118 protein-coding genes, 4 tRNA genes and 2 pseudogenes (2 of these 124 cut by a window edge) are annotated in these 111,553 nt (G+C 72.3%); 29 read left to right on the forward strand and 95 right to left on the reverse strand.

Annotated elements, in window-relative coordinates:
• The 5 genes from glmS to BLR12_RS17565 form a co-directional block, all read right to left on the reverse strand.
• Positions 1 to 185 carry the 5' end (the start) of a glutamine--fructose-6-phosphate transaminase (isomerizing) gene (gene glmS / locus BLR12_RS17545; protein ID WP_091380934.1) on the reverse strand. The gene continues 1,678 nt to the left of window position 1, outside the view, so the window shows 185 of its 1,863 coding nt (coding positions 1–185); the start codon lies at positions 183 to 185; its stop codon lies beyond the left edge, outside the window.
• A 78-nt stretch (positions 186 to 263) separates the two neighbouring features.
• Entirely contained in the window at positions 264 to 1,607 is a 1,344-nt protein-coding gene (glmM, locus tag BLR12_RS17550) for a phosphoglucosamine mutase (RefSeq protein ID WP_091380937.1), read from the reverse strand.
• A gap of 11 nt (positions 1,608 to 1,618) precedes the next feature.
• On the reverse strand, positions 1,619 to 2,038 hold the full coding sequence (rpsI, locus tag BLR12_RS17555) for a 30S ribosomal protein S9 (RefSeq protein WP_091380940.1): 420 nt from the start codon (positions 2,036 to 2,038) through the stop codon (positions 1,619 to 1,621).
• On the reverse strand, positions 2,035 to 2,478 hold the full coding sequence (gene rplM / locus BLR12_RS17560) for a 50S ribosomal protein L13 (protein WP_072919118.1): 444 nt from the start codon (positions 2,476 to 2,478) through the stop codon (positions 2,035 to 2,037). Before rplM ends, rpsI begins: the two co-directional genes overlap by 4 nt.
• Positions 2,479 to 2,776: 298 nt before the next feature.
• Positions 2,777 to 3,262, reverse strand: coding sequence for a beta-class carbonic anhydrase (locus tag BLR12_RS17565; RefSeq protein ID WP_218120718.1), 486 nt, complete (start codon positions 3,260 to 3,262; stop codon positions 2,777 to 2,779).
• Positions 3,263 to 3,347: 85 nt separating this feature from the next.
• Between BLR12_RS17565 and glp the strand changes: the two genes are divergently transcribed.
• From glp to BLR12_RS17585, 4 genes are read left to right on the forward strand one after another with little or no spacing between them, the layout of a single operon-like run.
• A complete protein-coding gene (glp, locus tag BLR12_RS17570; protein WP_255363590.1) occupies positions 3,348 to 4,550 on the forward strand; it encodes a molybdopterin molybdotransferase MoeA in 1,203 nt (400 codons plus the stop codon).
• On the forward strand, positions 4,547 to 5,017 hold the full coding sequence (gene moaC / locus BLR12_RS17575) for a cyclic pyranopterin monophosphate synthase MoaC (RefSeq protein WP_091380945.1): 471 nt from the start codon (positions 4,547 to 4,549) through the stop codon (positions 5,015 to 5,017). The genes glp and moaC overlap by 4 nt, the downstream gene beginning before the upstream one ends.
• A complete protein-coding gene (locus tag BLR12_RS17580; RefSeq protein ID WP_091380947.1) occupies positions 5,014 to 5,517 on the forward strand; it encodes a MogA/MoaB family molybdenum cofactor biosynthesis protein in 504 nt (167 codons plus the stop codon). Before moaC ends, BLR12_RS17580 begins: the two co-directional genes overlap by 4 nt.
• Positions 5,518 to 5,532: 15 nt before the next feature.
• Positions 5,533 to 5,907 (forward strand): hypothetical protein, encoded by a 375-nt coding sequence (locus BLR12_RS17585; protein ID WP_176832568.1) that lies wholly within the window; start codon positions 5,533 to 5,535, stop codon positions 5,905 to 5,907.
• 40 nt (positions 5,908 to 5,947) lie between these two features.
• On the opposite strand, the gene fdhD is transcribed toward BLR12_RS17585, so the two are convergent.
• Positions 5,948 to 6,778, reverse strand: coding sequence for a formate dehydrogenase accessory sulfurtransferase FdhD (fdhD, locus tag BLR12_RS17590; RefSeq protein ID WP_091380955.1), 831 nt, complete (start codon positions 6,776 to 6,778; stop codon positions 5,948 to 5,950).
• Positions 6,779 to 6,809: 31 nt separating this feature from the next.
• On the opposite strand from fdhD, the gene BLR12_RS17595 reads away from it, so the two are divergent.
• Both BLR12_RS17595 and BLR12_RS17600 read left to right on the forward strand, forming a co-directional pair.
• Positions 6,810 to 7,415: a molybdenum cofactor guanylyltransferase gene (locus BLR12_RS17595; protein WP_091380958.1), complete on the forward strand. Its 606-nt coding sequence runs from the start codon at positions 6,810 to 6,812 to the stop codon at positions 7,413 to 7,415.
• Between the two features lie 10 nt (positions 7,416 to 7,425).
• Entirely contained in the window at positions 7,426 to 8,088 is a 663-nt protein-coding gene (locus BLR12_RS17600) for an NAD(P)-binding oxidoreductase (protein ID WP_091380961.1), read from the forward strand.
• A gap of 19 nt (positions 8,089 to 8,107) precedes the next feature.
• Here BLR12_RS17600 and truA read toward each other — a convergent pair whose 3' ends face one another.
• The 37 genes and pseudogenes from truA to rpsL form a co-directional block, all read right to left on the reverse strand.
• Positions 8,108 to 8,956 carry a tRNA pseudouridine(38-40) synthase TruA gene (gene truA / locus BLR12_RS17605; protein WP_091380964.1) on the reverse strand — a complete coding sequence of 283 codons (849 nt, stop codon included), beginning with the start codon at positions 8,954 to 8,956 and terminating at the stop codon, positions 8,108 to 8,110.
• Between the two features lie 7 nt (positions 8,957 to 8,963).
• On the reverse strand, positions 8,964 to 9,347 hold the full coding sequence (locus BLR12_RS17610; protein WP_091380967.1) for a hypothetical protein: 384 nt from the start codon (positions 9,345 to 9,347) through the stop codon (positions 8,964 to 8,966).
• Between the two features lie 320 nt (positions 9,348 to 9,667).
• A pseudogene (gene rplQ, locus BLR12_RS25345) lies at positions 9,668 to 10,015 on the reverse strand (50S ribosomal protein L17); the annotation flags it as partial.
• Between the two features lie 148 nt (positions 10,016 to 10,163).
• A complete protein-coding gene (locus BLR12_RS17620) occupies positions 10,164 to 11,240 on the reverse strand; it encodes a DNA-directed RNA polymerase subunit alpha (RefSeq protein WP_091380973.1) in 1,077 nt (358 codons plus the stop codon).
• 157 nt (positions 11,241 to 11,397) lie between these two features.
• Positions 11,398 to 12,024 (reverse strand): 30S ribosomal protein S4, encoded by a 627-nt coding sequence (gene rpsD, locus BLR12_RS17625; protein WP_072919096.1) that lies wholly within the window; start codon positions 12,022 to 12,024, stop codon positions 11,398 to 11,400.
• 35 nt (positions 12,025 to 12,059) lie between these two features.
• Positions 12,060 to 12,467: a 30S ribosomal protein S11 gene (gene rpsK, locus BLR12_RS17630; RefSeq protein ID WP_091380976.1), complete on the reverse strand. Its 408-nt coding sequence runs from the start codon at positions 12,465 to 12,467 to the stop codon at positions 12,060 to 12,062.
• A 105-nt stretch (positions 12,468 to 12,572) separates the two neighbouring features.
• On the reverse strand, positions 12,573 to 12,953 hold the full coding sequence (rpsM, locus tag BLR12_RS17635; protein ID WP_091380978.1) for a 30S ribosomal protein S13: 381 nt from the start codon (positions 12,951 to 12,953) through the stop codon (positions 12,573 to 12,575).
• Between the two features lie 14 nt (positions 12,954 to 12,967).
• Entirely contained in the window at positions 12,968 to 13,081 is a 114-nt protein-coding gene (rpmJ, locus tag BLR12_RS17640; RefSeq protein ID WP_012950458.1) for a 50S ribosomal protein L36, read from the reverse strand.
• Between the two features lie 71 nt (positions 13,082 to 13,152).
• Positions 13,153 to 13,374 (reverse strand): translation initiation factor IF-1, encoded by a 222-nt coding sequence (gene infA, locus BLR12_RS17645; protein WP_012950459.1) that lies wholly within the window; start codon positions 13,372 to 13,374, stop codon positions 13,153 to 13,155.
• A 266-nt stretch (positions 13,375 to 13,640) separates the two neighbouring features.
• Positions 13,641 to 14,501 carry a type I methionyl aminopeptidase gene (gene map, locus BLR12_RS17650; protein WP_255363592.1) on the reverse strand — a complete coding sequence of 287 codons (861 nt, stop codon included), beginning with the start codon at positions 14,499 to 14,501 and terminating at the stop codon, positions 13,641 to 13,643.
• Between the two features lie 34 nt (positions 14,502 to 14,535).
• Positions 14,536 to 15,126, reverse strand: a complete 591-nt coding sequence (locus BLR12_RS17655; RefSeq protein WP_091380980.1) for an adenylate kinase — start codon at positions 15,124 to 15,126, stop codon at positions 14,536 to 14,538.
• On the reverse strand, positions 15,126 to 16,436 hold the full coding sequence (gene secY / locus BLR12_RS17660; RefSeq protein ID WP_091380983.1) for a preprotein translocase subunit SecY: 1,311 nt from the start codon (positions 16,434 to 16,436) through the stop codon (positions 15,126 to 15,128). The genes BLR12_RS17655 and secY overlap by 1 nt, the downstream gene beginning before the upstream one ends.
• Positions 16,437 to 16,560: 124 nt before the next feature.
• Positions 16,561 to 17,004 carry a 50S ribosomal protein L15 gene (gene rplO / locus BLR12_RS17665; RefSeq protein WP_091380985.1) on the reverse strand — a complete coding sequence of 148 codons (444 nt, stop codon included), beginning with the start codon at positions 17,002 to 17,004 and terminating at the stop codon, positions 16,561 to 16,563.
• A 13-nt stretch (positions 17,005 to 17,017) separates the two neighbouring features.
• Positions 17,018 to 17,200: a 50S ribosomal protein L30 gene (gene rpmD, locus BLR12_RS17670; protein ID WP_091380987.1), complete on the reverse strand. Its 183-nt coding sequence runs from the start codon at positions 17,198 to 17,200 to the stop codon at positions 17,018 to 17,020.
• A gap of 1 nt (position 17,201) precedes the next feature.
• Positions 17,202 to 17,816 carry a 30S ribosomal protein S5 gene (gene rpsE / locus BLR12_RS17675; protein ID WP_091380990.1) on the reverse strand — a complete coding sequence of 205 codons (615 nt, stop codon included), beginning with the start codon at positions 17,814 to 17,816 and terminating at the stop codon, positions 17,202 to 17,204.
• A 40-nt stretch (positions 17,817 to 17,856) separates the two neighbouring features.
• Positions 17,857 to 18,267: a 50S ribosomal protein L18 gene (gene rplR / locus BLR12_RS17680; protein ID WP_091380992.1), complete on the reverse strand. Its 411-nt coding sequence runs from the start codon at positions 18,265 to 18,267 to the stop codon at positions 17,857 to 17,859.
• On the reverse strand, positions 18,267 to 18,806 hold the full coding sequence (gene rplF / locus BLR12_RS17685) for a 50S ribosomal protein L6 (protein ID WP_091380994.1): 540 nt from the start codon (positions 18,804 to 18,806) through the stop codon (positions 18,267 to 18,269). Before rplF ends, rplR begins: the two co-directional genes overlap by 1 nt.
• A 12-nt stretch (positions 18,807 to 18,818) precedes the next feature.
• Positions 18,819 to 19,229: a 30S ribosomal protein S8 gene (gene rpsH, locus BLR12_RS17690; protein WP_091380998.1), complete on the reverse strand. Its 411-nt coding sequence runs from the start codon at positions 19,227 to 19,229 to the stop codon at positions 18,819 to 18,821.
• A gap of 148 nt (positions 19,230 to 19,377) precedes the next feature.
• Positions 19,378 to 19,563, reverse strand: coding sequence for a type Z 30S ribosomal protein S14 (locus BLR12_RS17695; protein ID WP_012950469.1), 186 nt, complete (start codon positions 19,561 to 19,563; stop codon positions 19,378 to 19,380).
• A gap of 21 nt (positions 19,564 to 19,584) precedes the next feature.
• Positions 19,585 to 20,169, reverse strand: a complete 585-nt coding sequence (rplE, locus tag BLR12_RS17700) for a 50S ribosomal protein L5 (protein ID WP_091381001.1) — start codon at positions 20,167 to 20,169, stop codon at positions 19,585 to 19,587.
• Positions 20,170 to 20,173: 4 nt separating this feature from the next.
• Positions 20,174 to 20,488: a 50S ribosomal protein L24 gene (rplX, locus tag BLR12_RS17705; RefSeq protein WP_091381269.1), complete on the reverse strand. Its 315-nt coding sequence runs from the start codon at positions 20,486 to 20,488 to the stop codon at positions 20,174 to 20,176.
• 53 nt (positions 20,489 to 20,541) lie between these two features.
• Positions 20,542 to 20,910 carry a 50S ribosomal protein L14 gene (gene rplN, locus BLR12_RS17710; protein ID WP_012950472.1) on the reverse strand — a complete coding sequence of 123 codons (369 nt, stop codon included), beginning with the start codon at positions 20,908 to 20,910 and terminating at the stop codon, positions 20,542 to 20,544.
• Between the two features lie 223 nt (positions 20,911 to 21,133).
• Positions 21,134 to 21,448 carry a 30S ribosomal protein S17 gene (gene rpsQ, locus BLR12_RS17715; RefSeq protein WP_304440649.1) on the reverse strand — a complete coding sequence of 105 codons (315 nt, stop codon included), beginning with the start codon at positions 21,446 to 21,448 and terminating at the stop codon, positions 21,134 to 21,136.
• A complete protein-coding gene (rpmC, locus tag BLR12_RS17720) occupies positions 21,445 to 21,678 on the reverse strand; it encodes a 50S ribosomal protein L29 (protein ID WP_091381272.1) in 234 nt (77 codons plus the stop codon). Before rpmC ends, rpsQ begins: the two co-directional genes overlap by 4 nt.
• Positions 21,678 to 22,094: a 50S ribosomal protein L16 gene (gene rplP, locus BLR12_RS17725; RefSeq protein ID WP_012950475.1), complete on the reverse strand. Its 417-nt coding sequence runs from the start codon at positions 22,092 to 22,094 to the stop codon at positions 21,678 to 21,680. The genes rpmC and rplP overlap by 1 nt, the downstream gene beginning before the upstream one ends.
• A 3-nt stretch (positions 22,095 to 22,097) precedes the next feature.
• Positions 22,098 to 23,012 carry a 30S ribosomal protein S3 gene (gene rpsC, locus BLR12_RS17730; protein WP_091381004.1) on the reverse strand — a complete coding sequence of 305 codons (915 nt, stop codon included), beginning with the start codon at positions 23,010 to 23,012 and terminating at the stop codon, positions 22,098 to 22,100.
• Positions 23,013 to 23,125: 113 nt separating this feature from the next.
• Positions 23,126 to 23,476: pseudogene (gene rplV, locus BLR12_RS17735) on the reverse strand (50S ribosomal protein L22); the annotation flags it as partial.
• A gap of 19 nt (positions 23,477 to 23,495) precedes the next feature.
• On the reverse strand, positions 23,496 to 23,777 hold the full coding sequence (gene rpsS, locus BLR12_RS17740) for a 30S ribosomal protein S19 (protein WP_012950478.1): 282 nt from the start codon (positions 23,775 to 23,777) through the stop codon (positions 23,496 to 23,498).
• A gap of 23 nt (positions 23,778 to 23,800) precedes the next feature.
• Positions 23,801 to 24,634 carry a 50S ribosomal protein L2 gene (gene rplB, locus BLR12_RS17745; RefSeq protein ID WP_091156717.1) on the reverse strand — a complete coding sequence of 278 codons (834 nt, stop codon included), beginning with the start codon at positions 24,632 to 24,634 and terminating at the stop codon, positions 23,801 to 23,803.
• 44 nt (positions 24,635 to 24,678) lie between these two features.
• Complete coding sequence (gene rplW, locus BLR12_RS17750; protein ID WP_012950480.1) at positions 24,679 to 24,981, reverse strand: 50S ribosomal protein L23; 303 nt, start codon at positions 24,979 to 24,981, stop codon at positions 24,679 to 24,681.
• Entirely contained in the window at positions 24,978 to 25,952 is a 975-nt protein-coding gene (gene rplD, locus BLR12_RS17755) for a 50S ribosomal protein L4 (protein WP_091381009.1), read from the reverse strand. The genes rplW and rplD overlap by 4 nt, the downstream gene beginning before the upstream one ends.
• Positions 25,949 to 26,614 carry a 50S ribosomal protein L3 gene (gene rplC / locus BLR12_RS17760; RefSeq protein WP_012950482.1) on the reverse strand — a complete coding sequence of 222 codons (666 nt, stop codon included), beginning with the start codon at positions 26,612 to 26,614 and terminating at the stop codon, positions 25,949 to 25,951. The genes rplD and rplC overlap by 4 nt, the downstream gene beginning before the upstream one ends.
• A 15-nt stretch (positions 26,615 to 26,629) precedes the next feature.
• Entirely contained in the window at positions 26,630 to 26,935 is a 306-nt protein-coding gene (rpsJ, locus tag BLR12_RS17765) for a 30S ribosomal protein S10 (protein WP_012950483.1), read from the reverse strand.
• 168 nt (positions 26,936 to 27,103) lie between these two features.
• On the reverse strand, positions 27,104 to 28,297 hold the full coding sequence (gene tuf / locus BLR12_RS17770) for an elongation factor Tu (RefSeq protein WP_091381011.1): 1,194 nt from the start codon (positions 28,295 to 28,297) through the stop codon (positions 27,104 to 27,106).
• Between the two features lie 90 nt (positions 28,298 to 28,387).
• A complete protein-coding gene (fusA, locus tag BLR12_RS17775) occupies positions 28,388 to 30,487 on the reverse strand; it encodes an elongation factor G (protein ID WP_091381013.1) in 2,100 nt (699 codons plus the stop codon).
• A 100-nt stretch (positions 30,488 to 30,587) separates the two neighbouring features.
• A complete protein-coding gene (gene rpsG / locus BLR12_RS17780; RefSeq protein ID WP_091213426.1) occupies positions 30,588 to 31,058 on the reverse strand; it encodes a 30S ribosomal protein S7 in 471 nt (156 codons plus the stop codon).
• A 1-nt stretch (position 31,059) separates the two neighbouring features.
• A complete protein-coding gene (gene rpsL / locus BLR12_RS17785; RefSeq protein WP_012950487.1) occupies positions 31,060 to 31,434 on the reverse strand; it encodes a 30S ribosomal protein S12 in 375 nt (124 codons plus the stop codon).
• A gap of 540 nt (positions 31,435 to 31,974) precedes the next feature.
• Here rpsL and BLR12_RS17790 point away from each other — a divergent pair.
• From BLR12_RS17790 to BLR12_RS17805, 4 genes are all read left to right on the forward strand, one after another.
• Complete coding sequence (locus tag BLR12_RS17790; RefSeq protein WP_091381017.1) at positions 31,975 to 32,949, forward strand: hypothetical protein; 975 nt, start codon at positions 31,975 to 31,977, stop codon at positions 32,947 to 32,949.
• A gap of 147 nt (positions 32,950 to 33,096) precedes the next feature.
• Positions 33,097 to 33,312: a hypothetical protein gene (locus BLR12_RS17795; protein WP_091381019.1), complete on the forward strand. Its 216-nt coding sequence runs from the start codon at positions 33,097 to 33,099 to the stop codon at positions 33,310 to 33,312.
• Positions 33,313 to 33,386: 74 nt separating this feature from the next.
• The gene (locus BLR12_RS17800) at positions 33,387 to 34,430 is read left to right on the forward strand and encodes an LLM class F420-dependent oxidoreductase (protein ID WP_091381022.1); all 1,044 of its coding nucleotides are present in this window, start codon (positions 33,387 to 33,389) and stop codon (positions 34,428 to 34,430) included.
• 19 nt (positions 34,431 to 34,449) lie between these two features.
• Positions 34,450 to 34,950 (forward strand): DUF3995 domain-containing protein, encoded by a 501-nt coding sequence (locus tag BLR12_RS17805; RefSeq protein WP_091381024.1) that lies wholly within the window; start codon positions 34,450 to 34,452, stop codon positions 34,948 to 34,950.
• Positions 34,951 to 35,050: 100 nt separating this feature from the next.
• Here BLR12_RS17805 and BLR12_RS17810 read toward each other — a convergent pair whose 3' ends face one another.
• The 9 genes from BLR12_RS17810 to BLR12_RS17850 all read right to left on the reverse strand — a co-directional run bounded on the left by BLR12_RS17810 (position 35,051) and on the right by BLR12_RS17850 (position 47,536).
• On the reverse strand, positions 35,051 to 38,956 hold the full coding sequence (locus BLR12_RS17810) for a DNA-directed RNA polymerase subunit beta' (protein ID WP_091381027.1): 3,906 nt from the start codon (positions 38,954 to 38,956) through the stop codon (positions 35,051 to 35,053).
• A 100-nt stretch (positions 38,957 to 39,056) separates the two neighbouring features.
• Positions 39,057 to 42,449 carry a DNA-directed RNA polymerase subunit beta gene (gene rpoB, locus BLR12_RS17815; protein WP_176832582.1) on the reverse strand — a complete coding sequence of 1,131 codons (3,393 nt, stop codon included), beginning with the start codon at positions 42,447 to 42,449 and terminating at the stop codon, positions 39,057 to 39,059.
• A gap of 695 nt (positions 42,450 to 43,144) precedes the next feature.
• Positions 43,145 to 43,540: a 50S ribosomal protein L7/L12 gene (gene rplL / locus BLR12_RS17820; protein WP_091381031.1), complete on the reverse strand. Its 396-nt coding sequence runs from the start codon at positions 43,538 to 43,540 to the stop codon at positions 43,145 to 43,147.
• Positions 43,541 to 43,556: 16 nt separating this feature from the next.
• Complete coding sequence (rplJ, locus tag BLR12_RS17825; protein WP_091381033.1) at positions 43,557 to 44,168, reverse strand: 50S ribosomal protein L10; 612 nt, start codon at positions 44,166 to 44,168, stop codon at positions 43,557 to 43,559.
• 331 nt (positions 44,169 to 44,499) lie between these two features.
• Complete coding sequence (gene rplA, locus BLR12_RS17830) at positions 44,500 to 45,219, reverse strand: 50S ribosomal protein L1 (protein ID WP_091381034.1); 720 nt, start codon at positions 45,217 to 45,219, stop codon at positions 44,500 to 44,502.
• A 144-nt stretch (positions 45,220 to 45,363) separates the two neighbouring features.
• A complete protein-coding gene (gene rplK / locus BLR12_RS17835; RefSeq protein WP_012950499.1) occupies positions 45,364 to 45,792 on the reverse strand; it encodes a 50S ribosomal protein L11 in 429 nt (142 codons plus the stop codon).
• An 87-nt stretch (positions 45,793 to 45,879) separates the two neighbouring features.
• Entirely contained in the window at positions 45,880 to 46,782 is a 903-nt protein-coding gene (nusG, locus tag BLR12_RS17840; protein ID WP_176832569.1) for a transcription termination/antitermination protein NusG, read from the reverse strand.
• Between the two features lie 39 nt (positions 46,783 to 46,821).
• Positions 46,822 to 47,355 (reverse strand): preprotein translocase subunit SecE, encoded by a 534-nt coding sequence (gene secE / locus BLR12_RS17845; protein WP_091381036.1) that lies wholly within the window; start codon positions 47,353 to 47,355, stop codon positions 46,822 to 46,824.
• A gap of 108 nt (positions 47,356 to 47,463) precedes the next feature.
• A tRNA-Trp gene (locus BLR12_RS17850) sits at positions 47,464 to 47,536 on the reverse strand.
• A gap of 319 nt (positions 47,537 to 47,855) precedes the next feature.
• Between BLR12_RS17850 and BLR12_RS17855 the strand changes: the two genes are divergently transcribed.
• Entirely contained in the window at positions 47,856 to 49,112 is a 1,257-nt protein-coding gene (locus BLR12_RS17855; RefSeq protein WP_091381038.1) for a pyridoxal phosphate-dependent aminotransferase, read from the forward strand.
• 106 nt (positions 49,113 to 49,218) lie between these two features.
• Here BLR12_RS17855 and BLR12_RS17860 read toward each other — a convergent pair whose 3' ends face one another.
• The 6 genes from BLR12_RS17860 to BLR12_RS17885 all read right to left on the reverse strand — a co-directional run bounded on the left by BLR12_RS17860 (position 49,219) and on the right by BLR12_RS17885 (position 53,157).
• Positions 49,219 to 49,647: a MaoC family dehydratase gene (locus tag BLR12_RS17860; RefSeq protein WP_091381040.1), complete on the reverse strand. Its 429-nt coding sequence runs from the start codon at positions 49,645 to 49,647 to the stop codon at positions 49,219 to 49,221.
• Positions 49,644 to 50,090, reverse strand: a complete 447-nt coding sequence (locus BLR12_RS17865; protein ID WP_091381042.1) for an FAS1-like dehydratase domain-containing protein — start codon at positions 50,088 to 50,090, stop codon at positions 49,644 to 49,646. Before BLR12_RS17865 ends, BLR12_RS17860 begins: the two co-directional genes overlap by 4 nt.
• A gap of 30 nt (positions 50,091 to 50,120) precedes the next feature.
• A complete protein-coding gene (gene rpmG / locus BLR12_RS17870) occupies positions 50,121 to 50,285 on the reverse strand; it encodes a 50S ribosomal protein L33 (protein ID WP_091381044.1) in 165 nt (54 codons plus the stop codon).
• A 112-nt stretch (positions 50,286 to 50,397) separates the two neighbouring features.
• Positions 50,398 to 50,471, reverse strand: a tRNA-Met gene (locus BLR12_RS17875).
• 60 nt (positions 50,472 to 50,531) lie between these two features.
• Positions 50,532 to 50,604: transfer RNA gene (locus tag BLR12_RS17880), tRNA-Thr, on the reverse strand.
• A gap of 57 nt (positions 50,605 to 50,661) precedes the next feature.
• A complete protein-coding gene (locus BLR12_RS17885) occupies positions 50,662 to 53,157 on the reverse strand; it encodes a putative bifunctional diguanylate cyclase/phosphodiesterase (RefSeq protein WP_255363596.1) in 2,496 nt (831 codons plus the stop codon).
• Between the two features lie 652 nt (positions 53,158 to 53,809).
• Here BLR12_RS17885 and BLR12_RS17890 point away from each other — a divergent pair.
• Complete coding sequence (locus BLR12_RS17890; protein ID WP_091381048.1) at positions 53,810 to 54,241, forward strand: pilus assembly protein TadG-related protein; 432 nt, start codon at positions 53,810 to 53,812, stop codon at positions 54,239 to 54,241.
• A 70-nt stretch (positions 54,242 to 54,311) separates the two neighbouring features.
• Here the strand turns inward: BLR12_RS17890 and BLR12_RS17895 are convergent.
• Positions 54,312 to 54,393 (reverse strand) — tRNA-Tyr (locus BLR12_RS17895).
• Between the two features lie 100 nt (positions 54,394 to 54,493).
• Between BLR12_RS17895 and BLR12_RS17900 the strand changes: the two genes are divergently transcribed.
• Positions 54,494 to 54,985 carry a YajQ family cyclic di-GMP-binding protein gene (locus tag BLR12_RS17900; RefSeq protein WP_091381050.1) on the forward strand — a complete coding sequence of 164 codons (492 nt, stop codon included), beginning with the start codon at positions 54,494 to 54,496 and terminating at the stop codon, positions 54,983 to 54,985.
• A 334-nt stretch (positions 54,986 to 55,319) separates the two neighbouring features.
• On the opposite strand, the gene BLR12_RS24660 is transcribed toward BLR12_RS17900, so the two are convergent.
• Positions 55,320 to 55,463 carry a hypothetical protein gene (locus BLR12_RS24660; RefSeq protein WP_176832570.1) on the reverse strand — a complete coding sequence of 48 codons (144 nt, stop codon included), beginning with the start codon at positions 55,461 to 55,463 and terminating at the stop codon, positions 55,320 to 55,322.
• A 471-nt stretch (positions 55,464 to 55,934) separates the two neighbouring features.
• Here BLR12_RS24660 and BLR12_RS17905 point away from each other — a divergent pair, with 471 nt between their 5' ends.
• The gene (locus BLR12_RS17905) at positions 55,935 to 56,267 is read left to right on the forward strand and encodes a hypothetical protein (protein ID WP_255363598.1); all 333 of its coding nucleotides are present in this window, start codon (positions 55,935 to 55,937) and stop codon (positions 56,265 to 56,267) included.
• Between the two features lie 136 nt (positions 56,268 to 56,403).
• Here the strand turns inward: BLR12_RS17905 and BLR12_RS17910 are convergent, their stop codons facing one another.
• The 3 genes from BLR12_RS17910 to mobF form a co-directional block, all read right to left on the reverse strand.
• On the reverse strand, positions 56,404 to 57,534 hold the full coding sequence (locus tag BLR12_RS17910; RefSeq protein ID WP_091381051.1) for a tyrosine-type recombinase/integrase: 1,131 nt from the start codon (positions 57,532 to 57,534) through the stop codon (positions 56,404 to 56,406).
• A 244-nt stretch (positions 57,535 to 57,778) separates the two neighbouring features.
• The gene (locus BLR12_RS17915; protein WP_091381053.1) at positions 57,779 to 58,027 is read right to left on the reverse strand and encodes a helix-turn-helix transcriptional regulator; all 249 of its coding nucleotides are present in this window, start codon (positions 58,025 to 58,027) and stop codon (positions 57,779 to 57,781) included.
• 321 nt (positions 58,028 to 58,348) lie between these two features.
• Positions 58,349 to 62,005: a MobF family relaxase gene (gene mobF / locus BLR12_RS17920; RefSeq protein WP_369803471.1), complete on the reverse strand. Its 3,657-nt coding sequence runs from the start codon at positions 62,003 to 62,005 to the stop codon at positions 58,349 to 58,351.
• 808 nt (positions 62,006 to 62,813) lie between these two features.
• Between mobF and BLR12_RS17930 the strand changes: the two genes are divergently transcribed.
• The 4 genes from BLR12_RS17930 (at position 62,814) to BLR12_RS17945 (ending at position 65,009) form a co-directional block, all read left to right on the forward strand.
• Complete coding sequence (locus BLR12_RS17930) at positions 62,814 to 63,203, forward strand: ester cyclase (protein WP_255363599.1); 390 nt, start codon at positions 62,814 to 62,816, stop codon at positions 63,201 to 63,203.
• 76 nt (positions 63,204 to 63,279) lie between these two features.
• Positions 63,280 to 63,675, forward strand: a complete 396-nt coding sequence (locus BLR12_RS17935) for an ArsR/SmtB family transcription factor (protein ID WP_218120719.1) — start codon at positions 63,280 to 63,282, stop codon at positions 63,673 to 63,675.
• Positions 63,676 to 63,707: 32 nt separating this feature from the next.
• Positions 63,708 to 64,382 carry a cation diffusion facilitator family transporter gene (locus BLR12_RS17940; protein ID WP_255363600.1) on the forward strand — a complete coding sequence of 225 codons (675 nt, stop codon included), beginning with the start codon at positions 63,708 to 63,710 and terminating at the stop codon, positions 64,380 to 64,382.
• The gene (locus BLR12_RS17945; RefSeq protein ID WP_091381060.1) at positions 64,383 to 65,009 is read left to right on the forward strand and encodes a methyltransferase family protein; all 627 of its coding nucleotides are present in this window, start codon (positions 64,383 to 64,385) and stop codon (positions 65,007 to 65,009) included.
• 22 nt (positions 65,010 to 65,031) lie between these two features.
• On the opposite strand, the gene BLR12_RS17950 is transcribed toward BLR12_RS17945, so the two are convergent.
• Positions 65,032 to 66,393, reverse strand: a complete 1,362-nt coding sequence (locus tag BLR12_RS17950) for a sensor histidine kinase (RefSeq protein ID WP_218120720.1) — start codon at positions 66,391 to 66,393, stop codon at positions 65,032 to 65,034.
• A gap of 227 nt (positions 66,394 to 66,620) precedes the next feature.
• Here BLR12_RS17950 and BLR12_RS17955 point away from each other — a divergent pair, with 227 nt between their 5' ends.
• On the forward strand, positions 66,621 to 67,874 hold the full coding sequence (locus tag BLR12_RS17955; protein WP_143018803.1) for a heparan-alpha-glucosaminide N-acetyltransferase domain-containing protein: 1,254 nt from the start codon (positions 66,621 to 66,623) through the stop codon (positions 67,872 to 67,874).
• Between the two features lie 422 nt (positions 67,875 to 68,296).
• On the opposite strand, the gene BLR12_RS17960 is transcribed toward BLR12_RS17955, so the two are convergent.
• The 13 genes from BLR12_RS17960 to BLR12_RS18025 all read right to left on the reverse strand — a co-directional run bounded on the left by BLR12_RS17960 (position 68,297) and on the right by BLR12_RS18025 (position 81,654).
• Entirely contained in the window at positions 68,297 to 68,797 is a 501-nt protein-coding gene (locus BLR12_RS17960; protein ID WP_091381063.1) for a hypothetical protein, read from the reverse strand.
• Between the two features lie 182 nt (positions 68,798 to 68,979).
• Positions 68,980 to 70,443 carry an NADH-quinone oxidoreductase subunit N gene (locus BLR12_RS17965; protein WP_091381065.1) on the reverse strand — a complete coding sequence of 488 codons (1,464 nt, stop codon included), beginning with the start codon at positions 70,441 to 70,443 and terminating at the stop codon, positions 68,980 to 68,982.
• Positions 70,440 to 72,029 carry a complex I subunit 4 family protein gene (locus BLR12_RS17970; RefSeq protein ID WP_091381067.1) on the reverse strand — a complete coding sequence of 530 codons (1,590 nt, stop codon included), beginning with the start codon at positions 72,027 to 72,029 and terminating at the stop codon, positions 70,440 to 70,442. The genes BLR12_RS17965 and BLR12_RS17970 overlap by 4 nt, the downstream gene beginning before the upstream one ends.
• A 2-nt stretch (positions 72,030 to 72,031) precedes the next feature.
• A complete protein-coding gene (locus BLR12_RS17975; protein ID WP_091381070.1) occupies positions 72,032 to 73,915 on the reverse strand; it encodes a proton-conducting transporter transmembrane domain-containing protein in 1,884 nt (627 codons plus the stop codon).
• Entirely contained in the window at positions 73,912 to 74,229 is a 318-nt protein-coding gene (locus tag BLR12_RS17980; RefSeq protein WP_176832571.1) for an NADH-quinone oxidoreductase subunit NuoK, read from the reverse strand. Before BLR12_RS17980 ends, BLR12_RS17975 begins: the two co-directional genes overlap by 4 nt.
• Positions 74,226 to 74,807 carry an NADH-quinone oxidoreductase subunit J gene (locus BLR12_RS17985; RefSeq protein ID WP_091381071.1) on the reverse strand — a complete coding sequence of 194 codons (582 nt, stop codon included), beginning with the start codon at positions 74,805 to 74,807 and terminating at the stop codon, positions 74,226 to 74,228. The genes BLR12_RS17980 and BLR12_RS17985 overlap by 4 nt, the downstream gene beginning before the upstream one ends.
• A gap of 31 nt (positions 74,808 to 74,838) precedes the next feature.
• On the reverse strand, positions 74,839 to 75,786 hold the full coding sequence (locus tag BLR12_RS17990; RefSeq protein WP_091381073.1) for an NADH-quinone oxidoreductase subunit H: 948 nt from the start codon (positions 75,784 to 75,786) through the stop codon (positions 74,839 to 74,841).
• Position 75,787: 1 nt separating this feature from the next.
• Entirely contained in the window at positions 75,788 to 76,981 is a 1,194-nt protein-coding gene (locus BLR12_RS17995; protein ID WP_091381074.1) for a hypothetical protein, read from the reverse strand.
• Entirely contained in the window at positions 76,972 to 77,313 is a 342-nt protein-coding gene (locus BLR12_RS18000; RefSeq protein WP_091381076.1) for an NADH-quinone oxidoreductase subunit A, read from the reverse strand. Before BLR12_RS18000 ends, BLR12_RS17995 begins: the two co-directional genes overlap by 10 nt.
• 286 nt (positions 77,314 to 77,599) lie before the next feature.
• A complete protein-coding gene (locus BLR12_RS18010) occupies positions 77,600 to 79,957 on the reverse strand; it encodes a heavy metal translocating P-type ATPase (RefSeq protein WP_091381078.1) in 2,358 nt (785 codons plus the stop codon).
• A 72-nt stretch (positions 79,958 to 80,029) separates the two neighbouring features.
• Positions 80,030 to 80,995 (reverse strand): hypothetical protein, encoded by a 966-nt coding sequence (locus BLR12_RS18015; RefSeq protein ID WP_091381080.1) that lies wholly within the window; start codon positions 80,993 to 80,995, stop codon positions 80,030 to 80,032.
• A 48-nt stretch (positions 80,996 to 81,043) separates the two neighbouring features.
• On the reverse strand, positions 81,044 to 81,253 hold the full coding sequence (locus BLR12_RS18020) for a heavy-metal-associated domain-containing protein (protein ID WP_091381082.1): 210 nt from the start codon (positions 81,251 to 81,253) through the stop codon (positions 81,044 to 81,046).
• A gap of 95 nt (positions 81,254 to 81,348) precedes the next feature.
• Entirely contained in the window at positions 81,349 to 81,654 is a 306-nt protein-coding gene (locus BLR12_RS18025; RefSeq protein WP_091381084.1) for a metal-sensitive transcriptional regulator, read from the reverse strand.
• Between the two features lie 477 nt (positions 81,655 to 82,131).
• On the opposite strand from BLR12_RS18025, the gene BLR12_RS18030 reads away from it, so the two are divergent.
• Positions 82,132 to 82,539: a four-helix bundle copper-binding protein gene (locus tag BLR12_RS18030; RefSeq protein WP_091381085.1), complete on the forward strand. Its 408-nt coding sequence runs from the start codon at positions 82,132 to 82,134 to the stop codon at positions 82,537 to 82,539.
• A 77-nt stretch (positions 82,540 to 82,616) separates the two neighbouring features.
• Here BLR12_RS18030 and BLR12_RS18035 read toward each other — a convergent pair whose 3' ends face one another.
• The 5 genes from BLR12_RS18035 to BLR12_RS18055 form a co-directional block, all read right to left on the reverse strand.
• On the reverse strand, positions 82,617 to 83,654 hold the full coding sequence (locus tag BLR12_RS18035; RefSeq protein ID WP_255363601.1) for a F510_1955 family glycosylhydrolase: 1,038 nt from the start codon (positions 83,652 to 83,654) through the stop codon (positions 82,617 to 82,619).
• A 72-nt stretch (positions 83,655 to 83,726) separates the two neighbouring features.
• Positions 83,727 to 84,395, reverse strand: a complete 669-nt coding sequence (locus BLR12_RS18040; protein ID WP_091381087.1) for a DUF305 domain-containing protein — start codon at positions 84,393 to 84,395, stop codon at positions 83,727 to 83,729.
• 84 nt (positions 84,396 to 84,479) lie between these two features.
• Complete coding sequence (locus BLR12_RS25705) at positions 84,480 to 84,902, reverse strand: DUF6153 family protein (protein WP_091381089.1); 423 nt, start codon at positions 84,900 to 84,902, stop codon at positions 84,480 to 84,482.
• 74 nt (positions 84,903 to 84,976) lie between these two features.
• Positions 84,977 to 85,678 carry a class F sortase gene (locus tag BLR12_RS18050; RefSeq protein WP_091381090.1) on the reverse strand — a complete coding sequence of 234 codons (702 nt, stop codon included), beginning with the start codon at positions 85,676 to 85,678 and terminating at the stop codon, positions 84,977 to 84,979.
• 18 nt (positions 85,679 to 85,696) lie between these two features.
• On the reverse strand, positions 85,697 to 86,476 hold the full coding sequence (locus BLR12_RS18055) for a DUF305 domain-containing protein (RefSeq protein WP_091381092.1): 780 nt from the start codon (positions 86,474 to 86,476) through the stop codon (positions 85,697 to 85,699).
• Between the two features lie 345 nt (positions 86,477 to 86,821).
• Here BLR12_RS18055 and BLR12_RS18060 point away from each other — a divergent pair, with 345 nt between their 5' ends.
• On the forward strand, positions 86,822 to 87,184 hold the full coding sequence (locus tag BLR12_RS18060) for a BlaI/MecI/CopY family transcriptional regulator (RefSeq protein WP_091381094.1): 363 nt from the start codon (positions 86,822 to 86,824) through the stop codon (positions 87,182 to 87,184).
• On the forward strand, positions 87,181 to 88,119 hold the full coding sequence (locus tag BLR12_RS18065; RefSeq protein WP_091381096.1) for a M56 family metallopeptidase: 939 nt from the start codon (positions 87,181 to 87,183) through the stop codon (positions 88,117 to 88,119). The genes BLR12_RS18060 and BLR12_RS18065 overlap by 4 nt, the downstream gene beginning before the upstream one ends.
• Positions 88,120 to 88,129: 10 nt before the next feature.
• Here the strand turns inward: BLR12_RS18065 and BLR12_RS18070 are convergent, their stop codons facing one another.
• A complete protein-coding gene (locus tag BLR12_RS18070; RefSeq protein ID WP_176832572.1) occupies positions 88,130 to 88,663 on the reverse strand; it encodes a DUF2269 domain-containing protein in 534 nt (177 codons plus the stop codon).
• 280 nt (positions 88,664 to 88,943) lie between these two features.
• Between BLR12_RS18070 and BLR12_RS18080 the strand changes: the two genes are divergently transcribed.
• The 3 genes from BLR12_RS18080 (at position 88,944) to BLR12_RS18090 (ending at position 91,710) form a co-directional block, all read left to right on the forward strand.
• Positions 88,944 to 89,555 (forward strand): TetR/AcrR family transcriptional regulator, encoded by a 612-nt coding sequence (locus tag BLR12_RS18080; RefSeq protein WP_218120721.1) that lies wholly within the window; start codon positions 88,944 to 88,946, stop codon positions 89,553 to 89,555.
• Positions 89,556 to 89,874: 319 nt separating this feature from the next.
• Positions 89,875 to 90,588 (forward strand): hypothetical protein, encoded by a 714-nt coding sequence (locus BLR12_RS18085; protein WP_143018804.1) that lies wholly within the window; start codon positions 89,875 to 89,877, stop codon positions 90,586 to 90,588.
• Between the two features lie 378 nt (positions 90,589 to 90,966).
• Positions 90,967 to 91,710 (forward strand): hypothetical protein, encoded by a 744-nt coding sequence (locus BLR12_RS18090; RefSeq protein ID WP_143018805.1) that lies wholly within the window; start codon positions 90,967 to 90,969, stop codon positions 91,708 to 91,710.
• Between the two features lie 738 nt (positions 91,711 to 92,448).
• Here BLR12_RS18090 and BLR12_RS18095 read toward each other — a convergent pair.
• Positions 92,449 to 92,643, reverse strand: a complete 195-nt coding sequence (locus BLR12_RS18095; RefSeq protein ID WP_091381103.1) for a helix-turn-helix domain-containing protein — start codon at positions 92,641 to 92,643, stop codon at positions 92,449 to 92,451.
• Positions 92,644 to 92,893: 250 nt separating this feature from the next.
• Between BLR12_RS18095 and BLR12_RS18100 the strand changes: the two genes are divergently transcribed.
• Positions 92,894 to 93,478 (forward strand): hypothetical protein, encoded by a 585-nt coding sequence (locus BLR12_RS18100; protein WP_091381105.1) that lies wholly within the window; start codon positions 92,894 to 92,896, stop codon positions 93,476 to 93,478.
• A 257-nt stretch (positions 93,479 to 93,735) separates the two neighbouring features.
• On the opposite strand, the gene BLR12_RS18105 is transcribed toward BLR12_RS18100, so the two are convergent.
• The 5 genes from BLR12_RS18105 to htpX all read right to left on the reverse strand — a co-directional run bounded on the left by BLR12_RS18105 (position 93,736) and on the right by htpX (position 99,384).
• Positions 93,736 to 94,944: an MFS transporter gene (locus tag BLR12_RS18105; protein WP_091381106.1), complete on the reverse strand. Its 1,209-nt coding sequence runs from the start codon at positions 94,942 to 94,944 to the stop codon at positions 93,736 to 93,738.
• Between the two features lie 321 nt (positions 94,945 to 95,265).
• The gene (locus BLR12_RS18110) at positions 95,266 to 95,640 is read right to left on the reverse strand and encodes a type II toxin-antitoxin system death-on-curing family toxin (RefSeq protein ID WP_091381108.1); all 375 of its coding nucleotides are present in this window, start codon (positions 95,638 to 95,640) and stop codon (positions 95,266 to 95,268) included.
• Entirely contained in the window at positions 95,637 to 96,200 is a 564-nt protein-coding gene (locus BLR12_RS18115) for a Panacea domain-containing protein (RefSeq protein WP_176832574.1), read from the reverse strand. Before BLR12_RS18115 ends, BLR12_RS18110 begins: the two co-directional genes overlap by 4 nt.
• 622 nt (positions 96,201 to 96,822) lie before the next feature.
• Positions 96,823 to 98,340, reverse strand: a complete 1,518-nt coding sequence (locus BLR12_RS18120) for a DUF3352 domain-containing protein (RefSeq protein WP_091381112.1) — start codon at positions 98,338 to 98,340, stop codon at positions 96,823 to 96,825.
• 171 nt (positions 98,341 to 98,511) lie between these two features.
• Complete coding sequence (htpX, locus tag BLR12_RS18125) at positions 98,512 to 99,384, reverse strand: zinc metalloprotease HtpX (RefSeq protein WP_091381114.1); 873 nt, start codon at positions 99,382 to 99,384, stop codon at positions 98,512 to 98,514.
• Between the two features lie 202 nt (positions 99,385 to 99,586).
• Here htpX and BLR12_RS18130 point away from each other — a divergent pair, with 202 nt between their 5' ends.
• Positions 99,587 to 101,557, forward strand: coding sequence for a 2-oxoacid:acceptor oxidoreductase subunit alpha (locus tag BLR12_RS18130; RefSeq protein ID WP_091381116.1), 1,971 nt, complete (start codon positions 99,587 to 99,589; stop codon positions 101,555 to 101,557).
• Entirely contained in the window at positions 101,554 to 102,645 is a 1,092-nt protein-coding gene (locus BLR12_RS18135; protein WP_091381117.1) for a 2-oxoacid:ferredoxin oxidoreductase subunit beta, read from the forward strand. The genes BLR12_RS18130 and BLR12_RS18135 overlap by 4 nt, the downstream gene beginning before the upstream one ends.
• Here BLR12_RS18135 and BLR12_RS18140 read toward each other — a convergent pair.
• Complete coding sequence (locus tag BLR12_RS18140) at positions 102,635 to 104,074, reverse strand: aminotransferase-like domain-containing protein (protein ID WP_255363602.1); 1,440 nt, start codon at positions 104,072 to 104,074, stop codon at positions 102,635 to 102,637. The two genes, BLR12_RS18135 and BLR12_RS18140, sit on opposite strands and share 11 nt — an antisense overlap.
• 92 nt (positions 104,075 to 104,166) lie before the next feature.
• Here BLR12_RS18140 and BLR12_RS18145 point away from each other — a divergent pair, with 92 nt between their 5' ends.
• Positions 104,167 to 104,832: a pyridoxamine 5'-phosphate oxidase family protein gene (locus tag BLR12_RS18145; RefSeq protein ID WP_091381119.1), complete on the forward strand. Its 666-nt coding sequence runs from the start codon at positions 104,167 to 104,169 to the stop codon at positions 104,830 to 104,832.
• 6 nt (positions 104,833 to 104,838) lie between these two features.
• On the opposite strand, the gene BLR12_RS18150 is transcribed toward BLR12_RS18145, so the two are convergent.
• From BLR12_RS18150 to nuoL, 5 genes are all read right to left on the reverse strand, one after another.
• A complete protein-coding gene (locus tag BLR12_RS18150; RefSeq protein ID WP_255363603.1) occupies positions 104,839 to 106,053 on the reverse strand; it encodes a PQQ-dependent sugar dehydrogenase in 1,215 nt (404 codons plus the stop codon).
• A gap of 66 nt (positions 106,054 to 106,119) precedes the next feature.
• A complete protein-coding gene (locus tag BLR12_RS18155; protein ID WP_091381123.1) occupies positions 106,120 to 107,178 on the reverse strand; it encodes a polyprenyl synthetase family protein in 1,059 nt (352 codons plus the stop codon).
• Positions 107,178 to 108,725 carry an NADH-quinone oxidoreductase subunit NuoN gene (gene nuoN, locus BLR12_RS18160; RefSeq protein WP_091381124.1) on the reverse strand — a complete coding sequence of 516 codons (1,548 nt, stop codon included), beginning with the start codon at positions 108,723 to 108,725 and terminating at the stop codon, positions 107,178 to 107,180. The genes BLR12_RS18155 and nuoN overlap by 1 nt, the downstream gene beginning before the upstream one ends.
• A complete protein-coding gene (locus BLR12_RS18165; protein WP_091381125.1) occupies positions 108,725 to 110,362 on the reverse strand; it encodes an NADH-quinone oxidoreductase subunit M in 1,638 nt (545 codons plus the stop codon). Before BLR12_RS18165 ends, nuoN begins: the two co-directional genes overlap by 1 nt.
• Positions 110,363 to 110,393: 31 nt before the next feature.
• On the reverse strand, positions 110,394 to 111,553 hold the 3' portion of the coding sequence (gene nuoL, locus BLR12_RS18170) for an NADH-quinone oxidoreductase subunit L (protein ID WP_176832575.1). The gene runs 736 nt beyond the window's last position; 1,160 of the gene's 1,896 nt are visible here — the last part of the coding sequence; the start codon falls outside the window, past its right edge — the gene reads right to left on this strand; the stop codon is at positions 110,394 to 110,396.

The raw sequence follows: 111,553 nt of genomic DNA on the forward strand, positions 1-111,553 counted from the left end.
GGGGAGTCGGCCAGCGCCTTCTCCAGGTTCGCCAGCTTCCCGGCCTTCTTGGCCGTCGCCTGCCCGCCGTCAGCGAGGACGGCCACCCCCGCCGAGTCGTACCCCCGGTACTCCAGCCGGCGCAGGCCCCCCAGGACGACGTCCAGGGCGTTCTGCGGGCCGACGTATCCCACGATGCCGCACATTCGGTCGAGGGTACCGGCGGCGGCCCGCCGCTCCCTCCCTCACACGGGTGGGAGCGTGTCGATGTGAGCGGCGTGACGTCAGTCGACGGCGGCGACGACGGCGGCGAGCCGGGCGGCGATCGCGTCGGCCTGCTCCTGCGTCGGTGCCTCGACCATCACGCGCACCAGCTGCTCGGTGCCCGACGGGCGCAGCAGCACCCGCCCGTCGTCCCCCAGCTCGGCCTCGCACTGGTTGACCGCTGCGGCGACCTCGTCGCTGGCCGACACGGCCATCCGGTCGCGCACGGGCACGTTGACCAGGGTCTGCGGCAGCCGCTGGACCACGGCGGCGAGCTCGGCCAGCGACGAGCCGGTCTCGGCCATCCGGGACAGCAGGGACAGGCCGGTGAGCAGCCCGTCGCCGGTGGTCGCGTGGTCGAGGAAGACCAGGTGGCCGCTCTGCTCGCCGCCCAGGCTCAGCCCGTGCGCGCGCAGCGCCTCGAGCACGTACCGGTCACCGACGGCGGTGGTGTGCACCGCGATGCCCGCGTCGCGCATCGCGTGGTGGAAGCCCAGGTTGCTCATGACCGTCGCGACGACGGTGTCGCCGGCCAGCCGGCCGTGCTCGTGCAGTCCGAGCGCGCAGACCGCGAGGATCGCGTCGCCGTCGACGACGGCGCCGTCGGCGGACACCGCCAGGCAGCGGTCGGCGTCGCCGTCGTGCGCGATGCCGAGGTCGGCCCCGTGTGCCCGGACCGCCTCGGTCACCGGCCCCAGGTGGGTCGAGCCCACACCGTCGTTGGTGTTCCAGCCGTCGGGCTCGCCACCGATCACGTGGACCGTGGCGCCGGCCCGGCGATACACCTCGGGCGCGCACACCGCGGCCGCGCCGTGGGCACAGTCGACGACGAGGGTCAGCCCGGTCAGCGGCCGGGACACCGTCGAGAGCAGGTGCTCGACGTAGGCGGCACCGGCGTCGGGGAGGTCGGAGACCCGGCCGATCGCCGCGCCGGTGGGCCGTGGCCCGTCGGTCGAGCCGGCGGTGACCGCCTGCTCGATGGCGGCCTCGACCGCGTCGGGCAGCTTGTGACCGCCCCGGCTGAAGAGCTTGATGCCGTTGTCGGGCATCGGGTTGTGACTGGCGGAGATCATCACGCCGAGGTCCGCGCCGGTGTGCGCGGTGAGGTGCGCGATCGCCGGGGTGGGCAGCACACCGGCCCGCAGCACCTGCGCACCGGCGCTGGCGAGGCCCGCCACGACGGCGGCCTCGAGCATCTCCCCGCTGGCGCGGGGGTCACGGCCGACGACCGCGACGGGACGCTGGGTCCCGTCGCGGTCGGCGAGCACACCGGCGGCAGCACGTGCCACCGAGAGGGCCAACTCCGGCGTGAGGTCGGCGTTGGCCCGACCCCGGACGCCGTCGGTCCCGAAGAGGCGACCCACGGGCGTACCGGTCAGCGCTTCGAGTACTGAGGCGCCTTGCGGGCCTTCTTGAGCCCGTACTTCTTGCGCTCGGTGACGCGGGGGTCCCGGGTCAGGAAGCCGGCCTTCTTGAGGGCCGGGCGGTCCTCGGCCTCGACGGCGACGAGCGCACGGGCGATGGCCAGGCGCAGCGCCCCGGCCTGGCCGCTGACACCGCCACCCCGGAGGATGCCGACGACGTCGTACTGCTCGGTGCGCTCGACGGTCACGAACGGCTCACGGATGAGCTGCTGGTGCACCTTGTTCGGGAAGTACTCCTCGATGGTGCGGCCGTTGAGCCGGAACTGGCCGGTGCCCGGCAGCAGGCGCACGCGGACGATGGCCTCCTTGCGCCGGCCGACGGTCTGCACCGGACGCCCCTCGGCGTCGGTCACGGTGAGGGCGGTCGTCACTGGGCCACCTGCTTGATCTCGTAGGACTGGGGCTGCTGGGCGGCGTGCGGGTGCTCGGGCCCGGCGTACACCTTCAGCTTCTTGAGCATCTGACGGCCCAGGCTGTTGTGCGGCAGCATGCCCTTGATCGCGCGCTCGATGACGCGGTCGGGGTGCGTGCGCAGCTGGTCGCCGACGTTGATCCGCTTGAGGCCGCCCGGGTAGCCCGAGTGGCGGTAGGCGATCTTCTCGTCGCGCTTGGAGCCGGTTAGCGCGACCTTCCCCGCGTTGACGATGACGACGAAGTCGCCGACGTCGACGTGCGGGGCGTACTGGGGCTTGTGCTTGCCGCGGAGCAGGATCGCGGTCTGGCTGGCGAGTCGACCGAGCACCACGTCGGTGGCGTCGATGACGTGCCAGGCCCGGCTGACCTCGCCGGGCTTGGGGGTGTACGTGCGCACGGCGCTCGTGTCCTCCGTCGTCGTCGGGGCGGCTGGTGGATCGCCTCACCGAGCACGGGAGACGGGACGGCACGCGGACACCAGCCGGCCGCGCGCACCAGCGGACGACGATACCAGCCGGCGGGACCGGCCCTCCCGGCCGCCGATCGGTCCCCGACCGCGACCCCACCGCCGGTCCGCGTCCGCGCCCCGGTCCGCTCCTCGCCCGCCGGCGCTCGCCGCGATGCTTCCTCGCTCGCCGGCGCTCGCCGCGATGCTTCCTCGCTCGCCGGCGCTCGCCGCGATGCTCCCGTGGCCGTCAGCGGACTTCGCGCAGCACCCCGGTGTCCACGTCGTAGACCGTCCCGCGCACGTCGGAGGACACCAGGTACGGGCAGGCCCGCAGCGTCCGGACCGACTCGCGGACGTCCTCCTCGACGTCGGCGAAGCCCTGCACCGGCCAGTCGGGGCGCACCCCCGTGGCCCGTTCGACCACGTCGAGGACGGCGGCGTCCTCGGCGCCCTCCATGCCGCAGCGGGTGTGGTGGACCAGGACCACCTCCCGGGTGCCGAGCACGTGCTGGGAGATGGCCAGCGAGCGCAGGGTGTCGGCGGTGACGACCCCGCCGGCGTTGCGGATGACGTGGGCGTCACCGGGCTCCAGCCCGAGGATCCGGTAGACGTCCATCCGCGCGTCCATGCAGGCCACGACGGCGACCGCGCGGGCCGGCCGGGCCGGCTGCCCACCGGGCGACTGCTGCGCCCACCGTGCGTTCGCCGCCAGCATCCGGTCCACCTCGGCCACGGCCACCCTCCTCGATCCCGGCTGGCCAGACCCTAGCGGCGCCGTGCGCCGCCCTGCGGGGTGCCCTCGGCGGTGATCGGTCAGGATGGGCCTCGTGCGCACGGTCGAGGAACACCAGGCGGTCGTCGCGGCGCTGCTCGCCCCGCTGGGCGAGGAGGAGGTGCCGCTGGCGGCCGCGCACAACCGGGTCCTCGCCCGGGACGTGACCGCGCGGGTCTCGCTGCCCGGCTTCGACAACTCCGCGATGGACGGCTACGCCGCGCGCTCGGTGGAGGTGGCGGCCCTCCCGGCGCGGCTGCCGGTCGCCGACGACGTCCCGGCCGGGCGCACCGACGTCCGCCCGCTCGAGCCCGGCACCGTGCAGCGGATCATGACCGGCGCCCCGCTCCCGGACGGCGCCGACGTCGTCGTGCCGGTCGAGCTCACCGACGGCGCCACCGACGTGGTCGAGATCCGCGACGCCCCGGCCGCCGGCACCCACCTGCGGCGGGCCGGGGAGGACATCGCCGCCGGGACGGTCGCGCTGACCGCCGGCAGCCCGCTCGGCGCGGCCCAGCTCGGCCTGGCCGCCGCCGTGGGCGCGCGGACGCTGTGGGTGCGCCGCCGCCCGCGGGTGCTGGTGCTCTCCACCGGCAGCGAGCTGGTCTCCCCCGGTGAGCCGTTGCTGCCCGGGCAGATCTACGAGTCCAACTCCGCGCTGCTGGTCGCCGCCGTGGCGGACGCCGGGGGGACGGCGCGGCGGCTGCACTTCGTGCCCGACGACGTCGGCGAGTTCCTCGCCACCGTCCGGGCGGAGCTGGCCACCGCCGACCTGCTCGTGACCAGCGGCGGGGTCAGCGCCGGCGCCTACGAGGTGGTCAAGGACGCCTTCCGCGAGCTGGGCACCGTCGAGTTCGTCAAGGTCGCGATGCAGCCCGGCGGCCCGCAGGGGGCGGGCACGGTGGACGGCGTCCCCGTCGTCACCCTGCCCGGCAACCCGGTGAGCGCGTTCGTCTCGTTCGAGGTGTTCGTCCGGCCCGCGTTGCGCCGCGCGCTGGGCCACGCCGCCCCCGGCCGGCTGCGCGCCCCCGCGACCCTGACCGCCCCGCTGCGCTCCCCGGCCGGGCGCCGCCAGTTCCTCCGCGGCCGCTACGACGCCGGCACCGTCTCCCAGGTGGGCGGGCCGGGCTCGCACCTGGTCGCCCACCTGGCCCGCGCCAACTGCCTGGTCGTCGTCCCCGAGGACGTCACCGAGCTGCCCGCCGGCGCCCCGGTGGACGTCGTGCTGATCGAAGGAGCGCTGCAATGAGCGACAGGCTCACGCACGTCGACGAGGCCGGCGCCGCCCGCATGGTCGACGTCTCCGCCAAGCCGGTCACCGCCCGCGAGGCCACGGCCGCCGGCCGGGTGCTGGTCAGCCCCGAGGTGGTGGCGCTGCTGCGCGGCGAGGGCGTGCCCAAGGGGGACGCCGTGGCCGTGGCACGCATCGCGGGCATCGCCGGCGCCAAGCGGACGCCGGACCTGGTGCCGCTGTGCCACCCCATCGCCCTGCACGGGGTCACCGTGGACGTGACCGTCGCCGACGACGCCGTCGAGATCGTCGCCACCGCCCGCACCGCGGACCGCACCGGCGTGGAGATGGAAGCGCTCACCTCGGTCGCCGTCGCCGGGCTGACCGTGATCGACATGGTCAAGGCCGTCGACCCGCGCGCGTCCATCACCGACGTCCGGCTGCTGGCAAAGTCCGGCGGCAAGAGCGGGGAGTGGCGGCGGTGAGCGGCCGGCTGCCGGACGACGCCCGCGCCGTCGTCGTCACCGCCTCCAACCGGGCGTCGGCCGGGGTCTACGAGGACCGCAGCGGCCAGGTGCTGGCCGAGGGACTGCGCGCCCTCGGGTTCACCGTCGAGGGCCCGCACGTGCGCCCGGACGACGCCGCCGAGCTGGAGATGGTGCTGCTCCAGGCGATCGGCTCCGGCGCCGACGTCGTCGTCACCACCGGCGGCACGGGGCTGTCCCCCACCGACGTCACGCCCGAGGCCACCCGCCGGGTGCTCGACCGGGAGGCCCCCGGCATCGCCGAGGCCGTGCGGCGGTACGGCGAGAGCGAGGTGCCGACCGCGGTGCTCTCCCGCGGCCTCGCCGGCACCGCCGGGCGCACGCTCGTCGTGAACCTGCCCGGCTCGACCGGTGGGGTGCGGGACGGGCTCGCCGTGCTGGGGCCGCTGCTCCCCCACGTCGTCTCGCAGCTCCGCGGCGGCGACCACCCGCGTCCCTGAGCGATGCGCGTCCGCGTGTCCCTCGCTGGGTGGGAGGTCGACTGCTGCCAGCACCTGCCCGAGGTCGGTGACCCGGTCGGCCGGCCACTGGAGTGGCACGACCTCCCCGACGCCCCCGGCGCCTTCGACATCCGGTGGTCCACCCGCGCCGTGACCCTGAGCCGGGACGACGCCCGGGTGGTCGGCGTCGACGCCGGCCTGGTGCTCGGCCGCGGGGGCCTCCGCGCGTGGTGGCCGGCGCCCGCAGCGGACCCGGTGCCGCGGCGCGGCCTGCTGGTGGTGCAGGCGCACGTCGGCGTCCCGTCGATCGTGCCGGACACCCGGGGACGGGCCACCGGCGTCGAGGGGGTCGACGGCGGGTGGCTGGTGGGCATCGACGTCGTCCACTGACCGGCTCCGTCCCGAGCCCGGGCGCACGCGCGTCGGCGAGCTAGTCGTCCAGGACGATCCGTTCCGGGCGGGTGTAGACGTTGCAGCCGTCACCGCGGAGGAAGCCGACCAGCGTGATGCCCACCTCCGCGGCCAGCTCCACCGCCAGGGACGACGGCGCCGACACCGCGGCCAGCACGGGGATGCCGGCCATCGCCGCCTTCTGCGTCAGCTCGAAGCTCGCCCGCCCGCTCACCATGAGCACGTGCCCGGACAGCGGCAGCCGCCCGCCGCGCACCCCGTCGCCGATGACCTTGTCGACGGCGTTGTGCCGGCCGACGTCCTCGCGCAGGGCCACCATCTCGCCGCCCGCGGTGAACAGCCCCGCCGCGTGCAGCCCGCCGGTCTTGTCGAAGACCTGCTGGGCCGCGCGCAGCCGGTCCGGCAGCGCGAGCAGCGTCGCCAGCGGCAGCCGGAGGTCGTCCCCCGCCACGTCGTGCCGCGTCTTCGTACGGATCGCGTCGATGCTGGCCTTGCCGCAGACGCCGCAGGAGCTGGTCGTGTAGAAGTTCCGGTCCAGCGCGGTGTCCGGGGCCTCCACGCCGGGGGCCAGGTCGACGTCGACGACGTTGTAGGTGTTGCGGCCGTCGGCGTCCACCGAGTCGCAGTAGCGCAGCCCCAGCACGTCGCCGGACCCGGCGATCACGCCCTCGGTGGCCAGGAAGCCGTGCACCAGGTCGAAGTCGTCGCCCGGCGTGCGCATCGTGACCGCCAGCGCCTGGCCGTCCAGCCGGATCTCCAGCGGCTCCTCGGCCGCGACCGTGTCCGGGCGGGTGCTGTGTGCCGCGCCGCGGATCCGCAGCACCGGTGTCCGGCTCGTGACTCGTCCCACGGCTGGCGACGGTAACCCCTACGGTCGCAACGTGTCCGAACTGCCGCCCTACGCCGCCGTCGTCCTGGCCGGCGGCCGCGCGGCGCGGATGGGCGGGCAGGCCAAACCACAGCTGGACGTCGGCGGCCGCACCATCCTCGAGGCGGTCCTCGCCGCCGTCCCGGACGCCTCGCCGCGGATTGTGGTCGGCCCGCCCCAGCCGGTGCCGGCCGACGTCCTGGTGGTCCGCGAGGACCCGCCGCGCGGCGGCCCGGTCGCCGCGATGCGGGCCGGGCTGGCGCAGGTGCCCACCGACGTGGTGGCGCTGCTCGCCGGCGACCTGCCGTTCCTCACCGGCGCCCTCGTGCGGGCGCTGCGCGCGCGGCTGACCGGCGACGGCGTGCTCGTCGTCGACGACACCGACCGCGACCAGCTACTGCTCGGGGTCTGGCGGACCGCGGCGCTGCGCGCGGCTGTCGCCGGCGTCGAGGGCCCGACCTCCGTGCGCCGGGCGCTGGCCCCGCTCGCCGTCCGCCGGCTGCACCCGGAGGTCGGCCCCGGGCAGCCACCGCCGTGGACCGACTGCGACACCCCCGCCGACCTCGCCCGCGCCCGGACGGCCGCGGCCCGCCGGGTTCCGCGCCGCCCCGGGGGGTAGGGCGCAGGCCATGCGCATCGTCATCGCCGGGGCCCACGGGCAGGTCGCCCGCCGCCTCGGCCGCCTGCTCTCCGCCCGCGGCGACACGGTGCTGGGCATCGTCCGCAACCCCGCGCACTCCGACGACCTGCGCGCCGACGGGGTCGAGCCGGTGGTCCTCGACCTCGCGCAGGCCGGCGTCGAGCAGGTGGCCGAGGTGGTCTCCGGGGCGGATGCCGTCGTCTTCGCCGCCGGCGCGGGCCCGGGCAGCGGCGCGGCCCGCAAGCACACCGTCGACAAGGGGGCGGCCCTGCTGCTGGCCGACGCGGCCGAGCGGGCCGGCGTCCGCCCGTACCTGCTGGTGTCCTCGATGGGCGCCGAGCAGGCCCGGCAGGGGACGCCGCAGGGCATGGACCCGGTCTTCGCCGTCTACCTGCAGGCCAAGCTGGCCGCCGAGGACGCGATCCTGCCGCGCCCCGGGCTCGACACCGTCGTCCTGCGGCCCGGCCGGCTCACCGACGAGCCCGGCACCGGCCGGGTCACCCTCCAGCACGGCGTGGAGTACGGCGACGTCCCGCGGGACGACGTCGCCGCCGTGCTGCTCGCGCTGCTGGTCGCCGGGAAGACGAACGAGGTCGTCGAGCTGGTCAGCGGGAACACCCCGATCGCGGAGGCCGTCGCCGCGCTGCCCTGACCGAGGACCCCGTCCCTGGTCAGGAGCGCAGCGCTCGGGTGACCACCGCCCGGGCGGCGAGCTCGGCGTCGGGCGGGTAGTCCACCCCGACCAGGGTGAGCCCCGCCGCGGGGACGACCGGCACCTCGCTGGAGCGCTCGGTGCGGCTCAGCAGCGCGGCCGGCCACTCCGGTGGACGCCGCCCCTCCCCCACGGCGGTGAGGGCTCCGACGAGGCTGCGGACCATCGAGTGGCAGAAGGCGTCCGCGGACGCCCGCACGGTCACCAGGTCGCCCTCGCGGGCGACGTCCAGGGTCAGCAGCGTGCGGATCGTCGTGGCGAACTCGCGACGACGGCAGAACGCGGCGAAGTCGTGCATGCCGAGGAGGTGGTCCGCGGCAGCGCCCATGGCGTCGACGTCGAGTCGCCGCGGCCAGCCGACCGTGTCCGCGCGGCGCAGCGGCGGCGGCCCGCTGTCGGCGTCGGTGAGCCGGTAGACGTAGTGCCGGCGCAGTGCCGCGAAGCGGGCGTCGAAGTCCGGCGGCGCCTCCTCGACGGCGGTGACGGCGATGTCGGGCGGCAGGACCCGGCGCAGCCTGCGCACCAGCCGCCCGCGGTGCTCCTCCCAGACGGTCCGCGGGACGTCGGTGTGGGCGACCTGGCCGGTGGCGTGCACGCCGGCGTCGGTGCGCCCGGCGACGGTGAGCCCGGCGGGGTGCCGCAGCACGGTGGCCAGGGCCGCCTCGAGGTCGCCCTGGACGCTGCGGAGCACCGGCTGCCGCGCCCAGCCGTGCAGCGCGGTGCCGTCGTACGAGACGGCCAGCCGGAGACGGACGAGCCCGCCACCGGGTGCGGTGGCGGGCTCGTCAGCGGTGCGTGGAGTGGTCAGCGACCGCTCACTTCGGGTCGGGGGCGGCCTCGCCCCCGGGGGCCTGCAGACCGGCGGTCGCGGCGTCGCCCAGTTCGGCGGCCTCCACCTCGGCGGCGGCCGCGCGGGCCACCTCCGGGGACAGCGCCGGGTCCTCGACGATCGCCACGTTCTCGCGCTGCGGCTGCGGGGTGACGTCGGCGTCGTCCTGGTGCTCGCCGTCCGGGTTGAACAGGTCGGTGACGACCTGCTGGGCCTCGGGGTCGGCCTCGCCGGACGTCACGGCCGGCGAGGTGTCGCCGCCGGGACCGGTGGTCTCGCCCTCGGACGTCGCACCCTGGTCACCCCCACCGACGGAGACCCCGGCGGCGCCGGCGGGGGCGCCCTCGCCCGGGTTCTCCCGCTCGCTCATCGCGCGCCGTCCGTGCCCTCGGCGTCGTTCGGGGACCCGGCGTCGTTCGGGGACTCGGCATCCGCGGCCACGGCCTCGTCCGCCTCGGTCGCGGCGGCGGCGTCCTCGGTGCCGGCGTCCGCGACGGTGGGCTCACCGGTCGCCGTGGCGCCGGCGTCGGCTGTCGTCGCCTCGGTGTCGGCGTCGGCGGTCTCGAGCGCGTCGGCGGTGACCTCACCGGCGGCGGACGCGGCACCGGCACCGGCGGTGGCACCGGCGAAGCGGGTGCCGCGGGCGCGCTCGGCCTCGCCGACCGCCTGCTGGGCGACCGTCTGGCCCTCGACCAGCTCGATGACCGCCATGGGGGCGTTGTCGCCCTTGCGCGGGCCCACCTTGGTGATGCGGGTGTAGCCGCCCGGACGGTTCGCGAAGCGCGGCCCGATCTCGGCGAACAGCGTGTGGACGACGTCCTTGTCCCGGATCGTCGTCATCACCTGACGACGGGCGTGCAGGTCACCGCGCTTGGCGAAGGTCACCAGCTTCTCGGCCAGGGGACGCAGCCGCTTGGCCTTGGTCTCGGTGGTGGTGATCCGCCCGTGCTCGAACAGCGACGTGGCCAGGTTGGCCAGCATCAGCCGTTCGTGCGAGGGGGAACCGCCGAGACGGGGGCCCTTGGTGGGGGTGGGCATGTCGGTCCTTCCTCAGGCTGCCGGGCCGCGGTGCCGGCTGCGTTCCATGGTGGTGCTGATGTTCGTGCGCGGGTGGTGCGTCCGGGCCAGTGTGGCGGGCCCGGGAGCGGCGCCGGACGGCGGGTGATCCCGCCGTCCGGCACGCGCCTCAGAGCTGCTCGGTCTCCTGGTAGGAGCCGTCGTCGTACTGGACCTGGTCGTAGCCGGCGGCGAACTCGCCGTGGCCCTGGTAGGCGTCGGTCTCGTAGCCCTCGTCGTAGCTCTCGATCGAGGTGGGGATGAACCCGGGCGGGCTGTCCTTGAGCGCCAGGCCCATGGCCGCCAGCTTCATCTTGACCTCGTCGATCGACTTGGCCCCGAAGTTCCGGATGTCGAGCAGGTCGGCCTCCGAGCGGGTGACGAGCTCCCCGACAGTGTGCACGCCCTCGCGCTTGAGGCAGTTGTAGGACCGGACGGTGAGGTCCATGTCCTCGATCGGCATCGAGAAGTTCGCGATGTCGGCGGCCTCGGCGGGGCTCGGGCCGACCTCGATGCCCTCGGCGTCGATGTTCAGCTCGCGGAGCAGACCGAACAGCTCGACCAGCGTGGAGCCGGCGGACGCGATGGCGTCGCGCGGGGCGATCGACGGCTTGGTCTCGACGTCGACGACCAGGCGGTCGAAGTCGGTGCGCTGCTCGACGCGGGTCGCCTCCACGGCGTAGGTGACCTTGAGGACCGGCGAGTAGATCGAGTCCACGGGGATGCGGCCGATCTCCTGGCCGGGCTGCTTGTTCTGCGGCGCCGGCACGTAGCCGCGGCCCCGCTCGACGACCAGCTCGATTTCCAGCCGGCCCTTGCCGTTCAGGGTCGCGATGTGCAGCTCGGGGTTGTGCACCTCGACACCGGCCGGGGGCGCGATGTCGGCGGCGGTGACCTCACCGGGGCCCTGCTTGCGCAGGTACATGGTCACCGGCTCGTCGGAGTCGGAGCTGACGACCAGGCCCTTGAGGTTCAGGATGATCTCGGTGACGTCCTCCTTGACGCCCGGCACGGTGGTGAACTCGTGCAGGGTGCCCTCGATCCGGATGCTGGTGACAGCAGCGCCGGGGATCGACGACAGGAGGGTGCGGCGCAGGGAGTTGCCGAGGGTGTAGCCGAAGCCGGGCTCCAGCGGCTCGATGACGAACCGCGAGCGCGACTCGGAGAGGGTCTCCTCGGTCAGCGTGGGGCGCTGTGCGATGAGCATGGTGCAGTTCTCCTTCTGGTCCTCCGGCGACCGCCATATGACGCCGTGAGGGAGTGGTGCCGGCGAGGCGGACATCGGTCCACCCGCCCTGCCGTCGTTCGGCCCCCTGCCCCCCGCGCCGCGCGGAGCGTGGCGTGGGGGGCAGGGGGTCCTCGTACTACTTGGAGTAGAGCTCGACGATCAGCTGCTCCTGGACCGGGGTGTCGATCACCTGGCGGGCCGGGACGCTGTGGACCAGCACGCGCAGCTGGCTGCTGATGACCTCCAGCCACGGCGGCACCGGGCGCTCGCCGGCGCGGGCCTGGGCGATCTCGAAGGGCAGCATCCGCCGCGACTTCTCGGCGACCTCGATGATGTCGTTGGAGCTCACCCGGTACGACGGGATGTCGACCTTGCGGCCGTTGACCCGGATGTGGCCGTGGCGCACCAGCTGACGGGCCATGTCACGGGACTCGGCGAAGCCGGCCCGGTACACGACGTTGTCCAGGCGTGACTCGAGGATCTGCAGCAGGACCTCACCGGTCTTGCCCGACTTCTTGTTGGCCTCTTCGTAGTAGCCGCGGAACTGCTTCTCCAGCACGCCGTAGATGCGGCGGGCCTTCTGCTTCTCGCGCAGCTGCAGCAGGTACTCGCTGTCCTTGCTGCGGCCCCGGCCGTGCTCGCCCGGCGGGTACGGCCGGATCTCGATCGGGCACTTCGGGGACTCGCACTTGCTGCCCTTGAGGAACAGCTTCATCTTCTCGCGCCGGCACATGCGGCAGTCGGCTCCGGTGTAACGGGCCACGTCAGGTACTCCTCGTCAGTCTCGTCAGTGGCCGGTCAGACCCGGCGGCGCTTCTTGGGGCGGCAGCCGTTGTGCGGCTGCGGGGTCACGTCCTGGATCTGGCCGACCTCGAGGCCGGTGGCCTGCAGGGACCGGATGGCGGTCTCACGGCCGGAGCCGGGGCCCTTGACGAAGACGTCGACCTTGCGCATGCCGTGCTCCTGCGCCTTGCGCGCGGCGTTCTCGGCGGCCATCTGCGCGGCGAACGGCGTGGACTTGCGCGAGCCCTTGAAGCCGACGTGGCCGGCCGAGGCCCAGCTGATCACGTTCCCGGTGGGGTCGGTGATCGACACGATCGTGTTGTTGAACGTGCTCTTGATGTGCGCGGCGCCGTGGGCGACGTTCTTCTTCTCCTTGCGGCGGACCTTCTTGGCGCCGGCCGCAGTACGAGCCCTGGGAGGCATGTATCCGGTTCCTCTTGTCTTTCGTGGCCTGGTGAGGGAATGGAACGGCCCCGGCGCAGGGGCCCGGCCCGAGCGGAGCGAGGGCTGGGGGGCGCCGGGGTCCTTCTACTTCTTGCCGGCCTTCTTCTTGCCGGCGATGGTCTTGCGCGGGCCCTTGCTCGAGCGCGCGTTGGTGCGGGTGCGCTGCCCGTGCACGGGCAGACCGCGACGGTGACGCAGGCCCTGGTAGCAGCCGATCTCCACCTTGCGGCGGATGTCGGCGGCCACCTCGCGGCGCAGGTCACCCTCGACCCGGAAGTGCTCGTCGATGTAGTCGCGCAGCTTCAGCAGGTCCTCGTCCGTGAGGTCCTTGGCGCGCAGGTCGGGGCTGACGCCCGTCGCGGCCAGGGTCTCCTTGGCGTGGGTCTTGCCGATGCCGTAGATGTAGGTGAGCGCGATCTCCATCCGCTTCTCGCGGGGCAGGTCGACGCCGGCCAGTCGTGCCATGTCCAGGTACTCCCTCAGCCCTGCCGCTGCTTGTGGCGGGCGTTGTCGCAGATGACCATGACCCGGCCGTGCCGGCGGATCACCTTGCACTTGTCGCAGATCTTCTTCACCGACGGCTGGACCTTCACCGGTGCCGCCCCTCATTCCTGTCGATCGTGCGCCGAGCGCGCCCGCCCCTCGGGGCTGCGCGCAGCGGCGGTTACTTGTACCGGTAGACGATGCGACCGCGGGTCAGGTCGTAGGGCGAGAGCTCCACGACCACGCGGTCCTCGGGCAGGATGCGGATGTAGTGCTGCCGCATCTTGCCGCTGATGTGGGCGAGCACCCGGTGCCCGTTCTGCAGCTCGACCCGGAACATCGCGTTGGGCAGCGGCTCGACGACGCGACCCTCGACCTCGATGGCCCCGTCCTTCTTCGCCATGCCCTACACGGCCTCCCTGTCTCGGTGGTGCTGGTGCCCTCGCGCGCCCATGCCGGGACCCGGCGGACGCACTCGGTGGTGTACGGAACGGGTGGAGCAGACGCTCCCGCGAGGGCGCTCCGGGTCGTGCGGCCACAGCACGACAGCAGAGCGGCGCGAGCGCCATCGGCCACTGTACCCCGCCCCGGCGCGCCTCTCCAACCCGGCCCTCGTCACAGCCGGCCAGGTCCCGGGTGTGCGAAGGGTGGGGAGGGCGGGGTCCTTGTTCAGGTGCGGGGGGTGATCCCGAAGGGGGCCAGGCCCGCGACGCCGCCGTCCTCGGCCGTGAGGACCCACGGGCCCTCCGGTGTGATGGCGACGCTGTGCTCGAAGTGGGCCGCGCGCGACCCGTCCTTCGTCACCACGGTCCAGCCGTCCTCGAGCTCCACCGTGGCCGGGTCCCCGACGGTGACCATCGGCTCGATGGCCAGGGCGAGCCCCGGCACCAGCCGCGGACCTCGTCCGGGCCGGCCGTAGTTGAGCACGTGCGGGTCCTGGTGCATCTCGGTGCCGATCCCGTGACCGCCGTAGTGGTCGACGATCCCGTACGGGTGCTGCTCCGCGGTGACCGTCTGCTCGACGGCGTGGCTGATGTCGGTCAGCCGGCCACCCGCGATCGCCCTGGCCAGACCCGCCCACATCGACCGCTCGGTGACGTCGATGAGCGCGGCGTCCTCTGCGGACGGCTCCCCGACGGTCACGGTGACCGCCGAGTCGCCGTGCCAGCCGTGCAGGATCGCGCCGCAGTCGATGGAGACGTTGTCGCCCTCGGCGAGCGTGCGGCTCCGGTTCGGTATGCCGTGCACGATCTCGTCGTTGATCGACGCGCAGATGCTGCCGGTGAACCCGTGGTACCCGAGGAAGGAGGGCACCGCGCCGGCGCTGCGGATGTGGTCCTCGGCGATCGCGTCCAGCTCACCGGTGGTGACGCCGGGGCGCACCGCCCCCCGCACCGCGGCGATGGCGCCGGCGACGACGAGCCCGGCGCCCCGCATGAGCTCCAGCTCGTGCGGCGTCTTGATCTGGATCATCCGTCCACTCCACTTCGCCAGCAGCGGGATCCGGCCGAGGATCCCCGCGGCCGTCACGACGCCGCCGTCTCCAGCCCGCGCCCGGCCCGGATCACGCGCTCCCGCGGGCCTCCAGCGCGCTCATCGCCCGCTGGGTGACCTCCTCCACCGCGCCGATGGCGTCGATGCGCGAGAGCAGTCCCTCGCCCTCGTACCAACCCGACAGCGGGGCGGTCTGTTCCCGGTAGACCTGTAGCCGGTGACGCACCGTCTCGGGCTCGTCGTCGGAACGCTGCACCCACTGACCGTCGACGAGCATCCGGCGGCCGGAGAGCCGGCGCACCAGCTCGTCCTCGTCGACGACGAGCTCGAGGACGCAGTCCAGCCCGTGCCCGAGCTCCCGGAGGGAGTCCCGCAGCTGCTCGGCCTGGGCGATGGTCCGCGGGAAGCCGTCGAGCAGGAACCCGCCCTTGGCGTCGGTCTCGGCCAGCCGGTCCTTGACCATGGCCACGGTGATCTCGTCGGGGACGAGGTCGCCGGCGTCCATGTAGGACTTCGCCTGCACGCCGAGCTCGGTCTCGCCGCTCACGTTGGCGCGGAAGATGTCACCGGTCGAGATGGCGGGGACGCCGAGCTGCCCGGCGATGATCTGAGCCTGGGTGCCCTTGCCCGCTCCGGGGGGGCCCAGCAGGACGACGCGCACTACTTCAGGAACCCTTCGTAGTTGCGCTGGTTGAGTTGCGTCTCGATCTGCTTCACCGTCTCCAACCCCACTCCGACCATGATGAGGACCGCCGTCCCCCCGAACGGGAAGTTCTGGTTCTGACCCGCCTGCGTGATGGACAGGAAGAAGTTCGGCAGCACGGCCACGATGCCGAGGTACAGGGACCCGGGCAGGGTGATCCGGGACAGCACGTACTGCAGGTACTCCGCGGTCGGCCGACCGGGGCGGATGCCCGGGATGAAGCCGCCGTAGCGCTTCATGTCCTCGGCGCGCTCCTCCGGGTTGAACGTGATCGACACGTAGAAGTACGTGAAGAAGACGATCAGGCCGAAGTAGAGGGCCACGTGCACCGGGCTGCTCTGGTCGATGACGTAGTTCTCGAAGAACTGGCGCACCGGCCCGGTCTCGTTGCCCTGGAGCTGCGTGATCAGCTGCGGCAGGTAGAGCAGCGACGAGGCGAAGATGACCGGGATGACGCCGGCCTGGTTGACCTTCAGCGGCAGGTAGGTCGACGTCCCGCCGTACATCCTGCGGCCGACCATCCGCTTGGCGTACTGGACGGGGATCCGCCGCTGGGCCTGCTCGACGTAGACGACCGAGCCGATGACCAGCAGGGCGAAGGCGCAGACGACGGCGAAGACCAGCGCCCCGCGGGTCTGCAGGATGGCGCCACCCTCGGCCGGGATGCGCGCCGCGATCGAGGTGAAGATCAGCACGGACATGCCGTTGCCGATCCCCTTCTCCGTCAGCAGCTCGCCGAGCCACATGATCACCGCGGTGCCGGCCGTGAGCGCGACCACCAGGACGATCGTCGTCCAGATGGAGTCCGACGGGATGATGTCCTGCGGGCAGCCGGGGAACAGCTGGCCGCTGCGGGCGAGCGCGATGATGCCGGTGCTCTGCAGGACGGCGAGGGCGATCGTGAGGTAGCGGGTGTACTGGGTCAGCTTTGCCTGACCCGACTGCCCTTCCTTCTTCAGCTGCTCGAAGCGCGGGATGACCACGACCAGCAGCTGCACGATGATGCTCGCCGTGATGTACGGCATGATGCCGAGCGCGAAGACGCTCAGGCGCAGCAGCGCACCGCCGGAGAACAGGTTGACCAGCGAGTAGAGGTCGCGCTGGTCGGAGGCCTGTGCGGCCTCGAGGCAGCTGTTGATGGCCTCGACCGAGACGCCGGGGCCGGGGATCGCGGCCCCCAGCCGGTACACGGCGATGATCGCCAGGGAGAACAGCAGCTTGCGCCGGAGGTCTGGCGTCCGGAACGCCGCGGCGAACGCCTGCAGCACGTGCCCTCCCCTACTCGGTCGGTCGAGACTAACAGCGGCCCTTGAACGTCCCAGGACCGCAGAAGGCCCCCCTGCAGGGCCCCGCCGCGAGCTAGCGAGCGGCGGGGGGCAGGGGGGTCCTCTTTCAGATGCGGGTGGTGCTGCCCCCGGCGGCGCCGATCTTCTCGGCGGCCGACGCGGAGAAGGCGTGCGCGTGGACGTGGACCTGGACACCGCCTAGGTCGCCGGTGCCCAGCACCTTCACCGGCTGGCCGCGGCGCACGGCGCCGGCCTCGGCGAGGGTGTCTGGGTTGACCGAGCCGCCCTGCGGGAACAGGGAGGCGATCCGGTCGAGGTTGACGACCTGGAAGACGACCTTGTTCGGGTTCTTGAAGCCGGACAGCTTGGGCAGCCGCATGTGCAGCGGCGTCTGTCCGCCCTCGAAGCGCGCGGAGGTGTTGCCGCGCGCGCCGGTGCCCTTGGTGCCGCGACCGGCGGTCTTGCCCTTGGAGCCCTCACCGCGACCCACGCGGGTCTTCGGGGTGTGGGCGCCGGGGGCCGGACGCAGGTGGTGGACCTTGAGAGTCATGTGGGTTCCCTGCTCAGCTGATCTCTTCGACGGTGACCAGGTGCGGCACCGTCGCGACCATCCCGCGGATCTCGGGACGGTCCTCCTGGACGACCGAGTCGTTGATCCGCTTGAGGCCCAGCGAGCGCAGCGTCTGGCGCTGGTTGGGCTTGGTGCCGATCGCCGACCGGATCTGGGTGACCTTCAGCTGCGCCATCTCAGACCCCCTGGCCCGCACGCGCCCGCAGCATGGCCGCGGGGGCGACGTCCTCGAGGGGGAGACCGCGGCGGGCCGCGATCTCCTCGGGACGGACGAGCTCCCGCAGGGCCTGCATCGTGGCGTGCACGATGTTGATCGGGTTCGAGGACCCGAGGCTCTTGGAGAGCACGTCGTGGATGCCGGCGCACTCGAGCACGGCACGCACCGGGCCACCGGCGATGACACCGGTACCCGGGCTGGCCGGCTTCAGCAGCACGACGCCGGCCGCCGCCTCACCCTGCACGGGGTGCGGGATGGTGCTGGCGATGCGCGGCACCTTGTAGAAGTGCTTCTTGGCCTCCTCGACGCCCTTGGCGATCGCCGCGGGCACCTCCTTGGCCTTGCCGTAGCCGACGCCCACGGTGCCGTCGCCGTCGCCCACGATCACCAGGGCGGTGAAGCTGAAGCGCCGACCGCCCTTGACGACCTTGGACACGCGGTTGATGGCCACCACGCGCTCGATGAAGTTGCTCTTCTCGGCAGGCGCGCCGCCGGGCCCCCGCCCGCCGTCACGACGGTCGCGGCGGTCGTTGCCGCCGCCGGCGCCGCCGCCGCGTCGCTGTGGTCCTGGCATCAGACGTCCCTCTCGATCTGCTCGCTCACGGTGTCGCTCATCAGAAGTCCAGCCCGCCCTCACGGGCGCCGTCGGCCAGCGCCGCGATCCGGCCCTGGTACCGGTTGCCACCCCGGTCGAAGACGACCGCGGTGATGCCGGCGGCCTTCGCGCGGTCGGCCACCAGGGCGCCGACCTGGCGGGCCAGCGTGGACTTGTCGCCCTCGGCGGTGCGCAGGCTGGGGTCCAGCGTCGAGGCACTGACCAGGGTACGGCCGACGGTGTCGTCGACGACCTGGACGTGGATGTGCCGCGAGCTGCGCTTGACCACCAGGCGCGGACGCTCCGGGGTCCCCGACACGCGCTTGCGCAGCCGGGTGTGCCGGCGCAAGCGGGAGACCCGCCGCGCGGTGCTGATGTCGGTGCCCACGGGCTTGTGCACCCGAGCACCGCTCTTCTCGGTCTGTGCCATCACTTACCCGTCTTCCCGACCTTGCGCTTGACGACCTCGCCCTGGTAGCGCACGCCCTTGCCCTTGTACGGGTCCGGACGGCGCAGCCCACGGATGTTGGCCGCGACCTGGCCCACCAGCTGCTTGTCGATGCCGGTCACCCGCAGGCGGGTGGGCGACTCGACGGCGAAGGTGATGCCCTCGGGGGCCCTCACCGGCACCGGGTGGCTGTAGCCGAGGGCGAACTCGAGGTCCGACCCGCGGGCCTGCACGCGGTACCCGACGCCGACGATCTCGAGGGTCTTGGTGTAGCCCTCGGTCACGCCGGTGATCATGTTGGCGATGAGCGTGCGCGACAGCCCGTGCAGGGCCCGGCTCTCCCGCTCGTCGTCCGGGCGCTGCACCTGCAGCGTCCCGTCGTCGCTGCGCCCGACGGTGATGGGCGAGGCGACGGTGTGGCTCAGCGTGCCCTTGGGACCCTTGACGCTCAGCGTCTGGCCGTCGATGGTGACGTCCACGCCACCGGGCACGGGAATCGGCAGTCGTCCGATTCGCGACATGTCACTCGCTCCTCACCAGACGTAGGCGAGGACTTCCCCACCCACGCCCTTCTTGTTCGCCTGGCGGTCGGTCAGGAGCCCCGTCGAGGTGGAGATGATGGCCACCCCGAGGCCGCCCAGCACCTTCGGCAGTGCGGTGGACTTGGCGTACACCCGCAGACCGGGCTTGGAGACGCGCCGGACGCCGGCGATGCTCCGCTCACGGTTGGGGCCGTACTTGAGGTCCACCACCAGCTCCTTGAGGGTGGTGCCGTCCCTCTCGACCTCGTTGACGGTCCAGCCGGCGATGTAACCCTCCTGCTGGAGGATCTCGGCGATGTGCGTCTTCAGCTTGGACGACGGCATGGTCGTGGAGTCGTGGTACGCCTGGTTGGCGTTCCGGATCCGCGTCAGCATGTCCGCGATCGGGTCGGTCATCGTCATGGGTGTCGTGCCTCTCTCACCGCGGTTCCTCTCGCCGTCCGGCTCGTGCCGTCGAGCGGGGCCTCTCGGTGATCGTTGAAGGACCTCGTACCTCTCGACCCTTGCAAGCTCGGGCCGAGCCTCTGGACGAGGCCGTGGGGTCGTTGCGTTACCAGGAACTCTTGCTGACGCCCGGGAGCTCGCCGGCGTGGGCCATCTCCCGCAGGCAGATCCGGCACAGGCCGAACTTGCGGAAGACCGAGTGCGGGCGACCGCACCGCTGGCAGCGGGTGTAGCCGCGGACCGCGAACTTGGGCTTGCGGGCCGCCTTGTTGATCAGCGCCTTCTTGGCCATCTGTCTGTCTCCTCCCCCGGCTCAGCGGGTGGTGGTGACGACGGGCTGGCCGGCGAACGGGAAGCCCAGCAGGCGGAGGAGCTCGCGACCCTCCTCGTCGTTCGTGGCGGTGGTGACCAGCGTGATGTCCATCCCGCGGGGCCGGTCGATCTTGTCGACGTCGATCTCGCGGAACATGGACTGCTCGGTCAGGCCGAACGTGTAGTTGCCGTGACCGTCGAACTGCTTGGCGTTCAGGCCACGGAAGTCACGGATGCGGGGAAGGGCGAGGCTCAGCAGCCGGTCCAGGAACTCCCACATGCGGTCGCCGCGGAGAGTGACCTTCGCGCCGATCGGCATGCCCTCGCGCAGCTTGAACTGGGCGATGGACTTGCGGGCCCGGACGACGGCCGGCTTCTGACCGGTGATGGCGGTGAGGTCGCGGACCGCGCCGTCCATCAGCTTGGCGTCGCGGGTGGCCTCGCCGACGCCCATGTTCACGACGATCTTCGTCAGGCGGGGGATCTGCATGACGTTCTCGTAGCCGAATTCGCCCTGCAGCGCCGGGAGAATCTCGTCGCGGTAGCGGGCGAGCATGCGGGGCAGCTCACGGGTGGGTGCACTCATGGGATCAGAGGTCCTTACCGGTGCGCCGCGAGACCCGGATGCTGCGGCCTTCCTCGTCCTTGCGGAAGCCGACCCGGGTCGGCTTGTCCTCGGAGTCGATCACCATCACGTTGCTCACGTGGATGGGCGCCTCCTGCGTGACGATCCCGCCCGACTGGGCACCACGCTGGTTGGAGCTGATGCGGGTGTGCTTCTTCACCCGGCCGACGCCCTCGACGAGGACCTTCTGCAGCTTCGGGTAGGCAGCGATCACCCGCCCCTTCGCGCCCTTGTCCTTGCCGGCCAGCACCACGACGGTGTCGCCCTTCTTGACCTTCATCGACGGCGCCTTGGCCTTCGAGTGGGCCGTCGTGTCCTTCTTCGTCGCCATGGTCACAGCACCTCCGGAGCGAGCGAGATGATCCGCATGAAGCGCTTGTCGCGGAGCTCACGGCCGACCGGGCCGAAGATGCGCGTACCGCGCGGGTCGCCGCTGTCGCGGATGATCACCGCGGCGTTCTCGTCGAAGCGGATGTAGGAGCCGTCGGGACGACGGCGCTCCTTGACGGTGCGGACGACGACGGCCTTGACCACGTCACCCCGCTTGACGCCTGCACCCGGCAGCGCGTCCTTCACGGTCGCGACGATGACGTCGCCGATGCCCGCGTAGCGTCGCCCGGAACCGCCGAGCACCCGGATGCAGAGGATCTCCTTCGCACCGGTGTTGTCGGCGACCCGCAGTCGCGACTCCTGCTGGATCACGTCCTACTCCTGATCTTCCGTGGTGACAGCCGGGCCGGAACGGTGAACCGGCTGTCCGGCACCCACGTGCGGACGCACCGGCAGCGTTCGCCGCCGGTGCGTCCGAGCACGGGTACCGGGATGGGCGCGCACTCGCAATCGCGCGCCAGTGGTCCAGGGTACTCGCTCCCGGACCGCCCGCGGAGGGCGCCTCCTGCAGGGGACCGCGCGGCCCCCGCCGGTACTACTTGGCCTTCTCCACGACCTCGACCAGCCGCCACCGCTTGGTGGCCGACGTCGGCCGGGTCTCCATGATCTGCACCCGGTCGCCGATCCCGGCCACCTGCTGCTCGTCGTGGGCCTTCAACTTGCTGGTGCGACGGATGACCTTGCCGTAGAGGCCGTGCTTCACGCGGTCCTCGACCTCGACGACGATGGTCTTGTCCATCTTGTCGCTGACCACGAGGCCCTCGCGGACCTTGCGGTAGCCACGGCCGGCCAGGCCGGGGCCCGACGCGGCAGCAGTGTTCGGCGCAGCCGCCGACTGGGGCTCGCTCATGCCACACCCTCGTTCGGGGCGACCGACAGGCCCAGCTCGCGCTCACGCATGATCGTGTAGATCCGCGCGATGTCGCGGCGGACGGTCTGCAGCCGCCGGTTGTTGTCCAGCTGGCCGGTGGCCACCTGGAACCGCAGGTTGAACAGTTCTTCCTTGGACTCGCGCAGCCGCGTGGCGAGGTCCTCGGCGGAGAGCTCGCGCAGCTCGGGAGCGGTCAGACCGGCGGCCATCACACCTCTCCTTCACGGGTGATGAAGCGGCACTTCATCGGCAGCTTGTGGATCGCGCGGCGCATGGCCTCGCGGGCGACCGGCTCCGCCACGCCCGACAGCTCGAACATGATCCGGCCCGGCTTGACGTTGGCGACCCACCACTCCGGCGAACCCTTGCCGGAGCCCATGCGGGTCTCGGCCGGCTTCTTGGTGAGCGGACGGTCCGGGTAGATGGAGATCCAGACCTTCCCGCCACGGCGGATGTGGCGGGTCATGGCGATACGAGCGGACTCGATCTGCCGGTTGGTCACGTACGCCGGCTCGAGCGCCTGGATGGCGTACTCGCCGAAGTTGATCTCGGTCCCGCCCTTGGCACGCCCCGAACGGCTCGGGTGGTGCTGCTTGCGGTGCTTGACGCGCCGTGGGATGAGCATGGCTCAGCTCTCCGTGTTCTCGGTGGCGGTCGTCTCGGCGGCAGCGGTGGCCTCCGGGCCGGCCGCCTCGGCGAGGGTCTGCTCGTGAGCGCCCTCGCCGGAGGTGACGGCCACCGAGCTGTCGGTGGTGTCGACGGCCGGTCCGGTGGAGGACTCGGCCGCGGCGCGACCGGCCTCGGTCCCGCCGGCGGTCGTGCCCGACGAGCCGGAGCGGCGCTGCGGGCGCTGGGCCCGCTCACGGCGCTGCTGCCGGGCGGCGAGCGCCTCCAGGGCCTCCCGCTCGGCACGCGAGCCACTGACGTCGCCCTTGTAGATCCAGACCTTCACGCCGATGCGGCCGAAGGTGGTCCGGGCCTCGTAGATGCCGTAGTCGATGTTCGCCCGGAGGGTGTGCAGCGGGACACGGCCCTCGCGGTAGAACTCCGAGCGGCTCATCTCGGTGCCGCCCAGGCGACCGGAGCACTGCACCCGGATGCCCTTGACCTGCGGGCTGCGCTGGGCCGACTGCATGGCCTTGCGCATGGCACGGCGGAAGCTGACCCGGCTGGAGAGCTGCTCGGCGACCCCCTGGGCGACCAGCTGCGCGTCGGCCTCGGGGTTCTTCACCTCGAGGATGTTCAGCTGCACCTGCTTGCCGGTGAGCTTCTCCAGCTCGCCACGGATGCGGTCGGCCTCGGCGCCGCGGCGGCCGATGACGATCCCCGGGCGCGCGGTGTGGATGTCGACGCGGACGCGGTCACGGGTGCGCTCGATCTCCACCTTGGAGATGCCGGCCCGCTCCATGCCCTTGCTCATGAGCTTGCGGATGGCCACGTCTTCCTTGACGTAGTCCTTGTAGAGCTTGTCGGCGTACCACCGGGACTTGTAGTCGGTGGTGATGCCCAGTCGGAACCCGTGCGGGTTGACCTTCTGACCCACTAGCGGGTCCCTCCCCTCGTGTTGCTCTGCTGCTGCGTCGCCGGGCCGGACTGCCCGGTGCGACGGCGGGCCGTGCGGGACTTGCCGGCGAGCTCGGTGCTGGAGGAGACCTCCGCGACCTCGACCGTGATGTGGCAGGTCCGCTTGTTGATGCGGTAGGCGCGCCCCTGGGCCCGCGGACGGATCCGCTTCAGGGTCGGCCCCTCGTCGACGTAGGCGGCGCTGACGACCAGCGCGGCCGGGTCGAGCCGCAGGTTGTGCTCGGCGTTGGCGACCGCGCTGGCCACCACCTTGAGCACCGGCTCACTGGCCGACTGCGGCGCGAACCGCAGCAGGGCCAGGGCCTCGTCGGTGGGCAGGTAGCGGATGAGGTCCACCACCCGGCGTGCCTTCATGGGGGTGACGCGGACGAACCGGGCGGTGGCCCGGGCGGTCGGCGTCTCCTCTCCCAGCTGGGAAGTCATCGGATCTCTCTCTACCTGGTCAGCCGCGCCGGGACCGGCGGTCGTCCTTCACGTGCCCACGGAAGGTGCGCGTGGGCGCGAACTCGCCGAGCTTGTGCCCGACCATCGCCTCGGTCACGAAGACCGGGACGTGCTTGCGGCCGTCGTGGACGGCGATCGTGTGGCCGAGCATGTCCGGGATGATCGTCGAACGACGCGACCAGGTCCGGATGACGTTCTTGGTGCCCTTGTCGTTCTGCGCGTCCACCTTCTTGAGCAGGTGGTCGTCGACGAACGGGCCCTTCTTCAGGCTGCGTGGCATGTCTGTCGGACTCCTCTACCCGCTCAGCGCTTCTTGTTGGTGCGCCGGCGGCGCACGATCAGGGCGTCACTGGCCTTGCGCTTGCGCGTACGGCCCTCCGGCTTGCCCTTCGGGTTCACCGGGTGGCGACCACCGGAGGTCTTGCCCTCACCACCACCGTGCGGGTGGTCGACCGGGTTCATGGCGACACCGCGGACGGTCGGGCGCTTGCCCTTCCACCGCATGCGACCGGCCTTGCCCCAGTTGATGTTGGACTGCTCGGCGTTGCCCACCTCGCCGACGGTCGCGCGGCAGCGGACGTCGACGTTGCGGATCTCGCCCGAGGGCATGCGCAGCTGCGCGAGCCGGCCCTCGCGGGCGACCAGCTGGACGCTCGTGCCGGCCGAGCGGGCGATCTTCGCCCCGCCGCCGGGGCGCAGCTCGATGGCGTGGACCACCGTGCCGACCGGGATGTTGCGCAGCGGCAGGTTGTTGCCCGGCTTGATGTCGGCCGCGGGGCCGCACTCCACCGTGTCGCCCTGCTTGAGCCGCGCCGGCGCGATGATGTAGCGCTTCTCGCCGTCGGCGAAGTGCAGCAGCGCGATCCGCGAGGTGCGGTTGGGGTCGTACTCGATGTGCGCGACCTTGGCCGGCACGCCGTCCTTGTCGGCCCGGCGGAAGTCGATCACCCGGTAGGCGCGCTTGTGCCCGCCGCCCTGGTGCCGCGCGGTGACCTTCCCGTGGACGTTGCGCCCACCGCGACCGTGCAGCGGCCGGACCAGCGACTTCTCGGGATGGTCGCGGGTGACCTCAGCAAAGTCGGCGACGCTCGAGCCACGCCGGCCCGGCGTCGTCGGCTTGTACTTGCGGATAGCCATCTGACTGGAGTTCCTCTGTCTCTGGTCCGATCGGTCACCGGCGCTCAGGCGCCGGGACCACCGAAGATCTCGATGCGGTCGCCGGGCGCCAGCGAGACGATGGCCCGCTTGGTGTCCTTGCGCTTGCCGAGCTTGTTGCCCTTGCTGCGCTTGCGCTTGCCCTGGCGGTTGATCGTGTTCACGCCGAGGACCTTCACGTTGAAGACCTGCTCGACCGCGATCTTGATCTGCGTCTTGTTGGCCTCGGGCAGGACGACGAACGTGTACTGGTTCTCGTCGAGCAGCCCGTAGCTCTTCTCCGAGATGACCGGGGACAGCAGGACGTCCCGGGGGTCGCGGACGCTCATGCCTTCTCCTCGGGGGTCGCGTCGGTCGTGCCGTCCTCGGTGGGCGGCGTGGCGTCGGCTCCGGCGTTGGCGGCCTCGGCCTGCGCGACCGGGGCCGCGGCGGCCTCGGCAGCGGTGGCCGGAGCGGCCTCCTGCGGCGTGACCGCGGTGGGCGTGGCCGTCCGCGCGGCGGACGTCGTCGCCGGGGCCGGCTCGGCCGGGCTCTCGCCCAGGTCGAGGTCGGTGGTGCCCTCGCCCTGGATGGACGGGATCGCACCCGGGATGTCCGGCGTCGTCAGGTCCGGCTTCGCGACGCCGCGGCCCCTGGCCGGGCCCGAGACGAACTCGGCGAGCGCGGCCTCGGTGAAGACCACCTCGTCGGCGACCAGCACGTCGTAGGTGTTCAGCTGGCCGGCCTCGAGCAGGTGCACCTGCGGCACGTTGCGCAGGCTGACCCAGTTGAGGACGTCGTCCCGGTCGAGGACCACGAGCACCCGCTTGGCCTGCGTGATCGCCTCGAGGGTCGCCAGCGCGGCCTTGGTCCTCGGCGCGTCGCCGTCCACGAAGGTGCTGACCACGTGCACGCGGTCCTCGCGGGCCCGGTCGGACAGGGCACCGCGCAGCGCGGCGGCCTTCATCTTCTTCGGGGTCTTCTGCGAGTAGTCGCGCGGCTGCGGACCGTGGACGATGCCACCGCCCTCGAACTGCGGCGCCCGGGTCGAGCCCTGGCGGGCCCGGCCGGTGCCCTTCTGGCGGTACGGCTTGGCGCCACCACCGCTGACCTGGCCGCGGGTCTTGGTCGAGTGCGTGCCCTGGCGCGCGGCAGCCAGCTGGGCCACCACCACCTGGTGCATGAGCGAGACGTTGGCCGACGCGTCGAAGAGCTCACCGGGCAGCGTCACGCTGCCGGAGGTCTCCCCCGCCGGGGTCCGGACGTCGACCTGACGGTCGCTCCGGGTCTCGGTCGCCCCGCCGTCGATGGACGTGGTCACTGGTTCTCACTCCCCACGGGGCCACCCTTGACGGCCGAGCGGACGAGCACGAGGCCGCCCTTCGGGCCCGGGATCGCACCCTTGATCAGCAGCAGCCCGCGCTCGGCGTCCACCTTGTGGACGGTGAGCGACAGGGTCGTCGTCTTGACCGCGCCCATGCGGCCGGCCATGCGGAGGCCCTTGAAGACCCGGCCGGGGGTCGAGGCCCCGCCGATGGAACCGGGCGACCGGTGCTTGCGCTGGGTGCCGTGCGCGGCGCCGAGGCCCTTGAAGCCGTGGCGCTTCATGACACCGGCCGTGCCCTTGCCCTTGCTGGTGCCGATGACGTCGACCTTGGCCACGCCGTCGAAGACCTCAGCGGTCAGCTCCTGGCCGACCGTGTACTCCGACGCGTCCTTCGTGCGCAGCTCCACCAGGTGGCGACGCGGCGTGACGCCCGCCTTGGTGAAGTGCCCGCCCTCGGGCTTGTTCACCTTGCGCGGGTCGATCTCGCCGAAGCCGAGCTGGACGGCGGAGTAGCCGTCGACCTCGGGGGTGCGCACCTGGGTCACCACACACGGGCCCGCCTTGACGACGGTCACCGGCACGATGCGGTTGTTCTCGTCGAAGACCTGGGTCATGCCCAGCTTCTCGCCGAGGAGTCCGCGGAATGTGCTCGCCATGTCTGCTGACTGCCCTTACTGGATGTTGACGTCGACCGAGGCCGGCAGGTCGATGCGCATGAGCGCGTCGACCGTCTTCGGCGTCGGGTCGAGGATGTCGATGAGACGCTTGTGCGTGCGCATCTCGAAGTGCTCGCGCGAGTCCTTGTACTTGTGCGGCGAGCGGATGACGCAGTACACGTTCTTCTCCGTCGGCAGCGGCACCGGGCCGACGACGCGCGCACCGGTCTTGGTCACCGTCTCGACGATGCGCCGCGCCGAGGCGTCGATCGCCTCGTGGTCGTAGGCCTTCAGCCGGATGCGGATCTTCTGTCCCGCCATCGCTGTCTTCTGCTCCTGCCGATCGGTGTTCGTCCGTAGCTGGGGAACGCCGGGAGGTCCTGACCGTCATCCGGTCGGGCCCCAGCGGTTCGGGTGGTGGTGCCCACAGGCCCCGGCCACCCGGGAACGGGCGGCGGCGCAGGGGTGCGCCGCCGCCCGTCGCAGGTGTTACTTGACGATCTTGGTGACGCGACCGGCACCGACGGTGCGGCCACCCTCACGGATGGCGAACCGCAGGCCCTCCTCCATGGCGATCGGCTGGATGAGCTCGACCGTCATCTCGGTGTTGTCGCCCGGCATGACCATCTCGGTGCCGGCCGGCAGGGTCACGACGCCGGTGACGTCGGTCGTCCGGAAGTAGAACTGCGGACGGTAGTTGTTGAAGAAGGGGGTGTGACGACCGCCCTCGTCCTTCGAGAGGATGTAGACCGAGCCCTCGAAGTTCGTGTGCGGGGTGATCGAACCCGGCTTCACGACGACCTGACCGCGCTCGACGTCCTCGCGCTTGATGCCGCGCAGCAGCAGGCCCACGTTGTCGCCGGCCTGGCCCTGGTCGAGCAGCTTGCGGAACATCTCGACGCCGGTGACGGTCGTCTTGGTCGAGGTCGGGCGGATGCCGACGATCTCGATCTCCTCGGACACCTTGACGATGCCGCGCTCCACGCGACCGGTGACGACGGTGCCGCGACCGGTGATGGTGAAGACGTCCTCGACGGGCATGAGGAAGGGCTTGTCGATCTCACGCTGCGGCTCGGGGATCGCGGTGTCGACCGCGTTCATGAGCTCCATCAGCTTGTCGCCCCACTCGGCGTCGCCCTCGAGGGCCTTCAGCGCCGAGACGCGGACCACGGGGACGTCGTCGCCCGGGAACTCGTACTCGGACAGCAGCTCGCGGACCTCCAGCTCGACGAGCTCGAGGATCTCCTCGTCGTCGACCATGTCGGCCTTGTTGAGCGCCACGACGATGTAGGGGACGCCGACCTGGCGGGCCAGGAGGACGTGCTCCTTCGTCTGCGGCATCGGGCCGTCGGTGGCCGCGACCACCAGGATGGCGCCGTCCATCTGCGCCGCACCGGTGATCATGTTCTTGATGTAGTCGGCGTGCCCGGGGCAGTCGACGTGCGCGTAGTGACGGTTCTCCGTCTGGTACTCGACGTGGGCGATCGAGATCGTGATGCCGCGGGCCTTCTCCTCGGGCGCCTTGTCGATCTGATCGAAGGCCGACGCCTCGTTGAGGTCCGGGTACTTGTCGTGCAGCACCTTGGTGATCGCCGCGGTCAGCGTGGTCTTGCCGTGGTCGATGTGCCCGATGGTGCCGATGTTGACGTGCGGCTTGGTCCGCTCGAACTTGGCCTTGGCCACTGGGTTCCTCTCCTCGTGGTGTCGCAGTCGTGCGCGAACTCTGGGGTGGGCTTGCTGGGGGCCGGGCGGGGGACACCCCCGCCCGGCGGGTCACTCGCCGGTGACCTTGGCGATGATCTCCTTGGCCACGTTCTGCGGGACCTCGGCGTACGAGTCGAACACCATGGTGTAGCTCGCCCGCCCCTGGGTGCGGCTGCGCAGGTCGCCCACGTAGCCGAACATCTCCGAGAGCGGCACCAGTGCCCGGACGACGCGGGCGCCGGAGCGCTCCTCCATCGCCTGGATGGTCCCGCGCCGGGAGTTCAGGTCGCCGATGACGTCACCCATGTTCTCCTCCGGGGTGACGACCTCGACGGCCATCAGCGGCTCGAGCAGGGCCGGGCTGGCCTTGCGGGCCGCCTCCTTGAAGGCGATCGACCCGGCGATCTTGAAGGCCATCTCCGAGGAGTCGACCTCGTGGTACTGGCCGTCGAGCAGGATGGCCTTGACCCCGACGATCGGGTAGCCGGCCAGGACGCCGTACTGCATGGCGTCCTGCATGCCCTGGTCCACCGAGGGGATGTACTCCCGCGGGATGCGGCCACCGGTGACCTTGTTCTCGAACTCGTACGTGGCGGAGTCGGCGCTCATCGGCAGCGGCTCGAGCGAGATCTGCACCTTCGCGAACTGCCCGGAACCGCCGGTCTGCTTCTTGTGCGTGTAGTCGTAGCGCTCGACGGCCTTGCGGATCGTCTCGCGGTAGGCCACCTGCGGCTTGCCGACGTTGGCCTCGACCTTGAACTCGCGGCGCATGCGGTCGACGAGGATCTCCAGGTGGAGCTCGCCCATGCCCGAGATGACGGTCTGGCCGGTCTCCTCGTCGAGGCGGACCTGGAAGGTCGGGTCCTCCTCGGCCAGCTTCTGGATGGCGGTGCCGAGCTTCTCCTGGTCGCCCTTGGTCTTGGGCTCGATCGCGACCGAGATGACCGGCGCGGGGAAGGTCATCGACTCCAGGATCACCGGGTTCTGCGGGTCGCAGAGGGTGTCACCGGTCGTCGTCTGCTTCATGCCGTTGACGGCCACGATCTGGCCGGCGCCGACACCGGCCCGCTCCTCACGCTTGTTGGCGTGCATCTGGTAGATCTTGCCGACCCGCTCCTTGCGGTCCTTCGTGCTGTTGAGCACCGGGGACCCGGCGTCCAGACGCCCGGAGTACACGCGGATGTAGGTCAGCTTGCCGAGGTGCTGGTCGGTCTGGATCTTGAAGGCCAGCGCGGAGAACGGCTCGTCCTCGTCGGCGTGCCGGAGGACCTCGGTCTCGCCGTCGAGCGCGGTGCCGACGATCGCCTCGACGTCCAGCGGGCTGGGCAGGTAGTCGGTGACCGCGTCGAGCAGCGGCTGCACGCCCTTGTTCTTGAAGGCCGTACCGGTGAGCACCGGGTTGACCTGGGCGGCGATGGTCGCCTTGCGGATCGCGGCCTTCAGCCTCTCGACGGAGATCTCCTCGCCGCCGAGGTAGGCCTCCATGAAGGCGTCGTCGGTCTCGGCGACGCCCTCGAGCAGCTTCTCGCGGTACTCGGCGGCCTGGTCGGCCAGCTCGGCGGGGATCTCCTCGATCGAGTAGTCCTCACCCATCTGCGTCTCGCCACGCCAGGTCAGGGCGCGCATCTGGACCAGGTCGACGACGCCGATGAAGTTGGCCTCGGCACCGATCGGCAGCTGCAGGACCAGCGGGTTGGCACCCAGCCGCTCGACCATCATGTCGACGCAGCGGAAGAAGTCGGCACCGGTGCGGTCGAGCTTGTTGACGAAGCACATGCGCGGGACGCTGTACTTCTCCGCCTGACGCCACACCTGCTCGGTCTGCGGCTCGACGCCCGCGACACCGTCGTACACCGCGACGGCACCGTCGAGCACCCGCAGCGACCGCTCCACCTCGACGGTGAAGTCGACGTGCCCGGGGGTGTCGATGATGTTGATGTCGTGGCCGTTCCAGGAGCACTTCGTCGCGGCGGACGTGATGGTGATGCCGCGCTCCTGCTCCTGCTCCATCCAGTCCATCGTGGCCGCGCCGTCGTGGACCTCACCGATCTTGTAGTTGATACCGGTGTAGAAGAGGATGCGCTCGGTCGTCGTGGTCTTGCCGGCGTCGATGTGCGCCATGATCCCGATGTTGCGGGTCTTGGCGAGCTGGGCCGCGTTGCTGGCCATCTGTCTCTCCTCTTTGGATCGGGTCCGCGTGCGGTGTTCCGGGTGGTGGCCCGGAACACCCGCCGGCCGCGGGGGCTGGCGGAGCCAGCCGGGGTGGCACCTACCAGCGGTAGTGCGCGAAGGCCTTGTTCGACTCGGCCATCTTGTGGGTGTCCTCGCGGCGCTTCACCGCGGCGCCCAGGCCGTTGCTCGCGTCGAGCAGCTCGTTCATCAGCCGCTCGGTCATCGTCTTCTCCCGGCGCGCCCGGCTGTACTGGATCAGCCAGCGCAGGCCGAGGGTGGTGCTGCGCGAGGCGCGGACCTCGACCGGGACCTGGTAGGTCGCACCACCGACGCGGCGGCTGCGGACCTCGAGGGCCGGCTTGACGTTGTCCAGCGCACGCTTGAGCGTGACCACCGGGTCGGTGTCGGTCTTGGCGCGGCAGCCCTCGAGGGCGCCGTAGACGATCGCCTCGGCGACCGAGCGCTTGCCGTCGACGAGCACCTTGTTGACCAGCTGGGTCACCAGCGGCGACTGGTACACCGGGTCGGCGACCAGGGGACGGCGCGGTGCAGGGCCCTTGCGCGGCATGTCAGCTCTTCTCCTTCTTCGCGCCGTACCGGCTGCGAGCCTGCTTGCGGTTGCGGACACCCTGGGTGTCGAGCGAGCCGCGGATGATCTTGTAGCGCACGCCGGGGAGGTCCTTCACGCGGCCGCCGCGCACGAGCACCATCGAGTGCTCCTGCAGGTTGTGGCCGACGCCCGGGATGTAGGCGGTCACCTCGATGCCACTGGTGAGGCGGACGCGAGCGACCTTGCGCAGCGCCGAGTTCGGCTTCTTCGGCGTCGTCGTGTACACGCGGGTGCACACCCCACGACGCTGAGGGGAGCCCTTCAGCGCCGGGGTCTTGGTCTTCTCGACCTTGTCCTCGCGGCCCTTGCGGACCAGCTGGTTGATCGTGGGCATGGGTGGCCTGGATCTCCTACCTGCGCTGGGTCGTGCTGTGGACGGTGCTCTGCTGTGCGGGGTGCCGGTCCTACTGGTGGGGCCGTCCCCGATCCCGGCCGTGGTCCACCACCGGTCCCCGCGGTCGGGCGTGTCGCCTTCCCCGGGACCGGCCGGCGATTCGAACCGGATCGGTCGCCCCCCGCGACTCGGCGCCACCACCTGCCGGCAGGCGCACCGCGAACGGGAGCAGGCCCAGGGCACCCTGGGCACGGCTGACCACGATACCCGCGTGCCGGAGGCCGGTCAAAGCCGGGTCCGCCACAGCCGGCGGGCAGGGGCCGGCCACGTCCACCGGCGTCCCCGGAGGGGTCAACGGCGCCCGGGGACACGGTGTTCCCGGGGCTGCGGGGGGTGGTGGCGCGACTGTAGCGGCTGCCGGGCGAGGACGGCCCGCCTCGGGCGCCGACATCCCGGCGGCCCACCCGCACCGCGCGCGGCTGTCACACCCCGGCCCTACGGTCGGTCCCAAGACGCCCACTCACAGCCACCGGAGGACTCGTGCACGTCGACCTCGCCCGCGAGCTCAAGGCTCACCTGTCGGCCCGGCTGGCCCGGTCGGCCGAGCCGGTGACCGCCAGCGACGCCGGCGGACGGCGGTGGACGCGGCCGGCGCTCGGGCTCGCCCCGGTGGGTCCCGACCGGGCACACCTGGCCATCCGGCTGGCCGCCAAGGAGGACGCCGACCTGCTGCTGGCCGGCCTGGACGACGCGGTGCTCGAGGAGGTCGACGTCCGGGTCATCGGTGCCGTCCGGGCCCTCACCGCCCCCACGCCGGATGACCTGCGGCAGCGCACCCGGCCGCTGTTCCCCGGGCTGTCGATCGGGCACCCGGCCGTGTCGGCCGGGACGCTGGGCGGCTTCGTCCGGGTCGGCGGCCGGCTGGCCGTGCTGTCCAACAACCACGTGATCGCCGCCAGCGACGCCGCGTCGGTGGGTGACCCGGTGCTGCAGCCCGGGCCGGCCGACGGCGGTGACCCCACGACCGACCAGGTGGCCACGCTGACGGCGTTCGAGCGGTTCACCGCCGACGGGCAGGCCAACCTGGTCGATGCCGCGGTCGCGGTCGTCGACGTCGAGGTGCCCCTGGAGCCCGGTCGCCTGCCAGGGGGTCCGCTGGGCACCGAACCCCTGCGGGTGGACGACCTCGAACCGGACGACCAGGTGGAGAAGGTCGGCCGCACCACGGGCTACACCGTCGGGCGGGTCAGCGCGGTCGAGGTCGACGGCGTCGCCGTCCAGTACGACCAGGCGCTCTACACGTTCGACGACCAGATCGAGGTCGACGGTGTCGCCGGGGGGTTCAGCGCCGGCGGCGACAGCGGCTCGGTGATCTGGCGCAGTGCCGACCGCGCCCCGCTGGGGCTGCTCTTCGCGGGCAGCGAGACCGGCGGTCGCACCGGCGGCGGGGTCACCTTCGCCAATCCGCTGGTGACCGTGCTGTCGGTGCTGGACCTCCAGTGGGTCGCCGGCTGACGAGGACGTCGGCCCACGGCCCCGTCGCGTGGCCCTCCTGAGCCTGCGAGGGGTGCGGAGGACGAGGTCCTCCCGTGGTGGGGTCAGGGGGTCCTCCTGGGGGGCCTGTCCCTGTCGCCGCGGCCCGATCGGGGGCACCATGGGCACATGACCGACCGCGCGTCCGCCCGAGCTGCGAAGACGGCCCTCAGCAGCCGGCTGGCCGCCGTCCCTGGCGTCGTCGGCATCGGGCTGGCCCGCCGGGACACCGGCTACGTCGTCAAGGTCGACCTCGCCGACGCGCACGCCGCCGAGCGGGTGCCCGGGGACGTCGACGGCGTCCGCGTGGTGATCGAGGTCGTCGGGGTCGTCCGCCCGCTCTGAGGAAGGACCCTCCCCCTCTGCCGATACGGTCGGCGACGGCGTCAACGGTGGCGCCGTCGACCAGAGGAGCGGACGTGCGCATCGGCATCCAGGCCAGCTACAGCGGGGGGTTCCGCGAGACGGCGGCGGAGATCCGCGACCTCGAGTCCGCGGGGCTGGACCTCGCCACGGTCGCGGAGGTCTACACCTTCGACGCCGTCAGCCAGCTGGGCTACCTGGCCGCGGTCACCGAGCGGGTCGAGCTGATGAGCGGGATCTTCCCCATCTACAGCCGCACCCCCGCCCTCACCGCGATGACCGCCGCGGGCCTGGACTTCGTGTCCGACGGCCGCTTCACCCTGGGTCTGGGCGCCTCCGGCCCGCAGGTGGTCGAGGGCTGGCACGGCGTCCCCTACGACGCGCCCCTGCAACGCACGCGCGAGGTCGTGGAGATCTGCCGGCAGGTGTGGCGTCGCGAGCGCCTGGTGCACGAGGGCCCGAAGTACACGGTGCCGCTGCCCGCCGAGCAGGGCACCGGCCTGGGCAAGCCGCTCAAGCTGATCAACACCCCGGTCCGCGACCGCATCCCGGTCATGCTCGCCGCCCTCGGACCCAAGAACGTGGAGCTGGCCGCGGAGATCGCCGAGGCGTGGGAGCCGATCTTCTTCATGCCGGAGAAGGCGGGCTCGGTGTGGGGCGAGTCCCTCGCCGCGGGCCGGGCCAAGCGCGACCCGGCCCTGGGTGAGCTGCAGGTCGTCGTCGGCGTCCCGGTCGCGATCGGGGACGACGTCGAGCCGATGCTGGACCTGGTGCGCCCGCAGCTGGCCCTCTACATCGGCGGCATGGGCGCCCGCGGCAAGAATTTCTACAACGACCTGGCGCGGCGCTACGGCTACGAGGACGAGGCCCGCACCATCCAGGACCTCTACCTCGACGGCAACAAGGACGAGGCGGCCGCCGTCGTCCCCGAGGAGCTGGTGCGGGCGGTGTCCCTGGTCGGCTCCGAGTCGCACGTCGCCGAGCGGGTCGCTGCCTTCCGCGAGGCCGGGGTGACCACGCTGATGCTGCAGCCGCTCGACGACAGCCCCGAGAGCCGACTCCGCACCGTGCAGACCATGCGCGCGATCGCCGACCGGTGACCGGACCGACTTCCGTCACGTGACGCTCGGGGGCCGCGGGCGGACGGCGCTCGTCTCCCGGCGCTGGGGCCACCTGGCGGCGGCCTGGTCGGTGACCTTCGCGGTGCTCCACCTGTACTGGGGCCTGGGCGGCTCGGTCGGGCTCGCGGAGTCGGCGGGCACGGACCTGGCGGAGCAGCGACCCACCTGGTTCGTCGTCCTCGGGCTGTACGGGGTCGCGCTGACGCTCGGCGTGGCCGCCGTACTGGGCCTCGCCCTGGCCCGGGTCCACAGCGTCAGGAGGTCGGGGCGGCTGCTCACCGTCCTCGGCGCCGGGCTCGCGGCGGTGCTGCTGGCACGGGCGGTCGCCATCGAACTGCTGCTCCTGGCCGACGCCGGGTACGGCGGTGGAGCCATCAGCGAGGCCCAGCGCTCCTGGACCCTGGTGGTGTGGAACCCCTGGTTCCTCGTCGGTGGCACGACGTTCGGCTTGGCTGCACGTGCAGCCCGGCGACGGTGGACCAGCCGCTCCGCGAGGTGACGATCGAGCCGGCAGACGCCTGCTCCGCGCCGTCGCCGTGGACACCAGAGGGCCCCCAGGTCACCGACCTGGGGGCCCTCTGGTCACTGCCTGACGGTGATCAGCCCCGCCAGTCGTACTCCTCCAGGCGCACGGCCTCGCCGCTGCCCTGACCGAAGACGTCCGGGCTGTAGTACTGCCCGTCGTCGTACCCGGCCATCGTGTAAACGGCGGCGCGGGCCTCCTCGGTCGGCTCGACCGTGATGTTCCGGTAGCGGCTGATCCCGGTGCCGGCCGGGATCAGCTTGCCGATGATCACGTTCTCCTTGAGGCCGAGCAGGCTGTCGCTCTTGCCCTGGATGGCGGCGTCGGTGAGCACCTTGGTCGTCTCCTGGAAGGAGGCGGCCGACAGCCACGACTCGGTCGCCAGCGAGGCCTTGGTGATGCCCATGAGCACCGGGCGGGCCGAGGCCGGCTCGTTGCCCTCGGCGACGACCCGGCGGTTCTCGGTCTCGAACAGCGTCCGCTCGACCAGCGCACCGGGGAGGAACTCCGTGGCGCCCGAGTCGATGATGGTCACCCGCTTGAGCATCTGGCGGATGATCACCTCGATGTGCTTGTCGTGGATCGACACGCCCTGGCTGCGGTAGACCTCCTGGACCTCGCGGACCAGGTGCAGCTGCACCTCGCGCGGGCCCATGATCCGCAGCACCTCGTGCGGGTCCACCGCACCCTCGGTGAGCTGCTCGCCGACCTCGACGTGGGCGCCGTCCTCGACCCGCAGCCGCGACCGGCGCGACAGCTTGTCGTAGACGACCTCGTCGGAGCCGTCGTCCGGGGTGATCGTGAGCTTGCGGAACTGCTCGCCGTCCTCGATGCGGACGGTGCCGGCCAGCTCGGCGATCGGGGCCTTGCCCTTGGGGACGCGGGCCTCGAAGAGCTCCACCACACGCGGCAGACCGTGGGTGATGTCCTCACCGGCGACACCACCGGTGTGGAAGGTGCGCATCGTCAGCTGGGTGCCGGGCTCACCGATCGACTGGGCGGCGATGATGCCGACCGCCTCGCCGACGTCCACCAGCTTGCCGGTCGCGAGCGACCGGCCGTAGCAGGTGGCGCAGGTGCCGAGCAGCGACTCGCAGGTCAGGACGCAGCGGACCTTGACCTCCGAGACGCCGGCCTCGACGAGCTGGCTGATGAGCACGTCGCCCAGGTCGGAGTTCGCCTGCGCGATGACCGTCCCGTCCTCGGCCACCACGTCGGCGGCCAGGGCGCGGGCGTAGACGCTGGTCTCCGCGTGCGGGTCGCGGGTGAGCACCCCGTCGACCGCCGTGGCGATCGGCATGAACACGCCGCGCTCGGTGCCGCAGTCCTCCTCGCGGATGATGACGTCCTGGGAGACGTCGACCAGCCGGCGGGTGAGGTACCCGGAGTCCGCGGTCCGCAGCGCGGTGTCGGCCAGACCCTTGCGCGCGCCGTGCGTGGAGATGAAGTACTCCAGCACGGACAGACCCTCCCGGAAGTTGGCCTTGATCGGCCGCGGGATGATCTCGCCCTTCGGGTTGGCGACCAGGCCGCGCATACCGGCGATCTGGCTGATCTGCATCATGTTGCCCCGGGCGCCCGAGTTGACCATGACCCAGACCGGGTTCGTGGTGGGGAAGTTGTCCACCATCGCCTGGCTGACCTCGGCCCGCGCGCGGGTCCAGATCTCGATCAGCTCGCCACGACGCTCGGTGTCGGTGATGACACCGCGCTCGTACTGGCGCTCGATCTGCCGGGCCTCGGCCTCGTGCCGGTCCAGGATCTCCTGCTTGGCCGGCGGAGTGACGACGTCGTCGATGGCGATCGTGACACCCGAGCGGGTGGCCCAGCGGAAGCCCGCGGACTTGAGGGCGTCCAGCGTCGCCGCGACCTGCACCTTGGGGTAGCGCTCGGCGAGGTCGTTGACGATCGCCCCGAGCTCCTTCTTCGGCACCTGGTAGTTGACGAAGCGGTAGTCCTCGGGCAGGGCCTCGTTGAACAGCACCCGGCCCAGGCTGGTGCGCACCAGCGCCGGCTGGCCCGGCGTCCAGTCCTCCGGCTGGTCCCACGGCTCGTTGACCTTGCCGTTGTCGACGCCGAACACCTCGTCGAGGCGGATGAGCGCCCGCTCCTGCAGCCCCAACGCACCCATGTCGAAGGCCATGATCGCCTCGGCCGTCGAGCCGTAGGCGGCCGGCTGGCCGCCGTCGGCCTCGTGCCGCGAGGGCACCAGGGTGGTCAGGTGGTACAGGCCCAGCACCATGTCCTGGGTCGGCGCGGTGATCGGGCGACCGTCGGCCGGGCTCAGGATGTTGTTGCTGGACAGCATCAGGATCCGGGCCTCGGCCTGGGCCTCGGCCGACAGCGGCAGGTGAACCGCCATCTGGTCACCGTCGAAGTCCGCGTTGAACGCGGTGCAGACGAGCGGGTGGATCTGGATGGCCTTGCCCTCGACCAGCTGCGGCTCGAAGGCCTGGATGCCCAGGCGGTGCAGCGTCGGCGCCCGGTTCAGCAGCACCGGGTGCTCGGTGATGACCTCCTCCAGCACGTCCCAGACCACGGGACGCGCGCGCTCGACCATCCGCTTGGCGGACTTGATGTTCTGCGCGTGGTTGAGGTCGACCAGCCGCTTCATGACGAAGGGCTTGAACAGCTCCAGCGCCATCTGCTTGGGCAGGCCGCACTGGTGCAGCTTCAGCTGCGGGCCGACGACGATGACCGAACGGCCGGAGTAGTCGACGCGCTTGCCGAGCAGGTTCTGGCGGAACCGGCCCTGCTTGCCCTTGAGCAGGTCGGAGAGGGACTTGAGCGGGCGGTTGCCCGGACCGGTGACCGGACGGCCGCGACGGCCGTTGTCGAACAGCGCGTCCACGGACTCCTGCAGCATCCGCTTCTCGTTGTTCACGATGATCTCGGGCGCGCCGAGGTCGAGCAGTCGCTTCAGCCGGTTGTTCCGGTTGATCACGCGGCGGTACAGGTCGTTCATGTCGCTGGTGGCGAAGCGGCCACCGTCGAGCTGCACCATCGGGCGCAGGTCCGGCGGGATGACCGGGACGCAGTCGAGCACCATGCCCATGGGCGAGTTGCGGGTCTGCTGGAACGCCGCGACGACCTTCAGCCGCTTGAGGGCCCGCAGCTTGCGCTGGCCCTTGCCGCTGCGGATGGTCTCGCGCAGCGAGACGGCCTCGGCGTCGAGGTCGAAGTCGGCGAGCAGCTTCTGCAGCGCCGCGGCACCCATGCCGCCCTCGAAGTACTCACCGAAGCGGTCGCGCAGCTCGCGGTAGAGGCCCTCGTCGGCGATGAGCTGCTTGACCTCGAGCTTGCGGAAGGTGTCGAGCACCTCCTCGAGGCGGTCGATCTCCCGCTGGGCGCGGTCGCGCAGCTGGCGCATCTCGCGCTCGCCGCCCTCGCGCACCTTGCGGCGGACGTCGGACTTGGCTCCCTCGGCTTCGAGCTCGGCGAGGTCGGCCTCCAGCTTCTGCTGGCGGGCCTCCACGTCGGCGTCGCGGCGGCTCTCGAGGTTGTGCTTCTCCGCGCTGATCTCGGCCTCGATGGTCGGGAGGTCGCGGTGCCGCGCCTCGTCGTCCACCGTGGTGATCAGGTAGGCCGCGAAGTAGATGATCTTCTCGAGGTCCTTGGGCGCCAGGTCGAGCAGGTAGCCCAGGCGCGAGGGGACGCCCTTGAAGAACCAGATGTGGGTGACCGGCGCGGCCAGCTCGATGTGGCCCATCCGCTCACGCCGCACCTTGGCGCGGGTCACCTCGACGCCGCAGCGCTCGCAGATGATGCCCTTGAAGCGGACGCGCTTGTACTTGCCGCAGTAGCACTCCCAGTCCCGGGTGGGACCGAAGATCTTCTCGCAGAAGAGACCGTCCTTCTCCGGACGCAGCGTCCGGTAGTTGATGGTCTCGGGCTTCTTCACCTCACCGTGCGACCACTGGCGGATGTCGTCGCCGCTGGCCAGACCGATGCGCAACTCGTCGAAGAAGTTGACGTCGAGCACTGAGTGGACCCCTTTCCCGGGGCTCGGTTACTGCACTTCTTGCTGATGGTCGTCGGGGGCGCCGGCCGGCCCCGGTCAACCGGGGCCGGCCGGCGGCCGATCACACGTCCTCGACGCTGGAGGGCTCGCGGCGGGACAGGTCGATGCCCAGCTCCTCCGCGGCCCGGAAGACCTCGTCGTCGGTGTCGCGCAGCTCGATCGCCTGACCGTCGCCGGAGAGGACCTCCACGTTCAGGCATAGCGACTGCAGCTCCTTGAGCAACACCTTGAACGACTCCGGGATGCCCGGCTCGGGGATGTTCTCGCCCTTGACGATCGCCTCGTACACCTTGACGCGGCCGAGGATGTCGTCGGACTTGATGGTGAGCAGCTCCTGCAGCGCGTAGGCCGCGCCGTAGGCCTGCATCGCCCAGCACTCCATCTCACCGAAGCGCTGACCACCGAACTGCGCCTTACCACCCAGCGGCTGCTGCGTGATCATCGAGTAGGGGCCGGTCGAGCGGGCGTGGATCTTGTCGTCGACCAGGTGCAGCAGCTTCAGGATGTAGACGTAGCCGACCGAGATCGCCTCGGGGAAGGGCTCCCCGGAGCGGCCGTCGAATAGTCGCGCCTTGCCGGTGGGCTGCACCATCCGCTCGCCGTCGCGGTTCGGGATGGTCGACCCGAGCAGGCCGACGATCTCCTCCTCGCGGGCGCCGTCGAACACCGGCGTCGCCGTCCGGGTGCCCGGCTCGGCCGCACGGGCGGCGTCGGGCAGGTTGGTCGCCCACTCCGGGGTGCCCTCGACCTGCCAGCCGGACTTGGCGACCCACCCCAGGTGGGTCTCCAGGACCTGGCCGACGTTCATCCGGCCGGGGACGCCCAGCGGGTTGAGCACGATGTCCACCGGGGTGCCGTCCTCGAGGAACGGCATGTCCTCCTGCGGCAGGATCTTCGCGATGACGCCCTTGTTGCCGTGGCGGCCGGCGAGCTTGTCGCCGTCGGAGATCTTGCGCATCTGGGCGACGTAGACCCGGATCAGCTCGTTGACGCCGGCGGGCAGCTCGTCGCCGTCCTCGCGCGAGAACACGCGGACGCCGATGACCTTGCCCGACTCACCGTGCTTGACCTTGAGGCTGGTGTCGCGGACCTCGCGGGCCTTCTCACCGAAGATCGCGCGGAGCAGCCGCTCCTCGGGGGTCAGCTCGGTCTCGCCCTTGGGCGTCACCTTGCCGACGAGGATGTCGCCGGGGACGACCTCGGCACCGATGCGGATGATGCCGCGCTCGTCGAGGTCGGCGAGGACCTCCTCGGAGACGTTCGGGATGTCCCGGGTGATCTCCTCGGCACCGAGCTTGGTGTCCCGCGCGTCGACCTCGAACTCCTCGATGTGGATCGAGGACAGGACGTCGTCCTGCACGAGGCGCTGCGACAGGATGATCGCGTCCTCGTAGTTGTGGCCCTCCCACGGCATGAAGGCGACGAGCAGGTTCTTGCCCAGCGCCATCTCGCCCTGGTCGGTGCACGGCCCGTCGGCGATGACCTGGCCGACCTCGACCCGCTGGCCCTCGTCGACGACGGGGGTCTGGTTGATCGAGGTGCCCTGGTTCGAGCGGCGGAACTTCAGCAGCCGGTAGGTCTGCCGGGTGCCGTCGTCGGCCATGACGGTGACGTAGTCGGCGGTGGAGTCCTCGACCACACCGGCCTTCTCTGCCACGACGACGTCGCCGGCGTCGACGGCGGCCCGCAGCTCCATGCCGGTGCCGACCAGCGGCGCCTCGCTGCGCAGCAGCGGGACGGCCTGACGCTGCATGTTCGCGCCCATGAGCGCGCGGTTGGCGTCGTCGTGCTCGAGGAACGGGATCATCGCCGTCGCGACCGAGGTCATCTGCCGCGGCGAGACGTCCATGTAGTCGACGTTCTCCGGGACGAGGTAGTCGACCTCACCGCCCTTGGTGCGCACCAGGACGCGGTCCTCGGCGAACCGGCCCTGGGCGTCCAGCGGCGAGTTGGCCTGGGCGACGACGAAGCGGTCCTCCTCGTCGGCGGTCAGGTAGTCGATGGAGTCGGTGACGACACCGTTCTCGACCTTGCGGTACGGCGTCTCGATGAAACCGAACGCGTTGACCCGCCCGTAGGCCGACAGCGAGCCGATCAGGCCGATGTTCGGGCCCTCCGGGGTCTCGATCGGGCACATCCGGCCGTAGTGGCTCGGGTGCACGTCGCGGACCTCCATGCCGGCCCGCTCACGGGACAGACCACCCGGGCCCAGCGCCGACAGGCGGCGCTTGTGGGTCAGGCCCGCGAGCGGGTTGGTCTGGTCCATGAACTGGGACAGCTGGCTGGTGCCGAAGAACTCCTTGATGGAGGCGACGACCGGCCGGATGTTGATCAGGGTCTGCGGCGTGATCGCCTCGACGTCCTGGGTCGTCATCCGCTCGCGGACGACGCGCTCCATGCGGGAGAGGCCGACCCGGATCTGGTTCTGGATCAGCTCGCCGACGGTGCGCAGCCGCCGGTTGCCGAAGTGGTCGATGTCGTCGGTGCCGTGGTCGGTCTCGCCGGCGTGCAGGCGCACCACGTACTCGATGGTCGCGACGATGTCGTCCTCGGTCAGCGTGGACGTGCCCTGCGGGACGTCGACGCCGAGCTTCTTGTTGACCTTGTACCGGCCGACCTTGGCCAGGTCGTAGCGCTTGGCGTTGAAGAACAGGTTCTCCAGCAGCGCCTGCGCCGACTCGCGCGTCGGCGGCTCGCCCGGCCGCAGCTTGCGGTAGATGTCGAGCAGGGCCTCGTCCTGGCCTGCGATGTGGTCCTTCTCGAGGGTGGCCAGCACCGTGGGCGACCACTGGAAGTGCTCGCGGATGCGGTCCTCGGTCCAGCCCAGCGCCTTGAGCAGCACGGTGACCGGCTGGCGGCGCTTGCGGTCGATGCGGACGCCGACGGTGTCGCGCTTGTCGACGTCGAACTCCAGCCACGCACCCCGGCTGGGGATGACCTTGGCGCTGAAGACGTCCTTGTCCGACGTCTTGTCCAGGGTCTTGTCGAAGTAGACGCCCGGGCTGCGGACCAGCTGCGAGACGACGACGCGCTCGGTCCCGTTGATGACGAAGGTGCCCTTGCTCGTCATGATCGGGAAGTCACCCATGAACACCGTCTGGCTCTTGATCTCGCCGGTGGTGTTGTTCATGAACTCGGCGGTGACGAACAGCGGCGCCGCGTAGGTCATGTCCTTGTCCTTGCACTCCTCGAGGGACGCCTTGACGTCCTCGAAGCGCGGGTTGGAGAAGGACAGCGACATCGAGCCGCTGAAGTCCTCGATCGGGGAGATCTCCTCGAGGATCTCGGCCAGGCCGCCGACGGCGTCGGCCTGCTCCTCGGGGGCGAGCGTGGCCCGCCACTCCGGGCTGCCGATCAGCCAGTCGAACGAGGCGGTCTGCAGGGCCAGGAGGTCCGGCACCTCGAGCGGCTCGGAGATCTTGGCGAACGAGACGCGCAGCGGCGCGCCCGGGATCTTCTGCTGGTCGGCCTCGCCGGTGCGGGGGCCGGACTGGGGGGCCTGCTGGATCTTGCCGGTGGAGCCTGACTCGGTGGTGCCGGGGTTGATGCTGGTGGGGCGAGAGCCTGCCAAGATGCGTCCTTCCAAGGACCTCACGACGTGCGGGCGGTGGGTGCTTGTTCGTCCTGGGTCGTCGTCGGTAATGGCGGGGCTGTCCGCGTTCGTCCTGCCTGGACGGTCGACGGGCGTCCGGAGGACGGGTCCCCCGGGCACCCCAGGCGACCCGTCTCGGCGGGCAGGCAGTCAGGGGGCAGCGCAACAGGGAACCCTACCCCCGCTACGGCAGGCTGTCCACGTCGGGGGTCCGCACGCGACGGGGACCACACCCGGGAGGGGCAACCGGCCGGCGGGGGCCGGGTCGGGCCGTCCAGGACGGCACGGCCATGATGCCAGCCGGAGGGGCCCGGTGTCTCCGCCACGCCGCGCGGGTCGGGGTCCGAAGGTGCGGGTGCGCGCCGCCCGGCCGGTCGTGGGCAGCCTCGACCCGCGGATCTCCCGGGGTTCGCCGGTGGGGTGGGCCGTGGCGGCGGGCCCGTCCTGTCACGCGCGGGCACGGACGACGCAGGGGCCGCCCTCCGGATCGGAGGACGGCCCCTGCGGGTCGTGCGAGGTGGTGCGTCACCCGGCGGTCGGGTCCGCCGGGCGAGGGGTCACTTGACGGTGACGGTGGCGCCGGCGCCCTCGAGAGCGGCCTTGGCCTTCTCGGCGGCGTCCTTGTCGACCTTCTCCAGGACCGGCTTCGGCGCGCCGTCGACCAGGTCCTTGGCCTCCTTGAGGCCGAGCGAGGTCAGGCCGCGCACCTCCTTGATGACCTGGATCTTCTTGTCACCGGCGCTCTCGAGGATGACGTCGAACTCGTCCTGCTCCTCGGCGGCGGGGGCGCCACCGTCGCCGGCACCACCGGCGGCCGGGGCGGCCGCGACGGCGACCGGAGCGGCGGCGGTGACCTCGAAGGTCTCCTCGAACTGCTTCACGAAGTCGGAGAGCTCGAGCAGCGTCATCTCCTTGAACGCGTCGAGCAGCTCCGTGGTGGACAGCTTGGCCATGATCTCTCCTTCTGGGTCAGTCGGTGCTGGCCGCGGCGTCGGCGGCGGCAGCGTCGGTGGCGGTGGTGGTGTCAGCAGCAGCGGTGTCGGCAGCAGCAGCGGAGTCGGCGCCCTCGGCGGGCTTCTTCTCCTGCAGCGCGGCGGCCAGCCGGGCGACCTGCGACAGCGGGGCCTGGAACAGACCCGCGGCCTTGCTCAGGTTGCCCAGCATCGCGCCGGCCAGCTTGGCCAGCAGGACCTCGCGCGGCTCGACGTCGGCGAGGGCGGTGACCTCGGCGGCGTTGACCGTGCGGCCCTCGACCACGCCGCCCTTGACGACGAGCAGCGGGTTGGCGCGCGCGAAGTCACGGATGGCCTTGGCCGCGTTGACCGGGTCGCCCTCGATGAAGGCGATCGCGGTCGGGCCGTTGAGCAGCGGCGCGAGGTCGGCGAAGCCGACCTGCTCCGCGGCCCGCTTCGTCAGGGTGTTCTTGACGACGGCGTAGCTGCTGCCCTCACCGAGGGAACGGCGCAGCTGGGTCAGCTGGGCCACGGTCAGCCCGCGGTACTCGGTGAGCACCGCCGCGCTGGACGACTGGAACCGGTCGGTGATCTCGTCGATCACCGCGGCCTTCGCCTGCGTGGGCATGGGCCTCCTCTCGTCTGTCGGGCGGACCACCGGCCGGTGCACGACGGCGGGCGATCAGCGGCCCCGGAGACGAGGAACGCCCCGGCGCAGGCGCACGGGGCGAGGACGGGCGCGAGCGCCACGTCGATCGAACCGTCCTCCTGCGCGGGCCGCCCGGTGCTCCGGGACCTTCGATCGCACGCGGACGTGCGACGACCAGCGGTCGTGGGGGGAACGCCGACCAGCGTACGTCAGCCCCGGACCCGAGTGCCAACCGCCTCGGTCACACCCGGGAACGGCGAACGGCGCCGCCCCGCGAGGGGGCGACGCCGTCCGTTTGGTGCCGGGGTCCTCAGGCGGTGGGCTCGTCGACCGTCAGGTTCCGGGTGCGGTTCGGGTCGACCGGGATGCCCGGGCCCATGGTGGTGGAGATGGTGACCTTCTTCAGGTACCGGCCCTTGGCGGCGGACGGCTTGGCCCGCAGGACCTCGTCCAGCGCCGCGGCGTAGTTCTCCACGAGCTTGGTCTCGTCGAACGAGGCCTTGCCGATCACCAGGTGCAGGTTCGCCTGCTTGTCGACGCGGAAGTTGATCTTCCCGCCCTTGATGTCGTTGACCGCCTTGGTGACGTCGGGGGTCACCGTGCCGGTCTTCGGGTTCGGCATCAGGCCGCGCGGGCCGAGGATGCGGGCGATCCGGCCGACCTTGGCCATCTGGTCGGGGGTCGCGATCGCGGCGTCGAAGTCCAGGAAGCCGCCCTGGATGCGCTCGATCAGGTCGTCGGAGCCGACGACGTCCGCGCCGGCGGCCTCGGCCTCGGCGGCCTTGTCGCCGGTCGCGAAGACGATGACGCGGGCGGTCTTGCCGGTGCCGTGCGGCAGGTTGACGGTGCCGCGGACCATCTGGTCGGCCTTGCGCGGGTCGACGCCCAGCCGCATGGCCACCTCGACGGTGGCGTCGTAGGCCGTCGGCGAGGTCTCCTTGGCCAGACCGGCCGCCTGCAGCGGGGTGTAGAGGTTCTCGCGGTCGACCTTCGCGGCCAGCTCGCGGTACTTCTTGCCGTGCTTCGCCATGGTGGTTCCTCTCCCCCGGCTCAGCGACCGGGAGTCGTGTGGTGCACGGGCCTGGCGTGGCCCTCCCACTGGTGACGTGCTGGAACGGCCCCGGTGCAGGGACCCGGCCCGAGCGGAGCGAGGGCTGGGGGCACCGGGGTCCTCCTACTGGACGGTGATGCCCATCGACCGGGCGGTGCCGGCGATGATCTTCTCCGCCTCGTCGAGGGAGTTGGCGTTCAGGTCGGCCATCTTGGTCTGCGCGATCTCGCGGACCTGGTCGCGGGTGACGGTGGCGACCTTGGTCTTGTGCGGCTCGCCCGAGCCCTTCTCGACGCCCGCGGCCTTGAGCAGCATGCGCGCCGCCGGGGGGGTCTTGGTGACGAAGGTGAACGAACGGTCCTCGTAGACCGAGATCTCGACCGGGATCACGTTGCCGCGCTGCGACTCCGTGGCGGCGTTGTAGGCCTTGCAGAACTCCATGATGTTGACGCCGTGCTGGCCCAGCGCCGGACCGACGGGCGGCGCGGGGGTGGCCGCACCGGCGTTGATCTGGAGCTTGATGACCGCGGTCAACCGCTTCCTGGGGGGCATGTCTTCCTTCTCAGTGACGGGATGGAACGGCCTCGGTGCAGGGCCCCGGCCCGAGCGGAGCGAGGGCTGGGGGGCACCGAGGTCCTCCTACAACTTCTGGACCTGGTTGAACGACAGCTCGACCGGCGTCTCGCGGCCGAAGATGGAGACCAGCACCTGCAGCTTCTGCTGCTCGGCGTTGATCTCGTTGATCGTGGCCGGGAGCGTCGCGAACGGGCCGTCCATGACGGTGACCGACTCGCCGACCTCGAAGTCGACGACGGCGGTGGGGGCGGCAGCGGCGGCGGTGCTCGTCGTCTCCGCCGTCCGGGCCGCCTGCGGGGTGACCGCGGGTGCGAGGAGGCCGACGACCTCGTCGATGCTCAGCGGCGAGGGCCGGGAGGTGGCGCCGACGAAGCCGGTGACGCCCGGGGTGTTGCGGACCGCGCCCCAGGACTCGTCGTTGAGGTCCATCCGGACCAGCAGGTAGCCGGGGAGCTTCTTGCGGTTGACCTGGGTGCGCTTGCCGTTCTTGATCTCGGTGACCTCCTCGGTGGGCACCTCGATCTGGAAGATGTAGTCCTCCATGTCCAGCGACTGGATGCGCGACTCCAGGTTGGTCTTCACCTTGTTCTCGTAGCCGGCGTACGAGTGGATGACGTACCAGTCGCCGAACTGGCCGCGCAGCACCTTGCGCATCGCCTCGGCCGGGTCGGTCTCCTCGTCGTCCTCGGCCTGCTCGCCCGCCCCGTCGAGGTCGGAGGCGTCGGCCGGGGCGGCGAGGGGGTCGGTCGCCAGGGTGTCGGGCTCGCCGCTCTCCACGCCGGGCACCTGGTCGGCCACGCCGGTCAGCGCGTCCTGGTCAGCAGTGTCGACGGAACCCTCGGCGGCGCCGGGCTCACCGGCGCCGGTCTCGACGTCGACGCTGCCGCGCACGTCGAAGCGGGCGTCGTCGAGGTCGATGCCCTCGACGGCGCTGTCGGTCTCGAAGGGCTCGCGGGGGTCGGTCACGGTGTCTCTTCCTTGTCGGTGGTGCAGGCGCGGGTGGGCTCAGCCGAAGACGGCGAGCACGCCCTGGGCGAAGAGGAGGTCCAGGCCGGCCACCAGCGCGACGATGAAGGCCACGAACACGATCACCACGAACGTGTAGGTGATCAGCTCGCGGCGGCCGGGCCAGATGACCTTGCGCAGCTCGGCGACGACCTCGCGCAGGAAGCGCCGCAGGCTGCGCTTCTGGCGGGTCTCGGCGGCCCGGTCACGCTCGGCCGCGGCACGGGAGCGGGTCGGGCTGCTCCCCGCGGGGCGGGCGGGCGTGCGCTCGCGGGCGGCGCGGCGGGTGCGGGCTGCCGCGTCCTCGTCGTCCTCGTCGTCCCCGGCGGTGATCCGCCCGCCGCGGCGGGCGCCCGTGGGCCGGGCGGCGACGACCTTGTCCTCGTCGGACTCGGCCTCGGCGGCGATCTCGGCCTCGGCCGCCTCGAGCTCGGTGGCGTCGGAGACGCCCGGCGCCTCGCGGTCGAGCTGCTCGTCGGTCGGCTCGGCGCCGGAGGCGGCGTCGTCCTCGCGTGCCGGCTTCTCGTCGCTCACTGCGCCTCGCTCGCCTCGCTGGTGGTGGCCGTCTGTCCTCCGGCCTGGTCGGTGGTCCTGCTGTCGTACGGGTGGTGCGCGTCGCCGGCGGGGAACCGGCGGCACGGGCAGGGGTGACAGGACTTGAACCTGCAGCCTGCGGTTTTGGAGACCGCTGCTCTGCCAATTGAGCTACACCCCTTGGAGGACCCCGTCCTCCCCACCCTTCGCAAGCAAGGGGCGGGGCCCGGGACGAGGCCGCCCGGGACCGCGTGGCCCGCTCCGTTCGGCACCGTCCCCGGAGGGGTTCCGGGGCACGCCGGTGGCGGGGTCAGTGGCCCCAGGGCAGCCAGTGTACGGGACCGCCGGGGACGCCAGCCAACGTGCCGGGGAGGCGCCCGTCGCGGTGGCGCCGACGAGTCCGGCCCCCGCCCGCCGTGGCCCACGTGCGACTGCGCCGGGACGCCGGTCCGCCGGGAACGGGGGCGACCCCGGACCTCGGCCTTTGACACGATGGGGGCATGACCGCCGTCTCCCCCTCGGAGTCCGCCGCCCCCTCCTCCGCGCCGTCGCCCGCCGAGCGGCGCATCTCCCGCCGCATCGCCGCCATCGCCGAGTCGGCGACGCTGGCGGTCGACGCGAAGGCCAAGGCGCTCAAGGCCGCGGGGAAGCCGGTGATCGGCTTCGGCGCCGGCGAGCCGGACTTCCCGACGCCGGACTACATCGTCGAGGCCGCCATCGCCGCCTGCGCGCAGCCGGCGATGCACCGCTACACCCCCGCGGGCGGGCTGCCGGCGCTCAAGGAGGCAATCGTCGGCAAGACCGCGCGCGACTCGGGGCTGCAGGTCACGCCGGCCCAGGTGCTGGTCACCAACGGCGGCAAGCAGGCGGTGTACGAGGCCTTCGCCACGATGCTCGACCCGGGTGACGAGGTGCTGCTGCCGGCGCCGTACTGGACGACCTACCCCGAGGCGATCGCGCTCGCCGGCGGCGTGCCGGTGCCGGTCGTCGCCGACGAACAGAGCGGCTACCTGGTCTCGGTGGCCCAGCTGGAGGCCGCCCGGACGCCGCGCACCAAGGTGCTGCTGTTCTGCTCGCCGTCCAACCCGACCGGCGCGGTGTACCCGCCGGAGCTGGTCGAGGAGATCGGCCGCTGGGCCCTGGAGAACGGGCTGTGGGTGCTCACCGACGAGATCTACGAGCACCTCACCTACGACGGGGCGACGGCGCCGTCCATGCCGGTCGTCGTCCCCGAACTGGCCGACCGCTGCGTCGTCGTCAACGGGGTGGCCAAGACCTACGCGATGACCGGCTGGCGGGTGGGCTGGGTCGTCGGGCCCACCGACGTCGTCAAGGCCGCGACCAACCTGCAGTCGCACGCCACCTCGAACGTGGCGAACGTGTCCCAGGCGGCCGCCGTCGCCGCGCTGACCGGCGACCTGTCGGCCGCGGCGGCGATGCGGGAGGCCTTCGACCGGCGGCGCCGCACGATCGTGTCCATGCTGCGCGAGATCCCGGGCGTGGCCTGTCCCGAGCCGCGCGGCGCCTTCTACGTCTACCCGTCGGTCAAGGCCCTGCTCGGCCGCGAGATCGCCGGGCGGACGGCGGCCGACAGCGTGCAGCTGGCCGAGATCATCCTCGAGGAGGCCGAGGTCGCCGTCGTCCCCGGCGAGGCCTTCGGGACACCGGGCTACCTGCGGATGTCCTACGCCCTGGGGGACGACGACCTGGTGGAGGGCGTGAGCCGGATGCAGCGCCTGCTCGGCACCGCGGGCTGAAGGAGGGCCGTCAGGCCGGCCCCGTCCAGGGGCTCGCCGCGAGCTCGACGGACGGGCGGAGCTGCGCAGCCGGCAAGGGTCGGGGCGGCGCCGGCCCGCCGCCCCGTCACGCCAGCTGGACGGTGGCGCGGGCCAGCGAGAGGACCTTCTCGCCGCCACTGGTGACGGTGAGGTCGATCCGCGCGCGGCCGTCCTCGCCGAGGGCACCGACCTTCCCGCGGACGGTCACCTGCGCCCCGGCGTCGTCGTCGGGGACGACGACCGGCCGGCCGAACCGGACGTGGTACTCGACCAGCGCGCCGGGGTCGCCGGCCCAGGTGGTGACCGCGCGGGCGGCCAGCGCCATGGTGAGCATCCCGTGGGCGATCACCCCGGGCAGCCCGACCTCGGTGGCCACCCGCTCGTTCCAGTGGATGGGGTTGAAGTCGCCGGAGGCGCCTGCGTAGCGGACCAGGTCGGCGCGGGTGACCGGGTAGGTCTGCTCGGGCAGCTCGGTCCCCACGGCGACGTCGACGGCGCGGACGGTCGCGGTCATGCCGTCCCCCGGGCCACGAGCATCGAGATGGCCGAGCAGACCGGTTCGCCGTCCTCGGTGGCGACGTCCACCCGGGTGGTGAGCAGGTCGTTGCCGCCGACGCTGCGCACGGCCTCGATGGTGGGGGTGGCGACCAGCCGGTCGCCGGCGCGGATGGGCCGGTGGTGGGTGAAGCGCTGCTCCCCGTGGACGACGCGGCTGTAGTCCAGCGCCACGTCGGGGTCCTCCACCACCACGCCGGCCGCCGACAGCGTCAGGGCGATGGCGAAGGTGGGCGGCGCGATGACGTCGGGGTGTCCGGCCGCGCGGGCGGCGTCGACGTCCCGGTGCACCGCGTCGGCGGCACCGACGGCGTCCGCGAACTCGGCGATCTTCTGCCGGCCGACCTCGTGGACGGCGGAGGGCGGGTAGCTGCGCCCGACCAGCGTCGGATCGAGCGCCATGCTCCCGCCCTCCCTACCGCGACCGGAGGGTCAGCGGGTCTCGCGGTGGATGGTGTGCCGACGGTCCCTCGGGCAGAACTTCTTCAGCTCGAGCCGGTCGGGGTCGTTGCGCCGGTTCTTGCGGGTGATGTAGTTCCGGCTCTTGCACTCCTGGCAGGCCAGGGTGATCTTCGGACGGATGTCGGTGGCTGCCACGGGGCGCTCCTCGCCTTGTCGGTACCGGGCCGGGCCCGGGGACGTGCGGGCGGGCGCCCGCACGGTGCTGCAACGCACCGACGGACCCCGGCTGAACGGGGTCCGTCGCGAGTAGCGGTGACCGGATTTGAACCGGTGACACAGCGATTATGAGCCGCTTGCTCTGCCTGGCTGAGCTACACCGCCGGACGCGGCCGGGCGATCCGGTCTCGGCGACCGGGCCGAGCGGCCACTGTGTTGTTCCAGAGCCCCTTTACGGAATCGAACCGTAGACCTTCTCCTTACCATGGAGACGCTCTGCCGACTGAGCTAAAGGGGCGGGCTTCGAGCCGTCGAGAACTCTACCCGACGTCTTCGGGGTCCTGTCGGCGGGGGGTCAGGAGCGCACGAACAGCCGCCGGTGCGGCGTGCCGGGGACGGCGGAGCGGACGCCGGCGCGCGCCAGGATCCAGCTCTCCAGGCGCTCGTCGGGGAGCGGCCGGCTGACCAGGAAGCCCTGCAGTTTGTCGCAGCCCATCTCGGCGAGCAGGTTGCGGGTCAGCTCGTCCTCCACGCCCTCGGCGACGACCCGCAGACCGAGGTTGTGCGCCAGCTCGATGATCGAGCGGGCGATGAACGACTCGCCCTGGCTGGTGGACATCCCCAGCACGAAGGACTTGTCGATCTTCACCTCGTCGATCGGCAGCTGCCGCAGCTGGGACAGCGACGAGTAGCCGGTGCCGAAGTCGTCCATCGACAGCCGCAGACCCAGGGCGTGCAGGTCGGCCAGCACGGTGCTGCTGCGCACCGAGTCGTCGACCACGCTGCCCTCGGTCAGCTCGAGGGTCAGCAGCTCACCGGGCACGCCGTGCCGCCGCAGCGCCCGCCGCACGCGGTCCACCAGGTCCGGCTCGGTGAGGCAGCGGGCGGAGAGGTTGACGGCGACCGACAGCGCGATGTCCTGGTCCAGCCAGCGGCGGCAGCGGGCCAGCGCCAGGTCGAGCACGTGGTCGGTCAGCGGGCCGATCCGGCCGATCTGCTCGGCCAGGTGGATGAACTCGTCGGGTGCGACCGAGCCGTAGCGGGGGTGCGCCCAGCGCACCAGCGTCTCCACCGAGACGATGTCGGAGCTCCGCGCGTCGATGATCGGCTGGAACACGACGCTGATGTCGCCGTCGGCCATCGCCTGCTCCAGCTCCGTGCCCAGCTGCAGGCGGCGCAGGCTCTGCTGGTCCAGCACCGGGTGGTAGCTGGCCACCCCGCTCGAGCCGGCACCGGCGAGCAGCGCGACGTCGGCCCGCTGCATGAGCGTGCCCGCGTCGGCGCCGTGCACCGGGGCGGCCGCCACACCGAGGGTGAGCGTGACCTCCAGGTCCAGCCCGGCGACCCGGGCACGCGTCGAGGTGGCCTCGCGCAGCCGCCGGGCTGCCCGCTCGGTGGCGCCGAGGGAGAGCCCCGGCAGCAGGACGGCGAACTGCTCGCCCTCCATGCGCGCCACGAGCGCCTGCGGTGGGGCGTGCTCGCGCAGCAGGCCTGCGGTGACCAGCAGCAGCTCGTCGCTGGCCGCGTGGCCGAGCGTGTCGGTGACCTCGGTGTAGTTGTCCAGCGAGGCGAGGATCAGCCCGGCCCGGCCGGCCACCGGGTCGGCGGCCAGCAGCTGGTCGATCTCGACGGCCAGGCGCTGCCGGTTGGGCAGCCCGGTGAGCCGGTCGTGGTCGGCGTCGTAACGGATCTGGGTGAGCAGCTGCTGCTGCCGGATGGCCGCGTTGACATGGGTGAGCATCGACTCGAGCGCCGCCCGGTCGTCGTCGGCGAAGGACACGACGTCACTGCGACGGTCGCAGATCTCCAGGTAGCCCGGCTCTCCAGCAGCGGTGGCCACGGGCGCGGCGAGGAGGTCGTGCGCGCCGCGGCGAGCGAGCGCCGCGGCCTCGGCCTCGGTGGCGCGCGCGAGGGTGACCAGCACCGGCCTGTCGTGGGAACCGTCCGTGGCCCGTCGGCGGAGCACGTCGTCGGGGTCGCTGGGCCCCTCGTACCAGCTGCGTCCGTCGTCCGATGCGACGACCAGACGCGGCTCCTCGTCGAGGTACGGGGGGAGCCACAGGGCAACGCGCTCGGCGTTCAGGAGCTCCTTGACCGCGTCGACGATCAGGCGGGGGCCGTCCTCGTCGGCGCCCACCTGCTCGACCCGCCGGGCGAACTCGTACACGCGCTGGACACTGTGACCCTCGCGCGCGGTCGAGGCGAAACGCCGGAACAGCAGCATGACCGCGAGGGCGATGGGGAGCATGAGCACCGACGCCCACATCGACCGCTCGGTGATCAACAGCGCGGTGATGGCCACCGACACCGCGAACGGCCCGACGACGGCGACGGGGAGTGTCAGCTCCTGCCACATCTGCCGACTCGGGTTGCCGCCACTGAGCCGGATCGCGGCCATGACCAGGGGGGTGCCGACGATGTCGGCCGCGAGCACGGCGAGCATCAGCGACAACCAGCTGATCGGCTCGGCGAGATCGCCGAAGGGCAACGCCTCGAGCACAGCGACGGCGACGGCCACCTCCACGGTCGCCACGGCCAGGTTGAAGACCGCCTTCGCCGGGGCGTAGCGCTGCACGACGAGACTGAGGCCCAGACCCAGTGCTCGGGCTGCGGCCGCCCACAGCCCGCCGACCTCCACGAGCGCGATGGCCAGGGCGAACTCGCTGACCGACCACAGCCAGGTCTGGCGGCGGAACTCCACGTGCAGCGACACCGTCTCGGTGACGAAGAACGCGACCGTGACGAGGAGGAAGGACGCCGGTCCGAAGGTCGTCTCCGCCTCGGGGAAGACGAGGACGGCCACGACGACCGCGAGCAGCGTTCCGCCTGCCGCGATGATCCACGGGTGCACGGGCGCAGCGGCACGTGACAACGGCGCGCGCGACTCGGGACTGGCCAACGTCACCCAACTTCTGGGGGGCAATGAGTGCGCCGAGGCTAACAGCGCAGCAGCCCGTCGAAAGCGCTCCTGACCCGAAGGGGGCAGCCGGCGACCAGGCCGGCCGCCCCTGGGCGTCAGCGGCGGATCAGCAGCCCCACTTGGACCCGCGACCCCACTTGGAACCCCGGCCCCACTTGGAGCCCCGACCCCACTTCGATCCACGCTGCGTGTTCATGACGCCTCCTCAAGGCATGAAGGACTGCTTGCTCGTACGGGCAGTCGTCCAGGCGCGGGGGCAGAGCGTTGGGTACGGACCGCGCCGGTGAGATTGCTGCCCGTCACCCGTTCAGGGCAAGCACCGCTGATCGATCCATAGAAAATCGACGCCATGCCGTTACTTTCAGTCAACATTCGTGACGCTCTGTCCCTCGATCGGGCTGTTCATGCGACATGAGTGACAGCAGGTGACAGTGCGTCACGAGGGAGACGTCCGATCGGCGTGTTGGCCGTCGTCCACAGGCGTACGCCCGGCCGGCCTCGGTTCCCCCGATCGGGTCCACAGTCGTCCACAACGCCGTCCACAGCTCGTGGACACACCCGGCCGCGACCTACGCTGCGCCGCGTGCCACGGGACGGGGACGACGCCGAGCGGGGGTCGATGCTGCCGCTCGTCCTGGTGTGCTGGCTCGTGGCCGCCCTCATGGCCTTCGGCGCGATCGCCGCGTCCGACGCCTTCCTGGAGCAGCAGCAGGTGCAGTCGGTGTGCGACGGCGCCGCGCTCGCCGCGGCGAACGCCACCGACGAGGCGGCGGTCTACGCCGGCGGTGTCGGGACGACGCTGCCGCTGACCCGGGCCAGCGCGCAGGCGGCGGTGGCCGACCAGCTGGCCGACGGCGGGACCGCCCTGCACTCGTGGTCGACCGAGACCGACGGGGTGGAGGTGACGGTGCGGTGCACCCGCCACGTCGAGATCGCGTTCGGCTGGCTCTTCCTCGGCGGCCAGCCGCTCGAGCGCACCGCCGTCGCCGGGGCGCGCGCGCCGACCACCCCGTGAGACGCGCCCTCCCCACCAACCGCAGCGGCCCCCGACCTCGGCGGAGGTCGGGGGCCGCGTGTACCGGTTGTGGCGGGTGAAGGATTCGAACCTTCGTAGGCTAAGCCGACGGATTTACAGTCCGCTCCCATTGGCCACTCGGGCAACCCGCCGTGGTGGTACGCGGGAGAGCGTACAAGACACCGGAGACCGGCCTCGGTGGTGGCCCCAGGGCACACCCGGCCGGTGGACGGCAGAGGACAAGGAGCACACATGGCCGACTCGTCGTTCGACGTGGTGAGCAAGGTCGACCGCCAGGAGGTCGACAACGCCCTGAACCAGGCCGCCAAGGAGCTGTCGCAGCGCTTCGACTTCCGCGGCACCAACGCCACGATCGCCTGGGCCGGCGAGGAGGGCGTGACCCTGAGCGCCGACACCGAGGAGCGCGTCTCGGCCGCGCTCGAGGTGTTCAAGGAGAAGCTGATCAAGCGGAACATCTCGCTGAAGTCGCTGGACGCCGGTGAGCCGCAGTCCTCCGGGAAGTCGTACAAGATCTCCGGGCGCATCAAGCAGGGCATCGAGTCCGACACCGCCAAGAAGATCGCCAAGATCATCCGGGACGAGGGCCCCAAGGGCGTCCAGGCCCAGATCCAGGGTGACCAGCTGCGGGTCAGCGGCAAGAAGCGCGACGACCTGCAGGCGGTCCAGCAACTGCTGCGCGGCAAGGACCTCGACGTCGCCCTGCAGTTCGACAACTACCGCTGACCAGGGGCGTATTTGCAGGTCAACGCGCCGTCATAGCGTCTCGGTCCGCAGGGAGTCCGCACGTGCGCCCCGTGCGGGGGCCATCAGGTCGCCGGCTGCGGCGCGCGTGCGGGCCTCGGCTGTGGGCGCCTTGCCGCTCGAGAAGAGAACCTCAGCGCCGCTCACGACAACCGGTCGACCTCCCGCCCAAGGGCGGATCGGCCATTGGTTTGGAATCCAGCAGGTCGGTGCGACAAGAGCGCTCTGAGTACTGACGGAGTTCTGAGCTGACCTGATCAGGAGACACAGCGAGGTCGGAGGCGCCCCAGTGAGCGCCTCCGACCCGCTGACTCCGCTACCCTGCCAGGTGCGTCACCACCTGCAGGACCGCGATCAAGGCCGCTGCAACGGCCAGGATCACGCAGAGTCGGGCGGCTTCGGGCCAGCCGCGCATGGCTGCCCGGACCGTCCGGCCGACTTCTTTGGCCAGGTTTTTCATCTCTCACCTCCCGTCAATCGTGCCGCTGGGTCCCTCCCTGCGCTCCCGTTGCTTATTCGGCTCGCGCAAGAACCCGTAGTTCATGCATGGGCTATCCATGGAAGGTCAAGCCCGCGGAACCTTGGGCCCAGCCCAGTAGCCCTGCCGATCAAGCAGCGGGACAGCTCGAGGCGGTCGTCCAAGCGCGGGGGCAGAGCGTTGGGTACGGACCGCGCCGGTGAGAGTGCTGCCCGTCACCCGTCCAGGGCAAGCACCGTTGACCGCAGCACCGCAGTTAGCGCCATGCCGTTACACGGAGTTGCGACGCGTCACCATCTGCACCGCGATCGGGCTACACACGGCCTTGAGTGCACCGATGGTGACAAAGCGTGACCTGGGCTCCCCCGCGCGGCGTGTCGGCCTGTCATCCACAGGCATGGGCGTGGCCGGCCTCGGTCGTGGCCCGCCCTCATGGCCTTCGGTGCCATTGCAGTGTCCGACGCCTTCCTGGAGCAGCAGCAGGTGCAGTCGGTGTGCGACGGCGCTGCGCTCGCCGCCGCGAACGCCACCGACGAGGCGGCGGTCTACGCCGGCGGCGTCGGGACGGCGCTGCCGCTGACCCGGGCCAGTACGCAGGCGGCGGTGGCCGACCAGCTGGCCGACGGCGGGAGCGCACTGCACTCCTGGTCGACGGAGACCGACGGGGTGGAGGTGACGGTGCGCTGCACCCGCCACGTCGAGATCGCGTTCGGCTGGCTCTTCCTCGGCGGTCAGCCGCTCGAGCGCACCGCCGTCGCGGGGGCGCGCGCACCGACCACCCCCTGAGACGCGCCCTCTCCACCAACGGCAGCGGCCCCCGACCTCGGAGGAGGTCGGGGGCCGCGTGTACCGGGTGTGGCGGGTGAAGGATTCAAACCTCGTCGACCCCTCTTGAGCGCCGCCCCAGAGGAGCGGGTGCACATCAGCGCGGGGCCACAGCCTCTCTTCTGGTGGGGAGTCCGCAGAAACCGCCCAGCGAGGCAGACATCAGGTCCCCGGCTGCGGCGCGCGTGCGGTCCTCGGCCGTGGGCCACAGATGCGAGTAGACGCCGAGGGTGATCGTGGCCGAGGAGTGCCCGAGCGCCCGCTGCACCGTCACCACGTCGCACCCCGACGCGATCAGCCCGCTGGCGTAGAAGTGCCTCAGGTCGTGCAGCGTGTACCCGTCGAGGCCGGCCGCCTTGCGGACCTGCCGCCACTGGTGGCCCGCCGAGTTGCGGTTGAGTGGCACCCCGGCGGTGGAGAACAACCACTCCCCCGGCCGGACGCCGGTGGTCCGCACGTGCTGCGCGAGCAGGGCGATGAGTTCGGCCGGGACGTAGACGATCCGCTCGGACCCGAACTTCGGTGCCACCGGCTCGGTCGTCGCGCTGCTCTCGCCCTGCAGCTGGCGACGGACGGAGATCGTGCGGCGCAGGAAGTCGACGTCCTCTATGCATAGCCCTGCCGCCTCCCCCAGGCGCAGCCCGGCGAAGGCGCACACCGCCACGAACGGCCGGAACCAGTCCGGGGTGACGCCGAGGGCGCGCCCCACCTCCTCGACGGTGGGGATGGTCATGGCCGCCGCGGCCTTGCGTCCCCTCGGCAGTGGGACGCCGGCCGACGGGTCCGCCTTGATGACCCGGTCGACGACGGCGGCCCGCAAGGCCATGTGGATGTAGTTGTAGCGGGTGCGGATGGTGCTGGGCGCGAGCCCGGTCCGACGCGTACCCGTCGGCTGGGACATGGCCTTGACCCACTGCTGCACGTGGGAGGTCCGGATCTGGCGCATCGGCACGTCGGCGAAGGTCACCGAGTCGGCCGCCTGGCGCGCCGCGAGCGTCGTGCCGCGTTCCCACACCTGCCGGCCGGACCACTCCATGAACCATGTTCGGAAGGTGATCCTCCCCGCCGCGGGGTCGACGTAGTCGCCGGTGATGATCGCCGCGGTGACCTCGTCCAGCCACCGCTGCGCGTCGACCTTCCGCTTGAAGTGCCGGGCGTGCTCCTTGCCGTTCTCGTCGCGATACCGCGGCCGGTAGGTGCCGTCAGGTCGTCGTGCGATCGATGCCACCGCTCAGTGCCTCCTTGGCCGCGGACCTGTCCGTGAGCTGCGCATTCTGACCTGCGCCAACGACACGAAGGCCGTCAGCGCTCGCGCCGACCCGGGTCACCCTGGCCCCGGCCGACCGGTTGGCGAGCGACGACGGCGGCAGGGATGCGCTCGAGGAGGTGGCCGCACGACGAACACCCGCGTCTCGCGGTGAGCAAGCCGTCGGTCGGTGGTCCTTGGACGCAGATGCACCGCGTTCTGCCGATCACTGAGGAAGCCGTGGATCGAGCGGGCCGCTGGAGACGCCCGAGCCGGAGGCGGCTTGTCCGTCGATCCAGGCGTGCAGGTCGTCGCGGCGGTAGACGACGCGGCGGCCGAGCCGGAAGGAGTGCGGGCCGGTGCCCAGGTGCCGCCAGTACCGCAGAGTGGCGACCGGGGCGCGCAGCAGCTGGGCGGCTTCGCCGATGGTGAGCAGCTCGGCGGGGTGATCGGGGCCGGGGGTCGGGTCGGTCATGGCTGTCTCCGAAGGCTCAACGGGTCGGGGCGGCTGTCCACCCTTAGAAGGCGCCGTTTCGGGGCCGTTGCTGACAGCCCACAGCCAACTTCTTCGGTCGACCTCCTGTTTTCCTCCCGTCCCAGCTCCTGGGCGCCGTCGGAGCCGGGGGCGGGAGCGCTTGAGGCCACCGCCCGGCGCCTGGACCGGCGGTGATGGCGTCCAGGAGGCTGGCCGAGGCGATGACCTGCCCGAGGTCGACGGGTCCTGCAGTGGTCCTTCAGTTCTCCTGCAGTGCCCGCTCACCCGGCCGGCCGCGGCCCGGGTGGCGACCAACCCCGCTTACCGCCCCAGGCTCGGGGCGACATCGCGTGCCGGCCGTGGCCCGTCGCGCTCAGGCTCGGGCCGCAAGGCGCCCACTGGGGAGCCGGCCGGGTTCGGCGTCCCGGCCGAGCGCTGCTGGTGCTGCTCGGCGGCGTAGCGGGCGCGCCAGGCGTCGCGGGCAGCGGTGAGCCGGTCGGGCGATCGACCGAGCAGGGCGGGATCGGCCCGCAGGTCGGCGATACGCGCCCGGGCGTCGGCCAGCTCGTCTCGGGCGTTGGTGACGTGGCCCTGGAAGTGGGCCAGCGACCCGGCCGGATCGGGTGCGAAGGCGATCGGTCCGAGCGGGGCCAGCCGCTCTCTGTGCCGGCGGTGGGCGTCGGTCAGGGCGGCCTGGGCCTGTTCGCCGGCCTGGACGGCGGCCTTGGCGGCGGCGTGCAGCCCGGCGTGCTCGGGGTGGGCGGCTTCGGCGGCGCGGTGGGCGGTGGCATCGAATACCCGCCACAGCGCCGGCCGGTCGTCGAACCGGTTGGCCACCCGCGCGAGCTGCTCCGGCTCGGTGGGCAGGTGGGGCAGGTGCGGGCGCCACCGGTCGGCCCAGCCGGTCAGCTGCTCTTCGGCGCGGGCGACGGGGGCGCGCTTGAGTCCCCACCAGCCCGGGCCCTCGAGCACTACCCGGGCCGCGGTGCGGGCGGCGCCGCGCTCGTCGTCCCACGCGGCGAGGAGGCCCTCGCGGATCCGGTCGGCGTCCTCGGTGAACGCGGCGCCGGTGGCCTGCACCCGCTGCGTGGCCTGCTGGGCGGCCAAGGCCGCCTGCCGGTGCTCGGCTTCCAGCCGGGCCAGCTCGCCGGCGTGGGGGGCCTGCAGCGCCACGGCCTGGCGCAGGTCCTCACACCAGGGCTCAAGGACGGCCAGCCGGTCGAGGCTGCGCTGCTCGAGCGTCCAGGCCTGCTGCAGCTCGGCCAGCACCAGCTCGAGCGGGCGGGGTGTGGCGTAGCGGGCGGCCTCGGCGGCGGCCTGCGTAGCGGCGTGGGCGGGTCCGAGGTCAGCGCGGTCCCGGGCGAACACGGCGATCCACTGCTCGCGCGCCTGATCCAAGTCGGTGGCGGCCAGGTGGGCGGTGTTGGCGGTGCGCCCGCGGGTCATCCCGACATAGGCCGCCGCTGCGCCGGTGTGCTCGCCGACCACCAGGTGCGCCGCGGTGACGGTGTCACCCTGCACCCCGTGCGCGGTGCTGGCGTAGGCCAGCTCGACGTGCGAGGTGACGTAGCCGGCGGGCAGCAGCCGCTGCCCCGTCCCCGCCGGGGTGACACCGGCAGAGACGGCCTCTCTTGGGGTGACCTCGGCCGGAATGACAGCCAGACTCCCGTGCCGGTCGACAGCGACGGCGGTCCAGGTGTCGCGGTTGGCCACGCCGAGGTTGCGGTCGTTGCGGCGGGTGGCGATCCGGTCTCCGACCCCGATCCGCTGCCCAGCCCCGGTGACCGCGACCCGGGTGTCGTCGACGCGACCGTCGACGACCAGCCGCTCGCGGATGGCGTCGCTCAGCTCAGTGGCCTGCTCGCGGGTGTCGACCACCACGGCCACCGGCTCGCCGCCGCCGTGGTGTGCGGCGGCGGTTGCGGCCAGCGCCTCCTGCAGCGCCGCCGGGTCGGGATGCAGACGGATCTGGCCGCGGGCGACCAGGGTGTCGAAGACCGCGCCCGGGTCATCTCCGGTGCGCATGGCCAAGGTCAGCTCGGCGTACTCGGTGTCCCGGGTCGTGCGGCCGGCGTCGTCCGTGCGGGTGAAGCGGTGCACCATGTCCAGGGTCAGGTGGCCGGCCGGGTCGATCTGCCCGGCGGCCAGATCCAGCACGCCGCCGCGGCCGACTGCGGCCAGCTGGTGCCGGTCACCGAGCAGCGCCAGCCGGGCTCCGGCCTCGTCGACGACGGTCAGCAGCGCGCGGGCGGTGTCCTGGTCGAGCATCCCGACCTCGTCCACCACCAGCAGGTCACCTGCGCCCAGGCGCGCCGCCTCCCGCGGGCCGGCGAAGGGCACGCCGGTGACCGGATCGGCCTCGCCGAAGGCCAGTCGGGTCCAGGTGCCGTGGTCGCTCCAGCGCCAGCCGTGCTGATAGGCCAGCCCCGCGGCCGACCCGGTGTGCGCGCCGACCTCGAGGAAGGCGACCTTGGCCGCCTTGAGGGTGGGGGTGACGACCAGCAGGCCGCGGCCGTTCGCGTGCAGCAGCGCCCGGGTGGCGGCCAGGGTGGTGGTCTTGCCCGCCCCGGCCGCACCCTCGAGCACCACCAGCGGCCGGTCACCGGCCAGTGCGGTGACCGCCGCCGCCTGCCCGGCATCCAGCCGTCCGCGCACCGCGTCCGGCAGCTCCGGCTCCGGGTCTCGCCGCTGGTCGGCATGTGCCGGGGTGCTGCGGGCGGCCAACCGGTCGGTCAGGTCGGCCTCGACGTCGAGCACCGGCTGGGAGGTCCACGCCCGGATGTGCTCGGGCACCGCAGCATGCCCGCCGTCGCGGTTCAGCAGCGGCACGCACCGGACCACGGCCCGGGCGGTGAGGTCCTCGGCCAGCTCGATGCGCACGCCGGCGTCGACGACCATGCCCGCGGCGGCGAGCAGCTGCTCGACCTCGCCGCGGACGTCGGCGGCGTTCCACGCCGAGCGGGCGGCGGCCAACCGGGCCAGCACGCGCTCGACCGCGTCATTCCGGTCCAGCCCGCCAACCGGAGCCGGGGTCAGGTCGACCGGTCGCCCCGGGTCGCGGTAGCCCAGGGCGGCCAGCTCGCCCACCCAGCGGGCAGTCAGATCGGTGCCCGGTCGTGGGGTGACCTTGTCCGGGCGGCCCTCGGCCCACGCCCGGGCATCCCACGCTCGCCGCAGCCCCGGCCCCGGCGTCTGACCGGGGTGCGCGGCCATCCACTGCCGCTCGTAACGGTCGATATTGCGGCCGATCTGGGCCGCGCGGGCGCTGAACGCAGCAGCGTAAGCGGCCAGCTCCGGTACATCTCCGGTCGCGTCCATCGTGTAGCCGTGCGCGGCCAGCGCCGCCCGGAACTGCGGATCGGTAGCCACCGCCGCGTGCCCGATGCCGTTGATCGCAGCGAGGAAGTCGCGCACCCCGACGGTGTGCAGCCCCCGCCACCGCCCGGCGGCGAACACCCGGGCGTTGATCTGCAGGTGCAGGTGCCGGTGCGGATCCCCGGCCCGGGAGGTGTGGTGCCGCACCGTCACCGCCTCCAGGCGCTCGACCGGCACCTGCACCTGCCCGCCGCGCGGGCCCACCCGGGTGGTGGCGTGCTGCGCGAGCCAGCCGATGATCTGAACCGCGGCGCGGTCCTGGGCGGCGTCGTACGCGGCGGCGATGTCCGGGTGCAGGGCGGCGGCAAGCGACCAAGACTTCGGCCCGTTGACGATCACCTCGATGAAGCGCACCGCCCGGTCGTCGGTCCGCAGCCGACCGCGTGGCTCACCGGTGTTGGGGTCGGTGCCGGCCACCCACGCCTGGTAGCCGTCCCCGGCCAGCGGCGCCAGTTCCTGTACCCGGCCGCCGCTAATGGTGTAGCGGCGAGCGATCCCGGCGCCCTCGGTCAGGTAGTAGTCATCAGGCCGGCCCCGGTCGAACTCCACGTACTGGCGGGCCGCCGCCGGCGCGCCGGCGTAGACCTTCATTCCGCCGTGCATTTCAACGCCACCCAAAAACGGCCAACACGTCACCCCTAGAAATGCTGATGGGCCCCGCGAAGCGAGGCCCGGACTACCTCTATGGGTAGCATGCGTGCCGTTCTTCAGTAAAGACTTGGTGGGCGTTTCCAGCCGAGGGCAATTGCTGGGTGATTGGCGCTCGCCGATTGCTTGCTTGGTCGATGTTGGCGATGTGCGGTCGCAGGCAGAGTTCGTCTTGGGCAAGCGTCTGGGCGAGGACTCGTCTCCCATCCGGCAGACCAGGATCGGTCCGCTTCCGCGATGCGCCGAGGACTGCGCCACGATGAGCTCGTGAAGGTCGCGCTGCTCTACCTCGACGGGTGCCCCAACTGGACGGTGGCCGACGAGCGCCTGCGCGCGGCGCTCGATCAGACCGGAAACCCGGACGTCGACGTGACCTACCGAAAGGTCTCGACGCCCCCGGGAGGCCGAGTCCGTCGAGTTCCGCGGCTCGCCGACGATCCTGATCGAGGGTTGCGACCCCTTCCTCGATCGAGAGGCTCTCGTTGGGCTGTCCTGCCGGGTCTACCGCACCGTCGACCAGTTCACCCCGGCGCACCTGCGCCCGGGCTGGCTGGTGCCCCGACGGTGGAGCAGCTGGTACAGGTCCTGCGGTGAGGCTGCCGAGGCGTCGTCGGACGACCCCGACCGAGGAGTCGGTGATGTGCGGCTGCTGCGGCCGGGATCTGCCGCGCACCGCGGTGCACGAGCTAGGCGGCACGCCGGGGGTCTACGTCTGCCGGCGCTGCGCCCTATGGATGGCCGCGCGGATAGGACGGCGGTAGCTGTGAGCGTCGAGGACAACAAGCGGCTGGTGGCCCACGCGGTCACCGAAGTCATCAATGGCGGGAACCTCGCCGCGGTCGAGGAGCTGTACGCGTCGGAGATCGCAGCAGCGGCGCGCGAGTGGGTGGCGCCCTTCCGGACGGCGTTTCCGGACGTGCGGATGGAGACCGTCGCCCTGGTCGGCGAGGGCGACACCGTGGTTGGCCACTTCCGCTGCTCGGGTACCCACACCGGGCCGTGGATGGGCCGGCCCGGCACCGGTCGGGCGTTCCGCGATGTACCGGAGGTGTACTGGTTCACCGTTCGCGGCGGCCGCAGCGTCGACTGGTGGGGACTGGAGGACGACGACGACCGGCGCCGCCAGCTACGCGCCGGTGGCGCACCGGCCTGACGGGCACCGGGCGACGCGACAGTCACATCTGCACTGATCTTGACGGAAATCTGACCCATGGCGATAACATCGCCACATGTCGATGAAAGAGCCGAAGCGTGACGGCAGCGCCGAGGTTCCCCTGCTGGAAACCTCCGGGCTCTCGCCGGCGGCGTCTCTGTTCCACAGCCTGTCGGACCCGACGCGCCTGGCGATCCTGCGCCACCTGTCCCTGGGCGAGCACCGGGTCGTCGACCTGACCAAGCACCTGGGCCTCGCGCAGTCGACGGTCTCCAAGCACCTGGCCTGCCTGCGCGACTGCAGCCTTGTCGAGTCCCGGCCACAGGGGCGCGCGTCGATGTTCTCGCTGACCACTCGCGACGAGCTGCTCGAGCTGCTCGCTGCCGCCGAGCGGCTGCTGGCTCTCACCGGCGACGCCGTTGAGCTCTGCCCCACCTACGGCGCTGCAGCTCGCGCGGGGGCCGAGTCATGACGACCGCGGCGCTGAGTGCCGACCGTCGAGAGATGCTCTACCGGCGCATCCGCTTCCTGGTCGCAGCGACCATCAGCTACAACCTGATCGAAGCCGTCGTCGCCCTCACCGCCGGCACCGCTGCCTCATCGTCGGCGCTCATCGGTTTCGGGCTCGACTCGGTGATCGAGGTGTCCTCAGCGCTGGCCGTCGCGTGGCAGTTCACCGGTAGCGACCCCGAAGCGCGCGAGAAGGTGGCCCTCAAGGTCATCGCCGTCTCGTTCTTCGCCCTGGCTGCCTTCGTCACCTTCGACGCGCTGCGGTCCCTTCTCGGCTCCGGCGAAGCCGAGCACTCGACGGTGGGCCTGGTGCTCGCCGCGGTGAGCTTGGCGGTCATGCCCTTTCTCTCCTACGCCCAGCGCCGAGCAGGCCGCGAGCTGGGTTCGGCTTCGGCGGTCGCCGACTCCAAGCAGACCCTGTTGTGCACCTACCTCTCCGGCGTTCTGCTCGTCGGTCTGGCGCTCAACAGCCTCTTCGGCTGGTCCTGGGCCGACCCGATCTCTGCCCTCGTCATCGCCGGCGTCGCCCTCAAGGAGGGCCGCGAGGCCTGGCGCGGTGACAGCTGCTGCTCGCCGGCCGAGGCGCTCGTCGCTCATGCCGACGGCGCCCCCGACGACTGCGCCTGCTCCCCCGGCTGCGCCTGCTGCTACTCCAGCCGGGACGCCTGAGTGGCCATCACTGCGCTGCTGATCTACCTCGTGGGATTGGCGGTCGCCTTCGGCCTGCGGACCTGGCTGCAGCTTCGACGCACCGGCTCGTCGGGCTTTCACGGCATCTCCGGCGAGCCCGGCTCGCTGCGGTGGTGGGCCGGCATTTCCTTCGTCGCCGCCCTGGTGCTCGGCCTCACCGCGCTGGCTCTCGCCGCCGTCGACGTCGCGGCTCGCCCGAGCGGATCGACGGTCGACGCCGCCGGCCTCGTCGGCCTGGTGCTCGCTCTCGTCGGCTTCGCCGGTGTGCTCGCCGCTCAGACCGGGATGGGCTCGTCGTGGCGCATCGGGGTAAAGGAGACCGAGCGAACCGAGCTGGTGACCGGTGGCCTCTTTGCGTTGGTACGCAATCCGATCTTCACGGCGATGGTGGTCGCCCAGCTGGGTCTGACCTTGATGGTGCCGACGTGGTTGTCGGTGGCCGCCCTCGTGTACCTGGCGGCCGCTGTCGAGATGCAGGTGCGTCTCATCGAAGAGCCCTACCTGCTCGCCACCCACGGCGGCAGCTACGCGGGTTACGCCGCGGTGACCGGCCGCTTCATCCCCGGCGTAGGCCGCCGGGATGAAGCTACCCTCCGGGCGGGCTGACCGCGCGGTCCAGCTAAGGGGCTCACCGGGCGGCGGAGCTTGCTGCGGCGGCGCCCTCCTCATTCCGTGCCGCCATGGGGGTCGGCGGTAGGAGGAGGGTAAACACGGGCGGTGCCGCTTGCGTCAGGTCCAGGCGGCCCTGTCCGGACTCGGCGAGGCGGCGGGCCAGGGCCAAGCCGACGCCGTGCCCGTCGTGCCGGTCGGCCTGTTGCGTGAACAGCAGTCCTGAGGCTTCCCGCAGGCCGGGTCCCTCGTCGGAGACGTCGACCGCCACCGCACCGCTGGCCTCCCGCGTGGCGACGGTGACAGTGCCCCGGCCGTGCACGGTGGCGTTGTCCACGAGGACGGCGAGGACCTGCCGGACTGCGGCAGCCGACGCGTAGGGCTCCGGCGCCCCCGGGTCGATCCGCACCGCGAGATCGCGACCCGTGAGCGCCAGCCGTGCGGCCCATTCGGACGCCAGCTCCCCGAGCAGCGCCTCGAGGTCGATCCGGTCGGCCTGTCCGGCCTGACCGGCGCGGGCCAGGGTGAGCAGTTCGCCGATGATGGCCTCCAGGCGGTCCGCATCGACCAGGCTGGCAGCGATCGCGGACCTGGGATCTGCGTCGGTCTGCTCCAGCGCCGCCTCCAGGCGCAGGCGCAGGCCGGCCAGTGGGGTCCGCAGTTGGTGCGAGGCGTCGGCGGAGAAGGCGCGTTCGCGGGCGAGCAGGTCGTCCAGGCGGATGGCGGTGGCGTCGAGTGCTGCCCCGACCGCGTCGATCTCGGGGATGCCGCCCCGGCGGCTGCGGACGCTGAAGTCGCCCTCCCCGAGCCGGCGGGCGCTCTCCTCCAGGTCCTCCAGGGGCTGCGCCAGACGACGAGCCTGCCGGCGCCCCACCAGCCAGGCGACGGTCACCGCCGCGACCGCCAGCCCAGCCATCGCAGCCCAGATGAGGGCTACCTCTCCCAGCACGTCGGCGCGGTCCTCGGTGACCAGAACGGCACCGATCACCTCCTCGCCATGCGTGACCGGCACGGCCGCGATCAGGAGGTCACCGTCGCTCCCGGAGCGCACCGCGCCGTCCAGCGCCTGCTCCAGGACGTCGAGGTCGTGATCGGGTGCGGTTCCGGCCAGCCGGTCACCGGTCTCGTCGAACACGGCCGCGGTGACGTGCTCGCCGTCGTCCCCCACGTCGGTGAGTTCGTCCGGGTCGATCGGTGAGTCGGTCTCCATCTCGTCCGCGACGTCGATGGCGACCTCGCTGGCCACCCGCACGAGATGGCCGCGCTCTTTTCCCAGCAGGCGATCCAGCACCGCGGCGCCGAGCGGCACCGCGAACAAGGAGGTGGCCAGCACGGAGACCAGGACGGCGAGGGCGATGATCCGAGTGCGCACGAGCGCCACCTCCGCTCCCGCGGTCTTCCTGCGAGGGCCAGAATGCAGCGCCCCGCTGGGCGCTGTCACCGCGTGCGTGCGCGGTCCACCGCGCGACTGCGCACCAGATGATCTCGCATCAGGGTGTGCGGCGGCGGACGCGCATCGCAAGAAGTCGGTAAAGCGACGCAAGAACTGGGCAAACGAGCGCAACGAGCGTTCCGGGCCAACACCGGCGATTCCTAGCGTGCCCGGCCATGACGACGGTTGCGAGCACGGTGCGGAACCACCTGCCTGTCGCGCGGCACGCGACGCAGGTGCTCCAAGGCCCGGACGGGAAGGCTCGCATCCACGGCCTGGACCTCGCGCGCGGCCTGGCCGTCATCGGGATGATCGGCGCGCACGTCGATACCCCTCAGGACCTGTCCTGGTCGCCGTCGACCTGGCAGGCACTGGTCTACGGCCGATCCGCAGCCCTGTTCGGCGTCCTGGCGGGAGTCTCGATCGCGCTGCTGTCCGGCGGTACGCGCCCGGCCGCAGGGGACGACCTGATCCGCGCACGGATGCGGATCATGGTCCGAGGAGCCTGCGTGTTCGTCATCGGGGGCCTGCTGGAACTGCTCGGCACGCACATCGCGGTCATCCTCACCGTCTACGCAATTCTGTTCTTCCTTGCCCTGCCGTTCCTGCAGTGGTCGCCAGGCCGCCTGCTGCTGCTGGCGGGCGGCCTGGCGCTGTTCGCCCCACCCGTGTCCCTGTTGCTTTCCCAGATCCTGCTCGTGGCCGACGGAGAGCAGGGATTCCACGCGTTGATGCTCACCGGCGCGCACCCAGCCCTGTGGTGGTGGGTGTTCGTCCTGGTAGGCCTGGCGATCGGCCGGCTCGACCTCTCCGCCCTCCAGGTCCGGCGGCTCCTGCTTGTCGCCGGCGGAGCGACGGCGGTCGCCGGCTACGCACTGGGCTGGCTGAGCACCCAACTGGTCGCCAACGGCGTCGCCTACCCCGAGCCGATCGACGCGTACGAGCGCATGCCGGGGTGGAACGAGGAGAGCGTCGGCCAGTGGGACTGGACCTGGCTGACCGGAGCCCAGCCGCACAGCGGCACGCCGCTGTGGTTGCTGGCCTCCGCCGGTTTCGCGGCCGCCGTCATCGCTGTCTGCCTGGTGGTCGCCGACGCCTTCCCACGATTGAGCTACCCCATCGCCTCGGTGGGTGCGATGGCCCTGACGGTGTACAGCCTCCACGTGGTGGCCTTCTGGGTGTTCCCGACCGCTTCTGACGCCGACTGGACCATGTGGATTGCCTTCACGGCCGGTGCCGCCGTCTTCGCGGTCGGCTGGCGGCTGCTGGCCGGCCGAGGCCCACTCGAGCGCGTCGTGGCCTGGAGTGCCAACCGGGCGGCCGGCCTGACCGATCGCCCTGCCGCGCTGGAACTCGACCTCCGAACTGCGGCGAGTGAGTCGGCTATCGCTTCCAGCGGAAGGCATGCACAGACCTATGACACTGACTGACGTCGTGATCTTGACCGTCATCACGGTCCTCATCGTGATCCTCGGATGCGCGCTCTGGCTCAGCGGCAGACGGAAGTAGGCCACCGCAGCGGCTGGCCGGTAGAAGCTGACGGGCTCGGACGAGGCACCTGCACTGGCCGGGACTCCCGATGCCCGGCCCGGCACAGCGGTGGTCAGGCAGTCGACAGCCGCGCCGGTGCTGTCGCTCACGCGACCGTTACGACGACGGATGCGACGTTCACCTCTGGCGGACGATCGGTTCCGGCTGACGGACGCAGTGTGCATCCCCCGATTCCCTCGGCCCACCGCAGCGTGCGCCGGCATCGGCGGCTGACCGAGGTGGGTGGTCCGGTGGCCCGCTGCTCGCTCCTGTCACGTTTCCCGTCGAGGCCACGGACCTGCCGCACGGGCCTCGGCGACTGTCAGTTCAGGCTGAGGGCACCGACGCCCGGGACGAGGAGACCGGCCCCGTCGGGCCCGCCCCCCACCGACCACGGCACGAGCTCGATCGGGGCCGCACGCCTCGGCTCCGTCGGCACAGGAGCGATCGCCCACGTGCTGGTCGTGACGAGCGTGCCGAAGCGGCTGTCCGCGCTCGTTACCGACGTCGTCAGGCACCGGGTGGTGATGCACGGGTTCGGACCGGTGACGGTCAGGGCTGCACGTAGCCGCTGCAGGACGGCGTCGAGACGCGCGGGGGACGACGAGTCGTAAGGGGACACGTGCACCTGGACGGTCAACAACTGGGACCCCACAGGGGCGGAGGCACGCTCGTCGCGCGTCCACCCCAGGGAGACGAAGCAGGGCTCCGGCCGGTCTTCCGGGGGACCCTCCGCCTGCAGGAGCCGGGCGTACCTGGCGAGCATCGGCCTGAGCGTGGCGTCTCGGGCGATGAGGTCGAAGGCGACGAAGCGAAGGTCCACCGGAGCCCTCCCTCGGTGCTGACTGTGTCGACGAGAACTCGGAGCGCGGAGTCAGTCCCTGCCATCTCGACGGTATGCCGACGATGGCGATCAACCGGCCATGAGAAGGCAATCCTCTGGTTAACCCTGCGACAGGGCCGAACCCACCAGTCCCGTCGGTCCTCAGCGATGCATCCGATCGGTCACGCAGGGAGCGCGACGGCGAGCCACAGTCCCGCTCCGATGCCCAGGACCAGTGACGCCACGGCCGCGGAGTGCAGGACCGCGGTTGGGAGCAGCGCCGTGCGCTGGACGACTCCGACTGTGGGCCCCGGACCGGCCGGCGCGCCGTCGCCAGCCGCCGGTGGGGCCGCGGACACACCGACGGCCCCGGCGGTGATCCAGCGCAGGTAGTAGAAGAGACTGGCCACGGTGTTCACCGCCGCCAGCACCACCAGCCAGATCATCGCTCCGTCCCAGGCAGCCGAGAAGACGGCGAGCTTGCCGACGAACACGGCCGTGGGCGGCGTCCCCACCAGGCCCAGCAGGATGACGACAAGGCTCACCACCAGCCACGGCCGGCGGCCCACCGCCGCGGTCCAGTCGCTGATCGTCCGGGCTGCCGGTGCCGCGGCGACCGCGGCGAAGGCGCCGATGTTGGTGACGGCGTAGCCGGCGAGGTAGATCGTCAGCGCCGGGACGGCGAGTTCGGTGCGCGCGGCGACGGCGACGACCATGAACAGGTAGCCGACCTGGCTGACGGTCGAGTACGCCAGCAGCCGGAGCACCTCGGTCTGGCTGAACGCGGCGAGGTTGCCCAGCGTCATGCTGGCGGCCGCCAGCACCGCGACGAGGAGGGACGCGTCCACGGAGGCGGCGGCGAACGGCTCGGCGAGCAGGCGGAAGGCCGCGGCGACGGCCCCGAGCTTGGGGACGGTCGTGATGAAGGCGGCCATGGCCGGCGTCGTCCCTGCGGTGACGTCGGGGACCCAGAAGTGCACCGGTACCGCCCCGGCCTTGAAGGCGACTCCGGCCAGCACACCGAGGACGCCGACCGCGGCGAGCGGTGCCGCCGCACCGGGAAGGGCCACGGCGAGGGTGGGATAGCCGGTCGTGCCCGTCGCGAGCACCAGCGCGGTGACCCCGAGCATCAGTAGCACGCCGCTGAAGGCGCCCATCAGGTAGTACTTCAGCGCCGCCTCGGTCCCGCGGGCGTCCTTGGCGAAGCCGGCGAGGGCGTACAGCGGGAAGCTGGCGAGCAGGAACGCGGCCACGAGCAGCAGCAGGTCGCCGGCCGCGGCGAGCGCGACCGTCCCGAGGGCGGCCAGCAGCATGAGGACGTACGCCTCGGTCTCCCGCGGGTGACCGGCCACCGACGCCGAGGCGAGCAGGACGGCGACGGCGGTGGCCAGCGCCACGGTGATCCGGACGACGCCCGTGGTGGTGTCGATCGTCCAGGTGCCCTCGAACACCGCCATGGCCGGGTCGGGCAGCGCGGTGGCCGCAGCGACCGCGCTGCCCAGACAGGCCAGGACAGCGACGGCGCGGACCCTGCCCTGGCGGCGCTGCGGCGTCCACAGCCCGAGGAGCAGGCCACCGACCGCACCCGCCAGGAGGATGAGCTCGGGCAACAGCGCCAGTGCCTCGGCGCCCTGGTCCTCGTTCACCGGGCCACCAGCTGCACGACCGCGGCCGCGGCCGGCTCGACGACGTCGAGCAGGACGCGCGGGAAGAGCCCCAGCACCACCGCGAGCACCAGCAGCGGGACGATCGAGGCCAGCTCGTGTCCGCGCAGATCGCGCATCACGGTCGCCGTCCGCGGCCGGGTTGCCGTCGCCGTGCCGCCGCCCTCCGGCCGGGTGGACAGGCGATCTGCCCCGTCTTCGTCCAGCGGGACAACGGTGTCCCCCGTCAGCAGCCGCTGCAGGGCCAGGAGGAACAGCCCGGCGGTGACCAGGATCCCGACCACGGCGAGCACCGTGGCGACCGGCGCCGCCTGCAGGGCACCGGTGAAGACCTGGAACTCGGCGATGAAGCCGGAGAGCCCCGGCAGGCCCAGCGAGCCGAAGGCGGCGACGGCCAGGCTCGCCGCGAAGACCGGTGCCGGCCGGGCCAGGCCGCCCCAGCGGTCGAGGGTGTAGGTGTGACCGCGCGACCAGAGGACGCCGCTGAGCAGGAACAACGCGCCGGTCAGCAGGCCGTGGCTGACCATCTGGTAGACCGCCCCTACCGTGGCGATGGTGCGCGCGCCGTCGTCGGCCGGGGTGACCAGGCCGGCCGCGCCGAGGCCGAGCAGCACGTAGCCCATGTGGTTGACCGAGGTGTAGGCGATCATCCGTTTGACGTCGGTCTGGGCCAGCGCGACGAAGGCCCCCCAGAGCACGCTGACCACCCCAGCGACGACGGCGACCATCGCCCAGCGCTGCCAGGCGTCCGGGAGGATCGGCATGGCGATCCGGACGAACCCGTAGGTGCCCAGCTTCAGCAGGATCCCGGCCAGCACGGCCGACCCGGCGGCCGGTGCGTCGGTGTGCGCGTCGGGCAGCCAGGTGTGGAACGGGAACAGCGGCGTCTTCACCGCCAACCCGAGGCCGATCGCCACCAGGACCAGCCCGCCGGCGACCGGGGAATTGGCGAGCGGCGGGTCGGCGGCCAGCGCCACCATGTCGAAGGTCCGCTGCTCGCCGCCGAGGAACAAGCCGATGAAGCCGACGAGCAGCGCCAGCGACCCGACGAAGGTATAGAGGAAGAACTTCAGCGCGCTGCGGCGGGCGTTGCCGTGGCCCCAGCCGGCGATCACGAAGTACATCCCGACGATCGTCAGGTCGAAGAAGACGAAGAACAGGATCAGGTCGAGGGCGGCGAAGGTCCCCAGGGAGGCCGTCTGGAGGAACAGGAACAGCGCGGCGTAACTGCGCGGGCGGTGCGACTCGCGCAGCGAGTAGACCGCGCAGGCGAGGAAGACCACCCCGGTCAGGGCGAGCAGCGGCAGCGAGAGGCCGTCGACCCCGATGTGGTAACCCGCGTCGACGGTCGGGATCCATTGCAGGTCGACCTCGTACGCCGGGCCGCCGACGACCCCGGCGGGGCTCGGCCCCGGGTCGAAGCGCCACCACATCCAGGCGACGAGCGCGAGGTCCACGGCGGAAGCCGCCACCCAGAGCACGATGGCCGCCCGGCCGCCGAGCCGGGGCGCGGCGAGCAGCACACCGGCGGCCACCAGCGGCAGAAAGATCACGACGGTCAGCAGCACGGCTACCTCACCACGAGCAGCAGGACGAGCAGGACACCCAGGCCGGCCGCGGCCTGGGCGTAGTACTGGTGCAGCAGCCCGGTCTGCGGGCGACGAGCGGCCGCACCGGCACGGCGCAGGGCCTCCGCCGTGGCACGGACGGCGCCGTCCACCACGCTCCCGTCGACGCGCGCGGCCGCGGCTGCCGTCCGCCGGGCTGCAGCGCCGACGCCCTCGACCGCCCGGTCCAGAACCCGGTCGTCCAGCGTCGCGAGCACCCGGGCCAGCGCCATCGCCGGTCGCGGGGACAGCAGCCGCCCGAGGCCCACCCAGCCCGCCAGCGGGCTGCGCTCCAGCGCACCGGCGACCTCCGGCAGGCGGTGCAGGAGAGCCACGGTCCCGGTCAGGGCCCCCGCGGCGAGCCCGCCGGAGAGCACCAGCTCCCCCACGGTCGGGGACGACTCCCCCACCACCCCGAGCAGCGCCTTCAGCGGTTCGGCCACCGCCGGCACGGCGAGGACGCCGAGGCCGGCCGCGAACACCGCCAGCACCGCGGCCACCCCGGTGCTCGCCGGTGGGATGCGGCGAGTGCCCCGCTCCTCCTCGTCGAAGAACTCCTCCCCCGCCGGACGGGCGAGGACGACGGCCAGCACCCGGCCCGCGTAGACGGCGGAGAGCACCGCGGCCGCCAGCCCGACGACCCGCAGCGCGGCCCCGTCGACGCCGGCCAGGACCTCGTCCTTGGTCGCCCACAGCGACAACGGCGGGACCCCGGCCAGGGCCAGGGCGGCGACGGTCGCCGCCGCGCCCAGGCCACGGTGGCGCCGCGCGGCGCCACGCAGCCCGGCCAGCTGCTTGGTCCCGTAGGCGGTCAGCCAGGCACCGGCCGCCACGAACAGCGCGGCCTTCACCGCGGCGTGCGCCACCAGCTGGGCGGTGCCACCGGAGACCGCGCCCACCCCCGCGGCCAGCACGACGAAACCGATCTGCGCGGCGGTGCTGGCGGCCAGCAGCTGCTTGAGGTCCCGCTGGGCGACGGCCACCGCACCCAGCACGAGGGCGGTCAGGGCACCGGCCCAGGCCGCCGCCGCAGCCGCCCACCCGGTCGCCGCCAGCAGCGGCTGGACCCGCAGCAGGAGGTAGCCGCCGGCCGCGACCATGGTGGCGGAGTGCAGCAGCGCGCTGACCGGGCTGGGCCCCTGCATCGCCCCGGAGAGCCAGGCCGACAACGGCAGCTGGGCCGACTTGCCCAGCGCCGCGACGAGCAGGCCCGCCGCGGCCAGGTCGCGCCAGCCACCGTCGGCCGCCGGCAGGTCGGCGAGGACGAGGCCTCCGGTTCCGGCGAGCGCGGCCCCGGCGGCGACGTAGAGGCCCAGGTCGGCGGCGCGGGTGGTGAGGAAGGCCGTGGTGCCCGCAGACAGCCTGCCCGGTTCCTGCCAGCGGTACCCGATCAGCGCGTAGGAGGTCGCCCCCATCAGCTCCCAGGCGACCAGGAGAACCGGCATCGTCGCGGCGGTGACCGTCGTCAGCATGGCTGCAATGAACAGCAGGAAGTAGCCGAAGAACCGGGCGCGCGCGGCGTCGGCGGGCAGGTCCGCGGCGGCGAAGACCGTGGTCAGCAGGCCGACGGCCGCGACGAGCACCACGAGGACCGCGGACAGCCCGTCCACCGACAACCGCAGGTCCCCGCCCGGCACGACGCCGAGGAATGGCACGGACAGCTGCGGGCGGTCCCCGGCGGCGACCGCGGCCAGCGCGAAGGCGGCCGTGGTGGTGAGCACGGCGAGCGGTCCGGCGATCCGGTCGGCGCGCCGTCCGGTGAGCAGCAGCGCCACACCTGCCAGGGCCGGCAGGCCGACCAGCACGGCCAGGACCGCGGCTCCCCCGGCCGTCGATGTGCCGCTCATCCCTGCAGCTCCGTGGCCATGTCGACCATGTCCACCTGCCGCGCCCGGTAGATCGCGATGGTCGCCGCGAAGCCCATCGCCATCTCCACCGCCATCACGACCAGCGCCACGACGACGACCATCTGTGCGTCGGGCGCCTGGGGAGCGAGGAAGTACCAGGCGGCGGCCCCGCCGAGCAGCACCCCGTTGAGGGCGAGCTCGAAGCCCATCATGATCATCACGATCGACTGCTGGGACAGGGCGCCGAACACCCCCACGCCGACCAGGGCGGCGGCGACGGTCAGCACGATCTGCAGGACCAGTTCGGCGGTCATCGCGGCAGCCCTCCGGGAACGGGGTCGTCCGGGCGGGCGGCGTCCAGCTCGGCACCGAACCGGTCGTAGCGCCCCCGGGCGGTGGCCAGGACGGTGCCGGCGATGATGGTCGCGAACAGCGCGACGCCGATCACCAGCATCACGAGCATGTGGCTGCCCATGATCGCCTCGCCCAGCTGACGCGTGCTGTCGGCGGGCACCGCGCCGTTCCGGGTCGGCCAGTCCATCGTCCAGATCCCCACGGTCAGCAGGACGAAGGCCCCGGCACCCAGGACGGCCGATCCCCGCGCGTTGTGCACCATCGTCATCGGCATCAGACCGGCCGGGTTCATCATGAACATGATCATGAAGACGGCCATCAGGGCCATCTCGATGGTCATCATCAGCGCCGTCACGAACGCCAGGTACGGCAGCTGCAGCGCCACCAGGATCCCGGCGACGGCCAGGAACGACGTCAGCAGCGCGAACGTGGCCCGGGCCATCGAGTCGACGACGAACACCGCGATCCCGGCGGCCACCGAGAGCCCGCCGAGGGCGATCACCGCCGCGACGGCCCACGCAGGCAGGTCGGTCAGCACAGTTCTCCCTCCATGGGTGGGGCGTCGTCCGTCAGCCGTAGAAGCCGGACAGCACGAGGACCGAGACCAGCAGGGCCTGGAGCAGCGTCGCCGGGATGAGCACCATCCAGCCGATCTCGACGAAGCGGTCGGGCCGGATCACCGGCACCCGGTGCCCCACCACGACGAGCAGGACGACCACCCCGACGGTCTTGACCAGCTGCCAGAGCGGGCCCGGCAGCCACGGGCCGGCGTCCCCGCCGAGGAACAGCGCGGTCGCCATGGCCGCCGCCGCGCCCAGGAAGACCGCCCGGCCGGCGTCCACGAGCAGCCGGTCGACGCCGGACAGCTCCGAGGTGACGCCGCCGGCGATGTCGGCTCCGGCGGGCGAGGCGAAGGGGCCCCAGAAGGCGAACGCAGCGGCGCTGGCGAGGAACACGACGAAGGCGACCGGCATGGTGACGACGAACCAGAGGTCGGCCTGCGCGGCCACGACGTTCGTCGTCCGCAGCGACTGTGCGCCCACCCCCACGGTGATGAGCGCGAACATGAGCGGGAGCTCGTAGGACAGTCCCTGGATGAGAAAGCGGTAGCCGCCGGTCAGCGCGTGGACCGCGTTGGGCCCCCATCCGACCAGCCACACCGCCGCCCACAGGACGGCCTCCATGGCGTTGAACCAGACGAGGTCCGCGCTGCTGGAGAGGAGGGTGCGCCCGCCGATCGGCACGACGGCCAGGGAGAGCAACGCCAGGACGGGGACCGCCGCACAGCCGAGCCGCCACAGGAGGGAGTCCGGCGCCAGCGTGGTCCGCCGCTGCTCGAGCAGCAGCCGGGTCCCGGACTGCAGCGTGCCGACGGCGGCCCGCGCGCCGCTCCCGGTGAGGACTGCTCGGTCCGTCGCGGCGACGAGGAAGCCGAGGAGGAGGCCGACGGCGGTGACGGTCAGGACGGCGGACCAGGTGCCCCAGGCCGCGGCCGACGTCCCCACGGGGATCTCCATCTCAGACACGGGCGCTCAGCGGCATCCGACGAGCCGCCGGGTGGGACAGCGGCAGGCTGGCCACGACGAGCCGAGCTGCGGCGAGCTCCGCGCCGTCGAGCGCTCCGGCCACGCGCTCCAAGGACAGGCCGGGCGGCACGTCGGCCGGTGGCTCCGGGGCGGAGGCCAGCTCGCACCACCACCGGACCCGGTCGAACACATCGCCGCGGAAGGGGCCTGCCTCGGCGTCCCCGACGACGCCGATCCCGCGGAGGGACCAGGCGAGCGTCCGTGAGCGGCGGACCCGACGCGCAAGTCGTGCGGCGCGCCGGTGCCCCGCCTCGACGTCAGCCGGGTCGGCCGCACAGAGTCGGTCGCGTGCGCGGCGAGCGTCCCGCGCAGCGGTCGGCCAGCCGGCTACCTCGAGAGACCGGCTGAGGTGGTCGAGCGCCAGGAGCCGGGCATCACCGCTGTCCGACGCGGGCCTCTCATCCCCGGTGTCGGCATCGACCCAGGTGAGTCGCACGCGGCTGAGGACGTCGCCCTGCAGTTGACCGTGCAGGAGGAGGCCGGGGGGCCAGCCCGCGAGCACCGGTCCCAGCGAGACCTGCAGCGCGTCCAGCCGGAGTCCGTCCCGGTCAGGAGTCGTGCCGGCCATCGGCAACCCGGCGACGTCCATGCCCCCGTGACCGCTGTGGTCCATCTCGCCATGACCGCCGTGGCCCATCGCCCCGTGATCCATGCCCGCGTGATCCATGGCGTGGCCATCGGCATGAGGGACGCCTTCACCGTGGCCGTCGGCGTCCGTTCCCCCGTGTTCCATGGCCATGTGGTCCCCGCCTCCGCGCTGTTCGAGGAGGTCGCCGGGACTGGGGCGCTCGTCGTCGCCGGGCTGACCTCGCCCGGCTGCCTCTCCCAGGGCCTCGACCGCCGCATCGAGCGCCGAGGACACCTCGTCGCCCGTGCTGATGCTGGCCCTGTGCCGCGGTCCAGGGACCTGTGACCAGACGACGTCGACAGCCTGCGCGAGGTCCTCGCCGGGCGTCCCGACGACCAGGAGCAGGTCAGCCCCAGCCGGGGACAGGGCCAGCGGCCACCCGCGGCGGTCGAGTTCGGCCTCGACCGTCCATCGGAGCGCGGTGGATCCGGGCACATCCACCACCAGAACGCACGGCCGGGCGACCGCCCAGCGCCGCACCCGCTCGATCAGGTCCACCGCAGCGCTCCCTCGCGCCAGACGTAGACGACCCCGACCAGGAGGACGGCGAGGAAGCCGAACATCTCCACGACGGCACTGGGCCCCATCTCCGCGACGACGACCGCCCACGGGTACATGAAGATCATCTCCATGTCGAAGGCGAGGAAGAGGATCGTCACGGCATACCAGCGGGCGTGGTAGCGCGAGACCGCGTGCTGCTGCGGGAGCATGCCGGACTCGAAGGGCAGAACCTGCGCCGGCTGCCAGAGCCCGCCCATGAGCCGGGAAGCGCCGTAGACGGTCCCCACGATCGCGCAGACAAGCGCCAGCAGAGCCAGGACAGCGGTCACTGGGTTCCCCCGGTCGACGTCGTCGTTAGCTTCCCGGCATGGAGATGGGCGAGACGCACAGCGTGGAGCTGTCGACCGCCGACCTGATGACCATCCGGGCTGGCCTCAACGCCTACCTCAGGGCCTTCGCCCGGCACCGGGAGCTCGATGGCGGCGCCACGCATCCCGATGAGGAGTGGCAGCAGGCGCAGCGGCAGGTCGGTGAGTTGATCTGGCGGCTGGAGGAGGCGGGAGTCTCGCCCGACACGATGATCGTGCACAGCGAGGAAGCCGTGGAGCCCCGGCATCAGGACCCCTGGACCCCGGCGCCGACCGACTGCCCGGACTCCCGGCGCCGGTCGACCGCGGGACCCCCATCGGCCCGGTCGGAGGCCAGCGGCCTGAAGGAGCGCAACCGCAGGCTGTTGGACACGACGAACACCGAGGAGACCGCCATCGCCGCGCCGGCGAGCATCGGGTTGAGCAGCCCGGCAGCGGCGATCGGCAGGGCGGCCACGTTGTAGGCGAAGGCCCAGAACAGGTTGCCCTTGATCGTGCCGAGCGTCCTCCGTGACAGGCGGATGGCGTCGGCGGCCGCCCGCAGGTCGCCACGGACCAAGGTGAGGTCGCTGGCCTCGATCGCCACGTCGGTGCCGGTGCCCATGGCCAGGCCCAGGTCCGCCTGAGCGAGGGCGGCGGCGTCGTTCACCCCGTCGCCGACCATGGCCACGACCTTGCCCTGGGCCTGCAGCCGCTTGACCACGTCGACCTTGTCGGCCGGCAGCACCTCGGCGATCACCTCGTCGATGCCCACCTGGGCGGCCACCGAGTGGGCGACGGTCTCGTTGTCGCCGGTGAGCAGGACCGGGGTGAGCCCGAGGTCGCGCAGCTGACGGACGGCTTCCGCGGAGGTCTCCTTGACGGCGTCGGCCACGACCAGGACGCCGCGGGCGGCGCCGTCCCAGCCGACGGCCACGGCCGTCCGGCCGTCGGCCTCGGCGGCGGTCTTGGCCTGCGTGAGGTCGGCCGGCAGGTGCTGCGCCCAGTCGGCCAGCAGCCGGGTGCGCCCGACCAGCACCGCGTGCCCGTCGACGACGCCCTGCACGCCGAGGCCCTCGACGTTGGTGAACCCCTCCACGGCCGGCAGGTCGCCGACCTGCTCGGCGGCGCCGGTCGCGATCGCCCGGGCGATCGGGTGCTCGGAGGCGTCCTCCAGGGCGCCGGCCAACCGCAGCACCTGCTCGCGGTCCTCGCCGGCAGCGGGGACGACGTCGAGCAGGGTCATGCGGCCGGTGGTGACGGTGCCGGTCTTGTCGAGGACGACGGTGTCCACGCGGCGGGTGTTCTCCAGCACCTCGGGGCCCTTGATCAGGATGCCGAGCTGGGCGCCGCGGCCGGTCCCGACCAGGAGCGCGGTCGGCGTGGCCAGGCCCAGCGCGCAGGGGCAGGCGATGATCAGGACAGCGACCGCGGCCGTGAACGCCGCGCCGGCGCCCGCACCGTTGCCCAGCCAGAAGCCCAGGGTGGCGGCGGCCAGGGCGATCACGATCGGGACGAAGACGCCCGAGACGCGGTCCGCGAGGCGCTGGACCTCGGCCTTGCCGTTCTGGGCGTCCTCGACCAGCCGCGCCATCTGCGCCAGCTGGGTGTCCGAACCGATGCGGGTCGCGCGCACGACCAGCCGGCCACCGGCGTTGACGGTGGCGCCGACGACGGCGTCCTCCGGCCCGACCTCCACCGGCACCGACTCGCCGGTGAGCATCGACGCGTCGACCGCCGAGGAGCCCTCGACGATCACGCCGTCGGTGGCGATCTTCTCCCCCGGCCGGACGACGAACAGGTCACCGACGGCCAACTGCTCGACCGGAACCCGCTGCTCGCGGCCCTCGCGCAGCACCGACACCTCCTTGGCGCCCAGCTCCAGCAGGGCGCGCAGCGCCGCACCGGCCCGCCGCTTGGCGCGGACCTCGAAGTAGCGGCCGGCCAGGATGAAGGTGGTGATGACGACGGCGGCCTCGAGGTAGATGTTCCCGCTGCCGTCGGTTCGGGAGATGGTGAGCTCGAACGGGTGGGTCATCCCCGGGACCCCGGCTGTGCCGAGGAACAGCGCGTACAGCGACCAGCCGAAGGCGGCCAGCGTGCCCATCGAGATGAGCGTGTCCATCGTGGCGGCGCCGTGCCGCAGGTTGGTCCAGGCCGCCTTGTGGAAGGGGAACGCCGCCCAGACCACGACCGGTGCGGCGAGGGTGAGCGAGAGCCACTGCCAGTAGGTGAACTGCAGCGACGAGACCATGGCCAGCAGCACCACCGGCGCGCTGAGCAACGCGGAGACGATCACCCGCTGGCGCAGGCTGCGGACGGCGGCGTCCTCGTCGGAGGAAACCGACGGGTCCGCCGCGTCGGCCTTCGCCGGCTCGGGCAGCCGAGCGGTGTAGCCGGCCTTCTCCACCGCCGCCACCAGGTCGTCGGGGGCGGTGTCGCCGATGTAGGTGACCCTGGCCTTCTCGGTGGCGTAGTTGACCGTCGCGGTGACGCCGTCGAGCTTGTTGAGCCGCTTCTCGATCCGTGCCGCGCAGGACGCGCAGGTCATGCCTCCGATGGTCAGCTCGATGTGCTCGGCGCCGGCCGGAGCCGGTGTGGTCGTGCTCTTCGGTGCGGAGCTCATCTCTCCTCCTCGGAGGGTGCTCGAGGGTGCGGGCCGGAGCCGGGCGCCGGCCTGGGGCAAGCCGTGGGGGTGTCAGCCGTGGCCGTGCCCGTCGTCGGCGTGCCCGTCGGCCTGGTCGGTGGGGGCGGTCGCCGCCGTACCTGCCGGGAGCTCCCCGGCGCGGGCGGTGAACTCCGCGGTGCGCACGACGCCGTCGTGCTGGAAGTCCAGGAACAGCCGATAGTCCCCGGCCGAGGGTGCAGTGGCGTAGAAGGTGACGTCCGGCCCGGGCTCGGTGGTGCCGTCGCCGGGCTCCCCTGCCGGGTGGACGTGCAGGTAGGCCAGGTCGCCGTCCCGGAGGGCCACCAGGTGCCCGTAGGCGGCGAGGTAGGGCTGCAGGTCGGTGACCGGCTCTCCGTTCCGGCTGACCGAGAGGGTCAGCTCGGACTCACTGCCTGGGACCAGCTCTCCGTCGAGGGTGACGGTGTAGCCGTCGACCTCGGCGGTGCGGGAGGGCTCGGGCAGCGGCTGCGGCGTGTACTGGCCGGCCACGGGGACGTCGGCGCCGAGGGTGAGTGCCTCGCCGGCACCTGCGGGGTCGAAGTCGGCGAAGAGCCGCCAGGCGCCCGGCGTCAGCTCCAGCGGGGTGGTCCAGGTCTCGTCGGGGCCGAGTTCCGGGTGGACGTGCTGGAAGCCGGTCAGGTCGCGGCGGACGGCGATGAGGTGCAGGTCCTCGTCGTGCGAGGTGTCGTAGTCGGTGAGCGCCTGGCCGTCCGGGCCGAGGACGCGGAAGGCCACCGGGGTGGCCGGACCGGCCGGCAGTTCGGCGTCGTCGAGGTCCAGCGTGTAACCGTCCTGGGAGATCATCAGGCCGCCCGGCAGCTCCTCGGCCGTGGCGCTGTCCGCGGTCGCGCTCGCGCTCGTGTGGGCACCACCGTCGTGGGGTGCGTCGTCACCGGTGGGGCCGATCGGCCCGATGGCGTTGCCGATCTCGGCTGCGGCGCCGAACACGGCGAGCAGGCCGAGGGTGAAGCCGCCCAGCTTGGTGGCGGTGTTCATGTCCCGTCCTCCCTGCAGATGGCGCCTGGCCGGCGCCGGTGGGGCCGCCTATCGGCCGGCCACCTGGTAGCCGGCCTCCTCGACGGCGGCCTGGATGGCGCCCTCGTCGACCGGCTCGGCGCTGGTCACGGTCAGGCCGCCGGAGGCCAGGTCGACGTCGACGTCGGTGACGCCGGGCACCTGGCTGACCTCCTCGGTCACCGAGTTCACGCAGTGGCCGCAGGTCATGCCGACGACGGTGTAGGTGGCGGTGCTCATCGGGTCTCCCTCTCTCATCCGGGTGTTGTCCGGGCTGTTCGGTGTCCAGGACGGTCCGTCCTGGGCGTCTCTGTGCCGTGCGGGGACGGCGGCTCTCACGAGCGGACGAGCCGGGCGATCGCCTCGGAGGCCTCGCGGACCTTCTCGTCGGCCTCCGGACCGCCGGCGGCGGCAGCCTGGACGACGCAGTGGCTCATGTGCTCCTCGAGCAGCCCCAGCGCCACCGACTGCAGCGCCTTCGTCATGGCCGAGACCTGCGTGAGGATGTCGATGCAGTACTGCTCCTCCTCGACCATCCGCTGCAGTCCGCGGGCCTGGCCCTCGATGCGGCGCAGCCGCTTGAGGTAGTCGTCCTTGCGGTGGATGTAGCCGTGCTGGCCGGATCCCTGGGTGCTCTCCACGTCGCCCGCTCCTCACCTCAACCAAGAGGAACCCTACCCCCCCTGGGTACAGCCTTGGCAGTGAGGGTATACCCCCCGCCCGTACGACGCAAGCGCGGATCGACGGCCTCGCGACCGCAAGTCGCTCTCGCGTGCGGACTACTGACGCCGCCGGGGGCTGGGGCACGAGACGGTCCGGCACTCCACTATGACGATTAGTTGACGGAGGCGCGATGGCGGTTGGTCGTCGGAGGCGTCGGGTAGCGCCGGGTGGGTCCGAGGAGCCCCGAGCCCGCCGACCGGCGGCCAGGAGCACCGCTGGCGCGGTGTGCGCACTCCCGCATGCGCAGGGCTCCCGCGATACACCGGGCTACGCCTCCTCATGGGGTCGTCGCAGCCCGCCGACGGACGGCTACCCGTACGGGTGGACGGACGAGGACGACACACCGGCGCCGACGGCGGCACCAGATCGCCGCGCCGGGCACAGAGAGGAAGATCATGAGCGTTGCTGGTCAGATGCTGGAGACGTACCCGAAGGACCTCGGCGGGGTCGACCGCCAGAAGCTGCAGGAGTGCCTCGAGGCCTGCTTTGAGTGCGCCCAGGCGTGTACCGCGTGCGCGGACGCCTGCCTGAGCGAGGACATGGTCGCCGAGCTGACCAAGTGCATCAGGACCAACCTCGATTGTGCCGACGTCTGTGACACGACCGGGCGGGTGCTCTCCCGGCACACCGGCTACGACGCGAACCTGACCCGCGCGGTCCTGGAGGCGTGCGCCGCCGCGTGCAAGGCCTGCGGGGACGAGTGCAGCCAGCACGCCGAGATGCACGAGCACTGCCGCGTCTGCGCCGAGGCCTGCCGGCGGTGTGAGACCGCCTGCCGCGACCTCATCGCCTCCCTGAGCTGAGGGAGGACGGCCAGCCGTCCGGCGTCGTGGGTCCTGGCGCCGGGCGGCTGCCCCCCCCCCCGGCGCCCGACCCGTGGTCACAGGCCGGTCAGCGCCTCGAAGGTCTGCCCGTCGTCCTCCGAGAGGAGGACGGCTTCGGTGGTGACGACCGCGATCCGCACGGCACCGTCGTCGGCAGAGCCGACGGCCACCGCTTGCACGGGTGCGCCGGTCTCAGGTCCCCGCTGCCACGTGGCGGCTCCGTCAGCACTCACCCAGACCGTCCCGGAAGGCTCCACCCCCGCGACCGTCGCTCCGTCCTCCCCCCAGGCGACCACCTGGAGCAGTGGAGCGCCGTCCACCTCCGACCACGTGGCTCCGCCGTCAGCCGAGCGGAGGAGCCCCTGCGACGTCGTGGCGAGGACCTCGGGCCCGGTCGGCGACGCCGCCAGCGCGGCCGGCGGGGCGGGGATGTCCGCCGGCTCCCAGGCCACACCGTCCGTGCTGCGGCGCAGCTCGCCGTCGTAGCCGAGGATGCCTGCGTCCCCTGTGGCGAGGGCGTGGAAATCGGACTCGCCCTGACGCGACACCGGATCCCACGACCGGCCTCCGTCGGTGGACTCGATGAGCCCCACTGGTTCCGGCAGGTCGACGTCCGGCCCCGGGTGCCCCGACGCGAGCAGCCGCTCGGGTCCGGCCACCACGAACCCCATCAGATCGATCACCGGTCCGACCCGGTTCGCGTCCCCCGCCTCGTCGACCACGAACAGACCGTCGTGCGTCGCCACCAGCAGGGCGCCGTCCCCCGGGTCGAAACCGACGCCGTGGACGTGCGAGAACGGCAAGGTCTCGGCGCCAGAGGCAGCAGGGGTCGACACAGCCTGAGAGGGCGTGCACCCGACCACGCCGAGCAGGACGGCAGCCGACGCGGCGACCACCCCGCTCCTCGGCCGGTGTCCTGTCGTCGTCCACACAGACCTAGTCACAGCAACGAACTCCCCAAGCAAGCGGTCGCGAGCCAGGCTCGCGGCCAGATCGTCGATCCCTTCCAGAGCCCGGAGAGCATCAGCACACCGGGCAGGACGAGCAGCCCACCCTCGAACCGCGTCACCCAGCGGGCATGACGCCTCGTCCACCGCGGGGGCAGTCGTCCCAGAGGAGGGTGACGCCGCCGGTGAGCCGACGCCGGCGGCGTCACGGCACGGACGTCAGCCGCCGAGCTCGGCGAGCAGCGTCTCCATCTCCTCGATCTCCGCAGCCTGCGAGTCAGCGATCTCCTCGGCCAGTGCGACGGCGTCCGCGTTGCTGCCCTCGGCGATCTCCGTCTGGGCCATCTCCACGGCACCGCGGTGGTGCACGATCATCATCTCGAGCCACATCCGGTCGAACTCGGCTCCGGAGGCGGCCTCCAGGGCGGCCATGTCCTCCTCGGACATGCCCTCCATGTCCATGCCGCCCATGTCCATGGACCCGTGGTCCATGGAGCCCATGCTGTCGCTGCCCTCCTCGGGCAGCGGCTCGCCCCACTCCTGCAGCCAGCCGGTCATCGTCTCGATCTCCGGCTGCTGCGCGGCTTCGATCCGGTTCGCCAGATCGAGGACGCGAGGGTCCTCGGCGCGGCCATCGGCCATCCGCGCCATCTCGAGGGCGCCACGGTGGTGCGGGATCATGCCCTGGACGAAGGTGACGTCGGCGTTGTTGAACTGTGCCGACTCGTCGGAGCTCTCGGCGCCGGCGCTGCTCTCGGCACTGGTGCTGCTGTCCATCCCCTCCATGCCGGCCATGTCGTCGCTCCCGTCGGAACAGCCGGCCAGGACGATGGTGCCGGCGATGATGCCGCCGGTCAGACGGGCGAGTCGAACGTTGGTGCGGGTCACTGTCTCTCTCCTCGTGCTCAGTGGTGTTCAGGCGTACCGGACCGGCCCAGGTCAGCGCGGTGCTGTCCGGGCGCTCTGGGCCGTCTAGGTCCTGAGCAGACAGAGAGCAGCGAGGTCCGGAGGGCGAGGAGGGCGCAGCCAGCCGACCGACCCACGTACGCGTGGTACGAGGGTGCGGCTCTCGAGGGAGGACAGCCTCCGGACCGCGGCCGCCACGAGCAGCGCCATCCCCATGAGCAGCACGGCGAGGCAGGCGTTCCAGGCATGGGACGCCCCCGAGTGGGACGTACTGCCGTGGTTCGTCCGCTCCTCGTCGTGCGCCGTGACCTGGTCTGCCGATGACACCGCACCGGCCAGGAGGAGGTCCATCCCGCCTTCGAGGGTCGACGTCCCGACGTGGGACGCCGGGGCCGCACCCTGCTCCGTCGCCATCGACGGGACCCCGTGCATGAGGAAGACGGCGGCCAGCAAGACCGTAATGCACGTTTGTCGCACCGGAACGGCCACCCCCCTACTCCCCGGGCCACGGTACTACGCCGTGTAGTAGAGCCGTCCGCGCCGGAGGTGGAGCGTCCACGCGGTCACGCCGGAGCCGAGCCCGCCAGCGACGCGTAGACGATGACGTTCTCCAGATAGCTGCGGGAGCGCTCGTCGAAGGCGCCGCCGCAGGTGACCAGACGCAGCGCAGCGTGGTCGGTGTCGCCGTAGACCTCGTCGGTCGGGAACTGCGCCTTGGGGTGGCTGACGACCCGGTCCACGGCAAAGACAGCGGTGGTGCCGTCGGCACGGGTGACGTCGATGGTGTCCCCCGGCACGAGAGCCCCGAGCTCGAAGAACACGCCTGGTCCGTACTCGGCGGAGTCGACGTGGCCGAGGATCACGGAGGGGCCGAGCTCTCCTGGCGTCGGCGAGTGGCGGTACCAGCCGGCGGGAGCGTCCTCGCTCAGCGGCGGGACCTCGACCGTGTCGTCGGGGTTGAGCCCGAGCTGCAGCAGGTCGGAGGTGACGCCGATGGCCGGGATGTGCATCCGGACGGGGTTGGCAGCAGGTAGCGGGTGGATGGCGTCCGCGGCCGGCTGCGGCCGGTTCCGCGGTCCACCCGCTGCCCCCGGGGGGTCGGGTACCGCCGGGGCCGTCGCCGCTGCGGCGGGCGCCGGCGGCTGCGGCGCGTACACCGGCGTCCCCACACCGAGGAGGACGAGGCCGACGCCGGCCAGCACGAGCAGCGCGGCCAGCCCGACCGCCAGGTGCCGGACCGGACCGCGCTGCTCGTCCCTGGACACGTGCTGTTCGACCTGCGATCAGCGTCCGGCGGAGCTGCGGCGGCGGAGCGCGAGGGCACCGCCAGCAGCACCGGCGACGACCAGGCCGGCGCCGGTGGCGATCAGGCCACCGTTTTGGGGATCAGCGGTGCTGCCACCGCCGGTCTCAGCCGCACCCGTGGGCACCAGGGACACCTGGCCGCTCAGCTGCTCGCGCAGCTGGTTCATGGTCGCCAGCTGCTGCAGCTGGCCGTCGTGGATCTCCTGCTCGATCGCCCGGGCCTGGTCGCTGGTGGCACCGGGCAGCGCGGTGTCGGCCATCATGATCGCCGACATGTGGTGGCTGCTGAAGGTGTCGAGCCACTTCTTGTCGAACGCCTCACCGGTCAGCGACCGCAACTCGGCCATCTCCTGCTCGTTGAAGGTCATCAGCGGCTCCTCCATCTCGTGAGGAGCTGATCCCGAAGCCGCAATGGCCTCCAGCACCGGGAGCTGCGACTGCTGCGACTGCTGTGCGGCCTGCGCGACGTCGCGGACCCCCGGGGTGGTCGCCTTCTCGATCGCCATCTGGGTCATCTCGATACCCGTCCGGTGGTGCGGGACCATCATCGTGGCGAACCGGACGTCGGTGGAGCTGGCGTTCTCGACCTGCGGCGCTGGCGTGGACGTCGGCGCCGGCGTCTCGTGGCTGTCGGCTGCCGCGTGCGGAAGAGCCCCGCCGCCGACCAGCAAGCCCGTCCAGGCGGCGGCGCCAATGGTCGCGACAGCCAGCCGGCTGCCTCGACGCGACGGGATCGATCGGGTGGGGTACGAGTTCATGCTGCTCCTCCGTGTTGTGCTGCGGCCCTGTGGCGGGCGGCCGCGTGCATGGCGGCCGCCAGATCGGCCGCCGCGCCCGCATACCCGCCACTCGACCGCCGAGCGGTCGGAAGACGTCTGACTGCCTCGGCGGCGGCGGGCCACCACTCCCTGCGGTTGCTACTACGCTGATTAGTAGTGACGGGGCGCGGTTGCGCCCCGGCCGTTGCTCACGGCGGACAGCGGTCACCAGTGTGTTGTCGCCGGTCGGTGGACCCGACCCGTGGCAGTACCGTGATCGACTCAGCGCACGGATCCGCGGGACCTCGCGGGTCCATCCCGGCACAGCGTCACGGAGGAGCGTCCATGCCACGCCTGGGTCCACTCGAGGCCGCCATCATGGACGTCCTCTGGTCCTCCGACGGGCCGCTCACCGTGCGCGAGGTCATCGACCGGATGCACGGCCGGCGTGCGCTGGCGTACACCACCGTCATGACGGTGCTGACCAACCTGTACCGGAAGGACATGGTGGAGCGCGAACCAGCCGGACGGGCCTACAGGTACCGGCCGTCGGTGTCCCGCGAGGAGGCCGCTGCCGCTTCCCTGCGAGAGGTCCTCGATGCGTCGAGCGACCCGCGGTCGGTCCTCATGCACTTCGCCGAGACCGCCTCCGACGAGGAGTCGACGATCCTGCGGGACGGCCTGGCTCGGCGTTCGCAGCAGCCATGACCTCGCTGATCACCCTCCTGGTCGCCAGCGTGGTCGTCGGTCTCCTCGGCCACCGCCCTCTGCGGTGGATGGCTGACCGGCGCGTCGACCCCACCGTCCTGCTGATCGGCTGGACGCTGTCCGGCATCGGCCTGGTGGTCACGGTGGTGGCCTCGGCCACACTCCTGGTCGCCCCACCGCACGAGCACCGCTCGCCCGGGTTGTTCCGGCTGGCCGGAGACTGCCTGGCCGCGATCTCCGCCGGCGCAGTTCCGGGTGGACGGGAAGCGCTGGCCGCGCTGGGCATCGCCATTGCGACCGGCGTTCTGGCCAGACTCGCCTGGGTCACACGGACGCGGGTCCGGGCCCGGCGGGAGCGGGCACCGCACCTCGAGCAACTTCGGCTCCTCGCCGGCCAGGCACCGCCTGACCAGCCGCTGTGGATCCGGGACGACCGCCCCGTAGCGATGTCCGTGGGTGGCCGTTCGGGGGTCATCATCATGAGCGACACGCTGCGCCGGCAGCTGACGCCCGCGGCCGTCGCCGCCACGCTGGAACACGAGCGCGCCCACCTCCGCGGCCGCCACCACCAGCTGCTGGCGATCGCGCAGACGCTCGCCTCTGCGTTCCCCGTCTGCCCGTTGCTGCGCCACGCCCCGTCGGCGGTCGAAGACCTGGTGGAGCTCGCCGCCGACGCCAGGGCCGCGCGTCGCTGCGGTCCCGCCGCCGTGCAGGAAGCCCTCTGCCGACTCACCGGCCAGGCGCCACCGGCCATGGGCCTGGCGATGGCCAGCCGCCTGGTCTACGTACGTCTGGCGCGATTGAGCGCCGAACCCGCCGGTGGCCGACGCCTGTCCCGCGCGGTCGGCTGCGCAGCCGTGGCCACGGGAGCACTGTTGCTACCGGTCGCAGCGGGCCTGTCGGCACTGGACGTCATCGGCTGCGTGGTGGCCTGACGCCATTGGTTCACCCGATGGCCGACGCCTGGGACCGGCCCGGCGGCCGGGCCGCCGCCCTGCGGCCGAACCGGGTCAGACCGCGGGGCTTGACCACCCCGAGCAGCGTCGCGGCCAGCAGCAGTACCAGGGCCAGCACCGCGTGCAGCAGCGGCGAGGGATTGCGGATCTCACCGAGCCCGGCGGCCGGGTCTGCCGCCGTGTCCGCCATCGCGGCGAAGGTCCGCAGGTAGAGCAGCAGGACCGCGGAGGCGAGGACGGTGATCAGCAGCTTGAGCATCACCCAGTAGTGCCGTAGCAGGCCCCACGGGGTGCCCAGCGACTGGACGACGCCGGTCACCAGGGACAGCAGGGCGAGCGGCACGAGCATGAACCGGGCGGCCGGTTCCATCACCAGGTAGGCGCCGCGGACCGTCGTCACGTCGTCGCTGACCAGGCCCACGGTGGCGAGCGCGATGAACGTGACGACGGCGCCCACCCAGCCGACGGACGTCGTGACGTGGGCGGTCAGCGCTGCCTTCCGGATGCGCGGCGACAGAGTCATGCACCCGCCGTCGCAGCAGCGGCGCCCAGCAGCAACGCTTCCGACCCTCCGGCGGATGACATGTGCCGGGCGGGTCCGTGCGAGCCACCCACCGCCCACAGGACGACGAGCAGCAGGACCAGGACGACCGCGGTGATGACCACCACTGTCACCCAGCGGGGTCTGCGGTGACCGGGGTCTGCATCGAGGGACATGAACACTCCTCAGGACGGCGACATCCGCACTGTACGAGACACGTGTCTAACCTCAATACAGTCTGTATGGCGCGTCGACTCCTACGATGCACGCCGTGCCGAAACTGTGGACCGACACCGTCGAGGCCCACCGTCGCGAGGTGCGGGACGCCGTCCTGGACACCACCGCCGCCCTCGTCGCACGGCACGGCCTGCGTTCGGTGACCATGTCGCGCGTCGCCGAGGAGGTCGGGATCGGGCGAGCGACGCTCTACAAGTACTTCTCCGACCTCGAGTCCATACTGCTGGCCTGGCACGAACGCCAGATCGCCTCACACCTCTCCGAACTCGCGGAGTTGCGGGACAGCGCTGACCCCGCCAGCCACCGCCTCTCGGCCGTGCTCGCCCGCTATGCGCGGCTGTCGAGGCCCTCCGCAGGACACCGCGGGAGTGATCTTGCCGCCCGTCTGCACGGCAGCGAGGACGTCGTCCGCGCGGCCGGGCAGCTCCACGGCATGCTCGTAGAGCTCATCGAAGCCGGGGCCCGGGACGGCGAGCTCCGCAGCGACGTCCCGGCGGTGGAACTGGCGACCTACTGCCTCCATGCGCTCGTCGCCGCCGACGACCTGGAGTCCGACGATGCGGTGGAGCGGCTGGTCGGCGTGGTCCTCACCGGGCTGCACCCGGAGAACGTCGGGAGTTCGTCGGCTCCCGATTGACCTCGATCGCGCCTCCCCGCATCGCCGCCGACGCCGATCGCCCCCCGGGCTGGCGGATACGGCGCTCCGTGCGCTGAGCACGACCTCCTGGCCGTTCCTGTGCGTGCTGTGGCCCGGCCCACTCGGCCCGCCCAGAGCTCGAAGGGTGAACACGTCCAGGCGGCTGGGAAGAGGCACGGGAGCGGACTGATGCCCGCCCGGTCGATGCACGGCCGCCTGCAGGGTCACAGCGATGCGGACTCGACGTGCGCGCTGCCCCCAACAGCGCACTCCATCGCTACGCTTGCCCGCAGGCCGCCGTTCGGCGGAAGGGGTAGCCATGACGTCGGCAACCGGCACCCACGTGAACCGTCAGCTCCTGCGGTGGAGCGGTGCGTTGCTTCTCGGCGGGCTCGTCCTCACCACGGCCGTGACCATGCTGTTCCACCCGTCCGGTGACGAGGACGTCCACGAGTCGATCTTCGCTCAGTACGCCGCGAGTGACTCCTGGGAGTGGGTTCACTTCGCCCAGTTCGTCGGGGTCCTGCTGGCCCTCGGCGGGCTCATCGTCCTCCATCGAGTACTGCGGGCCCGAACGCCGACATTGTCGGCGGTCGCCGCCGGGCTGACCGTGGCCACGGCCGCGGTCTGGGCCGGGCTGCAGGCCATCGACGGGATCACCCTGAAGCAGGCCGTCGATGCCTGGGCCGTCGCTGATGGGTTCGACGAGGCCGTCCGCTCCGCCGACGCGGAGATCGTGCGGTGGACGGAGTGGGGCGCGCAGAGCTACTTCCGGGTGCTGCTGGGCGCCACGATGTTGCTGTTCGGCGTCGCGATCCTCGTCACGCGCCTGTTGGCCGGCTGGACGGGCTGGGTCGCGATGGTCGCCGCGATCCTGTCGCTCGGCATCGGGGTCGACGTGGGGTACAGCGGTCTCGACAGCGGGTTCCAGCAGATCGCCTCCCCGGCCTTCCAGGTCCTCATGCTGGCCTTCGCGGTCGGCGTCATCGTCGCCGCAGCCCGCGGACGCGTGAGCACCTCCGCGCACGACTGACAGCTCACAGGGGCCCTCGGCCACCACCCGCTGAGCTGCACGTCAGCGAGCGTCACGCGGTCCGCTGGTCACTGCAGGCCCGTGAGCGGTCCCGGCACCGGCCGGCCCTTCCACGAGATGTGCGAGGTCTGCTGGCCACCGTCCGCGACGGCCGGATCGTCGACTGGGCGGAACTGGAGGACAACGACGACCGCCGCCGGCAGGTGCGCGCCGCTGACGTCGTCTGAGCGGTGTGCGGGACCGGACCCACCAGCTCTACTGGAGGCAGGCCGACCCGGGCATGAGGGCCGAGGCCGTCACTGGGACCCAAGCGGTCATCGACGAGACTGCACCTCGGCGCCTCCTCCGTCGCCGCCACGCGGTAGGCAGACTGGCACCATGGGCGAGCTGCTTCTCGGCGGCCTGATCGGCTTCCTCATCGGCGCTCCTTTAGGAGCTCTGTTTCGGCCACCACTAGCGAGACTGGAGAAGACTGCTCGTCGCGTGTGGCGTCAGCCGGCGGTGAAGGTGCATGTCGAACGCGACCCGACGGTCATCTGGGCCGACGCTCCTGACTGGGTTGGCTTCTCCTTGTACTTCCGGCACCCCTTGACTCTTCCCGCAGCGCCCGCGCAACGTGACAGCTGGCTGGCCTGGGGTCGTCAGGCGGGCGGCCTAGACGCCTACACGACGATGCTGTCCGTGACACTGCAGGCCGACGCGCAGACGTCCGTGGTCATCGAAGAGCTCCGAGTCCTCCACAGTGCGCGTCCGGTCACGGACGGTCTCGTGCTGATCAGAGGCGTCGGGGGAGCCGATCTGACCCCGCGTCGAGTCCATGTTGACCTTGATTCCCCGGACGGCCCCGGCGTGACCTTCCACGGCCCCGGGGGCGCTCCGGAGCCTGCTCCGAAGTTCGTCCTGGGACCGGGAGACATCGAGCGCTTCCACATCTGGGCCGAGGCTCGAACGGGCTGGCACGAGTGGACGGTCGACCTCCTGCTGCTCGTCGACGGCCGGCGCGAGGTCGTGACGATCGACGACTTCGGGGGTCCCTTCGTGACCGTCGGAGGGGACGGTCTACCGCAGAGGATGAACCTGGCAGGCACCAGCGAGTGGACTGTTTGGCCAGACGGCGCCTGAGCAAGCTTGCGACACTGCCACTGCGACCGGCTGATACGCGCGATCGTGGAACCGGCAACCTTGAGCAGGCCCCGCCTCCTTGCAATCGTGTGGACGACCGTGGATGCCCACGGGTGCGGGCGGCTTCACCCCGACCCCGTACACCCGGACTGGAGGACCACTGGAGGTCCGCGGTTGACCTCCCGGGGCCCGCCGCCTACGGACAGGCGTCCTGCCCGGCGAGCCTGGGGCCGCACGGTTCAGCAGCTCCCGGCGGCGCCCCGCCCTGGATGCACGGCGGGCTGCGGGTCACCGATGCTGCCGGTGCGGATCTCAAGTGGATCGTGCAGTGGTGCGCAAGTGGTCCGGTGGGCGCTCGTGCAGTGGCCTGCCGCGCGCTGGGGACGTCGGAGCCAACGGTGTTGGCGCCCGTCGCGCTCCTGGCCGCTCCCGCACAACCGGCTCCCCCCGGCTGCAGCGGGCCGGGGGAAGGGTGGGCCGCAGGCCCATCCCGGAGGGACGCGTCAGCGCCCTTCCCGCGGCCCGCTGCAGCCGGCATCCTCGGCCGGGTGTGGGGGCGGCGCCGCCGGTCACCAGTGCGGTCTTCCGGCTGCGTCGATCACCGGACCGGTGATCGACGATCCTGGTCCGGTCACGGCCGTCCCGCACCGCGCTGTCCAGGAGGCACACCGCGCCATCTCCGACAGCATGGGCCACCCGCGCGGAGTGCGACGGTGCACACGGCTACAGCGAGTCAGCCTAACCGCGTCTGGCGTCGACCCACGCGTCGAGGTCGTCACGGCGGTAGACGACGCGGCGGCCGACGCGGAAGCTGTGCGGTCCGGTGCCGAGGTGGCGCCAGTACCGGAGGGTGGCAACCGGAGCACGCAGCACTTCGGCGGCCTCACCGATGGTGAGCAGGTCGGGGTTGTGGCCGGCGGCGTGGTGGGGCATGGCGGACTCCAAGCTGGTCGGGGATCACGGGTGCACGCCTCTAAAAGGCGCCATTTCACGGCTCCTGGTGACAGCCCACAGCCAACTCCTTCCAATTTTCTGCGGTCCTCCTCCAGTCCTGTTCCGCGACTCCCGACCGGCAACGTCCACAGGCCAGCAGCAGAGGGCAGAACGGCGCTAATCAGCGCGCGGTGCCTGTGCGACCGGCCCTTGTGGCGGTGCTATCGGGTCCGGCCGCCACAATCGTGACGTGACAGGCCCCGACGGTGAGGCGACGCCGACCCCTCGCGGGGAGGCGTTCGCACTGCACGCCTGGGTCGACGAGCGCATGGACGTCGACCTCGACCAGGACAGAGGCCGTTACATCCTGGCCAGCGTGGTGTGCGACCCGTCCGGCTGTGACCCGGTGCGTCAGGCAGTGCGCGGACTGCTGCAGGGGCGCCAACGGCGGCTGCACTGGCGGGACGAGATCGGCCCATGGCGGACGAAGATCGCTGCGACGATCGGTGCGCTGGACATGACCGCGGTAGTCGTCGTCGAAGTCTCCATGGCCAACCGGCGGCAGGAGCGGGCCCGACGTCTCTGCATGGAGGCCCTGTTGCCGTCGTTGGAGCGGGACTACGGAGTCTCCCTGGAAGCGCGCACCCAGACGCTGACAAGCAAGGACCGTGAGCACGTCGCCAACCTGGTCGGCAAGAGGCTGATCATCCCCGCACTGCGGGCGGACAGCGCCCGACCCCCGGAGGAGCCGATGCCCGATGCCGTCGCCGGGGCGGTCGGCGCCGACCGCCTGGGCGATCCCGAGTGGCTCGACATCATCGGGCAGAAGGTGTGACCGAGATGGCGATCGAACTCCGCTGAGCGCCCCATGAACTGCGGCGTCGTGGCAACCGCGCCCTGGAAAGCGCGAACGCCGGGTCCCGTCGTCCGGCGGGGATCCCGGCGTCACTTCCCGCGACCCATAGGAGGTGGACCACGTCTTCATCCTGCTAGGAATCGAGAACCGCATCCGCGGCCTGCTAGACGAGCTGGAGGTGCCCTCGGCACCCAGCCGCTGAGCCGCACGTCGGCGAGCGCGGCAGGGCCCGCTGGTCACTGCGGGCCCGTGGTCACCTCATGCGGTGGGGCCGGTGTGCGGCTGGCAGCGAAACCGACCGCGGCGGCCAGCAGCAGGAGGGCCCCGCCGAGGTAGAAGACGGCCCGGATGCCGACGACGTCGGCGAGCAGGCCACCGACGCCTAGGCTGACCAGCCGCCCGGCCTGCCAGAGCAGGTCCATGAGGGCGAAGACGCGGCCGCGGGTGCGATCGGTGACCTGCGACTGCAGCAGGCTGTTGAAGGTCACCGCACCCGTGGACGTCCCGACGCCGTACACGGCGAGGGCCCCGGCGGCCACCGGCAGCGAGCGGACCGAGGCGAGCACCAGGTCGACCAGGCCGCGGAGCACGTAAGGGCCGAAGACGTACAGCGGACGGCGCGGATCGGGGATCCACCGCAGCAGCAGGGTGGGGCCGAGTGCGGCGCCCACGCCGATCGCGGCGACCAGCAACCCGTAGGCGTCCGCCGGTGCGCCGAGGTGCTCGGCGGCCAGCACGACCAGCAGCGCGCTGGTGGCACCGGCCGACACCGCGGCCAGCAGCTGCCCGATCGCCAGGGCACGCAGCAGACGGTCGCGGCCGACGAGGGCAACTCCCTCGCGGGCCTCGGCGAGCAGCCGGCGGCGGCCGACGGCACGTGGCGGCTCGGTCAGACGCAGGCCACGCAGGACCAGCGCCGAAGCGACGAAGCTGACGGCGTTGACGCCGAACGCCCAACCTGGGCCGACCAAGGCGACCAGGCCGCCGGCCAGCGGCGCCAACACGATCTGCGACAGCACCGCCGCGGTCCACGTCGCGCTGTTGGCCGCGACGATCTCCCGGTCGGTGACCACCGAGGGCAGCACGCTGTTGGCGGCCGGGTTGAAGAACACCGCCCCGGCCGACAGACCGAAGGCGACCGCGTAGACGACGACCGGGTCGTCCTGCCAGACGGCGAGCACACCGGCCAGAACGGCTCGGACCAGATCGGCAGCGACCATGACGCGGATGCGCGGCAGCCGGTCGACGACGACTCCGGCCAGCGGCGCGAGGAGCAGCACCGGGATGATCTCGGCGACGACGACACCGGCCACGCCCAGCCCCGAGCCGGTCAGCCGATAGATCAGGATCGCCAGCGCGACGAAGCTAAAGACGTCCCCCCACTGACTGACCGTGCGCGCCGCCCACAGCCGCCGGAAGGCCGGCTGGGCCAGCACCGTCCGCATGCTGGGCCGTCGTTCCTGGTGATCTGCCACTTTCCGCCCGTCCGACGCCGTGCGTCATCGCCAGTGCGCTCCGACCGGCCGGCGCGCCCACCCGGGTCGTATCCCGGCACACGACCGGTGCACCCGGCCGGGGTGCGGCCGGCCGTGTACTGCTCAGGAGTCCGCAGACAGGGTGGAGCTGCCGCCGGGGGTGCTCGAAGTGCCGGGTGGCATACCGGTAGACCTCGGCGAGGTGTCCACGCACGGGCCTGCAAAGCTACTGGAGACCTACTGCCAACCCTCCCCCGAGGCCGGCCTTCAGGCCAGACGACCTGGGGGCCTCTACTCGAGGCGGTCAAGCAGCCAGAGAGCGGCGCCCTCGACCGTGAGGACGCCGCTCTCCACATCGAGCACGAACTGACCCGACTCCCCGGCCGCCATGTCGTGGACGCGGAGCCCACTGTGGTCGAGGAAGACCACGCAGGCGATCCACGCCGTGCGCTTGTTGCCGTCCATGAAGGCGTGTGCCGCCACCACGCCGCGCAGCAGCACGGCCGCCTTGTGAACAACCGTCGGATAGAGGTCCACACCGTCGAACGTCTGGAGAGGCTGTCCCAGCGCGGACTCCAGCGCCCCGCGCTGCAGGACGGACGTCCTTCCTGCCGTGACAGTGCGGTTGATCTCCACGACCGCCTCGATCTCGAGGCAGTAGCTCACCTAACGGCCAGCCAGTCCAAGGTGTGGTGCCAACGCTCGATCTCGGACTGGGCGTGCTGGATCGTCTGCTCCGGGTCCGCCGTGTGCATGGAGGGTCGCCGTGTCGGCACAGGAGCGCCGGTCAGCGTCGCACGCGTGTAGAACCCGCGCATGCTGCGCTGGCTGATCTCCGCGTCGCTCCAAGCGCCCTCGGACAGCCCGCGACGAGCCTCCTGCCAGGGCCCCTCGTCGTGCGTCATCTTGCTCAGGGTGTCCCCGTCACAGCTCCCGTAGAAGTCGAGCACGGCCTCGACGACGTCGACCTGCTCGGGTGTGAGGCGGTCCGGATGCGCGCCGGGCAGCCGGGTGACCCAGCGCTGCTTGCGGTGGGCGTTCCAAATCGACGGGGTCACCGGACCGTTGGTCCACGCCTCGATCCGGTCGTCGAAGACCGGCTGCCCCTCCCAGGCCAGAGCCCAAGCCTGCGTGTAGTAGGTCAGCTTCTGGACCTTCCACGACTCCATCGGACCCAGGCGGTCGAGGATGTAGCCAGCAACGTCACGAGCCGTCGAGGCACCCATCTCAACCCCCCTCGCCTGTGGCCAACGCGTGCACAGTCCTGTGGATACTCCGGTGACACCGATGGTAGCCGTGTCCTCCCACATTCGGCCGCGCGCTCAGCGCTCTGAACCTGAAGTCGCCAGATCGGGGGAGGCCGTGACCACCTCGGCCTGGAGAGTCGACTGACGAACTCCTCACAGGCGACTCACCACACCCCCGGCCGCTTCTCGCAACCGGACCCTCCAGCCGGCTGCAGGGGGTCGAGGGAATGGTGGGCCGAAGGCCCATCCCGAAGGAACGCGCAGCGCCCTTCCGGCGGCCCGCTGCAGCCGGCACCCTCGGCCGGCCGTGGAGCGGTCTCGACGCCCTCCAGGACGGCTCAGATACGACCGTGGATCAGGCCATCTCAGTCCGCACACAGTCCGCACACAGTCCGCAGAAAGTCCGCAGATCGACCAACCTCGACCGTCGTTGGCTCGCAGCACCCAACGACAAACATGCAGCTCAGAGCCGTGTATCAACGATCACCGGAGACAGCCAGAGGCCGCGGATCAGTTCGACAACTACCGCTGACCCAGCGGCCACCGGGCCGGCGGCGAGGGCGGGCAGGCGGGGTCCCGCCTGCCCGCCCTCGCCGCTGGGTCACCGGGTGGTGACCCGCAGGACGAAGCGGCCGCCGTCGTCCGTGGCGGTGGCGCTGAAGCCGAGCGCGTCCAGCGCGGCGAACCTCGCCGCCTCCGCGCCGGCGTCGCCCCCCTGCTCGCCGACCTGGTCGACCAGCGCGCCGAGGTCGACGAAGCCGATGACCCCGGCGGACCCCGGGTCCGCGACGGCGTCCCGGAAGGCCTCGGTGTCGCCGAGCCCGCCGTCCTCCGCGAGCGCGTCGGCCACCGCCTGGTCGGTGGACAGGACGTAGCCGTCCTCCAGGGGCGTGGCGGACACCGGCAGGCCGATGTCGGGGCTCCCGAGCACCTCGCCGAGGACCTGGACGGCCCGCTGCGGGTCGCCGGTGACGGCTCGGACGCCGAACTGGGGAGCCGTCAGGTCCCCGAGGACCGCCAGGGCGACGTCGCTGCCCAGGACGGCGCGCAGGTCGTCGGGCAGGTCGAGCCCCAGGGCGGTGAGCTGCTCCTGGATCTCCGGCGGCACCCCGGCGCCCTCGGTGGAGGTCCAGGCCTCCGCGGCGGCGTCCCCGAGCCCGCTGATCGACAGCGCGGCGACGGTGTCCTCGGGCAGGTCCAGCACGAGCCGGGTGGGCTCGGTGGCGGCCACGGGCCCGGCGGGTGCCGTGGCGCCGCGGGTCAGGCCCTCCACCTCGAGCGCATCGGACTCGGCGTGCACGCCGAGGACCATGCGACCGGTGAGCGGCTGCCCGCCGAAGCCGGCGCCGGCCGTCGCCATGGTCTCGCCGAGGACGTCCTGCAGCCCGGCGAGGTCGGCCCACGCGACGGCGACCTGGTCGCCGTCGAGCGCCGCCAGGTCACCGCTGTACTCCTCGTCCTCGGCAAGGGTGGACTCCGCGGCGGCCAGGCGGTCGACGGTCTCCTGGGTCTCGCTGATGAGGACGTAGTCCTCGCGGACGGCGTAGGCGAACCCGGTGCCGTCCACCGCGCCGAGCCGGTCGGCCATCGCCTCCTGGTCGGTCACCGCCAGGACGACGACGGGAGCGACCCCGGACTCGGAGCCGGGGTCGGGGACCGCGGCCACGGCCATCCGGTCGCCCAGCCACGGCTCGACGTCGCTGTCGTAGGAGAGACCCCAGGGGTTGCCCTCGAGCAGCGGCGTGACGACCGTGCTCCTCAGGTCGCCGTCGTCCCCACCAGTCTGCAGGTCCGGGAACCTGCCCAGGAGGGAGGCCACCGCGGCCTTCTGGCCGGCCGCGGGGTCCAGGTCGAGCTTGGCCAGGGCGAGGGTGTCGGCAGGGAGCACCTCCTCCGGCTGAGGGCCGCCGCCGGAGAGGAACGAGGCGACGGCGTAGCCGGTGCCCCCGAGCACGAGGGCGCCGGTGGCGGCGCCGGTGAGCAGGAGTGCCCGGCGGGCGCGGCGCGGGCCCTCGGCCGGCTCCGGCGGGGCGGGCGGCAGCCCGTCGTGGATCTCGTCGGCGCCCGACCGACCGGAGTCGGAGGGCGGGGGCGGGCCGGGGTGCGGGGGCTGGGTCACGGTGAGGTCTCCACGGGCTCGGGTACGCAGTCGTCCCTGCAGTGGTCGGCCGCGACGCCGGTGGGGTGCAGCCCAGCCGATGGCCCGGTGATCGTGCAAGGAGCGCGGTTGTAGTACGACCGAGACCGGGCGTGGCCGGAAGTGGCGGCCGAGCCGTGGATCACCGGCCCCTCACTCACGCTCCCGGGCCATCTGCTCCAGCCGGGCGATGCGCTCGGGCATCGGCGGGTGGGTGGTGAACATCGAGGCCAGCCCCGCCCCGCGGAACGGGTTGGCGATCATGAGGTGGCTCTGGGTCACCAGCCGGTCCTCCTGCGGCAGCGGCCGGGCGGCTGCACCGGAGGCGATCTTGCGCAGCGCGGAGGCCAGCGCGAGCGGGTCCTGCGACAGCACGGCACCGGAGGCGTCGGCCTGGTACTCGCGGCTGCGGCTGACCGCCATCTGCACCAGCCCGGCGGCCAGCGGGCCCAGGAAGACCAGCAGCAGGCCGCCGAGGGCGTTGCCGCCGCCGCGGTCGTCGTCCGACCGGCCGCCGAACAGCGACGCGAACATCGCCATGTGCGCCAGGTAGGTGATCACCGTGGCCATGGCGCCGGCGACGGAGCTGATGAGGATGTCGCGGTTGTAGACGTGCGAGAGCTCGTGGGCGAGGACGCCGCGCAGCTCCCGGCGGTCCAGCAGCTCGAGGATCCCCTGGGTGACGCAGACCGCGGCGTTGCGCGGGTTGCGGCCGGTGGCGAAGGCGTTGGGCTGGTCGGTGGGGCTGACGTACAGCCGCGGCATCGGCTGCCGCGCCTCGGTGGCCAGGTCGCGCACCATCGCGTAGAGCTGGGGCGCCTGCGTCTCGGTGACCGGGAAGGCCCGCATCGCCCGCAGGGCCAGCTTGTCGGAGTTGACGTAGGCGTAGCCGTTGACCGCGAGGGCGATGACCAGGGCGATGAGCAGGCCGCCCCGGCCGCCGACCGCCCCGCCGATCACGACGATGATCCCGCCCATCAGGCCCAGGAGCACCGCGGTCTTCAGTCCGTTGCTCCAGCGCTGCACGCCCGACCAACGCGGCGCCCCGGGAGGCCGTTCCCCGGGATCTCCCCCGCCCGGGTGCGACGGCGCTCACGGAATGGGGTCGGACCCGTCCGGGTTGCTGCTCCCAGGTGCCGGGGTCCCCGGCCGTCCCGACTGTCGCCCGCGTCACAGGTCCGCGCGATGTGACGGGCACGTAACCTCGGCCGGTGGAGGTGCACCACTGATGACCACGACAGACCCGTCCGTCGTCGCCAGCACGGCGGGGGGCTCGACGCCCTTCGTCAAGAGCGTCGTCGAGCTCGACCGCGTCGTCATCCGGCTCGCCGGTGACTCCGGCGACGGCATGCAGCTCACCGGGAACCGGTTCACCAGCGAGACGGCGTCCTTCGGCAACGACCTCTCGACGCTGCCCAACTTCCCCGCGGAGATCCGGGCGCCGACGGGCACCCTGCCGGGCGTCAGCTCCTTCCAGCTGCACTTCGCCGACCACGACATCATGACCCCGGGCGACGCCCCGGACGTGCTGGTCGCGATGAACCCCGCCGCGCTGAAGGCCAACCTCTCCGACCTGCCGGGCGGCGGGCTGCTGATCGTCGACGCCGACGAGTTCACCCCGCGCAACCTGGCCAAGGTCGCCTATGCCACCAACCCGCTCGAGGACGGCTCCCTCGACGGCTGGCAGCTGGTCAGCGTGCCGCTGACGACCATGACCCTCGAGGCGCTCGCCGACTCCGGGCTCGGCAAGAAGGAGGCCGAGCGCTCGAAGAACATGTTCACCCTCGGCTTGCTGAGCTGGATGTACCACCGGCCCACCGAGGGCACGGTCCGCTTCCTCGAGCGCCAGTTCCGCCGCAAGCCGGAGATCGCCGCGGCCAACATCGCCGCGTTCCGCGCCGGCTACAACTACGGCGAGACGACGGAGGCCTTCGCGGTCTCCTACGAGATCAAGCCCGCGCCGATGGCGCCGGGCCGGTACCGCAACATCTCCGGCAACCAGGCGCTGGCCCTGGGCATCGTCGCGGCCGGGCAGCGCTCGGGCCTGCCGGTGTTCCTCGGCGCCTACCCGATCACCCCGGCGTCGGACATCCTGCACGAGCTGTCCCGGCACAAGTCCTTCGGCGTCCGCACCTTCCAGGCCGAGGACGAGATCGCCGGCATCGCCTCGGCGATCGGCGCCTCCTTCGGCGGCGCCCTGGGCGTCACGACGACGTCCGGGCCGGGCGTCTCGCTGAAGTCCGAGGCGCTGGGCCTGGCGGTCATGACCGAGCTCCCGCTGGTCGTCGTCGACGTGCAGCGCGGCGGTCCCTCCACCGGGCTGCCCACCAAGACCGAGCAGTCGGACCTGCTGCAGGCGATGTTCGGCCGCAACGGCGAGGCCCCCGTGCCGGTGATCGCGCCGCGCTCCCCCGCCGACTGCTTCGACGCCGCGATCGAGGCCGCGCGGATCGCGCTGACCTACCGCACCCCGGTCATGCTGCTCTCCGACGGCTACCTCGCCAACGGCGCCGAACCGTGGCAGATCCCCGGGGTCGACGAGCTGCCGGACCTGCGCGTCGAGTTCGCCACCGAGCCCAACGCCACCACCCCCGACGGGACGCCGGAGTTCCAGCCCTACCTGCGCGACCCGGAGACGCTGGCCCGCCCGTGGGCCATCCCCGGCACGTCGGGGATGCAGCACCGCATCGGCGGGCTGGAGAAGGCCGACAAGACGGGCAACATCTCCTACGACCCGGCCAACCACGACCTGATGACCCGGCTGCGCCAGGCCAAGGTCGACGGCATCGCCGCGAGCATCGGCCCCACCGACGTCGACGACCCGGCAGGCCCCGATGGTGAGACGGCCAGCGTGGCCGTCATCGGGTGGGGCTCGACCTACGGGCCGATCGGCGCCGCCTGCCGGCGGATCCGCCGATCCGGCCGGTCGGTCGCCCAGATCCACCTGCGGCACCTCAACCCGTTCCCGGCCGACCTCGGCGAGGTGCTGCGCCGCTACGACCGGGTGATTTGCCCGGAGATGAACCTCGGGCAGCTGTCGATGCTGCTGCGCGCCAAGTACCTCGTCGACGTCGAGAGCCACACCCAGGTGCGCGGGCTGCCCTTCCGGGCCGCCGAGCTCGCCGCGGTCGTGCAGGACGTCATCGACTCCACCAGCGGCGCACCGCTCGCCGCCGACCCCGCCGGAGGCGCGGAATGACCACCGTCGAACTCGGCATGCCCGCCGAGGGCCCGATCGCCGACGCCATCGCCCGCTCCCTCGAGAGCCAGGGCGAGAAGCAGACCACGCTCAAGGCCAAGGACCTCAAGACCGACCAGGAGGTGCGCTGGTGCCCCGGGTGCGGTGACTACGTCATCCTCAACGCGGTCCAGAGCTTCCTGCCCAGCCTCGGCATCGCCCGCGAGGACATGGTCATCGTCTCGGGCATCGGCTGCTCCTCGCGCTTCCCGTACTACATGAACACCTACGGGATGCACTCGATCCACGGCCGCGCGCCGGCGATCGCGACCGGGCTGGCCGCCTCACGTCCGGACCTGTCGGTGTGGGTCGTCACCGGGGACGGCGACGCGCTGTCCATCGGCGGCAACCACCTGATCCACACGCTGCGCCGCAACGTGAACCTGAAGATCCTGCTGTTCAACAACCGGATCTACGGGCTCACCAAGGGCCAGTACTCGCCCACCAGCGAGGTCGGCAAGGTCACCAAGTCCACCCCGATGGGCTCGCTGGACCACCCGTTCAACCCGGTGTCGCTGGCCCTCGGCGCGGACGCCACCTTCGTCGGGCGGGCCATGGACTCCGACCGCAAGGGCCTCACCGCGGTGCTGCGGCAGGCCGCCGAGCACCAGGGCACCGCGCTGGTCGAGATCTACCAGAACTGCAACATCTTCAACGACGGTGCGTTCGACCTGCTCAAGGACCCGACCACCGGCGTGCAGTGGTCGATCCCGCTGGAGCACGGCAAGCCGCTCGTGTTCGGCGCGGACGGCGGGTCGTGCGTGGTCCGCGGCGAGTTCGGCGGCCTGCGGATCGCCGAGACCAGCCAGGTCGACTCGAGCGAGATCGTCGTCCACGACGCCACCCGCGAGGACCCGTCGTACGCCTTCGCGCTGTCCCGGCTGTCCAGCCAGGACCTCCGCTACACCCCGATGGGCGTCTTCCGGTCGGTGCCGAAGCCCACCTACGACCGGATGATGGCCGACCAGGTCGAGGAGGCCCGCACCTCCTCGCCCGCGGACCTGGACGCGCTGCTCACCGGCGGCGACACCTGGACCGTCAGCGCCTGACGGAGGCCCCCTGACCGGCCCGTCTCCCCACCGGGGAGGCGGGCCGGTCGTCGTCTCGGCCCAGCACGTCGCGGAGCGCCCCGGTCAGCACCGGCAGTGCGCGGCCCAGGTCGGCGCGGGTCGGTGCGGCGAACCCCACGACCAGTCCGGCTGCGTGCGGTCCCGGTCCCGTCCAGTGCCGCCCCAGTCCGTCCACGGCGACGCCGTCCGCAGCCGCGGTGGCGATGACCGCCTCCTCGGCCCCCCGGTCCGGCAGCGGCACGAGCACGTGGGCGCCGGCCGGGTCCCCCTCGGCCTGCGCCCCGCCCGCTGCCACCGCCGCCAGCACCTGCCCGCGCCGGACGACGAGCTCGCGCCGGAGCCGGCGCAGGTGCCGGGCGAGGTCACCGCTGCCGGCCAGGGCGGCGAACACCCGCTGTCCGGCCCGCGCGGGCCGGGTGCCGGTCGCCGTCCGCCGGGCGACCAGCGCGGCGCGCAGCTCCGGCGGGGCCACCAGCCAACCCACGCCGAGCGTGGGACTGACGATCTTGCTGCTCGTGCCCAGGTGCACCGCGACGTCCGGCCCGAGGGCGCCCAGCAGGGGCAGGGGGGCGACGTCGTACCGCAGCTCGCCGTCGTAGTCGTCCTCCAGCACCCACCAGCCCTCGGCGCGGGCTCGGGCGACCAGGCCGAGCCTGCGGGCCGCGGACAGCCGGCGGCCGAGGGGGTACTGGTGCGCCGGCGTGCAGTAGACCGCCGCGAGCCCCCCGGGGACCGCGTCGACGACCAGGCCGTCGTGGTCCACCGGCAGCGGCACCACGGTGACCCCGGCGTCCCGGAGTGCGCCCACCACCCGCTGGTAGCCCGGGTCCTCGACCCCGACCCGGCTGCCGGGCGGCAGCAGCCGGGCCACCTCAGCGACGGCCGCCGAGGTCCCGGCGGTGGCCAGCACGTCCTCGGGCGCGGCAGCCAGGCCACGGTGCCGGAGCAGGTGCTCCGTGACGGCGCGCTGGAAGCCCGGGTCGGCGGCCGGCTCCGGGCCCGCGTCGGGGGCGGGGTCTCCCGCGGCGCGCCACGCCCGCCGCCAGGCGACGCGGTCCAGGACCTCCAGGCAGGGCGCGCCGGCGCGCAGCACGATCGGCGCCGCGGCCGCCCGGGGAGCCGCCGGGCGCGCCGGGGTCCGGGCCGGGCCCCCGGTCTGCGCCCCGACGACGAACGTGCCGACGCCGCGGCGCCCATCCGCCCACCCCTCGGCCAGCAGCTGGTCGTAGGCGGCGGCGGTGACGGTGCGGCTGACCCGGAGCGCGACCGCCAGCTCCCGGGTGGAGGGCAGCCGGTCGCCCGAGCGCAGCGTGCCGCCCACCGCGGCCGCCCGCAGCGCGTCGGCCAGCTGCACCGACAGCGGAGTCCCCGATCCGCGGGCGAGCACCACCGGAGGGACGTCGGCCACCCCGCACCTCCTCCGGCCACCGGTCAGTGGCCTGCTGGAAGGTCAGGGTATTGGCCCTTGGGGGAGGCCACCGCACCGGGCACGGTGGGCCCATGGACACCGCCCCACCGCTCTCCCCCACCGCCCGCAGCACCGTCCGCCGTGGCGCCACGCGGGCCCGGACCGACCGTGCCGAGCTGCACGCCGTCCTCGATGCCGGCCTGGTGGGGCACCTGGGCATCGTGCTGGACGGCGCGCCGGTCGTGCTGCCCACCGGCTACGGGCGGCGGGGCGAGACCCTCTACCTGCACGGCTCCACCGGTGCGGCGACGCTGCGGGCCGCGGCCGCGGGCGCGCCGGTCTGCTTCACGGTGACCCACCTCGACGGCGTGGTCTACGCCCGCTCGGCCTTCCACCACTCGATGAACTACCGCTGCGCCGTCGTCCACGGCATCGCGCGCCCGGTGACCGACCCGGACGAGCGCCTGCTGGGCCTGGAGGCGCTCACCGAGCAGCTGGCGCCCGGCTCCTGGACCGCCACCCGGCAGCCCGACCGCCGGGAGCTGGCCGCCACCGCGCTGCTCGCCCTCGACCTGACCGAGGCCAGCCTCAAGGTGCGGACCGGCCCGCCCGGCGACGAGGAGCGCGACCTGGCCGCACCGGTGTGGGCGGGCGTGCTGCCGCTGCGCACCGTCGCCGGGGAGCCCGAGCCGTGCCCGCTCCTGCCGGCCGGGGTGCCGGGGCCGGCCCGGATCCGGGACCGGTACCGGGGAGTGTGACCCGGGTCAGGCGCGCGGGGTCACCCGCAGCAGCACGTCGTCGCCACCGCCGTTGTCGGTGGTGACGTAGAGGGCGCCGTCCGCACCCTGCTGCACCGTGCGGATCCGGCCGTAGGTGCCCTCCAGCTCCGGCAGCCTGAACTGCTCGATGAGCGTCCCGTCGTCGGCCACGCGCAGCGCCAGGACGCCGCGGTCCTTGAGGACGCCGAGCAGCAGCAGACCCTCGTAGCCCTGCCACTGCTCGCCGGCGAGGAAGGTCGCGCCCGAGGAGGCGATCGTGGGCTCGCCGGACGCCCAGGTCGCCGGCAGGACGTCGGGCAGCGAGAGGTCGGTCATCGGCACGAACTCGCCGTAGCCGGGGCCGGTCGGCGCGAACCCGCCGTTGCCGCCGGCGCGCAGCAGGGTCACCTCGTCGTCCCGGCGGGGGCCGTGCTCGGCGGCGTACACCTGCCCCGAGCCCGGCCGCACGGCCAGCCCCTGCACGTTGCGGTGCCCGTAGGTCCACACCCGCGGGTCGGCGTCCGCCCGGCCCAGGAACGGGTTGCCCCCGGCCGCCTCGCCGGTGGCCGGGTCCACCCGCAGCACCTTGCCGCCCAGCGTGCCCGGGTCCTGCGCGGCGTCCGGGTCGGCGGTGTCGCCGGTGCCCACCAGCAGCGCACCGGCCGGGTCGAACCGCAGCCGGCAGCCGCCGTGCCGGCCGATGCGCTCGTTGGCGGGGAGGTCGCCGACCAGCGGGTCCGCCACCCGGGTCGCCGTCGTCCAGCCCGCGTCGACCGTCCAGGCGATGACCTGGATCTCCGCGCCGCCGTCCTCCACGACGCCCTGGCAGCTGTAGAGGCGGCGGTTCTGGGCGAACCCCGGGTCGAGCACCAGGCCCATCTGCCCGGTCTCCCCGGTGGCGAACAGGTCGCCGAGGTCCGCTCGGAGCTCCTGGACCGTCCCGTCGGGCAGCACCGCGGTGAAGCCGCCGGCCCGCTCGCCGAGCAGCAGCGTCCCGTCGGGGGCCTGCGCGACGTCCCAGGGGTGGTCCAGCCCCTCGGCGACGACGGCGACGTCCAGCGCGGGGTCCGGTGCGGGCGTCGACGGTGCGGCCGGGGACGGGGACGGCGTCGTGGCCGGCGCGGGCACCCGGGCCGCCCCGGGTTCCTCGCCGGCCGTCGCCGAGCACGCGGACAGCAGCAGGACGGCCCCCATGCAGCAGAAGGACCCCGTCCTCCCCACCCTTCGCACGCTCGGGGCGGGACCCGGGACGGGGCCGACGAGCGGTCGGGGCATGGGGGTCCTTCCTCAGCTGGTGCGCGTGACCACGTAGTCGCACAGGGCCGAGAGCGCCTCGCGGACCGGCCCCTCGGGGACGACGGACAGCCGCGCCTGCGCCCGGTCGGCGTACTCGCGCAGCACCTCCGTGGCCCGCTGCAGGGCCGCCGACGCGCGCAGCAGCTCCAGGGCCTCGGCGTGCTCGCCGTCGTCGGTGATCGGCCCGGACACCAGCTCGCGCAGCCGTTGCTCGGCCGGGTCGTCGCCGGCGAGTGCGATGAGCGCCGGCAGCGTGGCGATGCCCTCCCGCAGGTCGGTGCCCGGCGACTTCCCCGAGGCGCCGTCCCGGCTGACGATGTCGAGCAGGTCGTCGGAGAGCTGGAAGGCGACCCCGACCTCCTCGCCGAAGGCGGTCAGCGCGGTCACGAGCTCACCGTCGACACCGGCGAACGAGGCGCCGAACCGGGCCGAGGTGGCCACCAGGGAACCGGTCTTGTCGGCCAGCACGTCGAGGTAGTGGGCCACCGGGTCGTCCCCGGACCGGACCCCGACGGTCTCCCGGATCTGCCCGGTGACCAGCCGCTCGAAGGTCTGCGCCTGGATGCGCACCGCCTCCGGGCCCAGGTCGGCCAGCAGGTCCGAGGCCCGGGCGAAGAGGAAGTCGCCGGTGAGGATGGCGATGCTGTTGGACCAGCGGCTGTTCGCACTCGGCGCCCCGCGGCGCACGGCGGCCTCGTCCATGACGTCGTCGTGGTACAGCGTGGCCAGGTGGGTGAGCTCGCAGACCACCGCTGCCTCGGTGACGCCCCGCGCCCGCGGGTCGCCGAGCTCGGCGGCCAGCAGGGCCAGCAGCGGGCGGAACCGCTTGCCGCCGGCGAGGACCAGGTGCCCGGCCGCCTCGCTGACGAAGGCGTGCTCGCTGCCGACGGCGGTGAGCAGCGCCTCCTCCACCCGCGCCAGGCCCTCGGCCAGCCGGGCGCCGAGGTCGCCCTCGGGCAGCCAGGGGCCGATCGTCGAGGCGGGGGTCGAGATCCGCTGCCAGGAGTCGGTCGGGGTCTCCCCGCCGACGGCGGCGCTGGCTCCGGTCATCAGCCGACGAATCTAGCCGCCTGCTCGGCGAGATCGAGCACCGCCCCGGGCAGGACCCCGAGGACCACGGTCGCGGTGACGGTCACGGCGAGCACCAGCGTCGTCGGCAGGCCGGGGACGCCGACCGTCGGCCCGTCCGCCGCCGGCTCGGAGAAGTACATGAGCACGATGACCCGCAGGTAGAAGAACGCCGCCACGGCACTGGCGAGCAGCGCCACGACCACCAGCGGCCAGGCGCCGTCGTCGATCGCCGCCCGGAAGACGGCGAACTTGCCGGTGAAGCCGCTGGTGAGCGGGATCCCGGCCAGCGCCAGCAGGAACAGCGCCATCGCCGCCGCGGTCAGCGGCGAGCGGCGGCCCAGCCCCGCCCACTTCGACAGGTGGGTGGCCTCGCCGTCGCCGTCGCGCACCAGCGTGAGCACCGCGAAGACGCCGATCGTGGCCAGGCCGTAGGCCAGCAGGTAGAACATCGTGGCGCCCAGGCCCGAGCCGGTGCCGTCGGGGCCGCTGCCGTAGCCCAGGACGCCGGTGAGCAGGAAGCCCGCGTGGGCGATCGAGGAGTAGGCGAGCATCCGCTTGAGGTCGGTCTGGGTGAGCCCGAGGACCGCGCCGACGACCATCGAGACGATCGCGATGCCGTAGAGCAGCGGCCGCCAGGTCCACTCGGAGGTGCCGAAGGCGACGTAGAGCAGCCGCAGGATGGCCCCGAACGCGGCGACCTTGGTGCAGGCGGCCATGAAGGCGGTGACCGGCGTCGGGGCGCCCTGGTAGACGTCCGGCGTCCAGGCGTGGAAGGGCGCCACGCTGGCCTTGAACATCAGCCCGACGATGAGCAGGGCCAGGCCCAGCACGAGCAGCAGGCCACCGCCGGTCTCCGCGGCGGCCGCCTCCCGGATGACCGACAACCGGATGCTGCCGGTGGCGCCGTAGACCAGTGCCAGGCCGTAGAGGAAGAACGCCGAGGCGAACGCGCCCAGCAGGAAGTACTTGACCGCCGCCTCCTGCGACAGCAGCCGGCGACGGCGGGCCATCCCGCTGATCAGGTACAGCGGCAGGCTGAGCACCTCGAGCGCGACGAACATGACCAGCAGGTCGTTGGCCGCGACGAACAGCATCATGCCGCCGATGGCGAAGGTGGTCAGCGGGTAGACCTCGGTCTGCACCCGCGGGACGGTCAGCAGCTCGCGGTCGCGCGGGCTGCCCGCGGGCACGGCCGCGGCGGCGACGAACGCCGAGCGGGCCGGGTCCAGCGAGCGCTCGGCGAACAGCAGCAGCGACAGCGCGCCCAGGCCGGCGATGGTGGCCTGCAGGAACACCGCCGGGCCGTCGACGGCGAGCGCCTCGCCGGCGGTGATCTGGCGCTCGCCGGCCAGCAGCAGGCTGGTGACCAGCCCGCCGAGGGTGCCGGCGAGGGCGACGGCGACCTGGACCGCGTGCCGGTTCTCGCGCGGGCCGAAGGCCTCGACGAGGACGCCGACGCACGCGGCGCCGAAGACGCACAGCAGCGGCGCGAGAGCTGCCAGGGAGAGGGTCGGGGCCTCGATCATCAGTCCGTCCCCCCACCGGGAGCCTCGGGCTCGACGCCGGCCGGGTCGGCCCCGACGTCGCTCATCGTGGCCGCGACCGCCGGCTCGACGAGCTCGATCAGCGGCTGCGGGTAGACCCCGAGCGCGATGATGAGCGCGACCATCGGTGCGGCGACGGCCAGCTCCCGCGGGGAGAGGTCGGCGACCCGCAGCCGGGCCGGCGCGGCGGCCGGGGCGTCGAGCGTGGCGGTGGCCGCGGTGGCCCCTCCCCCACCGCCGGGGGCCGGCGCGGGCGTCTCCGCCGGCGTCTCCAGCAGCACGCCGCGCGGGGGTCCGTGCATGGTGCGTTGGTAGACCAGCAGCACGTAGAGGGCGGCCAGCACGATGCCGACGGTGGCCAGCACCGTGAACACCGGCCGGGTCGGGAACGAGCCGATCAGCACCAGGAACTCGCTGACGAAGCTGTTGGTGCCGGGCAGCGCGAGCGAGGCGAGCCCCGCGACGAGGAAGACCCCGGCCAGCAGCGGCGCCTGGCGGGCCACACCCCCGTAGTCGCCGATCTGCCGGGAGCCACCGCGGGCGATGAGCATGCCGACGACCAGGAACAGCAGCCCGGTCGCGATGCCGTGGTTGACCATGTAGAGCACCGCGCCGGTGGTGGCCTCGGTCGTGAAGGCGAAGATGCCCAGCGCGATGAAGCCGAAGTGCGCGATCGAGGTGTAGGACACCAGCCGCTTCATGTCGCTCTGCCCCATCGCCAGCAGCGCGGCGTACAGGACGCCGGCGACGGCCAGCACCAGCACGTACGGCGCCAGGTCGCGGGAGGCGTCGGGGAACAGCGGCAGGCAGTAGCGCAGGAAGCCGAACGTGCCGACCTTGTCCAGCACGCCGACCAGCAGGACCGCGCCGCCGATCGGCGCCTCGGCCCCGGAGTCGGGCAGCCAGGTGTGGAACGGCACCAGCGGCGCCTTGATGGCGAAGGCGACGAAGAAGCCGAGGAACAGCAGCTTCTGCACGCCGGGGTCGATCTCGATCCCGCGCAGCGCGTCGAAGGCGAAGGTCCCCTCCCCCAGCTCGTTCGCGCTCACGACGTACAGCCCGATGACGGCGGCCAGCATGACCAGCCCGCCGACCAGGCTGTAGAGGAAGAACTTGACCGCCGCGTACTGCCGTCGCGGCCCGCCGAAGCTGCCGATCAGGAAGTACATCGGAACGAGCATCGCCTCGAAGAAGACGTAGAACAGGAAGACGTCGGTCGCGGCGAAGACGCCCACCATGAACGACTCGAGCAGCAGCAGCCAGGCGAAGTAGGCCTTCATCGACCGCTGCCCGGTGGGCTCGTCGCGCCACGAGGCCAGCACCACGACCGGCACGAGCACGCCGATGAGCAGCAGCATCACCAGCGCGATGCCGTCGACGCCCAGGGCGAAGTCGACGCCGAAGTCGGGGATCCAGGGCACCGACGTCGTCAGCTGGAACCGCTCGCCGCCGGTGTCGAAGGCGACGGTCGCCAGCACGGCGAGCAGCAGCACCACGAGGCTCACGCCGAGGGCGGCCTGCTTCGCCGTCCCGTCGCGTCCCTTCGGCAGGGCGGCGACGCCGGCCGCGCCGACCGCCGGGACGGCGATCATCGCGAGCAGCCAGGGGAAGTCACTCACGACGTCGCCTCTCGGTCCGTGGAGAACTCGTTCATCCGGTCGTCACCGCCACGAGCGCGCCCGCGACGACCAGCGCGCCGCCGAGCATCGACAGCGCGTAGGAGCGGACGAAGCCGGTCTGGGTGCGGCCCAGCCGGGACGACGAGCCGCCCAGCGTCGCGGCCAGCCCGTTCACCGCGCCGTCCACCCCGCGGTTGTCGACCCACACCAGCGCGCGGGTCAGCCACTGCCCGGGCCGCATGAACAGCGACTCGTTGACCGCGTCGGCGTACAGCGCGCGGCGGGCGGCCCGGGTCACCGGCGACACCCGCACCGGCGCGGTCACCGGGACCTCGCGGCGCCCGACGAACAGCCAGGCGGTGAGCACCCCGACCGCCATGACGACGGTGACCAGCACGCTGACCACGATCGGCGCGACCACGTGCTCGGCCGCCTCCGGCTCGCCGAACACCGGCGCCAGCCACCCCTCCAGCGGGAAGGCGACGACCAGCAGGAAGCCGGCGAGCACCGACCCGACGGCCAGCAGCACCATCGGCGCGGTCATCACCGCGGGCGACTCGTGCGGGTGGACGCCGGGTTCCCAGCGCGGCCGGCCGAAGAAGGTCATGAGCATCAGCCGGGTCATGTAGAACGCGGTGAGCCCCGCGGCCAGGATCGCCAGCCCGCCGAGCAGGTAGCCCCAGCCGTCGCCGCGGTCGAACGCGGCCTCGATGATCGCGTCCTTCGTGTAGAAGCCGGACAGGAACGGGAAGCCGATCAGCGCCAGGTAACCCAGCCCGAACGTCACGAAGGTGACCTTCATGTGCGGCGCCAGCCCGCCGAAGCGGCGCATGTCCACCTCGTCGCCCATGGCGTGCATGACCGACCCGGCGCCGAGGAACAGCCCGGCCTTGAAGAAGCCGTGGGTGAGCAGGTGGGCGAGGCCCGCGACGTAGCCGATCGGGCCCAGCCCGACGGCGAGGAACATGTAGCCGATCTGGCTGACCGTGGAGTAGGCCAGCACCTTCTTGATGTCGTCCTGGGCGCAGCCGGCGATCGCGCCGATCATCAGCGTGATCGCGCCGACGGCGAGGACGACGGCCCGCGCGGTCGGCGTCGCGTCGTAGATCGGCGCACACCGGGCGATCAGGTAGACCCCGGCGGTGACCATGGTCGCGGCGTGGATGAGCGCCGACACCGGGGTCGGGCCCT

This window comes from Geodermatophilus sp. DSM 45219 (assembly GCF_900104025.1).
Lineage (GTDB): Bacteria > Actinomycetota > Actinomycetes > Mycobacteriales > Geodermatophilaceae > Geodermatophilus.

Coding starts and splice junctions, on each gene's coding strand:
- glp (WP_255363590.1), top strand. CDS start 3,348: ATGGGCCTCGTGCGCACGGTCGAGGAACACCAGGCGGTCGTCGCGGCG.
- moaC (WP_091380945.1), top strand. CDS start 4,547: ATGAGCGACAGGCTCACGCACGTCGACGAGGCCGGCGCCGCCCGCATG.
- BLR12_RS17600 (WP_091380961.1), top strand. CDS start 7,426: ATGCGCATCGTCATCGCCGGGGCCCACGGGCAGGTCGCCCGCCGCCTC.
- BLR12_RS17610 (WP_091380967.1), bottom strand. CDS start 9,347: ATGAGCGAGCGGGAGAACCCGGGCGAGGGCGCCCCCGCCGGCGCCGCC.
- BLR12_RS17620 (WP_091380973.1), bottom strand. CDS start 11,240: ATGCTCATCGCACAGCGCCCCACGCTGACCGAGGAGACCCTCTCCGAG.
- rpsK (WP_091380976.1), bottom strand. CDS start 12,467: ATGCCTCCCAGGGCTCGTACTGCGGCCGGCGCCAAGAAGGTCCGCCGC.
- rpsM (WP_091380978.1), bottom strand. CDS start 12,953: ATGGCACGACTGGCCGGCGTCGACCTGCCCCGCGAGAAGCGGATGGAG.
- infA (WP_012950459.1), bottom strand. CDS start 13,374: ATGGCGAAGAAGGACGGGGCCATCGAGGTCGAGGGTCGCGTCGTCGAG.
- rplO (WP_091380985.1), bottom strand. CDS start 17,004: ATGACTCTCAAGGTCCACCACCTGCGTCCGGCCCCCGGCGCCCACACC.
- rpmD (WP_091380987.1), bottom strand. CDS start 17,200: ATGGCGCAGCTGAAGGTCACCCAGATCCGGTCGGCGATCGGCACCAAG.
- rpsE (WP_091380990.1), bottom strand. CDS start 17,816: ATGCCAGGACCACAGCGACGCGGCGGCGGCGCCGGCGGCGGCAACGAC.
- rplR (WP_091380992.1), bottom strand. CDS start 18,267: ATGGCACAGACCGAGAAGAGCGGTGCTCGGGTGCACAAGCCCGTGGGC.
- rplF (WP_091380994.1), bottom strand. CDS start 18,806: ATGTCGCGAATCGGACGACTGCCGATTCCCGTGCCCGGTGGCGTGGAC.
- rpsH (WP_091380998.1), bottom strand. CDS start 19,229: ATGACGATGACCGACCCGATCGCGGACATGCTGACGCGGATCCGGAAC.
- BLR12_RS17695 (WP_012950469.1), bottom strand. CDS start 19,563: ATGGCCAAGAAGGCGCTGATCAACAAGGCGGCCCGCAAGCCCAAGTTC.
- rplE (WP_091381001.1), bottom strand. CDS start 20,169: ATGAGTGCACCCACCCGTGAGCTGCCCCGCATGCTCGCCCGCTACCGC.
- rplX (WP_091381269.1), bottom strand. CDS start 20,488: ATGAAGGTCAAGAAGGGCGACACCGTCGTGGTGCTGGCCGGCAAGGAC.
- rpsQ (WP_304440649.1), bottom strand. CDS start 21,448: ATGAGCGAGCCCCAGTCGGCGGCTGCGCCGAACACTGCTGCCGCGTCG.
- rpmC (WP_091381272.1), bottom strand. CDS start 21,678: ATGGCCGCCGGTCTGACCGCTCCCGAGCTGCGCGAGCTCTCCGCCGAG.
- rplP (WP_012950475.1), bottom strand. CDS start 22,094: ATGCTCATCCCACGGCGCGTCAAGCACCGCAAGCAGCACCACCCGAGC.
- rpsS (WP_012950478.1), bottom strand. CDS start 23,777: ATGCCACGCAGCCTGAAGAAGGGCCCGTTCGTCGACGACCACCTGCTC.
- rplB (WP_091156717.1), bottom strand. CDS start 24,634: ATGGCTATCCGCAAGTACAAGCCGACGACGCCGGGCCGGCGTGGCTCG.
- rplW (WP_012950480.1), bottom strand. CDS start 24,981: ATGAGCGTCCGCGACCCCCGGGACGTCCTGCTGTCCCCGGTCATCTCG.
- rplC (WP_012950482.1), bottom strand. CDS start 26,614: ATGGCGAGCACATTCCGCGGACTCCTCGGCGAGAAGCTGGGCATGACC.
- rpsJ (WP_012950483.1), bottom strand. CDS start 26,935: ATGGCGGGACAGAAGATCCGCATCCGGCTGAAGGCCTACGACCACGAG.
- fusA (WP_091381013.1), bottom strand. CDS start 30,487: ATGGCCAGCAACGCGGCCCAGCTCGCCAAGACCCGCAACATCGGGATC.
- rpsG (WP_091213426.1), bottom strand. CDS start 31,058: ATGCCGCGCAAGGGCCCTGCACCGCGCCGTCCCCTGGTCGCCGACCCG.
- rpsL (WP_012950487.1), bottom strand. CDS start 31,434: ATGCCCACGATCAACCAGCTGGTCCGCAAGGGCCGCGAGGACAAGGTC.
- BLR12_RS17795 (WP_091381019.1), top strand. CDS start 33,097: ATGACCGACCGCGCGTCCGCCCGAGCTGCGAAGACGGCCCTCAGCAGC.
- rplL (WP_091381031.1), bottom strand. CDS start 43,540: ATGGCCAAGCTGTCCACCACGGAGCTGCTCGACGCGTTCAAGGAGATG.
- rplJ (WP_091381033.1), bottom strand. CDS start 44,168: ATGCCCACGCAGGCGAAGGCCGCGGTGATCGACGAGATCACCGACCGG.
- rplA (WP_091381034.1), bottom strand. CDS start 45,219: ATGGCGAAGCACGGCAAGAAGTACCGCGAGCTGGCCGCGAAGGTCGAC.
- rplK (WP_012950499.1), bottom strand. CDS start 45,792: ATGCCCCCCAGGAAGCGGTTGACCGCGGTCATCAAGCTCCAGATCAAC.
- BLR12_RS17855 (WP_091381038.1), top strand. CDS start 47,856: ATGACCGCCGTCTCCCCCTCGGAGTCCGCCGCCCCCTCCTCCGCGCCG.
- BLR12_RS17860 (WP_091381040.1), bottom strand. CDS start 49,647: ATGACCGCGACCGTCCGCGCCGTCGACGTCGCCGTGGGGACCGAGCTG.
- BLR12_RS17865 (WP_091381042.1), bottom strand. CDS start 50,090: ATGGCGCTCGATCCGACGCTGGTCGGGCGCAGCTACCCGCCCTCCGCC.
- BLR12_RS17900 (WP_091381050.1), top strand. CDS start 54,494: ATGGCCGACTCGTCGTTCGACGTGGTGAGCAAGGTCGACCGCCAGGAG.
- BLR12_RS24660 (WP_176832570.1), bottom strand. CDS start 55,463: ATGAAAAACCTGGCCAAAGAAGTCGGCCGGACGGTCCGGGCAGCCATG.
- BLR12_RS17915 (WP_091381053.1), bottom strand. CDS start 58,027: ATGACCGACCCGACCCCCGGCCCCGATCACCCCGCCGAGCTGCTCACC.
- mobF (WP_369803471.1), bottom strand. CDS start 62,005: ATGCACGGCGGAATGAAGGTCTACGCCGGCGCGCCGGCGGCGGCCCGC.
- BLR12_RS17935 (WP_218120719.1), top strand. CDS start 63,280: ATGTCGATGAAAGAGCCGAAGCGTGACGGCAGCGCCGAGGTTCCCCTG.
- BLR12_RS17940 (WP_255363600.1), top strand. CDS start 63,708: ATGCTCTACCGGCGCATCCGCTTCCTGGTCGCAGCGACCATCAGCTAC.
- BLR12_RS17955 (WP_143018803.1), top strand. CDS start 66,621: ATGACGACGGTTGCGAGCACGGTGCGGAACCACCTGCCTGTCGCGCGG.
- BLR12_RS17975 (WP_091381070.1), bottom strand. CDS start 73,915: ATGAGCGGCACATCGACGGCCGGGGGAGCCGCGGTCCTGGCCGTGCTG.
- BLR12_RS17980 (WP_176832571.1), bottom strand. CDS start 74,229: ATGACCGCCGAACTGGTCCTGCAGATCGTGCTGACCGTCGCCGCCGCC.
- BLR12_RS17990 (WP_091381073.1), bottom strand. CDS start 75,786: ATGGAGATCCCCGTGGGGACGTCGGCCGCGGCCTGGGGCACCTGGTCC.
- BLR12_RS18010 (WP_091381078.1), bottom strand. CDS start 79,957: ATGAGCTCCGCACCGAAGAGCACGACCACACCGGCTCCGGCCGGCGCC.
- BLR12_RS18015 (WP_091381080.1), bottom strand. CDS start 80,995: ATGAACACCGCCACCAAGCTGGGCGGCTTCACCCTCGGCCTGCTCGCC.
- BLR12_RS18020 (WP_091381082.1), bottom strand. CDS start 81,253: ATGAGCACCGCCACCTACACCGTCGTCGGCATGACCTGCGGCCACTGC.
- BLR12_RS18030 (WP_091381085.1), top strand. CDS start 82,132: ATGAGCGTTGCTGGTCAGATGCTGGAGACGTACCCGAAGGACCTCGGC.
- BLR12_RS18055 (WP_091381092.1), bottom strand. CDS start 86,476: ATGAACTCGTACCCCACCCGATCGATCCCGTCGCGTCGAGGCAGCCGG.
- BLR12_RS18060 (WP_091381094.1), top strand. CDS start 86,822: ATGCCACGCCTGGGTCCACTCGAGGCCGCCATCATGGACGTCCTCTGG.
- BLR12_RS18065 (WP_091381096.1), top strand. CDS start 87,181: ATGACCTCGCTGATCACCCTCCTGGTCGCCAGCGTGGTCGTCGGTCTC.
- BLR12_RS18070 (WP_176832572.1), bottom strand. CDS start 88,663: ATGACTCTGTCGCCGCGCATCCGGAAGGCAGCGCTGACCGCCCACGTC.
- BLR12_RS18080 (WP_218120721.1), top strand. CDS start 88,944: ATGCACGCCGTGCCGAAACTGTGGACCGACACCGTCGAGGCCCACCGT.
- BLR12_RS18085 (WP_143018804.1), top strand. CDS start 89,875: ATGACGTCGGCAACCGGCACCCACGTGAACCGTCAGCTCCTGCGGTGG.
- BLR12_RS18090 (WP_143018805.1), top strand. CDS start 90,967: ATGGGCGAGCTGCTTCTCGGCGGCCTGATCGGCTTCCTCATCGGCGCT.
- BLR12_RS18095 (WP_091381103.1), bottom strand. CDS start 92,643: ATGCCCCACCACGCCGCCGGCCACAACCCCGACCTGCTCACCATCGGT.
- BLR12_RS18105 (WP_091381106.1), bottom strand. CDS start 94,944: ATGCGGACGGTGCTGGCCCAGCCGGCCTTCCGGCGGCTGTGGGCGGCG.
- BLR12_RS18115 (WP_176832574.1), bottom strand. CDS start 96,200: ATGGGTGCCTCGACGGCTCGTGACGTTGCTGGCTACATCCTCGACCGC.
- BLR12_RS18130 (WP_091381116.1), top strand. CDS start 99,587: ATGACCACGACAGACCCGTCCGTCGTCGCCAGCACGGCGGGGGGCTCG.
- BLR12_RS18135 (WP_091381117.1), top strand. CDS start 101,554: ATGACCACCGTCGAACTCGGCATGCCCGCCGAGGGCCCGATCGCCGAC.
- BLR12_RS18145 (WP_091381119.1), top strand. CDS start 104,167: ATGGACACCGCCCCACCGCTCTCCCCCACCGCCCGCAGCACCGTCCGC.
- BLR12_RS18155 (WP_091381123.1), bottom strand. CDS start 107,178: ATGACCGGAGCCAGCGCCGCCGTCGGCGGGGAGACCCCGACCGACTCC.
- nuoN (WP_091381124.1), bottom strand. CDS start 108,725: ATGATCGAGGCCCCGACCCTCTCCCTGGCAGCTCTCGCGCCGCTGCTG.